The sequence below is a fragment of the Kosakonia sp. SOY2 genome (assembly GCF_027109175.1).
GTDB lineage: Bacteria > Pseudomonadota > Gammaproteobacteria > Enterobacterales > Enterobacteriaceae > Kosakonia.
On sequence record NZ_JAPVXH010000001.1, the window covers coordinates 859704 to 975046 of the forward strand.

104 protein-coding genes, 2 tRNA genes, 1 other RNA gene and 1 other annotated feature (2 of these 108 cut by a window edge) are annotated in these 115343 nt (G+C 54.0%); of the genes, 54 read left to right on the forward strand and 53 right to left on the reverse strand.

Translation table 11 applies throughout. From position 1 onward, the window contains the following. The 15 genes from fumD to selO form a co-directional block, all read left to right on the forward strand. On the forward strand, positions 1–76 hold the end of the coding sequence (gene fumD, locus O3S68_RS04105; protein ID WP_097407051.1) for a fumarate hydratase FumD. 137 nt of this gene lie to the left of the window's left edge; only the last 76 of its 213 coding nucleotides appear in the window; its start codon lies beyond the left edge, outside the window; its stop codon occupies positions 74–76. A 586-nt stretch (positions 77–662) separates the two neighbouring features. Then, on the forward strand, positions 663–2591 hold the full coding sequence (thrS, locus tag O3S68_RS04110) for a threonine--tRNA ligase (protein ID WP_017456552.1): 1929 nt from the start codon (positions 663–665) through the stop codon (positions 2589–2591). A 3-nt stretch (positions 2592–2594) separates the two neighbouring features. Next, a complete protein-coding gene (gene infC / locus O3S68_RS04115) occupies positions 2595–3137 on the forward strand; it encodes a translation initiation factor IF-3 (RefSeq protein ID WP_071908164.1) in 543 nt (180 codons plus the stop codon). Positions 3138–3229: 92 nt separating this feature from the next. Then, positions 3230–3427, forward strand: coding sequence for a 50S ribosomal protein L35 (gene rpmI, locus O3S68_RS04120; RefSeq protein ID WP_001124225.1), 198 nt, complete (start codon positions 3230–3232; stop codon positions 3425–3427). A 49-nt stretch (positions 3428–3476) separates the two neighbouring features. After that, entirely contained in the window at positions 3477–3833 is a 357-nt protein-coding gene (gene rplT, locus O3S68_RS04125) for a 50S ribosomal protein L20 (RefSeq protein WP_013366084.1), read from the forward strand. Positions 3834–3952: 119 nt separating this feature from the next. Beyond that, positions 3953–4077: a sequence feature (Phe leader region), on the forward strand. Beyond that, entirely contained in the window at positions 3958–4002 is a 45-nt protein-coding gene (gene pheM / locus O3S68_RS04130; RefSeq protein WP_001386830.1) for a pheST operon leader peptide PheM, read from the forward strand. It overlaps the preceding feature by 45 nt. A gap of 40 nt (positions 4078–4117) precedes the next feature. Further along, the gene (gene pheS, locus O3S68_RS04135; RefSeq protein WP_017456554.1) at positions 4118–5101 is read left to right on the forward strand and encodes a phenylalanine--tRNA ligase subunit alpha; all 984 of its coding nucleotides are present in this window, start codon (positions 4118–4120) and stop codon (positions 5099–5101) included. A gap of 14 nt (positions 5102–5115) precedes the next feature. After that, entirely contained in the window at positions 5116–7503 is a 2388-nt protein-coding gene (pheT, locus tag O3S68_RS04140; protein ID WP_269230849.1) for a phenylalanine--tRNA ligase subunit beta, read from the forward strand. Positions 7504–7507: 4 nt separating this feature from the next. Next, complete coding sequence (ihfA, locus tag O3S68_RS04145; protein ID WP_006820203.1) at positions 7508–7807, forward strand: integration host factor subunit alpha; 300 nt, start codon at positions 7508–7510, stop codon at positions 7805–7807. 100 nt (positions 7808–7907) lie between these two features. Further along, positions 7908–8888, forward strand: a complete 981-nt coding sequence (gene btuC, locus O3S68_RS04150) for a vitamin B12 ABC transporter permease BtuC (RefSeq protein ID WP_269230850.1) — start codon at positions 7908–7910, stop codon at positions 8886–8888. Between the two features lie 34 nt (positions 8889–8922). Further along, the gene (locus O3S68_RS04155; protein WP_016496335.1) at positions 8923–9474 is read left to right on the forward strand and encodes a glutathione peroxidase; all 552 of its coding nucleotides are present in this window, start codon (positions 8923–8925) and stop codon (positions 9472–9474) included. After that, a complete protein-coding gene (gene btuD, locus O3S68_RS04160) occupies positions 9474–10223 on the forward strand; it encodes a vitamin B12 ABC transporter ATP-binding protein BtuD (protein ID WP_269230851.1) in 750 nt (249 codons plus the stop codon). Before O3S68_RS04155 ends, btuD begins: the two co-directional genes overlap by 1 nt. A gap of 78 nt (positions 10224–10301) precedes the next feature. Next, positions 10302–10766, forward strand: a complete 465-nt coding sequence (locus tag O3S68_RS04165) for a C40 family peptidase (RefSeq protein WP_045511506.1) — start codon at positions 10302–10304, stop codon at positions 10764–10766. 254 nt (positions 10767–11020) lie between these two features. After that, positions 11021–11734, forward strand: a complete 714-nt coding sequence (locus tag O3S68_RS04170) for an EAL domain-containing protein (protein ID WP_269230852.1) — start codon at positions 11021–11023, stop codon at positions 11732–11734. Positions 11735–11795: 61 nt separating this feature from the next. After that, positions 11796–13238, forward strand: coding sequence for a protein adenylyltransferase SelO (gene selO, locus O3S68_RS04175; RefSeq protein ID WP_269230853.1), 1443 nt, complete (start codon positions 11796–11798; stop codon positions 13236–13238). Positions 13239–13244: 6 nt separating this feature from the next. Here selO and hemP read toward each other — a convergent pair whose 3' ends face one another. From hemP to ppsR, 3 genes are all read right to left on the reverse strand, one after another. Next, positions 13245–13436, reverse strand: a complete 192-nt coding sequence (hemP, locus tag O3S68_RS04180; protein ID WP_044489374.1) for a hemin uptake protein HemP — start codon at positions 13434–13436, stop codon at positions 13245–13247. Positions 13437–13572: 136 nt separating this feature from the next. Beyond that, positions 13573–14619, reverse strand: a complete 1047-nt coding sequence (aroH, locus tag O3S68_RS04185) for a 3-deoxy-7-phosphoheptulonate synthase AroH (protein ID WP_016496329.1) — start codon at positions 14617–14619, stop codon at positions 13573–13575. 154 nt (positions 14620–14773) lie between these two features. Continuing rightward, positions 14774–15607: a posphoenolpyruvate synthetase regulatory kinase/phosphorylase PpsR gene (gene ppsR, locus O3S68_RS04190; protein WP_016496328.1), complete on the reverse strand. Its 834-nt coding sequence runs from the start codon at positions 15605–15607 to the stop codon at positions 14774–14776. 332 nt (positions 15608–15939) lie between these two features. On the opposite strand from ppsR, the gene ppsA reads away from it, so the two are divergent. From ppsA to O3S68_RS04210, 4 genes are all read left to right on the forward strand, one after another. Then, positions 15940–18318: a phosphoenolpyruvate synthase gene (gene ppsA, locus O3S68_RS04195; protein ID WP_045511496.1), complete on the forward strand. Its 2379-nt coding sequence runs from the start codon at positions 15940–15942 to the stop codon at positions 18316–18318. Positions 18319–18535: 217 nt separating this feature from the next. Further along, entirely contained in the window at positions 18536–19945 is a 1410-nt protein-coding gene (locus tag O3S68_RS04200) for an MFS transporter (protein WP_269230854.1), read from the forward strand. After that, positions 19942–22314: a glycoside hydrolase family 3 N-terminal domain-containing protein gene (locus O3S68_RS04205; protein ID WP_269230855.1), complete on the forward strand. Its 2373-nt coding sequence runs from the start codon at positions 19942–19944 to the stop codon at positions 22312–22314. The genes O3S68_RS04200 and O3S68_RS04205 overlap by 4 nt, the downstream gene beginning before the upstream one ends. A gap of 581 nt (positions 22315–22895) precedes the next feature. Further along, on the forward strand, positions 22896–23102 hold the full coding sequence (locus O3S68_RS04210; RefSeq protein ID WP_269230856.1) for a hypothetical protein: 207 nt from the start codon (positions 22896–22898) through the stop codon (positions 23100–23102). Positions 23103–23121: 19 nt separating this feature from the next. Here the strand turns inward: O3S68_RS04210 and rprA are convergent. Continuing rightward, an RNA gene (gene rprA / locus O3S68_RS04215) (antisense sRNA RprA) lies at positions 23122–23229 on the reverse strand. A gap of 188 nt (positions 23230–23417) precedes the next feature. Then, the gene (ydiK, locus tag O3S68_RS04220) at positions 23418–24524 is read right to left on the reverse strand and encodes an AI-2E family transporter YdiK (protein ID WP_269230857.1); all 1107 of its coding nucleotides are present in this window, start codon (positions 24522–24524) and stop codon (positions 23418–23420) included. Between the two features lie 208 nt (positions 24525–24732). Between ydiK and ydiJ the strand changes: the two genes are divergently transcribed. The 4 genes from ydiJ to O3S68_RS04240 all read left to right on the forward strand — a co-directional run bounded on the left by ydiJ (position 24733) and on the right by O3S68_RS04240 (position 29744). Beyond that, on the forward strand, positions 24733–27789 hold the full coding sequence (ydiJ, locus tag O3S68_RS04225; RefSeq protein ID WP_016496322.1) for a D-2-hydroxyglutarate dehydrogenase YdiJ: 3057 nt from the start codon (positions 24733–24735) through the stop codon (positions 27787–27789). After that, a complete protein-coding gene (gene menI / locus O3S68_RS04230) occupies positions 27786–28196 on the forward strand; it encodes a 1,4-dihydroxy-2-naphthoyl-CoA hydrolase (protein ID WP_016496321.1) in 411 nt (136 codons plus the stop codon). The genes ydiJ and menI overlap by 4 nt, the downstream gene beginning before the upstream one ends. Before the next feature lie 208 nt (positions 28197–28404). After that, positions 28405–29322: a kdo(2)-lipid IV(A) palmitoleoyltransferase gene (gene lpxP / locus O3S68_RS04235; RefSeq protein ID WP_016496320.1), complete on the forward strand. Its 918-nt coding sequence runs from the start codon at positions 28405–28407 to the stop codon at positions 29320–29322. 71 nt (positions 29323–29393) lie between these two features. After that, complete coding sequence (locus tag O3S68_RS04240) at positions 29394–29744, forward strand: hypothetical protein (protein ID WP_269230858.1); 351 nt, start codon at positions 29394–29396, stop codon at positions 29742–29744. A 65-nt stretch (positions 29745–29809) separates the two neighbouring features. On the opposite strand, the gene O3S68_RS04245 is transcribed toward O3S68_RS04240, so the two are convergent. From O3S68_RS04245 to O3S68_RS04255, 3 genes are all read right to left on the reverse strand, one after another. Beyond that, positions 29810–30550, reverse strand: a complete 741-nt coding sequence (locus O3S68_RS04245) for an EAL domain-containing protein (RefSeq protein ID WP_269230859.1) — start codon at positions 30548–30550, stop codon at positions 29810–29812. Positions 30551–31189: 639 nt separating this feature from the next. Then, positions 31190–31981 carry an alpha/beta fold hydrolase gene (locus tag O3S68_RS04250; RefSeq protein ID WP_269230860.1) on the reverse strand — a complete coding sequence of 264 codons (792 nt, stop codon included), beginning with the start codon at positions 31979–31981 and terminating at the stop codon, positions 31190–31192. 160 nt (positions 31982–32141) lie between these two features. After that, on the reverse strand, positions 32142–32285 hold the full coding sequence (locus O3S68_RS04255) for an Ecr family regulatory small membrane protein (RefSeq protein ID WP_147271666.1): 144 nt from the start codon (positions 32283–32285) through the stop codon (positions 32142–32144). A gap of 492 nt (positions 32286–32777) precedes the next feature. On the opposite strand from O3S68_RS04255, the gene sufA reads away from it, so the two are divergent. From sufA to ldtE, 7 genes are all read left to right on the forward strand, one after another. After that, positions 32778–33134, forward strand: coding sequence for a Fe-S cluster assembly scaffold SufA (gene sufA / locus O3S68_RS04260; protein ID WP_065368654.1), 357 nt, complete (start codon positions 32778–32780; stop codon positions 33132–33134). A gap of 8 nt (positions 33135–33142) precedes the next feature. Further along, positions 33143–34630 carry a Fe-S cluster assembly protein SufB gene (gene sufB, locus O3S68_RS04265; protein ID WP_269230861.1) on the forward strand — a complete coding sequence of 496 codons (1488 nt, stop codon included), beginning with the start codon at positions 33143–33145 and terminating at the stop codon, positions 34628–34630. A gap of 17 nt (positions 34631–34647) precedes the next feature. Further along, positions 34648–35394 carry a Fe-S cluster assembly ATPase SufC gene (gene sufC, locus O3S68_RS04270; protein WP_016496313.1) on the forward strand — a complete coding sequence of 249 codons (747 nt, stop codon included), beginning with the start codon at positions 34648–34650 and terminating at the stop codon, positions 35392–35394. Further along, entirely contained in the window at positions 35369–36640 is a 1272-nt protein-coding gene (sufD, locus tag O3S68_RS04275; RefSeq protein WP_269230862.1) for a Fe-S cluster assembly protein SufD, read from the forward strand. The genes sufC and sufD overlap by 26 nt, the downstream gene beginning before the upstream one ends. Continuing rightward, complete coding sequence (gene sufS, locus O3S68_RS04280) at positions 36637–37857, forward strand: cysteine desulfurase SufS (protein WP_269230863.1); 1221 nt, start codon at positions 36637–36639, stop codon at positions 37855–37857. Before sufD ends, sufS begins: the two co-directional genes overlap by 4 nt. A 14-nt stretch (positions 37858–37871) precedes the next feature. Further along, positions 37872–38288, forward strand: a complete 417-nt coding sequence (gene sufE, locus O3S68_RS04285; protein ID WP_016496310.1) for a cysteine desulfuration protein SufE — start codon at positions 37872–37874, stop codon at positions 38286–38288. 102 nt (positions 38289–38390) lie between these two features. After that, complete coding sequence (gene ldtE / locus O3S68_RS04290; RefSeq protein ID WP_269230864.1) at positions 38391–39407, forward strand: L,D-transpeptidase LdtE; 1017 nt, start codon at positions 38391–38393, stop codon at positions 39405–39407. Positions 39408–39477: 70 nt separating this feature from the next. On the opposite strand, the gene O3S68_RS04295 is transcribed toward ldtE, so the two are convergent. From O3S68_RS04295 to ynhH, 3 genes are all read right to left on the reverse strand, one after another. Next, complete coding sequence (locus O3S68_RS04295) at positions 39478–39714, reverse strand: major outer membrane lipoprotein (RefSeq protein WP_007374746.1); 237 nt, start codon at positions 39712–39714, stop codon at positions 39478–39480. A 310-nt stretch (positions 39715–40024) separates the two neighbouring features. Then, complete coding sequence (pykF, locus tag O3S68_RS04300; RefSeq protein WP_016496308.1) at positions 40025–41437, reverse strand: pyruvate kinase PykF; 1413 nt, start codon at positions 41435–41437, stop codon at positions 40025–40027. Positions 41438–41451: 14 nt separating this feature from the next. Further along, on the reverse strand, positions 41452–41646 hold the full coding sequence (gene ynhH, locus O3S68_RS04305; RefSeq protein WP_419177756.1) for a protein YnhH: 195 nt from the start codon (positions 41644–41646) through the stop codon (positions 41452–41454). A 791-nt stretch (positions 41647–42437) separates the two neighbouring features. Here ynhH and O3S68_RS04310 point away from each other — a divergent pair. Together O3S68_RS04310 and O3S68_RS04315 are read left to right on the forward strand one after the other, a co-directional pair. Further along, positions 42438–43694 carry an autotransporter strand-loop-strand O-heptosyltransferase gene (locus O3S68_RS04310; protein ID WP_269230865.1) on the forward strand — a complete coding sequence of 419 codons (1257 nt, stop codon included), beginning with the start codon at positions 42438–42440 and terminating at the stop codon, positions 43692–43694. Between the two features lie 31 nt (positions 43695–43725). After that, positions 43726–50529 carry an AIDA repeat-containing protein gene (locus O3S68_RS04315; RefSeq protein ID WP_269230866.1) on the forward strand — a complete coding sequence of 2268 codons (6804 nt, stop codon included), beginning with the start codon at positions 43726–43728 and terminating at the stop codon, positions 50527–50529. A 160-nt stretch (positions 50530–50689) separates the two neighbouring features. Here O3S68_RS04315 and O3S68_RS04320 read toward each other — a convergent pair. The 3 genes from O3S68_RS04320 to mdtK form a co-directional block, all read right to left on the reverse strand. Beyond that, positions 50690–50766 (reverse strand) — tRNA-Val (locus O3S68_RS04320). A gap of 12 nt (positions 50767–50778) precedes the next feature. Continuing rightward, positions 50779–50855 (reverse strand) — tRNA-Val (locus tag O3S68_RS04325). Between the two features lie 151 nt (positions 50856–51006). Continuing rightward, positions 51007–52380 carry an MdtK family multidrug efflux MATE transporter gene (mdtK, locus tag O3S68_RS04330; protein ID WP_044489373.1) on the reverse strand — a complete coding sequence of 458 codons (1374 nt, stop codon included), beginning with the start codon at positions 52378–52380 and terminating at the stop codon, positions 51007–51009. A gap of 313 nt (positions 52381–52693) precedes the next feature. Here mdtK and O3S68_RS04335 point away from each other — a divergent pair, with 313 nt between their 5' ends. Next, positions 52694–53335: a riboflavin synthase subunit alpha gene (locus tag O3S68_RS04335; RefSeq protein ID WP_097407070.1), complete on the forward strand. Its 642-nt coding sequence runs from the start codon at positions 52694–52696 to the stop codon at positions 53333–53335. 31 nt (positions 53336–53366) lie between these two features. On the opposite strand, the gene cfa is transcribed toward O3S68_RS04335, so the two are convergent. Together cfa and punC are read right to left on the reverse strand one after the other, a co-directional pair. Continuing rightward, positions 53367–54515 carry a cyclopropane fatty acyl phospholipid synthase gene (cfa, locus tag O3S68_RS04340; protein ID WP_045511450.1) on the reverse strand — a complete coding sequence of 383 codons (1149 nt, stop codon included), beginning with the start codon at positions 54513–54515 and terminating at the stop codon, positions 53367–53369. Between the two features lie 302 nt (positions 54516–54817). Continuing rightward, positions 54818–56014, reverse strand: coding sequence for a purine nucleoside transporter PunC (gene punC / locus O3S68_RS04345; protein WP_269230867.1), 1197 nt, complete (start codon positions 56012–56014; stop codon positions 54818–54820). Positions 56015–56126: 112 nt separating this feature from the next. Between punC and punR the strand changes: the two genes are divergently transcribed. Then, on the forward strand, positions 56127–57038 hold the full coding sequence (gene punR, locus O3S68_RS04350) for a DNA-binding transcriptional activator PunR (protein ID WP_016496301.1): 912 nt from the start codon (positions 56127–56129) through the stop codon (positions 57036–57038). 18 nt (positions 57039–57056) lie between these two features. On the opposite strand, the gene purR is transcribed toward punR, so the two are convergent. Then, the gene (gene purR / locus O3S68_RS04355) at positions 57057–58082 is read right to left on the reverse strand and encodes an HTH-type transcriptional repressor PurR (protein WP_016496300.1); all 1026 of its coding nucleotides are present in this window, start codon (positions 58080–58082) and stop codon (positions 57057–57059) included. A 297-nt stretch (positions 58083–58379) separates the two neighbouring features. Between purR and cydH the strand changes: the two genes are divergently transcribed. Together cydH and O3S68_RS04365 are read left to right on the forward strand one after the other, a co-directional pair. After that, positions 58380–58469: a cytochrome bd-I oxidase subunit CydH gene (cydH, locus tag O3S68_RS04360; protein WP_016496299.1), complete on the forward strand. Its 90-nt coding sequence runs from the start codon at positions 58380–58382 to the stop codon at positions 58467–58469. Between the two features lie 168 nt (positions 58470–58637). Then, positions 58638–59807 carry an MFS transporter gene (locus O3S68_RS04365; protein ID WP_269230868.1) on the forward strand — a complete coding sequence of 390 codons (1170 nt, stop codon included), beginning with the start codon at positions 58638–58640 and terminating at the stop codon, positions 59805–59807. 53 nt (positions 59808–59860) lie between these two features. Here O3S68_RS04365 and sodB read toward each other — a convergent pair whose 3' ends face one another. Further along, positions 59861–60442, reverse strand: a complete 582-nt coding sequence (gene sodB / locus O3S68_RS04370) for a superoxide dismutase [Fe] (protein WP_269230869.1) — start codon at positions 60440–60442, stop codon at positions 59861–59863. 124 nt (positions 60443–60566) lie between these two features. Beyond that, positions 60567–61397, reverse strand: a complete 831-nt coding sequence (locus O3S68_RS04375) for a C40 family peptidase (protein WP_044489372.1) — start codon at positions 61395–61397, stop codon at positions 60567–60569. 339 nt (positions 61398–61736) lie between these two features. Here O3S68_RS04375 and O3S68_RS04380 point away from each other — a divergent pair, with 339 nt between their 5' ends. After that, complete coding sequence (locus O3S68_RS04380; RefSeq protein WP_016496295.1) at positions 61737–62081, forward strand: Grx4 family monothiol glutaredoxin; 345 nt, start codon at positions 61737–61739, stop codon at positions 62079–62081. A 38-nt stretch (positions 62082–62119) separates the two neighbouring features. Here the strand turns inward: O3S68_RS04380 and rnt are convergent, their stop codons facing one another. From rnt to O3S68_RS04400, 4 genes are all read right to left on the reverse strand, one after another. Beyond that, positions 62120–62773: a ribonuclease T gene (gene rnt, locus O3S68_RS04385; protein ID WP_016496294.1), complete on the reverse strand. Its 654-nt coding sequence runs from the start codon at positions 62771–62773 to the stop codon at positions 62120–62122. Positions 62774–62865: 92 nt separating this feature from the next. Beyond that, the gene (gene gloA, locus O3S68_RS04390; RefSeq protein ID WP_269230870.1) at positions 62866–63273 is read right to left on the reverse strand and encodes a lactoylglutathione lyase; all 408 of its coding nucleotides are present in this window, start codon (positions 63271–63273) and stop codon (positions 62866–62868) included. Between the two features lie 95 nt (positions 63274–63368). Next, positions 63369–64463, reverse strand: a complete 1095-nt coding sequence (locus O3S68_RS04395; protein ID WP_016496292.1) for an alkene reductase — start codon at positions 64461–64463, stop codon at positions 63369–63371. Between the two features lie 56 nt (positions 64464–64519). Then, positions 64520–65116 (reverse strand): TetR/AcrR family transcriptional regulator, encoded by a 597-nt coding sequence (locus O3S68_RS04400; RefSeq protein WP_097407074.1) that lies wholly within the window; start codon positions 65114–65116, stop codon positions 64520–64522. A 120-nt stretch (positions 65117–65236) separates the two neighbouring features. On the opposite strand from O3S68_RS04400, the gene O3S68_RS04405 reads away from it, so the two are divergent. The 3 genes from O3S68_RS04405 to sodC all read left to right on the forward strand — a co-directional run bounded on the left by O3S68_RS04405 (position 65237) and on the right by sodC (position 67022). Continuing rightward, positions 65237–65476, forward strand: a complete 240-nt coding sequence (locus tag O3S68_RS04405) for a DUF1289 domain-containing protein (RefSeq protein ID WP_016496290.1) — start codon at positions 65237–65239, stop codon at positions 65474–65476. 49 nt (positions 65477–65525) lie between these two features. Continuing rightward, the gene (locus O3S68_RS04410) at positions 65526–66422 is read left to right on the forward strand and encodes an aldo/keto reductase (RefSeq protein ID WP_086869380.1); all 897 of its coding nucleotides are present in this window, start codon (positions 65526–65528) and stop codon (positions 66420–66422) included. Positions 66423–66500: 78 nt separating this feature from the next. Beyond that, positions 66501–67022 (forward strand): superoxide dismutase [Cu-Zn] SodC, encoded by a 522-nt coding sequence (gene sodC, locus O3S68_RS04415; protein WP_016496288.1) that lies wholly within the window; start codon positions 66501–66503, stop codon positions 67020–67022. Here sodC and O3S68_RS04420 read toward each other — a convergent pair. The 3 genes from O3S68_RS04420 to O3S68_RS04430 are packed head-to-tail and all read right to left on the reverse strand — an operon-like array spanning position 67015 to position 70126. Next, complete coding sequence (locus O3S68_RS04420) at positions 67015–69027, reverse strand: FUSC family protein (protein WP_269230871.1); 2013 nt, start codon at positions 69025–69027, stop codon at positions 67015–67017. The two genes, sodC and O3S68_RS04420, sit on opposite strands and share 8 nt — an antisense overlap. Continuing rightward, complete coding sequence (locus O3S68_RS04425; RefSeq protein ID WP_269230872.1) at positions 69027–69887, reverse strand: efflux RND transporter periplasmic adaptor subunit; 861 nt, start codon at positions 69885–69887, stop codon at positions 69027–69029. The genes O3S68_RS04420 and O3S68_RS04425 overlap by 1 nt, the downstream gene beginning before the upstream one ends. A 2-nt stretch (positions 69888–69889) precedes the next feature. After that, complete coding sequence (locus tag O3S68_RS04430; protein WP_086869374.1) at positions 69890–70126, reverse strand: DUF1656 domain-containing protein; 237 nt, start codon at positions 70124–70126, stop codon at positions 69890–69892. A 199-nt stretch (positions 70127–70325) separates the two neighbouring features. Between O3S68_RS04430 and slyA the strand changes: the two genes are divergently transcribed. Further along, positions 70326–70766, forward strand: coding sequence for a transcriptional regulator SlyA (slyA, locus tag O3S68_RS04435; RefSeq protein ID WP_016496284.1), 441 nt, complete (start codon positions 70326–70328; stop codon positions 70764–70766). 96 nt (positions 70767–70862) lie between these two features. On the opposite strand, the gene slyB is transcribed toward slyA, so the two are convergent. After that, positions 70863–71330 carry an outer membrane lipoprotein SlyB gene (slyB, locus tag O3S68_RS04440; protein ID WP_016496283.1) on the reverse strand — a complete coding sequence of 156 codons (468 nt, stop codon included), beginning with the start codon at positions 71328–71330 and terminating at the stop codon, positions 70863–70865. A 282-nt stretch (positions 71331–71612) separates the two neighbouring features. On the opposite strand from slyB, the gene anmK reads away from it, so the two are divergent. From anmK to pdxY, 5 genes are all read left to right on the forward strand, one after another. Next, complete coding sequence (gene anmK, locus O3S68_RS04445; protein ID WP_269230873.1) at positions 71613–72737, forward strand: anhydro-N-acetylmuramic acid kinase; 1125 nt, start codon at positions 71613–71615, stop codon at positions 72735–72737. Between the two features lie 92 nt (positions 72738–72829). Next, a complete protein-coding gene (mliC, locus tag O3S68_RS04450) occupies positions 72830–73150 on the forward strand; it encodes a C-type lysozyme inhibitor (protein WP_016496281.1) in 321 nt (106 codons plus the stop codon). 56 nt (positions 73151–73206) lie between these two features. Continuing rightward, the gene (gene pdxH, locus O3S68_RS04455) at positions 73207–73863 is read left to right on the forward strand and encodes a pyridoxamine 5'-phosphate oxidase (protein WP_044489665.1); all 657 of its coding nucleotides are present in this window, start codon (positions 73207–73209) and stop codon (positions 73861–73863) included. Between the two features lie 142 nt (positions 73864–74005). Further along, positions 74006–75280 carry a tyrosine--tRNA ligase gene (gene tyrS / locus O3S68_RS04460; protein ID WP_016496279.1) on the forward strand — a complete coding sequence of 425 codons (1275 nt, stop codon included), beginning with the start codon at positions 74006–74008 and terminating at the stop codon, positions 75278–75280. Between the two features lie 73 nt (positions 75281–75353). Then, a complete protein-coding gene (gene pdxY / locus O3S68_RS04465) occupies positions 75354–76214 on the forward strand; it encodes a pyridoxal kinase PdxY (RefSeq protein ID WP_269230874.1) in 861 nt (286 codons plus the stop codon). A 64-nt stretch (positions 76215–76278) separates the two neighbouring features. Here the strand turns inward: pdxY and gstA are convergent, their stop codons facing one another. The 3 genes from gstA to O3S68_RS04480 form a co-directional block, all read right to left on the reverse strand. Beyond that, a complete protein-coding gene (gene gstA, locus O3S68_RS04470) occupies positions 76279–76884 on the reverse strand; it encodes a glutathione transferase GstA (protein WP_045511420.1) in 606 nt (201 codons plus the stop codon). Positions 76885–76991: 107 nt separating this feature from the next. Further along, on the reverse strand, positions 76992–78494 hold the full coding sequence (gene dtpA / locus O3S68_RS04475) for a dipeptide/tripeptide permease DtpA (protein ID WP_016496276.1): 1503 nt from the start codon (positions 78492–78494) through the stop codon (positions 76992–76994). 702 nt (positions 78495–79196) lie between these two features. After that, the gene (locus tag O3S68_RS04480) at positions 79197–82040 is read right to left on the reverse strand and encodes an RHS repeat protein (RefSeq protein WP_269230875.1); all 2844 of its coding nucleotides are present in this window, start codon (positions 82038–82040) and stop codon (positions 79197–79199) included. Between the two features lie 288 nt (positions 82041–82328). On the opposite strand from O3S68_RS04480, the gene O3S68_RS04485 reads away from it, so the two are divergent. Further along, positions 82329–82754, forward strand: coding sequence for a CopD family protein (locus O3S68_RS04485; protein WP_269230876.1), 426 nt, complete (start codon positions 82329–82331; stop codon positions 82752–82754). 5 nt (positions 82755–82759) lie between these two features. Here O3S68_RS04485 and nth read toward each other — a convergent pair whose 3' ends face one another. From nth to blr, 10 genes are all read right to left on the reverse strand, one after another. Next, complete coding sequence (gene nth, locus O3S68_RS04490) at positions 82760–83395, reverse strand: endonuclease III (RefSeq protein ID WP_016496272.1); 636 nt, start codon at positions 83393–83395, stop codon at positions 82760–82762. Further along, positions 83395–84093: an electron transport complex subunit E gene (locus tag O3S68_RS04495; RefSeq protein WP_016496271.1), complete on the reverse strand. Its 699-nt coding sequence runs from the start codon at positions 84091–84093 to the stop codon at positions 83395–83397. The genes nth and O3S68_RS04495 overlap by 1 nt, the downstream gene beginning before the upstream one ends. A 3-nt stretch (positions 84094–84096) precedes the next feature. Then, positions 84097–84717 carry an electron transport complex subunit RsxG gene (gene rsxG / locus O3S68_RS04500; protein ID WP_269230877.1) on the reverse strand — a complete coding sequence of 207 codons (621 nt, stop codon included), beginning with the start codon at positions 84715–84717 and terminating at the stop codon, positions 84097–84099. A gap of 9 nt (positions 84718–84726) precedes the next feature. Continuing rightward, positions 84727–85779, reverse strand: coding sequence for an electron transport complex subunit RsxD (gene rsxD / locus O3S68_RS04505; protein WP_269230878.1), 1053 nt, complete (start codon positions 85777–85779; stop codon positions 84727–84729). Continuing rightward, the gene (gene rsxC, locus O3S68_RS04510; RefSeq protein ID WP_269230879.1) at positions 85780–88371 is read right to left on the reverse strand and encodes an electron transport complex subunit RsxC; all 2592 of its coding nucleotides are present in this window, start codon (positions 88369–88371) and stop codon (positions 85780–85782) included. Beyond that, positions 88364–88942: an electron transport complex subunit RsxB gene (rsxB, locus tag O3S68_RS04515; RefSeq protein WP_016496267.1), complete on the reverse strand. Its 579-nt coding sequence runs from the start codon at positions 88940–88942 to the stop codon at positions 88364–88366. The genes rsxC and rsxB overlap by 8 nt, the downstream gene beginning before the upstream one ends. A gap of 1 nt (position 88943) precedes the next feature. Beyond that, a complete protein-coding gene (rsxA, locus tag O3S68_RS04520) occupies positions 88944–89525 on the reverse strand; it encodes an electron transport complex subunit RsxA (protein ID WP_016496266.1) in 582 nt (193 codons plus the stop codon). 77 nt (positions 89526–89602) lie between these two features. Next, positions 89603–90043 carry a DUF2569 domain-containing protein gene (locus O3S68_RS04525; RefSeq protein ID WP_016496265.1) on the reverse strand — a complete coding sequence of 147 codons (441 nt, stop codon included), beginning with the start codon at positions 90041–90043 and terminating at the stop codon, positions 89603–89605. An 86-nt stretch (positions 90044–90129) separates the two neighbouring features. Next, on the reverse strand, positions 90130–90345 hold the full coding sequence (gene ydgT, locus O3S68_RS04530) for a transcription modulator YdgT (protein WP_016496264.1): 216 nt from the start codon (positions 90343–90345) through the stop codon (positions 90130–90132). Between the two features lie 245 nt (positions 90346–90590). Further along, a complete protein-coding gene (gene blr / locus O3S68_RS04535) occupies positions 90591–90728 on the reverse strand; it encodes a division septum protein Blr (protein WP_016496263.1) in 138 nt (45 codons plus the stop codon). Positions 90729–90931: 203 nt separating this feature from the next. On the opposite strand from blr, the gene O3S68_RS04540 reads away from it, so the two are divergent. Then, the gene (locus O3S68_RS04540; RefSeq protein WP_016496262.1) at positions 90932–91972 is read left to right on the forward strand and encodes an oxidoreductase; all 1041 of its coding nucleotides are present in this window, start codon (positions 90932–90934) and stop codon (positions 91970–91972) included. A 45-nt stretch (positions 91973–92017) separates the two neighbouring features. Here O3S68_RS04540 and add read toward each other — a convergent pair whose 3' ends face one another. The 5 genes from add to manA form a co-directional block, all read right to left on the reverse strand. Further along, positions 92018–93019, reverse strand: coding sequence for an adenosine deaminase (gene add / locus O3S68_RS04545; RefSeq protein ID WP_269230880.1), 1002 nt, complete (start codon positions 93017–93019; stop codon positions 92018–92020). A 100-nt stretch (positions 93020–93119) separates the two neighbouring features. After that, positions 93120–94304 (reverse strand): MalY/PatB family protein, encoded by a 1185-nt coding sequence (locus O3S68_RS04550; protein ID WP_269230881.1) that lies wholly within the window; start codon positions 94302–94304, stop codon positions 93120–93122. Between the two features lie 4 nt (positions 94305–94308). After that, complete coding sequence (gene malX, locus O3S68_RS04555) at positions 94309–95922, reverse strand: maltose/glucose-specific PTS transporter subunit IIBC (RefSeq protein WP_097407758.1); 1614 nt, start codon at positions 95920–95922, stop codon at positions 94309–94311. Between the two features lie 167 nt (positions 95923–96089). Beyond that, positions 96090–97619, reverse strand: coding sequence for a YdgA family protein (locus tag O3S68_RS04560; protein ID WP_045513447.1), 1530 nt, complete (start codon positions 97617–97619; stop codon positions 96090–96092). 105 nt (positions 97620–97724) lie between these two features. Next, the gene (gene manA, locus O3S68_RS04565) at positions 97725–98897 is read right to left on the reverse strand and encodes a mannose-6-phosphate isomerase (protein WP_269230882.1); all 1173 of its coding nucleotides are present in this window, start codon (positions 98895–98897) and stop codon (positions 97725–97727) included. Positions 98898–99094: 197 nt separating this feature from the next. On the opposite strand from manA, the gene fumA reads away from it, so the two are divergent. Together fumA and fumC are read left to right on the forward strand one after the other, a co-directional pair. Next, positions 99095–100741 carry a class I fumarate hydratase FumA gene (gene fumA / locus O3S68_RS04570; RefSeq protein WP_017456630.1) on the forward strand — a complete coding sequence of 549 codons (1647 nt, stop codon included), beginning with the start codon at positions 99095–99097 and terminating at the stop codon, positions 100739–100741. A gap of 134 nt (positions 100742–100875) precedes the next feature. Beyond that, on the forward strand, positions 100876–102276 hold the full coding sequence (fumC, locus tag O3S68_RS04575) for a class II fumarate hydratase (protein WP_269230883.1): 1401 nt from the start codon (positions 100876–100878) through the stop codon (positions 102274–102276). Here the strand turns inward: fumC and tus are convergent. The 3 genes from tus to rstA all read right to left on the reverse strand — a co-directional run bounded on the left by tus (position 102273) and on the right by rstA (position 105317). Beyond that, entirely contained in the window at positions 102273–103202 is a 930-nt protein-coding gene (gene tus, locus O3S68_RS04580) for a DNA replication terminus site-binding protein (RefSeq protein WP_269230884.1), read from the reverse strand. The two genes, fumC and tus, sit on opposite strands and share 4 nt — an antisense overlap. Positions 103203–103277: 75 nt before the next feature. Beyond that, a complete protein-coding gene (gene rstB, locus O3S68_RS04585) occupies positions 103278–104573 on the reverse strand; it encodes a two-component system sensor histidine kinase RstB (RefSeq protein WP_249882045.1) in 1296 nt (431 codons plus the stop codon). 21 nt (positions 104574–104594) lie between these two features. Further along, a complete protein-coding gene (gene rstA, locus O3S68_RS04590) occupies positions 104595–105317 on the reverse strand; it encodes a two-component system response regulator RstA (RefSeq protein ID WP_269230885.1) in 723 nt (240 codons plus the stop codon). A 128-nt stretch (positions 105318–105445) separates the two neighbouring features. On the opposite strand from rstA, the gene O3S68_RS04595 reads away from it, so the two are divergent. After that, on the forward strand, positions 105446–105781 hold the full coding sequence (locus O3S68_RS04595; RefSeq protein ID WP_016496251.1) for a GlpM family protein: 336 nt from the start codon (positions 105446–105448) through the stop codon (positions 105779–105781). On the opposite strand, the gene O3S68_RS04600 is transcribed toward O3S68_RS04595, so the two are convergent. Beyond that, positions 105778–107160 (reverse strand): amino acid permease, encoded by a 1383-nt coding sequence (locus O3S68_RS04600; protein ID WP_269230886.1) that lies wholly within the window; start codon positions 107158–107160, stop codon positions 105778–105780. The genes O3S68_RS04595 and O3S68_RS04600 overlap by 4 nt on opposite strands. Positions 107161–107352: 192 nt before the next feature. Beyond that, on the reverse strand, positions 107353–108297 hold the full coding sequence (gene ydgH / locus O3S68_RS04605; RefSeq protein WP_016496249.1) for a DUF1471 family protein YdgH: 945 nt from the start codon (positions 108295–108297) through the stop codon (positions 107353–107355). 502 nt (positions 108298–108799) lie between these two features. Here ydgH and pntA point away from each other — a divergent pair. The 3 genes from pntA (at position 108800) to O3S68_RS04620 (ending at position 112948) form a co-directional block, all read left to right on the forward strand. Further along, positions 108800–110329 (forward strand): Re/Si-specific NAD(P)(+) transhydrogenase subunit alpha, encoded by a 1530-nt coding sequence (gene pntA / locus O3S68_RS04610; protein WP_269230887.1) that lies wholly within the window; start codon positions 108800–108802, stop codon positions 110327–110329. Between the two features lie 10 nt (positions 110330–110339). Continuing rightward, complete coding sequence (pntB, locus tag O3S68_RS04615; protein WP_016496247.1) at positions 110340–111728, forward strand: Re/Si-specific NAD(P)(+) transhydrogenase subunit beta; 1389 nt, start codon at positions 110340–110342, stop codon at positions 111726–111728. 107 nt (positions 111729–111835) lie between these two features. Continuing rightward, positions 111836–112948: a mechanosensitive ion channel family protein gene (locus O3S68_RS04620; RefSeq protein ID WP_269230888.1), complete on the forward strand. Its 1113-nt coding sequence runs from the start codon at positions 111836–111838 to the stop codon at positions 112946–112948. A 29-nt stretch (positions 112949–112977) separates the two neighbouring features. Here the strand turns inward: O3S68_RS04620 and uspE are convergent, their stop codons facing one another. From uspE to ogt, 3 genes are all read right to left on the reverse strand, one after another. Next, entirely contained in the window at positions 112978–113928 is a 951-nt protein-coding gene (gene uspE / locus O3S68_RS04625) for a universal stress protein UspE (RefSeq protein WP_016496245.1), read from the reverse strand. Between the two features lie 144 nt (positions 113929–114072). Beyond that, positions 114073–114825, reverse strand: a complete 753-nt coding sequence (gene fnr, locus O3S68_RS04630; RefSeq protein WP_016496244.1) for a fumarate/nitrate reduction transcriptional regulator Fnr — start codon at positions 114823–114825, stop codon at positions 114073–114075. 209 nt (positions 114826–115034) lie between these two features. Beyond that, positions 115035–115343, reverse strand: the 3' portion of a protein-coding gene (gene ogt / locus O3S68_RS04635; RefSeq protein WP_016496243.1) for a methylated-DNA--[protein]-cysteine S-methyltransferase. It continues 207 nt past the right edge of the window; only the last 309 of its 516 coding nucleotides appear in the window; the start codon falls outside the window, past its right edge; the stop codon is at positions 115035–115037.

Here is a 115343-nt window from a genome sequence, read left to right on the forward strand (position 1 = left end):
TACAAAAATTAAGCGTTCCGGGCTAACGCAAGAAGCGATGGAAACCGTGATCCGCGCTTTAGGTTACAACGCCTGAAAAAGCAGGCTGGATATGATAAAGAAAGGCACGTGCGTGCCTTTCTGAACAGTCATACCTGGTCAACGGAGGTGGCGTTATTGACGCCGTTTCTTGTAACGGCCCGGAAGGGAGCGGGATGACTTCATGCTGTGGTGCTTATAAAACGAAAAAATAATGATCGCGAGAAGCGCGAAAATAATAACGAAGTAAAGGATTACCATGCTTTATCAGTAGGTTAGGTGTTTACGGGTAGCCAAATAAACGGCTTGAGATGCCGCTATGTCAAGAATTTGGTAAAAAATCAGACAATCCTTAGGTTGGGTGGTTGTTTTTGAAACGTTTTCTGTGCGGAGTTTTGAAACTGCAATAAAGCCGCACTCTTGAGCTGAGTCACACTAATCCTTTCAACCCCCTTCGCAAATGTGTACTATTGCCGGGTACTTAACAGCGGCAGGTAAGGGTATCAGGTAGCAGTTGATCTCTACGCTGTACAGATTCCGCAGAGTGAAGCGAGAAAACTTATCGTCGCGGCTGTTATATCTTTGATCTCTCATTTTGTATGTGCTCTTTCGTGTGGGGCACCACTGCAAATTAAGGAAATGAAATGCCTGTAATTACTCTTCCTGATGGCAGCCAACGCCATTACGACCACGCTGTAAGCCCAATGGATGTTGCGCTGGATATCGGTCCGGGACTGGCGAAAGCCTGTATCGCTGGCCGCGTCAACGGTGAACTGGTAGATGCATGCGATGTGATTGACAGCGATGCCAAACTTGCCATCATCACTGCAAAAGATGAGGACGGACTGGAAATCATTCGTCACTCCTGCGCGCATCTGTTAGGTCATGCGATTAAGCAACTTTGGCCCAACACCAAAATGGCTATTGGTCCGGTTATTGATAACGGTTTCTACTATGACGTTGATCTTGACCATACGCTGACCCAGGAAGATATCGACGCGCTCGAAAAGCGTATGCACGAGCTCGCCGAAACAAACTACGATGTCATCAAGCAGAAAGTAAGCTGGAAAGAGGCGCGTGAAACGTTTGTTAAACGCGGCGAAAGCTATAAAGTTTCGATCCTTGATGAAAATATTGCCCATGATGACAAGCCTGGCTTGTATCATCATCAGGAATATGTCGACATGTGCCGTGGTCCGCACGTGCCGAATATGCGTTTCTGCCATCACTTCAAATTGATGAAAACAGCGGGTGCCTACTGGCGCGGTGACAGCAATAATAAAATGCTGCAGCGTATCTATGGTACCGCGTGGGCAGATAAAAAAGCGCTGAACGCTTATCTGCAACGTCTGGAAGAAGCGGCAAAACGCGATCACCGTAAAATCGGGAAACAGCTCGATCTGTATCACATGCAGGAAGAAGCGCCGGGTATGGTGTTCTGGCATAACGATGGCTGGACTATCTTCCGCGAACTGGAAACTTTCGTACGTTCTAAACTGAAAGAGTACCAGTATCAGGAAGTGAAAGGCCCGTTCATGATGGACCGTGTGCTGTGGGAAAAAACCGGCCACTGGGACAACTACAAAGATGCCATGTTTACGACGTCTTCTGAGAACCGTGAATATTGCATCAAGCCGATGAACTGCCCGGGTCACGTTCAGATCTTTAACCAGGGCTTAAAATCCTACCGCGACCTGCCGTTACGTATGGCAGAGTTCGGTAGTTGCCATCGTAACGAGCCGTCAGGCGCTCTGCATGGCTTAATGCGTGTACGCGGCTTCACTCAGGATGACGCTCATATCTTCTGTACAGAAGAGCAGGTGCGTGATGAAGTGAACGCTTGTATTCGTTTAGTCTACGATATGTACAGCACCTTTGGCTTCGAGAAGATCGTCGTCAAACTCTCCACTCGTCCGGAAAAACGTATCGGTAGCGACGAGATGTGGGATCGTGCTGAGGCGGACCTGGCTGTGGCGCTGGAAGAGAATAATATCCCGTTTGAGTATCAACTGGGTGAAGGCGCATTCTACGGTCCGAAAATTGAATTTACCCTGTATGACTGCCTCGATCGTGCATGGCAGTGCGGTACTGTCCAGCTGGACTTCTCCTTGCCGTCTCGTCTGAATGCCTCTTATGTTGGCGAAAGTAACGAGCGACAAGTCCCGGTGATGATTCACCGTGCAATTCTTGGTTCTCTGGAGCGCTTTATCGGCATCCTGACTGAGGAATTTGCGGGCTTCTTCCCAACCTGGCTTGCCCCCGTGCAGGTAGTTGTGATGAACATCACTGATTCGCAGGCTGAATACGTTAACGAATTGACCCGTAAACTGCAAAATGCGGGCATTCGTGTAAAAGCAGACTTGAGAAACGAGAAGATTGGCTTTAAAATCCGCGAGCACACTTTACGTCGTGTCCCTTATATGCTGGTTTGTGGTGATAAAGAGGTTGAAGCCGGCAAAGTAGCTGTGCGTACCCGTCGCGGTAAAGACTTGGGTAGCCTGGACGTAAATGATGTTATCGAGAAGCTGCAACAAGAGATTCGCAGCCGCAGTCTTCAACAACTGGAGGAATAAGGTATTAAAGGCGGAAAACGAGTTCAAACGGCGCGTCCCAATCGTATTAATGGCGAGATTCGCGCCACGGAAGTTCGCTTAACAGGTCTGGAAGGCGAGCAGCTTGGTATTGTGAGTCTCAGAGAAGCTCTGGAAAAAGCTGAAGAAGCCGGGGTCGATTTAGTCGAAATTAGCCCTAACGCCGAGCCGCCCGTTTGCCGTATAATGGATTACGGCAAGTTCCTCTATGAAAAGAGCAAATCTTCTAAGGAACAGAAGAAGAAGCAAAAAGTTATTCAGGTTAAGGAAATCAAATTCCGACCTGGTACAGATGAAGGCGACTATCAGGTAAAACTCCGCAGCCTGATTCGCTTTCTCGAAGAGGGCGATAAGGCCAAAATCACGCTGCGTTTCCGCGGTCGTGAGATGGCCCACCAACAGATCGGTATGGAAGTGCTTAATCGCGTGAAAGAAGATCTGGTTGAACTGGCAGTAGTCGAATCCTTCCCAACGAAGATCGAAGGCCGCCAGATGATCATGGTGCTTGCTCCGAAGAAGAAACAGTAAGGCCATCAAGTAACTAAACCTGTGGGCCACAAGCTCACGGGTTTAGTTCGCCTTTGTTTCGTTTATTAACAATGCGAAGTGGAAGTTAAAAAATGCCAAAAATTAAGACCGTACGCGGTGCTGCTAAGCGCTTCAAAAAAACCGGTAAAGGTGGATTTAAGCACAAGCACGCTAACCTGCGTCATATTCTGACCAAAAAAGCTACCAAGCGTAAACGTCACCTGCGTCCGAAAGCCATGGTTTCTAAAGGCGATCTGGGCCTGGTAATCGCGTGCCTGCCGTACGCATAAGTCGTTAACCTTTTAACTTTTTTAAGAATATAGATACAGGAGAGAGCATATGGCTCGCGTAAAACGTGGTGTGATTGCACGTGCACGTCATAAGAAAATTTTGAAACAAGCTAAAGGTTACTACGGCGCGCGTTCACGCGTTTACCGTGTTGCCTTCCAGGCTGTTATCAAAGCTGGTCAGTACGCTTATCGTGACCGTCGTCAGAAAAAGCGTCAGTTCCGTCAACTGTGGATTGCACGTATCAACGCAGCAGCACGTCAGAACGGTATTTCTTACAGCAAATTCATCAACGGCCTGAAAAAAGCCTCTGTTGAAATCGACCGTAAGATCCTGGCTGACATCGCAGTATTCGACAAAGTGGCATTTACTGCCCTGGTTGAAAAAGCGAAAGCAGCTCTGGCGTAAGCCAGTTTAAGAGAGGGAGCGTAGCTCCCTCTTTTGCTTTAACATTATCAATGCATTGACATTTTGCCGTGATGCGTTTTCAATAAGCCATCACCGCCACTTACCCTGTTAAGGTAACGCAAGCATGAATGCTGCTATTTTCCGCTTCTTTTTTTACTTTAGCACCTGAATCCGGGAGGCTAGCGCGTGAAAGAAGAAACGGAAAACAGCGCCAGAAAGCCTCCCTTGTGGAGGCTTTTTTTGTATCTGCCGCTTGTAAATATCGTCATATAACGAGGAAAACCATGTCACATCTCGCAGAGCTGGTTGCCAGTGCGAAGGCAGCCATTAACGATGCTTCAGATGTCGCCGCGCTGGACAACGTACGCGTCGAATACCTGGGCAAGAAAGGGCACCTGACCCTTCAGATGACCACCCTGCGTGAGCTGCCGCCAGAAGAGCGCCCGGCTGCGGGTGCGGTGATCAACGAAGCGAAAGAGCAAGTGCAGCAAGCGCTGAACGCGCGTAAATCGGATCTTGAAAATGCTGCATTAAATGCACGCCTGGCTGCTGAAACTATTGATGTGTCGCTGCCGGGTCGTCGAATAGAAAATGGCGGTTTGCATCCGGTGACCCGCACAATCGACCGCATCGAAAGCTTCTTTGGTGAGCTTGGCTTTACTGTCGCCACGGGTCCGGAAATCGAAGATGATTATCATAACTTCGATGCGTTGAACATCCCGGGCCACCACCCGGCGCGTGCTGATCACGACACCTTCTGGTTTGACGCAACCCGTCTGTTGCGTACCCAGACTTCAGGTGTACAGATCCGCACGATGGAAAATCAGCAGCCGCCGATCCGCATTATTGCGCCGGGTCGCGTATATCGTAACGACTACGACCAGACGCACACTCCGATGTTCCATCAGATGGAAGGGCTGATTGTTGATAAAAATATCAGCTTCACCAATCTGAAAGGTACGCTGCACGACTTCCTGCGTAACTTCTTTGAAGAAGATTTGCAGATCCGCTTCCGTCCATCTTATTTCCCGTTTACTGAGCCCTCAGCGGAAGTGGATGTCATGGGTAAAAACGGCAAATGGCTGGAGGTTCTTGGCTGCGGGATGGTGCATCCGAACGTACTGCGTAACGTCGGTATTGATCCGGAAGTTTACTCAGGTTTTGCATTCGGTATGGGTATGGAGCGCCTGACAATGCTCCGTTACGGTGTCACCGACTTGCGCGCGTTCTTCGAAAACGATTTGCGTTTCCTCAAACAGTTTAAATAAAGGCAGGCAAAACAATGAAATTCAGTGAACTGTGGTTACGCGAATGGGTTAATCCAGCCATTGATAGCGAAGCGCTGTCCGGGCAAATCACCATGGCGGGCCTCGAGGTCGATGGGGTTGAACCGGTTGCCGGTGCATTTCATGGCGTGGTCGTGGGCGAAGTGATGGAGTGCGCTCAGCACCCGAACGCCGACAAACTGCGCGTAACGAAAGTAAACGTGGGCGGTGAGCGCCTGCTGGACATCGTCTGTGGCGCGCCAAACTGTCGCCTTGGGCTCAAAGTCGCGGTCGCCACTGTCGGTGCGGTACTGCCGGGCGATTTCAAAATCAAAGCGGCAAAACTGCGTGGCGAGCCGTCGGAAGGCATGCTCTGTTCTTTCTCCGAGCTGGGTATTTCTGACGATCATACCGGCATTATTGAACTGCCTGCAGATGCGCCGATCGGCACCGATATCCGTGAATATTTAAAACTGGATGACAACACCATCGAAATCAGCGTGACGCCGAACCGTGCCGATTGCCTCGGAATCATCGGTGTGGCGCGTGATGTTGCGGTGCTCAACAAATCTCCGCTGACCGAGCCGGATATCGCACCTGTTGCCGCTACCATCGCCGATACGCTGCCGATTACTGTGGAAGCGGCAGAGGCCTGTCCGCGCTACCTTGGCCGTGTAGTGAAAGGGATTAACGTCAAAGCGCCAACTCCGCTGTGGATGAAAGAGAAGCTGCGCCGTTGCGGCATTCGCTCGATTGACGCCGTTGTGGACGTCACCAACTACGTGCTGCTGGAACTGGGGCAGCCGATGCATGCGTTTGACCGCGACCGCCTGGATGGCGGCATTGTGGTGCGTATGGCGAAAGAGGGCGAAACCCTGGTGCTGCTGGACGGTAATGAAGCCAAACTGAACGCAGACACGCTGGTAATTGCCGACCATAGCAAAGCGCTGGCAATGGGCGGTATCTTCGGTGGTGAACACTCTGGTGTAAACAGCGAAACGCAGAACGTGCTGCTGGAATGTGCTTTCTTCAACCCGCTGTCCATTACCGGCCGCGCGCGCCGTCACGGTTTGCATACTGATGCTTCTCATCGTTATGAGCGTGGTGTCGATCCGCAACTGCAATACAAAGCGATGGAACGCGCCACGCGTCTGCTGCTTGATATCTGTGGCGGTGAAGCCGGCCCGGTAATTGATGTCACGAACGACGCCACGCTGCCGAAACGTGCGACCATCCGTTTGCGCCGTAGCAAGCTGGATCGCCTGATTGGCCACCATATTGCCGACGATCAGGTCAGCGATATTCTGAACCGTCTGGGCTGCGAAGTGACTGAAGGACAGGATGAGTGGCTGGCGGTAGCCCCGAGCTGGCGTTTCGACATGGAAATCGAAGAAGATCTGGTCGAAGAAGTTGCTCGCGTTTATGGCTACAACAATATTCCTGATGAGCCGGTGCAGGCTGGCCTGATTATGGGTGAGCACCGCGAAGCGAACCTGTCGATGAAGCGTGTTAAAACCATGCTTAACGATAAAGGCTACCAGGAAGTCATTACTTACAGCTTTGTCGATCCGAAACTGCAGCAACTGATTCATCCGGGTGAGGAAGCACTCATCCTGCCAAGCCCAATTTCCAGCGAGATGTCGGCGATGCGCCTCTCTCTGTGGACCGGTTTGCTCGGCACTATCGTTTATAACCAGAACCGTCAGCAGAGCCGTGTGCGTATTTTCGAAACCGGCCTGCGCTTTGTGCCTGATACGCAAGCTAATCTTGGCATCCGTCAGGATGTGATGCTGGCGGGCGCGATTTGCGGTAACCGTTATGACGAGCACTGGGATCTGGTGAAAGGAAGCGTCGATTTCTTCGATTTAAAAGGCGATCTTGAGTCCGTGCTGGAACTTACAGGTAAACTTTCCGCCATTGAGTTTCGCGCGGAAACGAATCCTGCACTGCACCCAGGCCAATCTGCAGCGATTTATCTGAAAGATAAGCGCATTGGTTTTATTGGGGTTGTTCACCCGGAACTGGAACGTAAGCTTGATCTGAACGGCCGCACACTGGTATTTGAACTGGAGTGGAATGCGCTTGCAGACCGCGTGGTTCCTCAGGCTCAGGAGATTTCGCGCTTCCCTGCGAACCGTCGTGATATCGCTGTCGTGGTCGCAGAAAATGTGCCTGCAGCAGATGTTTTGGGCGAATGTAAGAAAGTTGGCGTAAATCAGGTAGTTGGCGTAAACTTATTTGACGTGTACCGCGGTAAGGGTGTAGCGGAAGGGTATAAGAGCCTTGCCATTAGCCTGATCCTTCAGGATACCAGCCGTACACTCGAAGAAGAGGAGATTGCCGCTACCGTTGCCAGATGTGTAGAGGCATTAAAAGAGCGATTCCAGGCATCATTGAGGGATTGAACCTATGGCGCTTACAAAAGCTGAAATGTCAGAATATCTGTTTGATAAGCTTGGGCTTAGCAAACGGGACGCAAAAGAGCTGGTAGAGCTGTTTTTCGAAGAGATCCGTCGTGCTCTGGAAAACGGTGAGCAGGTAAAACTCTCCGGCTTTGGCAATTTCGATTTGCGCGACAAAAATCAACGTCCGGGTCGTAATCCAAAAACGGGCGAAGATATTCCCATTACAGCCCGGCGCGTGGTGACCTTCAGACCCGGCCAGAAGTTAAAGAGCCGTGTCGAAAACGCTTCGCCCAAAGCTGAATGATATGAACTAATTAAAAAGGCCGCATCGCGGCCTTTTTTCTTTTCAGCATCCGGCATCAACCTTAGAATCAGTGGCCTTGCTGACCAATAAAACGGAAAACATGCTGGCATACGCTCATCTTCAACAGCAACGCAACCGCCGCTGGCTGGGTGGATTACTGCTGCTCTTACTCTTCGCGCTACTGTTTAGTCTCTGCGCGGGCGATCAATGGATTTCTCCGGGCGCCTGGTTTACGCCGGATGGGCAACTGTTTGTCTGGCAAATTCGTTTGCCGCGCACGCTGGCCGTGTTGTTGGTTGGGGCTGCACTGGCGTTGTGCGGTGCGGTGATGCAGACTCTGTTCGAAAACCCGCTTGCGGAACCTGGATTGCTTGGTGTCTCAAGCGGTGCGGGCGTTGGGCTCATTGCTGCTGTATTGCTGGGCGGTGGATTGCTCCCTGGCTGGGCGCTCGGCGTTTGTGCGATCGCTGGCGCGCTCGTTGTGACGCTGATCCTGCTGCGTTTCGCGCGCCGCCACATCTCTACCAGCCGTTTACTGCTGGCTGGTGTCGCGTTGGGTATTATCTGTACCGCATTGATGACCTGGGCCGTCTATTTCTCTTCCTCCTTCGATTTGCGCCAGTTGATGTACTGGATGATGGGCGGTTTCGGCGGCGTGGACTGGCAACAAAGTTGGCTGATGGCGGCGCTGGTGCCTGTCATCATTTGGGTCTGTTTCCAGTCCCGGCCCTTGAATATGCTGGCGCTGGGAGACATTTCCGCGCGCCAGTTAGGGTTACCGATGTGGCTATGGCGAAACGTGCTGGTGGTAGCCACGGGCTGGCTGGTCGGGGTAAGCGTCGCGCTGGCAGGCTCAATTGGTTTTATCGGTCTGGTTATTCCACATATCTTACGTCTGTGCGGTTTGACCGATCATCGGGCATTGCTGCCAGGCTGCGCGCTGGCAGGGGCGGTGGCACTGTTATTTGCCGATGTGATAGCGCGTCTGGCGCTCAGTGCGGCCGAGTTGCCGATAGGCGTTGTGACCTCGACGCTGGGCGCGCCGGTATTTATCTGGCTATTATTGAGAGCCGGGCGTTGAGCCCGCAAACCATAACATTCATTAAGGTGACGCTATGCAACAGGATATTCTCAATACTGAAGTTAAGACTATCGATGGCGAGCAGACAACGCTTGCCGGTTACCACGGCAAGGTGCTGCTGTTGGTCAACGTCGCCTCGAAATGTGGGCTGACGCCGCAGTACGAACAGCTGGAGCAGATGCAAAAAGAATTTGAAAGTGAAGGTTTTACCGTACTCGGTTTCCCCTGCAATCAGTTTCTCGGCCAGGAACCGGGTTCAGAAGAGGAAATTAAAACCTTCTGTAGCACCACGTATGGCGTAACATTTCCGCTGTTCAGCAAAATCGATGTGAATGGCGAAGCACGTCACCCGCTGTATAAAAAGCTGGTTGCCGCAGCGCCGAAGGCCGTTGCACCTCAGGGCAGCGGTTTCTACGAACGTATGGAGAGCAAAGGTCGTGCGCCGAAAGAGCCGGGCGATATTCTGTGGAATTTTGAAAAATTCCTGATTGGTCGTGACGGCAAGGTGATTCAACGTTTCTCTCCGGATATGACACCAGAAGATCCAATTCTCGTTGACGCGGTAAAACAGGCGCTGGCGAAGTAATGTCGATGCTGTTGCAGCTTCAGGATGTGGCTGAACCCGGCAGGCTTGGGCCGATAACGGCATCGGTCGGCCGGGGAGAAATTCTGCATCTTGTCGGGCCGAATGGTGCGGGGAAAAGCACACTGCTGGCGCGCATTGCCGGGTTATCGGGTGGGCAGGGAAGCGTGCTGTTTAATGCCCGTTCGCTGGCGCAGTGGCCTGCATCGCAACTGGCGCAACATCGTGCTTACCTGGCCCAACAGCAGACACCGCCGTTCGCTATGCCTGTCTGGCAGTACTTATCCCTGCATCAGCGCGATAACGCACAAACCGCGCTGCTGGCGCAGATTGCGGGCAAGCTCGGCCTCAGCGATAAGCTGGGGCGGGCGGTGAATCACCTGTCAGGCGGCGAGTGGCAGCGGGTACGCTTAGCGGCGGTGATTTTACAGATTCACCCGGCCGGCAACCCCGCCGGAGAGCTTTTATTGCTGGATGAGCCGATGAATAGCCTCGATGTTGCCCAGCAGGCGGCACTGGATAAACTTTTAAACGAGCTGGTTGCCGCAGGTATTACCGTGGTGATGAGTAGCCACGATCTTAACCATACGTTGAGGCATGCGCGCCAGGCATGGTTGCTCAGCGGTGGCAAACTGTTAATGAGCGGACGGCAGGATGAGGTGCTGACGCCATCGCATCTGGCGACGGCGTATGGTTTGGCTTTTCGCCAACTGGATGTGGAAGGTCACCGCGTGCTGATCCCAACAACGTGACGAAAACGTGACTTGCCACATATCTGATTCACACGGTAGATTATTCCGAGAAAAAGAAATAAAGAGGCGTGATCCAGGATGCGTATCTGGTTATTGCTGGCAGCGGCGTTATTCCTTGCAGGATGTAGTTCTCATCGCGCGCCGCCGCCAAATCCAAGATTGTCAGATTCGATAACCGTTATTGCTGGCCTGAATGATCAGCTCAGCCAGTGGCATGGTACGCCCTATCGCTACGGTGGCATGAGCCGTTCCGGTGTTGATTGTTCCGGCTTCGTTATGATGACGTTTCGCGATAAGTTTTCGTTGCAATTGCCGCGCGAGACGCGGCAACAGGCGGAAATTGGCACGAAAATCGATAAAGATGAGTTGCTGCCAGGCGATCTGGTTTTCTTTAAAACCGGTTCCGGAGAGAGCGGGTTGCACGTTGGAATTTACGATACAGATAATGAGTTCATTCATGCCTCAACCAGCCGGGGAGTGATGCGTTCTTCGCTGGATAATGTCTACTGGCGTAAAAATTTCTGGCAAGCACGCCGCATCTAGAATGAGAAAGCCCGCAAGGGCTTTTTTTAAACCAGGAAATTTCCACTAAATAATCACGTTTATCTTAATTAAGATCTGTGTACATTGGGATCCGGACATCCATCAATTCGTTATCAGGCTAATAAAGGTTAAGGAGAAGCCAAAAAATAAAACGGGAAAAAAATGAAGTTAATCTCATTTAAAACAATAGATTTGAAATATTTCCACCTGTGTTTGACAATGCCGGATATCACCCTTAATGCGGGGCTGGCGCAATGATAGTATCGCTGGATGACACATATCGCTCTGAGCTTCTATTACTGCCTGCGAGGAAAAGTAACGGAATGCTACAGGGACTGGAAATTATCGTTAACTTTGTGGGGCCAGACAGCAATGTCCGCACGCCTACAGAGCTGGTCATTCCGCGCCTTACGCCTGAAGAAATAATCGCTTTATTCAATGAACAACTGGCACTCCTTGAAGCCTGCCAGCTCTTTTTTATTCAACATCAATTAGCGGCCTGGATTAATATTGCGCCCTCTTTGGTTGATGTCTTGTTGGCAGATGAAACGCTAGCGACAAACATTAGGAAATTTCCTTTTCTTGAATTTACCATTAATGAGAATTTTCCCGATCTAAATAAGGGAAAAGATAATCACCCCTTGTTTCTATTGGCGAAACAATATTCACTGGTGCTGGCTAATTTTGGTGCCGGAACCGCTTCGACAAAAGCCATTTTTGATGGTTTATTTAAGCGCGTGGTATTGGATAAAAATTTTGTCCACCAGCGGCTGGCGTCACCTTCATTCGAACCTTTTATGCGGGTGATTGTTGCGCAGCTTGAACCCTATTGTGATGCATTGATGATTGCAGGCATTGATGATGAACAGGCGCTCAACCGGGCAGCAGCCTTTTCCTTTAGCGCCATGCAGGGCGCCATGTGGCCACCCGTCACCGTTGAACAGTTAACCTCTCTGGTTCAGCCATAGCCCTGCTTTTGCCTGGTGTTTTAACGCTAAAGTTAGCACTACACTAAAGGCAGGAGGAACCATGACCCTGTCTTTTACTACCCACTGGCGAGATGAATTGCCAGATTTTTATACCGCATTATCCCCAACACCGCTGCACAACGCCCGTCTGCTATGGCGCAATGAGCCACTGGCACATGCGCTGGACGTACCGGATGCGCTGTTTCATCCCGTCTCGGGAGCCGGCATCTGGGGCGGCGAAGCGCTGTTACCCGGCATGTCTCCACTGGCGCAGGTTTATAGTGGACATCAGTTTGGTGTCTGGGCCGGGCAATTAGGTGATGGACGCGGGATTTTGCTCGGTGAGCAGCAACTCCCGGACGGCACAACCCGGGACTGGCACTTGAAAGGTGCCGGGCTGACGCCGTATTCACGCATGGGGGATGGCCGCGCGGTGTTGCGTTCGACCATTCGCGAAAGTCTGGCTTCGGAAGCGATGCACTATCTGGGGATCCCGACCACGCGGGCATTGAGCATTGTGACCAGCGATACGCCAGTCATGCGCGAAAGGCAGGAGCAGGGCGCGATGCTGATGCGTATTGCCGAAAGTCATGTGCGCTTTGGTCATTTCGAACATTTTTACTACCGACGCGATCCGCAAAAAGTCCGTCAACTGGCAGATTTTGTTATCCGTCATCACTGGCCGGAAATGCAAAACGAAAGCGATAAATATGTCGCATGGTTCCGGGATGTCGTGCGGCGCACCGCGCAGATGATTGCGCGCTGGCAAGCGGTAGGGTTCGCGCACGGTGTAATGAATACCGATAACATGTCGATTCTTGGTTTAACAATCGACTATGGCCCGTTCGGTTTTCTCGATGATTACCAGCCCGGTTTTATCTGTAACCACTCTGATTACCAGGGGCGGTACAGCTTTGAAAACCAGCCGGCGGTGGCGCTGTGGAATCTGCAGCGCCTGGCGCAGTCGCTATCGCCCTTTATTGCGGTGGAGGGGTTAAACGCCGCGCTGGATGATTATCAGCACCAGTTACTCACCGAGTATGGCCTGTTGATGCGCAGCAAGCTGGGCTTCTTTACTCGCCAGCAAGGCGATAACGATCTTCTGAATTCGCTGTTTGCGCTGATGGCGCGCGAAGGTAGCGATTATACGCGTACGTTCCGCATGCTCAGCCTGACCGAGCAGCAAAGCACTGCGTCGCCGTTACGGGATGAGTTTATCGATCGCGGCGCATTTGATGACTGGTTTGCACAATATCGCTCACGCTTACAGCAGGAAAATATCGATGACGCTCAGCGGCAGGCGCATATGCAACGGGTTAACCCGGCAATGGTGCTGCGAAACTGGCTGGCGCAGCGCGCTATTGATGCCGCAGAGAAAGGCGATAGCAGCGAGCTGGAGCGACTTCATGAGGCATTACGCCAGCCATTTATCGATCGCAGTGATGATTACGTCAGCCGTCCGCCCGACTGGGGCAAACGGCTGGAAGTCAGTTGTTCGAGTTGAAATGGCCTACTTTGTCAGGATCAATTTTCCGGCATGCGTCTGGCGCAGAAGGTATTGCTGCCCGTTGTGCTCAATAACGACGCGCCCTTCATCCCCCAGCAGTGAACGGCTGTGAATGCGGCGATCGGTTGGGGTGATGTGCGTGGGCTTTTCCTGAGGCGTGACCGGTGATGCAGGCGTGCTATCCATTTGCGACATATCCGTTTTAAGACAAACCAACAATGATAATGATTATCAATAGTATGGCGATGTGAAGCAAGGGCGATTGTTTGCCTGAACGCAGTTCCCCCAGGAAAAAGTAGGGGGAATGCGTAATTGAGTCAGCAGGAAAAGGTTAAAAACGGGTGGCAACCGCGGTTGCGAGCTTTTCCAGCAGCAGTTCACTGTCTTCCCAGTTCAGGCATGGGTCGGTAATGGATTGCCCGTATACCAGCGGCTGACCACTGACAATTTTTTGCGTGCCTTCTTGCAGGAAACTTTCCGCCATCACACCAGAGATCGCGAGCGAGCCATTACGAATTTGCGTACAAATGTCGTCACAGACATCCAACTGGCGGCGATGCTCTTTCTGGCAGTTGCCATGACTGAAATCCACCACCAGATGCTCCGGCAAACCAAATTCACGCAGCGTATCGCACGCATTGGCGATATCTCCGGCATGGTAATTCGGTTTTTTACCGCCACGCATAATGATGTGGCCGTACGGGTTGCCGCTGGTCTGATAAATGGTCATTTGCCCGCTTTTATCCGGCGAGAGGAACATATGGCTGGCGCGGGAAGCGCGGATCGCGTCAACGGCGATACGTGTATTGCCATCGGTACCGTTTTTAAAACCGACCGGACAGGAAAGCGCCGAGGCCATTTCCCGGTGGATTTGGCTTTCAGTGGTGCGCGCGCCAATCGCTCCCCAGCTAATTAAATCGGCAATAAACTGGCCGGTCACCATATCGAGGAATTCGGTCGCGGTGGGTACTCCCAGCTCATTGACCTGCAACAGCAGTTTACGCGCCAGTTCAAGACCGTGATTTACGCGGTAACTGCCGTTCAGATCCGGATCGGAAATCAGTCCTTTCCAGCCCACTACGGTGCGCGGTTTTTCGAAGTAGGTGCGCATAACGATTTCCAGATGCGCGTGGTGTTTTTCACGTAATACTTGTAAACGGCTCGCGTAATCAACGGCTGCGTCAAGGTCGTGAATCGAGCAGGGACCAATAATCACCAACAGGCGGCGATCTTCACCATTCAGAATTTTTTCTATCCGCCGACGGGATGCGGTCACATGCTCCGCTACCTCTGAGGTAACAGGGTAGCGCTGCGCAAGTTCAGCTGGTGTCACCAGGCTGCTGATAGGCGCAGTGCGAAGTTCATCGGTTTTGTTCATCAAGAATCTCAAAAATTAGGTGCTTCAGCGGCAGGAATGCCGGAAGTGATGCGCAACACCTTAAACCAATCCCGGCTTATTTCAAGAGGGGTTGCAAAGCACATCACGTTTCCGGGCAATATCATAGCGCACTTCGCACCTGTGTACTAGCTTGTTAGTACATGCGGCGATTTAACCCCATAATATCGAGCATCTTGGTGGCAATTTCTTCTACCGAGTAGTTGGTACTATTAAGGCAGGGGATCTGATTCTTGCGATAAAGCGCTTCCACTTCTGCAACTTCCATCCGGCACTGGCGCAATGACGCGTAGCGGCTATTTTCCCGGCGCTCTTCGCGAATGGCGGCAAGGCGCTCAGGATTAATGGTCAGACCAAATAATTTATGCTGCAGTGGCTTTAACGCAGCGGGGAGCACGAGGTTATCCATATCATCGGCAATAAAAGGATAATTTGCTGCGCGAATACCAAATTGCATCGCCAGATACAGACTGGTCGGTGTTTTTCCACAGCGCGAAACGCCCAGTAAAATCACCTGCGCCTGATCCAGATTGCGCAAAGAAATACCATCGTCGTGCGCGAGGGTGTAATCAATAGCTGCGATACGCGCATCGTATTTCGTTAAATTACCGGGATTGAGCCCATGTGTGCGGTGCGCAATGGGGGTGGGATCGAGTTTTAATTCCTCCTGCAGCGGTGCTACCAGCGCCTGAACGATATCCTGACAAAATCCTTCGCTTTGCAAAATAATGGCGCGAATTTCCGGTATCACAATGGAGTAGAACACCAGGGGGCGATTGCCGGTTTGCTGATAGATGGCGTCTATTTGTTCTTTGACGGCACGGGCCCGGCTCTCGTTTTCCACAAACGGCAGCGTAATACTGCTGACGGCAACCGGGAATTGCGACATGACCGCATGGCCTAATACTTCAGCGGTGATAGCGGTTCCATCAGAAATATAAAAGACGTGGCGATCAACTGAACTGTCCATTTAACCCATCCTGAATGACATGCGTAATTCTCTGAAAGCATAAATTAAAACCCTCAACATGCGTATCTCCTTTTTCTCATTTTTAAAATGAAATGGTGTTTTTATTTTTAATGAACTCAACGGTTCATTTTTTTTAATTTCCCCTATAAAAAATAAGGAGATACAAAAATGAGAAATTACTCAAGGTGATTTATTGATGGGAATCTATCCGAAAAACCAGAAATCGTAATTGCTTACACGATTCACCGTTTTTTCAACGGAATTAATTATGCCAGGATAAAAAAGTAGTTCGACGTTTTCACCCATTCATATATCACAAAAGGATTGTTTCGATGTCCAACAATGGCTCGTCTCCGCTGGTGCTTTGGTATGACCAACTCGGCATGAATGATGTAGACAGAGTTGGGGGCAAAAATGCCTCCCTTGGTGAAATGATTACTAATCTGTCCGGTATGGGGGTTTCCGTACCGAATGGGTTTGCGACCACGGCCGATGCGTTTAACCAGTTTCTGGAACAAAGCGGGCTAAATCAGCGCATTTACGAATTACTGGATAAAACTGACATCGATGATGTGTCCGAACTGGCCAAAGCCGGTGCGCAGATCCGCCAGTGGATTGTCGACACGCCGTTCCCGCCGGAGCTGGAAAAAGCAGTCCACGAAGCCTATGCCAAACTCTCTGAAGACGACGCTGAAGCGTCTTTCGCGGTGCGTTCTTCTGCGACCGCAGAAGACATGCCGGATGCCTCGTTTGCCGGTCAGCAGGAAACCTTCCTCAACGTGCAAGGGTATGACGCCGTGCTGGTGGCGGTGAAGCATGTGTTTGCCTCGTTATTCAACGATCGCGCCATCTCCTATCGCGTGCATCAGGGCTACGATCATCGCGGCGTCGCGCTTTCTGCCGGTGTGCAGCGCATGGTGCGTTCGGATATCGGTTCTTCTGGCGTGATGTTCACCATCGATACGGAATCCGGTTTTGATCAGGTAGTGTTTATCACCTCTGCCTGGGGACTGGGCGAAATGGTGGTGCAGGGCGCCGTTAACCCGGATGAGTTCTATGTGCATAAGCCAACGCTTGCGGCAAATCGTCCGGCCATTGTGCGTCGCACCATGGGATCGAAGAAAATCCGCATGATCTATGCGCCGACGCAAGAGCATGGCAAGCAGGTGCAGATTGAAGATGTACCGCAGGCAGAGCGCGACCGTTTCTCCCTGACCGATGACGAAGTGCAGGCGCTGGCGAAGCAGGCGGTGCAAATCGAGAAACACTATGGCCGTCCAATGGATATTGAATGGGCGAAAGACGGCCATACCGGTAAATTGTTTATCGTGCAGGCGCGTCCGGAAACCGTGCGTTCGCGTGGCCAGGTGATGGAGCGTTACACGCTGCATGCCCAGGGGCGCATTATCTCTGAAGGCCGTGCCATTGGGCATCGCATTGGCGCCGGTACGGTGAAAGTGATCCACGATATCAGCGAGATGAACCTGATCGAGCCGGGCGATGTGCTGGTAACCGACATGACCGACCCGGACTGGGAACCGATCATGAAAAAAGCGGCGGCGATTGTTACCAACCGCGGCGGTCGTACTTGCCACGCGGCGATCATTGCGCGTGAGTTAGGTATTCCGGCGGTGGTGGGCTGCGGCGACGCGACCGAACGTATTAAAACCGGGGAGAAAGTCACCGTCTCCTGCGCCGAAGGCGATACCGGTTATGTGTATGCCGATCTGCTGGATTTCAGCGTGAAAAGTTCAAGCGTAGACACCATGCCGGATCTGCCGCTGAAGATCATGATGAACGTCGGCAACCCGGATCGCGCCTTCGATTTTGCTTGCCTGCCAAACGAAGGCGTAGGCCTTGCGCGTCTGGAATTCATCATCAACCGCATGATCGGCGTGCATCCGCGCGCACTGCTGGAGTTTGATGATCAGGACGCGAAATTACAAAACGAAATCCGCGAAATGATGAAAGGCTTCGATTCGCCGGTTGAGTTTTATGTCGGCCGTCTGACGGAAGGCATTTCGACACTGGGAGCGGCATTCTGGCCAAAACGCGTGATTGTGCGTCTGTCTGATTTTAAATCGAACGAATACGCCAATCTGGTCGGCGGTGAGCGCTACGAACCGGAAGAAGAGAACCCGATGCTCGGCTTCCGTGGCGCAGGCCGTTATGTGGCCGACAGCTTCCGCGATTGCTTCGCGCTTGAGTGCGAAGCGGTAAAACGCGTGCGTAACGATATGGGGCTGACCAACGTGGAAATCATGGTCCCGTTTGTACGTACCGTTGAACAGGCAAAAGCGGTAGTTGATGAGCTGGCGCGCCAGGGGCTGAAACGCGGTGAGAACGGGCTGAAAATCATCATGATGTGCGAAATCCCGTCCAACGCGCTGCTGGCGGAGCAGTTCCTTGAGTATTTCGATGGTTTCTCTATCGGCTCCAACGACATGACGCAACTGGCGCTGGGTCTCGATCGCGATTCCGGCGTGGTCTCAGAACTGTTCGACGAACGTAACGACGCGGTGAAAGCGCTGCTTTCGATGGCGATCCGTGCGGCGAAAAAGCAGGGCAAATATGTCGGCATTTGCGGGCAAGGGCCTTCGGATCACGAAGACTTTGCCGCCTGGTTGATGGATGAGGGCATTGATAGTCTCTCACTCAACCCGGACACCGTTGTGCAGACCTGGCTAAGCCTCGCCGAACTGAAAAAATAAAGGCAAAAGTAAAATCCCCGACATAATGTCGGGGATTTTTTTATTTCAGCCGCGAACTCGGCGGCGATCACAATAACCAAAAAACGTAAAAAGCCTGGCAATTATTGCAATTGTCCCCTCGTTAGCTTCTTCCAATACTTGAGCCGGTAGTGAGCAGTGCGACGTTAATCTGTCGCGCCATGTTGAAATATTTTTTGACCTCACAAGGCTAATAAAAATGACAATCTCCTCTGTCCTGAGTACAAAAGACAAAATTGGTTACGGTCTGGGTGATATGGCGAGCGCCCTGGTCTGGCAAACCGCAACGCTGTTTCTCGCTTATTTCTATACGGATGTGTTTGGGTTACCCGCCGCCATCATGGGAACCATGTTTTTGGTCGTGCGCGCGGTGGATGCTTTTGTCGATCCTTGCATCGGCGCACTGGTGGATCGTACGCAAACGCGACACGGGCGTTTTCGCCCCTGGCTGCTGTGGTTTGCAATACCGTTTGGTGTGAGCTGCATTATTACCTTTTATGTCCCGGACGCAGGGGCGACGGCAAAAATCCTCTATGCCTGCGTCACTTACGCCATCCTTAGCTTTATCTATTCTGCGATTAACGTCCCTTACTGCGCCATGCCCGGCGCGCTGACGATGGACCCGCACGAGCGCCACTCGCTGCAGTCCTGGCGCTTTGGTTTATCGTTTATTGGCGGCCTGATCGTGACCGTTATTGCCCTGCCACTGGTGGCACATCTGGGGGCTGGTAATGATCAAAAAGGGTATTTTTATGCCATGAGCATGATGGGCGTACTGGGCATTTTTCTGTTCTTTGGCTGCTTCTTTATGACACGCGAGCGTTTTACGCCGCGCAATGATAGCTCCGGTTCGCTGTTCAGCGATCTCAAATTGCTGGCGAAAAATACGCAGTGGCGCATTGTCTTTGTGTTTAATATTTTGCTGTTAACCGCGGTTGTAACGCGTGGTTCCGCCACGATGTATTACGTCAAATACGTATTACAGCGCCCGGATATGGTATTTACCTTTATTGTTTCGGGCATGATCGCCGCCCTAAGCGGAGCACTATTATCAGCTCGGTTATTAGGGAAATTTGACCGGGTGCGCGCCTACCAGTGGACAATTATTACATTCGTCGTTTTCGCGGCGCTGATCTTTATTATCCCGCCGACGCAAGTGTGGCTTATTTTTGGCCTCAATATCGTTTTCAGCTTTATTCAGAACCTGACCACGCCGCTGCAATGGACCATGTTCTCTGATGTGGTGGATTACGAAGAGCACCGCAGCGGGCGTCGCCTCGACGGACTGGTGTTCTCGACAGCGTTATTCGCCATTAAATTTGGCCTGGCGCTTGGCGGCGCAGTCGTGGGGTGGGTGCTTGGTGCCGTGGATTATGCGCCGAATCAGGCAGCCCAGAGCGCGACGGTGCTGACGACCATTAACGCATTGTTTACGCTGATCCCCTGCCTGCTGTTTATCTGCATGGTGCTGCTGCTGACCCGCTACAAACTCAATAGCCAGGTTGCCGACAGTATCGCGCAAGATCTGATACGTAAACGCGACGTCAGTGAAAGCGACACGGCAGTGCAAACCGCCCCGGATTTCAATAACACAGGAGTGACCCGATGACTGCTATCTACCAGGACGCAAACCGTCCCGTGGCCGAACGCGTTGCGGATTTACTGGCGCGGATGACGCCGGAAGAGAAATTCGCGCAAATGCATGCGTTGTGGCTGGTGCTTTCAGAAGAGGGAGAGCACCGCGAGCGCACCGATCTCAGCGATGAGTTTGCCGGTGTCAGCACGCAGGCGGCGCTGGCACAGCGGCTTAAACTGGGGGTCGGGCAAATAACCCGTCCACTGGGCACGCATATAGTGGAGGCGAAGCGCGGTGTACGCGCGGCTAATCGGCTACAAAAAACGTTGGTGGAAGAGACGCGGTTGGGTATCCCCGCACTGTTTCATGAAGAGTGCCTGGTGGGTTTATTGTGCAAAGACGCGACGTTATTTCCCTCCTCGCTGAACTACGGTTCCACCTGGGATCCGCAACTTGTGCAACGTGCCGCCCATCATATCGGGCTGGAAGCGCGATCGACCGGATGCAAACAGGGGCTGGCTCCGGTACTGGATGTCTCGCGCGATGTGCGCTGGGGGCGCACGGAAGAGACGTTTGGTGAAGATCCGTGGCTGGTGGGGGTGATGGCGTGCGCCTACGTGAACGGGTTGCAGGGTGGAAAGGGCGATATGCTGGCGACGCTCAAACACTATGTTGGCCACTCGTTTAGCGAAGGCGCGCGTAACCATGCCCCGGTACACCTCGGCTTTTGCGAGCTGAACGACACCTTTTTGCTGCCGTTCGAGATGGCAGTGAAGCTGGCGAAAGCAGGATCGGTGATGCCGGCCTATCACGACATTGATAACCAGCCGGGTCACAGTGACCATTTCTTGCTCACCACTTTGCTGCGTGAACAGTGGGGCTTCGAGGGCATTATTGTTGCCGATTACGGTGGCGTCAGCCTGCTGCATCAACATCACGGCGTGACACACGATGCCGCAGAATCCGCTGCGCTCTCGTTTAATGCCGGGCTGGATGTTGAATTGCCAAAAGATGATTGTGCACGCCATCTGGCAGAGGCCGTTGAGCGTGGCCTTATCTCCATGGCAAAAGTGGACGAAATTGTCGCCCGCGTGCTGGCAGTGAAATTCCGCCTCGGTTTGTTCGAACAGCCTTATACCGATGAACAGGGCATCGACCTGCAGTCTGCCAGGACGCGGCAGGTAGCGCGCGAGGTCGCTACGCGCTCAATGACGCTGCTGGAAAATAACGGCATTCTGCCATTGAACGGCTCACCGAAAGTGGCGGTAATTGGCCCGACCGCTGACGACCCGCTGGCTTTGCTCAGCGGGTACAGTTTCCCGGTGCATTTGATCATTAGCGATATGCTGGAGGAGACCACGCAGGTCACCACGCCGCTTGCGGCGCTGCGCCAGACGCTGGGAGAGGGGAACGTCCGTTATGCCAAAGGCTGCCATATTATTGAAAAACGTATGGCTGGCGCCCCCGTTTTCCCCGGGGATGCGTCGGGTAAACCGATGCAGCAGTCACCGGTTTCCATGGATTTGAGCCTGATCCCGCACGCGGTGAGCGTGGCGCAGGAAAGCGAGGTGATCATTGCCTGTGTGGGCGATCTTGCCGGGCTGTTCCAGAGCGGGACGGTGGGAGAAGGTTCCGACACGGACAGCCTGACGCTGCCGGGTGTGCAACAACAGTTGCTGGAGGCGTTAGTGGCAACCGGGAAACCGGTCGTGGTGGTCATGACCGGTGGGCGTCCGTATAACCTGCAAGGGCTGGAGTCGCGCGTTGCCGCATGGTTAATGGCGTGGGCGCCGGGGCAGGAGGGCGGCCGGGCGATTGCCGATGTATTGACCGGGCGGGCAGAGCCGCAGGGGCGTCTGGTCGTCAGCGTGCCGAAAAGCGCGGGGGCGATGCCCTATTATTACAACCACAAGCTGAAAAGCGGTGGTACACCGTTTGCCTTCCATTTTGGCGCACTTTACCCCTTTGGCTACGGGAAGAGCTGGACGCAGTTCGAGTATATGAACCCGGTGTTGCTGACACCGGATGTGGCGATTGATGACGATATTCGTGTGCAGGTGCAGGTAAAAAATAGCGGAGATCGCAGCGGCAGCGAGGTGGTGCAACTGTATGTCCGGGATAAAGTAGCGTCAATGGTGCGTCCGGTGCAGGAGCTAAAAGCGTTCCAGCGCGTGGCATTATCACCGGGTGAAACGGCAACCCTGACGTTCATCGTGCCGGTGGATATGCTCAACTTTACGCGCCGTGACGGGCAGCGCATTGTCGAACCGGGTGAGTTTGAGCTGCAAATCGGTGCCTCATCGGCAGATATCCGCGCAGCGCTCACGGTGAACGTTTACGGCGAGACCCGCGAACTTCCCACCGCCTGGAAAATGATGAGTCAGTGCGAAGTCAGCCAGTGATAACATCGTAGCCCATCGCTCGATGGGCTATTTTTTTGCACAAACAGACAACAATAACCCGGCTGAAATAACAACCACGCTGCATGACTTACAATTACCTGAGGTATTTGTGCGATCGTAAGCTATTCGTGCCTGCCGCTGGTATATATTTATTGTATTGATAATTACCCCGCATATAATTCCCTCCCGTAACTTAGCTCTTCGTTATTTTCTATTTCTCTGTACTTGCAGAAAAAAATTTATTGAGATTTTACCTGGTGGGAAAATAGCTGCGCGCCATTATGTCCATTTTATTTGTCATGGTGTGACGGGGTTTGGCGACATTGAACCCGGCGGTATCCGGTGGGTGAACTACGCCTGTGAACGCAGGATTTACAGGGCGCTGCAGGGCCGGTTATGTAACGTCGTTGATCGCGTGCTGTCTCAGCATCATCTTATCAGCAGCTGGCGCAGGTAAATACGTAAGCGGGTTTAGAGTGATCGTGTTTTCACGATTTTAATTTATTAACTATTGCAGTTTTTATTCCGCTGTAGCGGAAGTGATCTATTTATTTGCCTGCAATCGTGTTGAGGTTATTCAAATGAAAGCTTATTTATTCATGTATATCGTGCTCGCATGCGCGGGTCTTAATGGCTGTGCGGCGTATAACGATCATATTCGTGACTGTGACGGACACGATGTGAGCACGATGCATTTAGCACTCGATTACCTACCAATTGGTGCAGCCATTGATAATGGCGCCTGCGCGGTGAGCGGCAACGGAAGCGCGTCTGCATCCGGCAAATAAGTGCTTGAAATGAAAGCGGCGAAAAAAAAGCCCATCGTGGGAGATGGGCAAAGACTACACACAGCAATTCGTTGTTTCACTCAGGGGATTTCCATGCTTATAAATCAAGGTGTTGATTTATAACCGTGAGCTAATAGTAGGCATGTCGATTTTTTGCGTCGATCAGATTCGTCTCATTAGTTAAATGGACGTGAAGAATATATGGGCTAAATCGCGCAATATTTCGCTTTCAGAGGGATCTGATCGGGATTTCGTGTCTGAAATGATAAGTAGCGCTTAATAATAATTAAGGCGGGCTACCCCGCCTTATTATTTTCAGGAGGGGTTATCTAAATCGTCGACTTCGCTTAGCGCATTATCTGCCGCTACCGGTTCGGGCGCTTCATTCACCCACGCGGAGAATAGCCGCCAGGAAACCGCCAGTAATACCGGACCAATAAACAGGCCAATCATACCGAAAGCGACCAGTCCGCCAATTACCCCTGAAAGAATAAGGATCAGCGGTAAATCCGCACCCATGCGAATAAGTACCGGGCGGATGAAGTTATCCAGCGTGGCGACAATGCAGCTCCAGACCAGCAACACGGTGCCCCAGGTGGAATCTCCGCTCCAGTAAAGCCAGATAATGGCCGGAACCAGCACCAGTAACGGCCCGAGCTGCACCAGACAGGTCATCAGCATGACCACGGTAAACAACGTAGCGTAGGGCACGCCGGAAATGGCCAGACCAACGCCGCCAAGCACGGCCTGCACCAGCGCGGTGACCACCACGCCAAGCGCTACGGCGCGTATAGCCTGGCCTGCCAATAGCACAGCGGCATCGCCTCGTTTCCCGGCAAGACGAATGGCGAAATGGCGGATCCCTCTGGCAACTTGCTCACCGCGCCAGTAGAGCAGGGCGCTGAACAGCAACATCAGGCCGCAGTGCAGCATAAAGCGTCCGATATGCGCGGCCTGGCCGACAAACCAGGTGGTTGTCGCGCCTACATACGGCCGCAGTTTGGCCATAATGGCGCTGCCGCCCATATCCAGCAGGCTGTGCCAGCCCGCATAGAGCTTCTCACCAACGAAAGGGATGCTGTTTAGCCAGGCTAAATCCGGCGGTGACATGGCGCCGGTGCTGATGGCATGGATCACCGGGCCGCTGGAGTCCACCAGGCTATTAACCAGTAGCGCGACAGGAATGATAAACAGCAGGATCAACAGCAGCATCATCACTAACACTGCCAGCGATCGGCGGCCAAACAGCACGCGTTGCAGGCGTACCAGCAGTGGCCAGGTGGCGATCACCACCGTTCCCGCCCAGGCAAAACCGAGGATGAAGGGCTGGACGACCCACAGACAGGCGATAATCATGATTGCTAAAAACAGTACCGACAGCATGATTTGCGGTACATCCCTGGACTGACGTAGATCAACCATACGATTTACTCACCTTATTGAGTGGCTGAAAATTCGGTGTTTCTGGAAATCACCAGTGATAATGATTAATGATTTCAGCGGTTTTGGACAGTCCGATTCTGCCTGTAATTCTCATGGGCGCATAAGAAAAAAATGTGATACAACGATGAATGCTTAAAGCAAACGATTAACTATTCACAACACTAACAATCAGGCAGGGTCAAGCATAATGATCCCACAGATTTCCCAGGCACCGGGCGTCGTTCAACTGGTGCTGAATTTTTTGCAGGCTTTGGAGCAACAAGGTTTTACCGGTGATACCGCCACCAGCTACGCCGACAGGCTAACGATGGCGACAGACAACAGTATTTACCAGCTATTACCCGATGCCGTCGTTTTCCCTCGTTCAACGTCCGACGTTGCCTTGATCACACGCCTCGCGGCCGAGCCACGTTTTCGTACGCTGGTCTTTACTCCGCGCGGCGGCGGTACCGGCACCAATGGCCAGGCGCTGAACCAGGGCATCATCGTTGATATGTCCCGCTATATGAACCGCATTATGGAAATCAATCCTGAAGAGGGATGGGTGCGCGTTGAAGCAGGCGTTATCAAAGATCAGCTCAATCAGTATTTGAAACCTTACGGTTTCTTCTTCGCGCCGGAGCTGTCGACCAGCAACCGCGCGACCCTGGGGGGAATGATCAACACCGACGCTTCCGGACAGGGGTCCCTTGTTTACGGGAAAACTTCCGACCATGTGCTGGGTGTCCGCGCTGTGCTACTGGGCGGCGATATCCTCGATACGCAGGCGATGCCGGTGGCGCTGGCAGAAACGCTGGGTAATGCCAGCACCGCTATCGGGCGTATCTATAAAACGGTGCTGGAGCGCTGTCGCGATAACCGTCAGCTGATTCTGGATAACTTCCCCAAACTGAACCGTTTTCTTACCGGTTACGATCTGCGTCATGTGTTTAATGACGAGATGACCGAATTTGATTTAACCCGCATTCTGACCGGCTCAGAAGGGACGCTGGCGTTTATTACCGAAGCGCGCCTTGATATCACGCCGCTGCCGAAAGTTCGCCGTCTGGTGAACGTTAAATATGATTCGTTTGATTCCGCGCTGCGCAATGCGCCGTTTATGGTGGAAGCGCGGGCGCTCTCCGTCGAAACCGTAGATTCGAAAGTGCTCAATCTGGCGCGGGAAGATATTGTCTGGCATTCGGTGAAAGAGCTGATTACCGATGTGCCGGACAAAACCCTGCTTGGCCTGAATATTGTTGAGTTTGCCGGTGACGATCAGCCGCTGATTGATGCGCAGGTGCAGTCGCTGTGCCAGCGCCTCGATACGTTAATGGCTAAGGGTGAAGGCGGCGTGATTGGCTGGCAATTGTGCGAAGATCTGACGGGCATTGAGCGCATTTACGCCATGCGTAAAAAAGCCGTGGGGTTATTAGGGAACGCGAAAGGCGCAGCCAAGCCGATTCCCTTTGCGGAAGATACCTGCGTGCCGCCGGAACATCTGGCGGATTACATCGTTGAATTCCGTGCGCTGCTTGATGGACACGGCCTGAGCTACGGCATGTTTGGTCATGTCGATGCCGGGGTGCTGCATGTGCGGCCCGCGCTGGATATGTGCGATCCGCAGCAAGAAGTGCTGATGAAATCCATTTCGGATGATGTGGTGGCGTTGACGGCAAAATATGGCGGTTTGCTGTGGGGCGAGCACGGGAAAGGTTTCCGCGCCGAATATAGCCCGGCGTTTTTTGGCGAGCAGTTGTATGGTGAGTTACGCAAAATCAAAGCGGCGTTCGATCCGGAAAACCGGCTGAACCCAGGTAAAATTTGCCCGCCTGAAGGCATTGACGCGCCGATGAAGAAGGTGGATGACGTTAAGCGCGGTACGCTTGACCGGCAAATTCCTATTGCCGTGCGTTCCTCATGGCGTGGCGCCATGGAGTGTAACGGTAACGGCTTATGCTTTAATTTCGATGTGAAAAGCCCGATGTGCCCGTCGATGAAAATCTCGGCGAACCGTATTCATTCGCCAAAAGGGCGGGCAACGCTGGTGCGTGAATGGCTGCGTCTGCTGGCCGATCGTGGCATCGATCCAATTAAGCTGGAAAAAGAGCTGCCGGAAAAGCGGGCCAGTTTGCGCACATTAATCGAGCGTACGCGCAATAGCTGGCATGCCCGTCGCGGCGAGTATGATTTCTCGCATGAAGTTAAAGAAGCGATGTCAGGCTGCCTGGCCTGTAAAGCGTGCTCTACACAATGCCCGATCAAGATTGATGTGCCGGAGTTCCGGTCACGCTTCCTGCAGCTCTATCACAGCCGTTATCTGCGCCCGGTACGCGATCATCTGGTCGCCACGGTTGAGAGTTATGCGCCATTAATGGCGCGCGCACCGAAAACATTTAACTTTTTTATGAGCCAGCCGTGGGTGCGTTCCCTTTCCGCGAAGCATATCGGCATGGTGGATTTACCGTTGCTGTCGGTGCCGTCATTGCAGCGTCAGATGGTCGGGCATCGCACGGCGAACATGACGCTTGAGCAGCTTGAACAGCTCGATGCCGCGCAGAAAGCGAAAACTGTGCTGGTGGTGCAGGATCCATTTACCAGCTATTACGATGCGCAGGTCGTGGCCGATTTTGTTCGTCTGGTCGAACGGCTTGGTTTCGCGCCGGTCGTGTTGCCTTTCTCGCCAAACGGCAAGGCGCAACACATTAAAGGTTTCCTGAATCGCTTTGCAAAAACGGCGCAAAAAACCGCAGATTTCCTTAACCGCGTGGCACAACTGGGCATGCCGATGGTCGGTGTCGACCCGGCGCTGGTGCTCTGCTACCGCGACGAGTACAAGCTGGCGTTAGGCGATAAGCGTGGGGACTTTCATGTGCAACTGGTGCATGAATGGCTGCCGGCGGCGCTGGATAACATCGGTGAACGCGCGCTCAGCGGTGAGCCCTGGTATCTGTTCGGCCACTGCACAGAAGTGACTGCGCTACCGGGTGCTACGGGGCAATGGGCGTCGATTTTTGCGCGTTTCGGCGCGGTACTGGAAAATGTCAGCGTTGGCTGCTGCGGCATGGCCGGAACCTATGGTCATGAAGTGAAGAACCATGCCAGTTCGCTGGGCATTTATGAGCTTTCCTGGCATCAGGCGATGCAGCGTTTGCCGCGTAATCGCTGTCTGGCAACCGGCTACTCTTGCCGCAGCCAGGTTAAACGAATCGAAGGGAATGGCGTGCGCCATCCACTACAGGCATTGCTGGAGATTTTGGGATGATCTGGAAACGTGCGGTTACGCTGGAAGCCCTGAATGCAATGGGTGATGGCAATATGGTGGGGTTGCTGGATATTCGCTTTGAACGCATCAGTGACGATGCACTGGAGGCGAGTATGCCGGTAGATCAACGAACGCATCAGCCGTTTGGCCTGTTACACGGTGGTGCGTCGGTGGTGCTGGCGGAAACGCTCGGTTCTGTTGCCGGCTATTTGTGTACGGAAGGGGAACAGAAAGTGGTAGGGCTGGAGGTCAACGCTAACCACTTGCGCTCGGTGCGCAGCGGGCGTGTGCGCGGTGTTTGTCGGGCGCTGCATACGGGAGGGCGGCATCAGGTCTGGCAAATCGATATTTACGACGAACAATCCCGCCTGTGTTGTTCATCACGGCTGACCACGGCAATTGTCTAATCATTTTCGGCGGTATAACCGCCGAAAAATCTTCATTTTTTATTCATTATTCTGCGCATTAGATTTTAACTCTTCGTGCTATATTGTCCGGCACTGGATGTACCGCCCGATTGTCTTCAACCGGCGCGAGTGGCTGTAACGCGTAATGACCTGATGAAGTGATTCATTGTCTCTTTAAGCGCTACTGAATTAAGGCTTTTAGGTAACAATGATGACACCGTTTAAGCGCGAATTTTTACACCCACGCCATTGGGTGACATGGGCCGGATTAGGTTTGCTCTGGCTGCTCGTTCAACTTCCTTATCCTGTTCTTGCCCGCCTTGGCGCGGGGCTGGGGCGGCAATCACGTCGATTCCTGCAGCGCCGTGAGCGTATCGCCCGCCGTAATCTCGAATTATGTTTCCCCCATATGAGCGATGAACTGCGTGAGCGGCTGATTGCGAAAAACTTTATGTCGTTGGGCATGGGGTTGATTGAAACCGGCATGGCGTGGTTCTGGTCGGATAAGCGTGTACGCCGCTGGTTTGATGTCGAAGGCTATCAGCATTTGCAGACCGCCCAGGCCAGCCAGCGTGGTGTGATGGTGGTCGGTGTGCATTTTATGTCGCTGGAGCTCGGCGGGCGCGTAATGGGGCTTTGTCAGCCAATGATGGCAACCTATCGCCCGCATAATAATGCGTTGATGGAATGGGTACAGACGCGCGGGCGTATGCGTTCCAATAAATCGATGATTGATCGCCGTAACCTGAAAGGTCTGGTCAATGCGCTGAAACAAGGGGAAGCCGTTTGGTTCGCGCCGGATCAGGACTACGGTCGCAAAGGCAGTATTTTCGCCCCGTTCTTCAGTGTGCAAAACGCGGCCACCACCAACGGCACCTACGTTTTATCGCGCCTTTCCGGGGCGAAAATGTTGACGGTCACGATGGTGCGTAAAGAGGATTGCTCCGGTTATTCGCTGCATATCGGCCAGGCACTGAATGACTATCCGGTTCAGGATGAGTTTGCTGCCGCCAGTTACATGAACAAAGTGATTGAGCGCGAAATCCTGCGCGCACCAGAGCAGTATCTCTGGATCCACCGGCGTTTTAAAACCCGCCCGGTCGGCGAACCTTCGCTTTATAACTAACCTTTGTTAACGCGCCCCTTCTCAGGGGCGTTGTATTATTCTGTTGCCAACAACATGTATACGGGATGGTTATGGTCAAGTTTATTGCGGGCGGCTGTTTAGCCTTATTATCGGCGTATTCATCGGCTGCGGGTATCACATTGCAGTGTGAAGAGTACCGCGCCAGCGTCGAACCGGATGGGCTCACTGTCAATGGTCGACATTACACGAATCCACAGGAGAATCCGTATGATATCTCCGATCAATATTCCGGCCGCTCGCTGATTTATACCGACAGCCAGGATCAAAACAAGGCTACCAACTGGGCGGCGATCCATATCATCACGCAGATTGAAACGGGTAAAAAAGCCTTCTTCTACGCGGACAGCAAGCACACCAACGATAAAGCGATCGTCTGCACCCGCGAAAACGCAGATGAATAGTACACGGGCAGCCTGCCTGGGATAGCGCCTTTACCCAATCACCCGCCAGCGGCTTTTATGAGAGTTTAAAACCCCTCCAGTAGCTGGAGTTGCTTAAAAGTTAGCGGGCGGGAAAAGGTATACCCCTGAATACCGCCGGCGTTATACCTGTTAAGCAGAGCGAGGTCGGCTGTGCTATCCACGCCTTCACAAATCACATTCGTCCCGGCAGGTATTACGCTATCAATGAAACGGTGCAGTGTTGAAAGTTTTGCCGGGTGGCGGGCAATGCCATCGACAAGGGAACGATCGATTTTAATAGTATTGAACGCAAACAATTGCAGGCGCTCTGCATGTTCATTTCCACAGCCAAATTTACCGAGTGAAACCATAAAGCCATACTCTTTGGCTTTCTTTAATGAAGGTAACTTACTGATAAATTGAGGATAAGTCATTTTGTCGCTGACCTCAATTTCGATACGTTGCGGGGCAATATTACTGTGCTGGCAGCGTTCAAGGAGCTGGGTAAGATGATCCATATCATTAGCCAGCTGCGGCGATAAAATGAATGAAACCGTCATTGTTTCTTTCATTTTTAGTACATGACAAATAACTTCAAAAATAAAATCGGTTACTTTTCTGCTGACCGACGTTTCTTCCAGCAGAGCGGCTATTTGCTCTGCGGGAATGAGAAAATCCTCAGCGTTATAAAATTGCGCCACCGCTTGATAGCGGAGAATGTTTTTTCCTGAGAGAGTAATGATGGGATGAAACTCTGCCGTCATCAGGAATTTTCTGCCATTAATTTCCAGTGTGTTAATTTTCATTTTCCTGATTTCGCCCCTACTCAAAAGAACAGGACATTCTTAATAAACAATTTTCAATTCTACACAGGCCCTGATAATGATTGAAAATTGTTTTAAATGATCGATTATCTTATTTTGATAGTCTATATCTATTACTATCATGAAAATGATCGCTTAAATCTATAAATTAACAAAGAAGATTATTCTTAATATTTATTTTTTGGCGGTTTTGTGGTGGTTAGACTTACAATGAGTTTGTGTTAGGTTGTTGTTTTGTTGTGGGAAAGGTAACTGGCCGCCAATATGCTTAACGCGCTCCTGCCCGATGTTTGGCTTATGACAATAAAGCACGAATGAATTAACAATATTAACCATTAGTAAGATGTCTGCTGGTAATGCACGCGTGTTTATAAGCCTGGATCTTTATTCGTTTTTTGGGCCTTGCTGTTTAACCGAGGTATTGAAGGTGTATTCAGGATGCGTTTAAAAATAGATGGCCAAACATAAAAATATAATGACAGTTTTATGACAGTAATAACCTGGTCTCGAATAACAAGAAGAACGAACGGGAAACGTATTTCCCGTCCGGTTAATTAAAGGGTTAGCAATAGACTATCGCCGGGTGGGCTAATTACCTGGCTTTCGCAATGTAATGAGGGATCAACAATGTTGTTTCAGGAAATCGACGATCAATTGTGAAACACATTCAGGATTTTCCCGGTTACTGATATGCGCCGCATTTGGAATCAGTGTGAATTGACAACCTAATGCTTCAGCCATCTGTCGCCCTTCCACGGGCGGGCGCGGCAGATCCAGTTCACCCGTTGCCACATGCGCCGGACAAGCCACAGAATCCAGAATGGTCATCCGATCTGGTCGACCGAAAATCAATTTACCGAGCGGCACAATACTGCTGCGAAGTTGCTCAGCAGAAAGTGAGGAAAGATAAGCGGTGAGTTGCTGAACATCTGCAGGCGCGGCAAACTGCGAATAAAATTGACCGACGATATAGTCGAGTAACTCCGGGGGAATGGTGCCAGTCGCATCGATGGCGTTGAGCATCGCGAAATAACGCTCTCGCGCCAGATCGGTTTCATCGCCGATAAAGGTATCAAATAACATTATCGCCTTAACCCGCGCAGGTGCGGCGGCTGCGAGTTCTGCTCCCCACATTCCACCAACCGACAAGCCGACCACGGCAAACTGGTCGATTTTGAGCGAATCCATTAAAGACAAATGGTCTGCAGCAATATCGGCCAGAGAGGAGGGGGAGCCTGGCAACGCGGGGGATTCGCCATGTCCCCACAAATCTGGCGCTATCACACGAAAGTGCTGGCTGAGCGTTTCAATTTGCGGCGACCACATCGATTTATCAAACAAATAGCTGTGGCCCAACAGCACGGGAAAACCCGTTCCGCTATCTAAATAAGACATCATTGGTTTTGCATTCATCAATACTCTCCTTGTTTGATGGCTCAGCGACGTGAGCGCATTTTCAAAAAAACGAAGATAACTGACTTCATCTGAGAAATGAGGGAGTAATTTCTTATTTTTTGAACGTTTTTTCTTATCCCAGTGCCATTTTCGCTAGAGCGGCCAGAACACCATAACCTCACTCCGGCGTGGAGATAGTTGGGTAAAGCAAGGTTTCCAGGAAGCTGGCTACTATCCATAGCGTTTCGCTGAAAATTGACCATAACCCCACCACCAGAACCACCACCGCGAGCAGTAACAAAATCAACGCTGTTTTATCCATAACTTACTCAAATGTGGTAAAAAATCCTCGCTTTCGGACACTCATTCCAGCATCCAGTTCAACTTTTTTGCTATGACTATTTTGCCGTCGACGTGCGGCCTATTGATATCACTGGAGATTAATTTAACAACACAAATTGCCGAAGTTTGGGTTATGCGTTTAAGACGCCGTTACACGCAAAGATAATGTTTTGATAAGCGGGCCACTTTTTACAGTAAAAAATACCGAAACCCTATTTCAATAATAGGCATTGGCTATACATCTTTTCGTTTTCATCTCTTTCTCGCCGCTGTGCCCGCTAAAGTCATTATTTATCAATTTATTAAACAAATTTTCACTTACCTGTAAAGCCTTTGCGCAGAGTCTATGCTTATACCATGTGCCGAAAAAAGGGGCTTGTGGGGAATAACCCTTCGGAAAAGAGGTTGAAGTGATAATCATTATCACTAACATAGCATTATGAGCCTTTGATCTGCTGATGTGAGGTAAACGATGGAATCATTTAATCCGCAAGATTTTACGTGGCGGGGGCTAACCATGACACCCGCTGCTGCAGAACATATCCGTGCGCTGGCCAGTAAGCAGGCCGGCGTGCTCGGCGTACGGCTGGGTATCAAGCAGACGGGTTGCGCAGGTTTTGGTTATGTACTCGATACCGTGACGGAGCCGAGCGAAGACGATTTGCTTTACGAATCTGACGGCGCACGCCTTTACGTACCGCTGCAAGCGATGCCGTTTATTGACGGCACCGAAGTGGATTACGTGCGTGAAGGTTTAAATCAGATCTTCAAATTTCATAACCCGAAAGCCCAGCACGAATGCGGCTGTGGCGAAAGTTTCGGGGTATAGGCGGTACTATGTCTCGTAATACTGAAGCAACTGACGATGTCAAAATCTGGACCGGCGGCAACCTCAATTATAAAGAGGGCTTTTTTACCCGGTTGAGCACCGACGAGCTGGCAAAAGGCATCAATGAAGATGTCGTGCGGGCCATTTCAGCGAAACGCAACGAGCCAGATTGGATGCTCGAATTCCGCCTGAACGCCTTCCGCGCGTGGCTGGAGATGGAAGAACCGCACTGGCTGAAAGCGCAGTACGAAAAACTGGATTATCAGGATTACAGTTACTACTCCGCACCGTCCTGTGGCAATTGCGACGACACGTGCGCCTCGCAGCCCGGTGCGGTGCAACAGACCGGTGCAAATGCCTGGCTGACGGAAGAGGTCGAAGAGGCCTTTAACCAGCTTGGCGTTCCGGTACGCGAAGGTAAAGACGTGGCGGTCGACGCCATTTTTGACTCCGTCTCGGTGGCAACGACGTACCGGGAAAAATTGTCGGAGCAAGGGATCATCTTCTGCTCGTTCGGCGAGGCGATCCATGACCACCCGGAACTGGTTAAAAAGTACCTCGGAACGGTGGTGCCTTCCAATGACAACTTTTTCGCCGCGCTTAACGCCGCCGTCGCCTCTGACGGAACGTTTATCTATATCCCGAAAGGCGTGCGTTGCCCGATGGAACTGTCGACCTATTTCCGCATTAACGCGGAAAAAACCGGCCAGTTCGAGCGCACCATTCTGGTGGCGGATGAAGGAAGCTACGTCAGCTATATCGAAGGATGTTCCGCACCGGTGCGCGACAGCTATCAACTGCACGCGGCAGTGGTGGAAGTGATCATCCACAAAGACGCGGAAGTGAAATACTCCACGGTGCAGAACTGGTTCCCGGGGGATAACAACACCGGCGGCATTCTCAACTTTGTGACCAAGCGTGCGCTGTGCGAAGGCGAAAACAGCAAGATGTCGTGGACGCAATCTGAGACGGGCTCCGCCATCACCTGGAAATACCCGAGCTGCATTCTGCGCGGCGATAACTCGATCGGTGAGTTCTTCTCCGTCGCGCTGACCAGCGGGCATCAGCAAGCAGATACCGGCACCAAGATGATCCATATCGGCAAGAACACCAGATCGACGATTATTTCCAAAGGGATCTCCGCCGGACACAGCCAGAACAGCTATCGCGGGCTGGTGAAAATCATGCCGACGGCGACCAATGCCCGTAATTTCACACAGTGCGACTCGATGCTGATTGGCCCGGATTGCGGGGCGCACACCTTCCCGTATGTCGAGTGCCGTAATAACAGCGCGCAGCTTGAGCATGAAGCCACGACATCGCGTATTGGTGAAGACCAGCTCTTCTACTGTCTGCAACGCGGGATCAGTGAAGACGATGCCATTTCCATGATCGTCAACGGCTTCTGTAAAGACGTTTTCTCTGAACTGCCGCTGGAGTTCGCCGTTGAAGCGCAAAAACTGCTGGCTATCAGCCTTGAACACAGCGTCGGTTAAGGATTAAAGGATAAGAAATGTTAAGTATTAAAGACTTGCAGGTAAGCGTTGAAGATAAAGAGATCCTGCGCGGCCTGAGCCTGGACGTGCGCCCTGGTGAAGTCCACGCGATTATGGGGCCGAACGGTTCCGGGAAAAGTACGCTTTCCGCGACGCTGGCCGGACGTGAAGATTACGAAGTGGTAGGTGGCAGCGTCGAGTTTAAAGGCAAAGATTTGCTGGAGCTTTCGCCGGAAGAGCGAGCCGGTGAAGGGGTGTTTATGGCGTTCCAGTATCCTGTGGAGATCCCCGGCGTCAGTAACCAGTTTTTCCTGCAAACGGCGCTTAATGCGGTGCGTGAATATCGCGGCGAAGAGGCGCTGGATCGCTTTGATTTCCAGGATCTAATGGAGGAAAAAATTAAACTGTTGAAAATGCCGGAAGATCTGCTTACCCGTTCGGTCAATGTCGGTTTCTCCGGCGGTGAGAAAAAACGTAACGACATTCTGCAAATGGCGGTGCTGGAACCCGATCTGTGCATTCTGGATGAAACGGACTCCGGTCTTGATATTGATGCGCTGAAAATTGTTGCCGAAGGGGTGAATGCACTGCGTGACGAAAAACGCGCATTTATCATTGTCACGCACTACCAGCGGATCCTGGATTACATCAAACCGGATTTTGTACACGTGTTGTATCAGGGGCGCATCGTGAAATCCGGTGATTTCACGCTGGTTAAGCAACTGGAGGAGCAGGGCTATGGCTGGCTTACCGAACAGCAGTAACGCGCTGCAACAGTGGCATCATCTGTTTGAAACGCAGGGCGGTGCGCGTTCTGAATCGGCGCAGCAGCATCTGCAGCAAATGCTGCGTTTAGGGTTGCCGACACGCAAACATGAAAACTGGAAATACACGCCGCTGGAAGGCTTACTGAACAGCCAGTTTGTGAATACCTCTGGCACGATTGGTGCCGGGCAGCGCGATACGCTGGCATTGCCGGTGGATGCCGTACGACTGGTGTTTGTCGATGGTCAGTTTAACGCGGCGCTGAGCGATGACACCGCGGGTTCTGGTTTTGAGGTCAAATTTGCCGATGTGCGGGAGGCGCTGCCTGCACCGGTGCAGCCGGAAGTGTTCCTGCATCTGACAGAAAGCCTGGCGCAGAACGTGACCTTGATTCAGGTAGCGCGTAACCAGCGTCCTGCTAAGCCGTTGCTGCTTATGCATATTACTCAAGGACTGGCGGGCGACGAGATGAATACCGCCCATTATCGCCACCATCTTGAGCTTGCCCAGGGGGCGGAAGCGACAATTTACGAACATTACGTCAGCCTGAACGATGCGCGCCACTTTACGGGCTCACGCCTGACGATGAATGTGGCGGCGAATGCGCACCTGCACCACGTCAAACTGGCGTTTGAAAATCCGCAAAGCTACCACTTTGCGCACAATGACATATTGCTTGCGGCGGATGCGGCGGCAGATAGTCACAGTTTCCTGCTCGGCGGCGCGGTGTTGCGCCACAACACCAGCACGCAACTTAATGGCGAAAACACGCAGTTGCGCATCAACAGCCTGGCGATGCCGGTGAAAGCGGAAGTGTGCGATACCCGTACCTGGCTTGAGCATAATCAGGGCTACTGCAACAGCCGCCAGCTACATAAAACCATCGTCAGCGATAAAGGCCGCGCGGTGTTTAATGGCCTGATCAAAGTTGCGCAACATGCCATCAAAACCGACGGGCAGATGACCAATAATAATCTGTTGCTCGGACGTCTGGCGGAGGTGGATACCAAGCCGCAACTGGAAATTTATGCCGATGATGTGAAATGCAGCCACGGCGCGACGGTAGGCCGCATTGATGATGAACAGATGTTTTATTTGCGCTCGCGCGGCATCAATCAACAGGCGGCGCAACAGATGATAATCCATGCTTTCGCGGCTGAACTGACGGAAGCCATTAGCGACGAAGCATTGAAACAACAGGTTCTGGCGCGTATCAGCCAGCGCCTGGCAGGGGGCAGAGTATGAGTTTTCCCGTGAACGCCGTTCGCGCCGATTTCCCGGTGCTGCAGCGTGAAGTGAACGGACTACCGTTGGCCTATCTCGACAGCGCGGCCAGTGCGCAAAAACCGAACCAGGTCATTGATGCCGAAGCTGAATTTTTCCGCCACGGGTATGCGGCGGTACACCGCGGTATTCATACGCTCAGTGCGGAAGCCACCCAGCGGATGGAAAACGTGCGGGTGCAGGCAGCTGCGTTCCTTAACGCACGGTTGCCGGAAGAGCTGGTGTTTGTGCGCGGCACGACCGAAGGAATTAACCTGGTGGTGAACAGCTGGGGTAACAGCCAGGTGCGCGCGGGCGACAACATTATCATTAGCGCGATGGAACACCACGCCAATATCGTTCCGTGGCAGATGCTGTGCGAGCGCGTGGGCGCGGAGTTACGCGTGATCCCGCTTAACCAGGATGGCACGCTGCAACTGGATGTGTTGCCAACGTTGCTGGATGAACGCTCGCGGTTGCTGGCGATCACGCAGGTGTCGAACGTGCTGGGCACCGAAAACCCGGTGGCGGAAATCATTGCGCTGGCGCATCAGCATGGTGCGAAAGTGCTGGTGGACGGCGCGCAGGCGGTCATGCACCATCCGGTGGATGTGCAGGCGCTGGATTGCGATTTTTATGTTTTCTCCGGGCATAAACTGTATGGGCCTACGGGTATTGGCGTGTTATATGCCAAAGAGGCTATCTTGCAGGATATGCCGCCGTGGGAAGGGGGCGGCTCGATGATCGCCACTGTGAGCCTGACCGAAGGCACAACTTATGCGAAAGCGCCGTGGCGTTTTGAAGCCGGTACGCCGAACACAGGCGGCATTATCGGGCTTGGTGCGGCAATTGAGTATGTCCGCAAGCTGGGGCTGGAAGCGATTGGTGAATACGAGCAGACGCTGATGCATTACGCACTCAATGCGCTGGCGGATGTGCCGGATCTGACGCTTTATGGCCCGGCGCAGCGCAAGGGCGTCATCGCGTTTAATCTCGGGAAACACCACGCCTATGATGTCGGCAGTTTTCTCGATAATTACGGCGTTGCGGTGCGCACCGGCCACCACTGTGCGATGCCGCTGATGGCGTTTTACCATGTTCCCGCCATGTGTCGCGCGTCACTGGTTATGTACAATACGGAAGAAGAGGTGGATCGTCTGGTAACTGGCCTGAAACGCATTCATCAGTTACTGGGCTAACGTGAGAGGCAAAAATGGCCGCATTACCCGATAAAGAGAAACTGCTGCGCAATTTTAGCCGCTGTGCCAACTGGGAAGAGAAGTACCTCTATATTATTGAGCTGGGGCAGCGTCTACCGGAATTAAGCGCCGACGCACACAATCCTGAGAACGTTATTCAGGGCTGTCAGAGCCAGGTCTGGATTGTCATGCACCGCAATGAAGCGGGGGTGATTGAGCTGGCAGGCGACAGTGACGCCGCGATTGTCAAAGGACTTATTGCCATCGTCTTTGTGCTCTATCAGCAGATGACCGCGCAGGATATTGTGGCGTTTGACGTGCGCCCGTGGTTTGAAAAGATGTCCCTTACGCAACATTTGACGCCTTCTCGCTCACAGGGGCTTGAGGCGATGATCCGCGCGATTCGCAACAAAGCCGCCAACATTAGCTAAACTTAAAAGACCATTTTTCATCCTGTTACGATGCGAGGCGTTATACGCCTCGCTGGATCTTCAGCTTTCTGACACCTTGTCAGTGGATACAGGAACTTCAGTATGAAACGCGCGTCTTTGCTCTCCTTATATCTTTTCGGCGCCCTAAGCGCACTCCAGGTGGCTCGTGCGGCAGTATATCCTCTGCCTGCCGACGGGAGCCGCGTTATTGGGCAAAACCAGACTTACACCGTGCAGGCGGGGGATAAAAACCTGCAGGCCATCGCCCGTCATTTCGACACGGCAGCAATGTTGATCCTTGAAGCCAATAACACGATTGCACCTGTACCGAGGCCGGGTACGATCGTCACCATCCCTTCACAAATGATTTTGCCCGATACGCCGCGCGAAGGGATTGTGGTTAATCTGGCCGAGTTGCGGCTGTATTATTTCCCGCCTGGGAAAAATAGTGTGCAGGTGTACCCGATAGGTATTGGCCAACAGGGGCTGGAAACGCCGGTTTCGGTGACGCGGGTCAGCCAGAAGATCCCGAACCCAACCTGGACACCGACAGCGGGCATTCGCGCGCGTTCATTAGCCAACGGTATTGAATTGCCACCGGTGATACCCGCAGGGCCAAATAACCCGTTAGGGCGCTTTGCGCTGCGTCTGGGGATTGGCAATGGCGAATATCTTATCCACGGTACCAATGCGCCGGACAGCGTTGGGTTACGGGTCAGCTCAGGTTGTATCCGCATGAATGCGCCGGATATCCAGGCGTTATTTGCACAGGTTGCGGCTGGTACGCGCGTGACGATTATCAACGAACCGGTGAAATACACCGTAGAGCCTGACGGGCGGCACTTTATTGAAGTGCATCGTCCGCTGGCACAAAAGGTTGAAGAAAATACGCAGACGGTGCCGATCACCTTCTCTCCCGCGCTGGAAGCGTTTATTCATAATGCCGGTGGTGATAGTGGCATGATTACGCAGGCGTTGAATCGTCGTGCGGGTTACCCGATAGCAATTCCGGTTAAGACAGCGGCGGCAGCGTCGAAAGAAAGTGTGTTGTCCGTACAGAACAATGCGAAAGGTACGACGGTGGATGCAGAAGCCCAACAGGAGGCGGTAACGCAGTAGGCGAACAAGAAAGGGAAGTTACAGGCAAAAAAAATGGCGCACCGAGTGCGCCATTTCATTACAGGAACTCTTACTTACGGTAAGAGTGAGCCTGGTTGTCCAGACGCTGGTTAGCGCGAGCTGCGTCATCTTTAGCAGCCTGAACGTCGGAACGGATTGCGTTCACGTCGTTGCTCAGCTGGTCAACTTTAGCGTTCAGAGTCTGAACGTCAGAAGACAGCTGATCGATTTTAGCATTGCTGGAGCAACCAGCCAGCAGAGTAGAACCCAGGATTACCGCGCCCAGTACCAGTTTAGTACGATTCATTATTAATACCCTCTAGATTGAGTTAATCTCCATGTAGCGTTACAAGTATTACACAAAGTTTTTTAGGTTGAGAATATTTTTTTGATGGGAATCCACTTAAATTTGATCGTTCGCTCAAAGAAGCACCGACTTTCAATAAAAGGTTAAAAAACGCGTGTTAAAACAGCGAGCTTCCATCGGATTCATCTTAGATAATGGCCAGTTTAAATAGTGAAATCCGATTGGATTTTTTATTTTAAATGGGGGCGGGAATATAAAAAAAAGCGCCGCAAGGGCGCTTTTTTAATCAGGCTGAATTGTCCGGCGATTATTACAGAACGTGGACAGAAGCCGTGTTTGTAGTGCCGCTCGGAACCAGTGCGCCGGAAACCATAACAACTACGTCGCCTTTGCTTGCCAGGCCGCTTTCCAGCGCCACTTCTTTACCCAGACGGTAGAAATCATCTGTAGAAGAGATCTCTTTCACCAGCTGCGGGATAACGCCTTTGCTCAGCACCAGCTGACGCGCGGTCACTTCGTTGGTGGTCAGCGCCAGAATAGTGGCATCCGGGAAATATTTACGTACAGCGCGAGCAGATTTGCCGCCCTGAGTCGCAACAACAATCAGCGGAGCTTCCAGTTTTTCAGCGGTTTCAACAGCGCCACGGCAAACCGCTTCCGTGATGCGCAGTTTACGGCTGTCGTTGTTGAAATCCAGACGGCTGGTCATCACGCGATCGGTACGCTCGCAAATGGTGGCCATAATGGTCACCGCTTCCAGCGGATATTTCCCTTTAGCGGATTCGCCAGACAGCATCACGGCGTCGGTGCCGTCGAGGATGGCGTTCGCCACGTCGCCAGCTTCAGCGCGGGTCGGACGCGGGTTTTTAATCATGGAGTCGAGCATCTGGGTCGCAGTGATAACGACTTTGCGAGCGCGGATACATTTTTCAATCATCATCTTCTGCGCGAAGATCACTTCTTCAACCGGGATTTCTACGCCCAGGTCGCCACGCGCAACCATGATGCCGTCAGAGGCTTCGAGGATTTCGTCGAAGTTGTTCAGGCCTTCCTGGTTTTCAATTTTGGAGATGATCTGGATGTTCTCGCCACCGTGAGCTTTCAGGTGCTCACGAATTTCAACCACGTCAGAACGTTTACGGATAAAGGAGGCCGCAACAAAGTCGACGCCTTGTTCGCAACCGAAGATCAGGTCTTGCTTATCTTTTTCAGCCAGCGCCGGCAGGGCGATGGAAACGCCTGGCAGGTTAACGCCTTTGTTTTCACCGAGGTCGCCGTTGTTCAGCACTTTACAGATAACTTTATTGCCAACGATTTCGGTCACTTCCATACCGATCAGACCATCGTCTACCAGTACGGTGTTGCCAACGCTCAGATCGTTGGTGAAACCTTCGTAGGTCACGGCAACCGTATCCGCGTTGCCGACAACAGATTTGTCAGTGGTGAAGGTGAAAGTCTGACCTGCTTTCAGGGAGACGTCGTTGCCACCTTCCAGTTTGATGGTGCGGATTTCCGGACCTTTGGTGTCCAGCAGAATTGCCGCTTTTTTACCGGTTTTGCTCATCACGTTGCGCAGGTTTTTGATGCGCTGGCCGTGCTCAGCATAGTCACCGTGAGAGAAGTTTAAACGCATGACGTTCATGCCAGCGTCCAGCATTTTCGCCAGCATCTCTTCGGATTCGGTTTTCGGACCGATGGTGCAAACAATTTTGGTCTTTTTCATGACAGTTCTGGTCTTTAAGTTTGAGTTGAGAAGGATTGGGAATTTACGCTCCGGTTAGCGCACGGCTCCGGAGTCAAACCTGTGTTGCGAAAAGAGCGATGCCACAGTCTAAGGATAGGTGACATCAAAAAAGCGTGCAGAAGAATGTGTGCCTGAGATTCAGCCAGATCGGGGAAAAATTGATGTGAGTAATTTGTTTTACAGTTCAATCAGCTGAATCCATTCAAATTAGGGTGGCGGCATTATAGCGTCGACATCGACAGAAAGGAATTAAAAACGCCGTTTCAAAATACGAATTTATCATCATTGTTGATTTGTTGTGTAACCGTTATCACAAAATTGCGCAACCGTTGCGTAGCCGAGGCAGTCCGCGGCCTGGCCATCGTAATGGTATCAGTTTGATCCACTCTCACGCCGCGTTATTTCTCTTTTACGGCTCCGCTTATTTACTTTCTCGCCTGCTGAGATTGGAAAATAAACAATAAGATTTTTCTGTTTATTTTTTATGCGCAAGGGGTTGTGGGTATTAATTTAATAAAAAGTGTGCGCCAGTTTGCTTTTTAAATAATCGCCGGGGCGGCGGGTTTTTTACTTCTCTCTTTTGCATCAGCGAGGCGGATATATCCGAGGAGTACTGCTTAAAAGGGTGGAAATATATTTTATATTTCTGAATTAACATCACGTTTTTGCATGAAATTTGTTTTAAGGATAATCTTAAAATGTTTGCTTTTGTTGATGGTTAACTGCTTGTTTTTTATTAAAAAGCAGAATGAATTGCGAAAGTGGTATAAAACTAAATTGTTGATACTTAAGGTCTTTAACTTTTAGAAAGAATTTGCAATAAAACGCCTTGTTACTACTCTTAAGCGACTCTTGATGAGACCCGAAAAATTTATAAAAAATTTCGTTCCGGATTATTAACTCCGGAGGTCGGCTGGTGCCTGCTTATTATTTACTGCCAGCCTTATTAAATGCGTTTACTCATGATGAAGGTTGGGTGATGACAACTTCCGCTGTTGCTGGACAGGGATATGCTTTTATTCCGCCGCCAGAAATTCCGACCCAGCAGGGACCGATGGGCATTCTGTACGATTTTAATGACGGTGCCCGGTTATTGTTGCCAGCTGGTAACTGGCGGGTAGAAATAAGCGATGACGAAACGGGAAATATTCTGTTTGCCGACGATGTCGCGCAGGGCTGGGTAATCAGCACAAAAAAATATTACGTGCCGTTTCGTCTGCGGGTCTGGGACGGCGTCCAGCCGGAGCCCGTGCTGGACCACGCTCTGGATATGCGCGGCAAAACGGTACTGATCTCCTTTCCCGGCGGTACGCTGGGCGACCTCATCGGCTGGGTACCTTACGCTGAACGCTTTCGGCAGACGTACCAGTGCAACGTTCATTGCACCATGGCACAGCCGATCGTCGATCTCTTCAAGCCGGTCTATCCGCAGCTCAATTGTGCTACCCCAGAAGAGTGGCTGGCCGGGCCAGGCGTGAGTGAGCCGCATTACGCCAGCTGGCGCGTCGGGCTCTTTTTTCACGGCGATCTCGACAAGCAGCCATTTGATTTTCGCGCTGTCGGTCTGCACCGCACCGCCGGACATATTCTCGGCGTCGATCCCACAGAAATCGTTCCGGACCTGCGCCAGCGCAGCGCGCGTCGTATCGCTGAACCCTATGTCTGCATCGCGACCCAGTCCACCAGCCAGGCCAAATTCTGGAACAACGGCAATGGCTGGCATGAAGTTATCGACTATCTGAAAGCGCAGGGCTACCGCGTGCTGTGTATCGACAAAGAGCGTGTGGTAGGCCGCGGGTACATCTGGAACAAAATCCCCCACGGCGCGGAAGATTTCACCGGCAATCTGCCCCTCGCTGAACGCGTGGCGTTGCTGGAACACGCCGAATTTTTTATCGGCCTCGGCAGCGGTCTCTCCTGGCTTGCCTGGGGTTGCCATATTCCGGTGGTGCTGATCAGTGGATTCAGCCTGCCGAACAGCGAATTTCATACCCCCTGGCGCGTCATCAACACCCATGTCTGCAACGGCTGCTGGGATGACGTGCGATTTAATTTTGACCATCAGGACTATTTCTGGTGTCCGCGCCACAAAGGCACGGACCGGCAGTACGAATGCACACGTTTTATCACTGGTAAGCAGGTCATCGGTCATCTTCGTCGGCTGATTGCCCTGCGAAGCAATCCCTTTGGCATCAAAACAACAGCACTGGCAGACCCCGATCAACATGCCGCCTGACGGATGAGAGACGGGTTTTGAGGACACAGAAATGAAAAAAAGTCTTAACTGCAGTTACCGGCTGGTATGGAATGACGTTCAGCGGGCGTTTGTGGTGGTTTCAGAACTGACCCGGGCGAAAGGCAAGCGCGCAGGCGGCGCGGTGTTGATCTCGGCGGCGGTGGGTGGCCTTTTCGCAAGCAGCGGGGCGATGGCGTTTACCCCGGACGTCACTGGTTCGACGCGGGATGAGGTGGTGCAGGAGGGGGTTCAGAATGTGCGCTCTGGAGGCTTAACCACCAATCATACCATCAGCACCCGTGGTACGCAGATAGTGGCGGGCGGGCAGACCGTGGATACGCGTGTTCAGGATGGCGGTTCGCAGATTGTGCGGCAGAACGGCCAGACGACCGGTACCGTTGTCACTAATGGGACACAGATTGTTGAAGCGGACGGGACGGCAACGGGCACGCAGCTTAACAGCGGCGGTACGCAGGCGGTCGCCGGCAGGGCTAATAGCACCGTTGTCGGCGCTGGTGGTGTGCAGACTGTGCAGGAAAGCGGGGTGGCAAGCCAGACGATTATTAACACTGGTGGCGTGCAAGCTGTTAACGGCAGTTCCGTCCAGGGCGTCATTAACGCCGGCGGCATCCAGCTCATCAATAGCGGTGGTTTCTCTCAGGACGCGACGGTAAACAGCGGGGGTGTCCAGCACGTTAACGTCGGCGGTTCCGCAGCCGACACCGCCATCTTTGGCGGCGGCAATCAGGTCGTGGCCGGCACGGTATCCGGTGCGCACCTCAACGACGGTGGCGCGCAACTGGTTCAGCAAACCGGTAAAGCCACCGGCACCATCATTAACAATCGCGGTACGCAGACCGTAGACGGCACCGCTATCTCCGCAGTGGTCAACGGCGGCGGCACCCAACTGGTGCATAGCGGCGCGCTGGCGGCGGGCACCATCGTGAACAGCGGCGGGGTTCAGCATATTAATCAGGGCGGGGCAGCCTCTGACGGCGTGGTGTTTGGCGGTGGCACCCAGGTACTGGCGGGAACCGCATCCGGCACCAGCGTCAACGATGGCGGTGCGCAGCTGGTGCAGAAAACCGGCAAATCCACCGGAACCATCATCAACAATCGCGGCACGCAGACCGTAGACGGCCAGGCCATCTCTTCTGTCGTCAATGCTGGAGGGACGCAGCAGGTTAATCGCGGCGGGCTGGCGACGGGCGGCGTGGTGAACACCGGTGGTCTGCAACATATCAGCGAAGGAGGTGCAGCATCCGATGCCATTCTGCTCGGCGGCACCCAACTGGTGGAAGGCACCACCTCCGGCACCATCATTAATAACGGCGGTCTGCAGCAGATCCACGCCAGCGGCATGAGCAGTGATGCGGTGGTTAACGCCGGCGGTAAACAGGATGTGGACGGCGTCTCCTTCTCCGCTGAAGTGAACGACGGCGGCCTGCAGAAAGTCCGCAGCGGCGGTGCCGCCACCAGCGCAGTTATTAACACCGGCGGGATTCAGAATGTACTCTCAGGTGGATCAACCGCCTTCACCACGCTGTTGGGCGGTATTCAGCAACTGGCGGGCGTAGCGGCAGATACCATTATCGGTGCCGGCGGCGTACAGCACGTTCAGGTCGGTGGCAGCGCCAGCGGATCGCTGATCAACGATGGCGGCCTGCAGCGCGTGGATGGCACAGCCAACTCATCGGTTATTTATGAAGGCGGCATCCAGTTGGTGAACAGCGGCGGTCTGGCGGATAACGCGACCGTTAACAGTGGCGGCCTGCAACACATCAATGAAGGTGGTGCAGCGTCCGACACCACGGTGTTTGGCGGCGGTCGGCAAGTTGTTGCCGGTACGGCCTCCGGCACCAGCATCAATGACGGTGCCTACCAGCTTGTTCAGGCAACCGGTAAAGCCACCGACACTATCATCAACAGCGGTGGCACTCAGGCGGTAGACGGCACGGCGATCTCCGCTGTAGTCAACGATAGCGGGGTTCAACTGATCCACTCCGGCGCGCTTGCCGCAGGCTCGCTGGTTAATTCCGGTGGTCTGCAGCATATCAACGAAGGCGGCGCTGCCTCGGATGCGCTGCTGTTTGGCGGTACCCAGATTGTCGAAGGCACCGCATCCGACACCCGGGTGGACTCTGGCGGTGTGCAACAGGTTCACGTTACCGGGAAAACCATCGACAGCAAAATCTATGACGGCGGTTTCCAGGATGTTGACGGCACCGCTAACGGCACGATCGTCTACACCGGCGGTAAACAGCTGATCCGCAGCGGCGGTCATGCGAACGACACCCGCGTCGATAAAGATGGTGTGCAGATTGTGCGTGCCGGCGGCGCGGCGTCAAAAACGACGCTGCTGGGTGGAACGCAGCAGGTCGCGGGTATGGCAGGCGACACGGTTATTGGCGATGGCGGCATTCAGCACGTCCAGGTGGGCGGCATTGCCATGGGCGCGCTGATCAACAGCGGCGGTCTGCAGCGCGTTGACGGCTCGGCGACCTCCGCCGTGGTGAACAACGGTGGCGTGCAACTGGTGAACAGCGGTGGGCTGGCCGCAGGCTCCATCGTCAACAGCGGTGGCCTGCAGCATATCAACCTTGGCGGCGCGGCGTCTGATGGCACTATCTTCGGCGGGGGTAAACAGTTGGTGGCAGGGACCGCGTCCGGCACCAGCGTCAGCGATGGCGGTCAGCAGATCGTGCAGGCCAGCGGTAAAACCTCCGGTACGCAAATCAACAGCGGCGGTGTGCAGAGCGTGGACGGCAGCGCCACCTCATCCGTGGTACGCGATGGCGGCATCCAACTGGTGAATAACGGCGGCCTGGCGGCAGGTACTGCTGTACACAGCGGCGGCCTGCAGCACATCAACCTTGGCGGCGCAGCGACTGATGGCACTATCTTTGGCGGCGGTAAACAGGTGGTGGCAGGCACGGCGTCCGGTACCAGCCTGAACGATGGCGCTTATCAAAACGTTACGACCACCGGGAAAGCGACCGGCACCCTGATCAACAGCGGCGGCGTGCAGAGCGTTGATGGCAACGCGACCTCGGCAGTGGTGCGCAACGGCGGCATCCAGCTGGTGAATAAAGGTGGTCTGGCGGCAGGCACCACGGTGAACAGCGGCGGTCTGCAGCACATCAATCTCGGCGGCGCGGCGTCTGAGGGCACCATCTTCGGCGGCGGCAAGCAGCTGGTGGAAGGTACTGCCTCCGGTGCCAGCGTGAACGATGGCGGTACGCAACTGGTGGCAGGGAGCGGTAAAACCACCGACACCCATATCAACAGCGGTGGTGTGCAGAGCGTAGACGGTACGGCCATCTCGTCCGTGATCAATAACGGCGGTCAGCAAATCGTCAACTACGGCGGCCTCGCTGCCGGTTCGATCGTCAATAACGGTGGGGTGCAACACATTTCCGCTGGCGGCGCGGCGTCTGACGGTACGGTGTTCGGCGGCGGTACGCAACTGGTGGAAGGTTCGGCTTCCGGTACCAGCATCAGCGACGGCGGGGTACAACTGGTGACCAAGAGCGGTCAGGCCAGCGGCACGCTGATTAACAGCGGTGGCGTACAACGCGTACACGGCCAGTCGTTCGACGCGGTGATTAATAACGGCGGTGCGCAGATCGTTGACCCGTATGGCTGGGCACGCCAGAGCGTGATTAATGCCGGCGGGACGCAGATCCTCAGTAACTCTGCTGTGGCGATCTCCACCGTGATGAATGGCGGTGAGCAGCACATCAATAACGGCGCGAAATCTTTCGCCGCGCGCCTGCTGGGCGGTACGCAGAATATCGGCAGCGGTGGGCAGGCCTTCGAAACTCTCGTTGAAAAGGGTGGCGTGCAGAACGTTAACGCGGGCGGTTACACCTACGGTGGCACCATCTCCACTGGCGGCAGACAAAATGTTGCCTCCGGCGGCGTAACCGACTTCACCTTTGTCGATGGTGGCCTGCAGGTGGTTGACGGTACCTCGATTGTCAGCATCGTGAAAAACGGCGGGCGTCAGGTTGTCAACAAAAATGCCAATGCCGAAGTCTCTGTGGTGATTGATGGCGGTATTCAGGAGGTCTTTGGCACCACCACCGGATCGGAGATCACCCGGGCGGAACAGCGCATCTATAGCGGGGGTTCAGCCACCTCTACCGTGCTGAGCGATGGTGCGGTTCAGGGGATTTACGACGGCGCGATAGTGACCGATACCCGTAACCGCAACAGCATCCAGAACCTGTACAGCGGTGGGCGTGCAGAAAACAACCTGATGGATGATTTTGCAGTGCAGAACATCGCTGCGGGCGCAACGGCGGTGAACACTTCGATGATCAACTCCAGCCAGCAGAATGTGCGCGGCAGTGCCGTTGATACCGATCTTTCGGCGAATGCCGTGCAGAACGTCTACCGCGGCGGGACCGCGACTCGCACGGCGATCTACGAGCGCGGCATCCAGAATATCTTCAGTGGCGGTTCATCAATACTTGCTGTCATCCAGGCCGGTGGGATCCAGAACGTGCTGAACGGCGGTACCGCCATCAGCACCACCATTAACAATGGCGGTACCCAGAACGTGAATAGTGGCGGGACGGTGATCTCGACCATTATCCGTGAGGGCGGGATCCAGAACGTCAATGATGGCGCGATCGTTATCGACAACAAAGTGGTTGGCGATCAGGTGGTCAATCAGGGCGGTACCGTCGCCTCGTCCACTGTTAGCGAAAACGGTACCCAGAGTGTCACCTTTGGCGGCACGGCGATTGCCACGACCGTCAGCAAAGGCGGCGCCCAGTTCGTGCGCGCCGGTGGTACGGCGGATCTGACGGCGATTGAGCGCGGCGGCGTGCTGGCGCTGGAAGATGGCGCAACGGTCACCAATATCAATCTCAATAGCGGCGCAGCATTGATGGCGGGCACCGGTACCACGCTCAACGGCACCAACGCACTTGGCAGCTTCTCCATTGCCAATAAAGTTGCCGATAGCGTGCTGCTGGAAGGCGGCGGTCTGCTGTCGGTTGCCGCTGACGGCAGTGCCAACAACACCGTGGTAAGCGAGAACGGTACGCTGAGTGTCGCCGAAGGCGGGATGCTGACCGGGATAACCAAAGTCAACGACGGCGCTACGCTTGCCGGCAATGTTAACAACAGCGGCGAACTGCGTATCACCACTGATACCAGTGCCAACACCGTTAACGCGGCCATCAACGGTAGCGGTACGCTGTATAAAGAAGGTGATAACACGCTGACCCTGAGCGGTGCGCTTAATCAGGCGGGCGGTACTTATCTGCAGAGCGGTACGCTGGTGTTCAGCGGGCTGGATGCCGTGACCGACATCATCGCCCAGCGCGGCACCTCGCTGCAGTTGACCAACGGCACTACGCTGACCGGGATGATCGACCCGACCGACCTGACCGTCGATGCCGGTTCAAGCTGGCTGATGACCGCAGACTCCCTGCTCAATAACCTGACGCTGGGCGGCTCGATCGATTACCAGGCACCGACCGGGACGTTCGTTCCGAAAACCCTGACGGTTACCAATCTGGTGGGCAATGGCGGCACCATTACCCTGAACACCCTGTTTAACGGTAATAGCGCAGTGAGCGACAGCCTGGTGCTGGACGGCGGCACCGCCACCGGTAATACGCGGATCGCCATTCGCAGCCAGGGCGGTCTGGGTGCACGTACCACCGGTAACGGCATCCAGGTGGTGAATGCCATCAACGGCGCGACCACGACCGATGATGCTTTCAGTCTCAGCGGCAGCCTGCAGGCGGGGGCGTATAACTACACCCTGCAACAGGGCAGCGCCGACCAGAGCTGGTATCTGACGACTGCTGAAGCCGGTGGCAACGAGAACGGCCCGCAGAACTACCGTTCGGCGACGTATCTCTATAGCTCTGTCTATGCGCAGGCCATGGACTACGACAGTGCGCTGCTCGGTTCGCTGGATGCCCGTCGCTATGCGGCGCGTACCGCCGCCGAAAGCGGTAGCAACATGTGGGCCCGTTTCCAGGCCGGTCAACTGAGCCACGATCACGGCAGCAACGATCTGCGTAACGGCAACACACCGGACAGTAAAGGCGGCTATACCTTCCTGCAGATCGGTAGCGACCTGTGGCAGGGTTCGGCTTCTGCCATGGAATGGACCGTTGGGGTGTACGGTGCGGCGGGGCTTTCTGCCGTCGACGTGCAGCGCAACGACAAGTCGAAAGCCGGTACGGTACGTGATGACGCTTACAGCGGCGGCCTCTACCTTAACGGCGTGCATGAGAGCGGCTGGTGGATAGATGTGGTGGCCCAGGGCACACGTCACAACTTCGATACCAACCCGCGCGATGGCGACGGTCTGAAAACTCACGGCTGGGGCTATGTTGGCTCCTTCGAAACCGGTCTGCCGTTTGAGATCGGCGGCGGCCTGGTGCTGGAACCGCAGGTGCAGTACCAGTATCGCGGCGTGAACCTGAAAGATGGTAATGATGACGTTGCAGACGTGCAGTTCGGCGATGGTCACAGCCAGCAGGTGCGTGCCGGTCTGCGTCTGGGCAACAACGCGACGCTGAAAGAGACTGGCAAACCGGTACCGGTAAGCTGGTGGGTGCGTCCGTCCTTCATCCAGACCTTCGACTCGAAGGGTACGCTGAACGTCAGCGCACCAGGCGTAGCAGGCAGCGAGGTTGCGTTCAATCCGGATCAGGACGGCACCGCTGCGGCGCTGGATGTCGGCATTGACGGTCAGATCCGCGATAACGTTACCCTCGGGGTGCGGGCAGGCTACACCCGGAGCATTAATGACGCAGGCACTGGCGGCTACGGCGGTCAAATCACGCTGAAAGTCGGCTTCTGATAGCCAGGAAGTAACACGAAAAGCCGTGCCGTAAGGTGCGGCTTTTTTTTTATGCACATTCGGAGACGGTAGCTTGATCGCTGTCGCTAACGCAGAGTCGGCGTGGCGGTGAATATATGCTGAGATGAAAAAGAGGGATAAAGCTGAGAATGACTAAGAATGGTGCGTCCGAATGGACTCGAACCATCGACCCCCACCATGTCAAGGTGGTGCTCTAACCAACTGAGCTACGGACGCACTGAAAAGGAATGGTGCGTTCAATTGGACTCGAACCAACGACCCCCACCATGTCAAGGTGGTGCTCTAACCAACTGAGCTATGAACGCAGTGTTGTGGTTGACAACGGGGACGAATATTAGCGGCAGGCCGGAGATGTGGCAAGCGGAAAATGGCAAATTTCTCACGCAATTCACCTGATTGCGGAACAACTGAGCAAAATGTCGTGAAAGTAGCCGCCAGCGGGCGGCTATCAACGTTTTAGCGCGCAGCGCGCTGCAAAATGGTTGCCGAGGGCTGACGTTGCAGGTAACGCATCCGCAGCATCATCATTATCGCCGCCGAGGTCAGGCCAATAATAAAGCCCATCCAGAAACCCGCAGGGCCCATTCTGTCGACCACTAAATCGGTTAACGCCAGCGTGTAACCCACCGGTAAACCCAGCACCCAGTAAGCAATAAAGGTGATAAAAAAGATCGAGCGCGTATCTTTATAACCACGCAGGATACCGCTGCCAATCACCTGAATGGAGTCGGAGATTTGGTAAATCGCCGCCAGCAACATCAAGTGCGATGCCAGCGTCACGACCTGTGGATTATCGTTATAGATCAGCGCGATATGCTCACGCATTAACGCGGTAAAAATCGCCGTTAACGCCGCCATGGAGATGCCGACCAACAACCCCGTGTGGGCTGAGGTTTTCGCATCCAGCGTGGAACCCTGGCCGAGACGAAACCCGACGCGAATGGTCACCGCCGCTGACAGCGAGAGCGGTAAAACAAACATCAGGGAACTGAAATTCAGCGCGATCTGATGTCCGGCGACATCGACAATGCCTAACGGCGAAACGAGCAGCGCCACCACGGCAAACAGCGTTACTTCGAAAAAGAGCGCCAGTGCAATGGGCAGCCCGAGCTGAGTCAGGCGTTTTAACACCGCGACGTCAGGTTTGGCAAAACGTTGCATCGCTTGAATATCACGCATCGCGCGGGCGCGTTTAACGTACAGGCGCATGCAAATAAACATCACCCAATAGACGGACGCGGTCGCCACGCCGCAGCCCACACCGCCGAGTTCGGGCATACCGAAATGGCCGTAAATAAAGATGTAGTTCACCGGGATATTCACCAGCAGGCCGACAAACCCCATCAGCATACCCGGGATCGTGCGGGCAAGGCCTTCGCACTGATTACGCATCACCTGGAAAAAGAGATAGCCTGGCGCCCCCCACATCAACGCACGTAAAAAACGCACGGCTTTATCCGCCAGTTGCGGATCGATGTTGTGCATGGCGTAAATAATATGACCGGCATTCCACAGCACAATCATGATCAACACCGCGACCAGGCCCGCCAGCCAGAACCCCTGACCAACCTGATGGGCAATTCTGTCGCGACGTCCGGAACCATTTAACTGGGCAATCACCGGCGTCATCGCCAGCAGCAGACCGTGGCCGAACAGAATGGCGGGAAACCAGATTGAGGTCCCGATTGCCACCGCCGCCATATCCGTGGCGCTGTAGCCACCGGCCATTACCGTATCGACGAAACCCATGGCTGTCTGGGCGACCTGCGCGAAAATAACCGGCACGGCGAGCGCCAGTAACTGACCCGCTTCTCTCATATACTTCTGCACGAGAACACCTTTATCTTGTAGTTATAAGAAGAATGGAACGACTAATCAGGAAGGAGTTTTTCCTTGTGCTAAAAAGGATGCCGCACAGCGATGGGTGCGACATGTGTACAAATATTACCTGCTATGGCGCGCTTTTGCCATGCCAGTCATAAAGCAAAGTTATCTTTTAGCATGCGGCGCTACGCTTATCTTCTCGCCAGAGTGGCGGGAAAAAGGGCGGCAGGGCGATTGAAACTGGCAAGGGTAAATTTCACCTGTTATTGTGCGTAAAGAACACGGTAATGGCCGTATGAATGGAACAGGAGTGGTAAGTATGTTTACGGGTATTGTGCAAGGCACGGCGAAACTGGTGTCAATTGAAGATAAACCCAATTTCCGCACTCACGTTGTTGAGTTGCCTGAGACGATGCTGGATGGTATTGAGACCGGCGCTTCCATTGCCAATAATGGTTGCTGTCTGACAGTGACGGCGATTAACGGCCGCCATATCAGCTTCGATCTGATGAAAGAGACGCTGCGTATCACCAACCTCGGCGATCTGAATGTCGGCGACTCGGTAAACGTTGAGCGCGCGGCAAAATTCAGCGATGAAATCGGCGGTCACTTGATGTCGGGTCATATCATGACCACCGCCGAAATAGTCAAAATTCTCACCTCGGAAAATAACCGCCAGATCTGGTTCAAAGTGCAGGATCCTGCACTGATGAAATACATTCTGTACAAAGGTTTTATCGGCATTGACGGGATCAGCCTGACGGTTGGCGAAGTCACCAGTAGCCGCTTCTGCGTGCATTTAATTCCGGAAACGTTGCAGCGTACGACGCTTGGCGCGAAAAAACTGGGGCATCGCGTGAATATCGAAATCGACCCGCAAACGCAGGCGGTTGTCGATACCGTGGAGCGTGTGCTGGCCTCGAAAGAAGCGGCGATTGTCGCAGCAGCCAGCGAAGAGTAAAAATAAACCCCGGCATGCCGGGGTTTATTTTTTAACGCGCGACGCGCAACCCGTGTTCAATACCCCGGCTGAAAACCACCTGCCAGAGCTGAATGTCCCGCGCACGAAACGCCCCCGCGCAGGCATTGAGATAATAGCTGAACATCCGTTTAAAGCGCTCCGAGTAGTTGTCGGCGATTTCCGGCCAGGCGGCAAGAAAACGCTCATGCCACGCCATTAACGTACGGTCATAATCCGCGCCGAAATTGTGCCAGTCTTCCATCACAAAGTGTGATTCGCTGGCATCCGCAATCTGGCGCACAGAAGGCAAACAACCATTCGGGAAGATGTAGCGGTTGATCCACGGATCCACATTATGATCGGTACGTTTTGAGCCGATGGTATGCAGTAAAAAAATGCCATCAGGTTTCAGGTTACGATCGACAACGCGGAAATAGGTCGCATAGTTTTTTGGCCCGACATGTTCAAACATGCCAACGGAAACAATGCGGTCAAATTGCTCGTCGAGATCGCGATAATCCTGCAAACGGATATCGACATCCAGCCCTTCGCAACGCTTCTGCGCCAGCTTTTGCTGCTCTGCGGAAATCGTCACGCCAACCACACTGACGCCGTAATTTTGCGCCATAAACTGCGCCAGACCACCCCATCCACAGCCAATATCCAGCACGCGCATGCCGGGTTTCAACTGCAGCTTTTCACCAATAAGCCGCAGTTTTGCCCGTTGTGCATCGTCCAGCGTTTCAGCGTCTTTCCAGTAGGCGCAAGAGTATTGCATCTGCGGGTCCAGCATGCGGGTAAACAGATCATTACCAAGATCGTAATGTTCTTTGCCCACAATCCAGGCCCTTTTTTTACTTTGCAGATTAAATAATCTTGCTCCGGCAATGCGGAGTGTATCTTTGAAATGGTGCGGAAGTTGGTTTTCCAGCCCGGCGCGTAAGACTTTGGTGAAGAATATGTCCAGGCGGGCGCAATCCCACCAGCCGTCCATATAACTTTCGCCGAGCCCGAGCGAGCCTTCCTGTAAAACACGTTTGAAAAAATCAGGATTTTTCACCTGAATATCTGACGCTGCGGGACCGTTGACGCGGATACCTGCGCGACCCAGCAGTTCGTTTGCTATACGGAACCAATTGTCATCCCGTACGCTAACTTCTTCTATACACGATGAACTCATAACTTCTCCATCACTCGCAGTGATCAGAACCTTCAAACAGCGTAGACGCTTTTTCGGGCTTGTGAGAAATCTCACGGTTTTTACCGTGAGGCTGATATCCGACGTAGAACAGAGGAAGGGAGAGGACCCTTGCCGAAAGGCCTTCCATGGGTAAACGGGTACAATCCGGTACCCGTTAATGCATAATATTTATCGTATTTATCAAACAGCCGAAAATGAGTATAGGCTTCAAAATCGGGTGATTCAATAAAAAGCCCGTAGCAAGCTAACCACTGTGTTGTTGATAGTCGCTTGCGCAACTATTAATGCGACGAGGAAGCCACAACCTTTTTACCTGCTAATTCATCGTGCGTGCGGCGCTGAAGGCGATAACCCAGCGCGACCAGTAGCACCATTGCCAGCATGACACTGGTTGTCGTCAGCAGTGGTGTGGCGATGAGCCATGAGACCACCAGGCTTGCCAGAAAACATAAACCCAGCTGTAGCGTATTTTGCAAGGCGGCTGCGCGGCCGGTTGCCTGCGGGAAAGGACGCAGCGCCTGCGCGACCACGATAGGGTAAATCGCGCCGTTGGCCATTGCCATAAAGCAGAAGGGGATGAGCAGCGCGGCCAGCGACACGTCCGGCATAAAACCGACGGCCCAGGTGGCGAGGACACTTAACGCGAACGCCCCCAGCAGCCATGGCAACAAACGAGAACCCTGCCATTTCTGCAACGCGGCACGGCAACCGTAACCGCCCACCAAAAAGGCGATGGTTTGCGGCACATAACTGAGGCCAATAACCGATGGGCCATAACCCATTTCATGCAGAATAAACGGTGAACCGGTCAGCCAGGCGAAGAAACTGGCTGAGCAGGCGGCATAGATAATCACATTCCCGCGATAATCCCGGGCACGCAGCAGATCCATAAATGTCAGCGGTTGTTCGTGGTGTTCACTTTTCTGCGCGGGTGATTTCAGCCGCCATGCCGGGATCATCAGAATTAACGTTATCGCCAGTAAAGTGGCGAAAATGGCCTGCCAGTTGAAATGCGCAAGGATCCAGGCGCCCAGCAGCGGTGCCAGTGCCGGCGTCAAACCCACCAGCGGCATAATGGTGGCGAAGATGCGATTGACGCGATGCGCGGGGTAGTTATCCGTCACCAGTGCCTGCCAGCTTACTGTCGCGGCGCAGACGCCGACCGCCTGGAGAAAGCGCAGTACCAGCAGCAGGGTTGCATCACGTACCCATAATGTTCCCAGACAGCCCAGCGCGAAAATCGCCAGCCCGGCCAGCAAAATCGGCTTGCGACCATAGCGATCTGATAGCGGCCCCCATACCAGTTGCGCAATGGCAAAGCCCGCCAGAAACAGGCTTAAAGTCGCGCTAACCACCGCAGACGATGTGTCTAAATCTTGCTGTATCGCGCTGAAGGCGGGGAGGTACATATCAGTGGCTAAAAAGCCGAGCACGCTTAATCCCGCGAGCCAGACTAAAAATCCGTTGCCAGGTTGCATTGGTGTTTCTCTTTAATTGCAGGTAATCAGGGCTGTCGAGTGTAAGGAGTGCATTAGCGCTTGTGAAACGCTAATATTTGCGTAGTGGTTTCAAATTTTTTGCAGGCAGATTATGTGGTCAGAATATTCGCTGGAAGTGGTTGATGCTGTCGCGCGCAATGGCAGTTTTAGCGGTGCGGCGCAGGAGTTACACCGTGTACCTTCTGCAGTGAGCTATACCGTGCGGCAGCTTGAAGAGTGGCTCGCTGTTCCGCTGTTTGAGCGTCGCCATCGGGATGTTGAGCTTACGCCTGCCGGAGTCTGGTTTTTGAAAGAAGGGCGAGCTGTTATCAAAAAAATGCAGATCACCCGTCAGCAGTGCCAGCAAATTGCCAACGGCTGGCGCGGGCAACTGGCGATCGCCGTCGACAACATCGTAAAACCTGAACGTACCCGGCAATTGATCGTCGATTTCTATCGCCATTTCAGTGATGTTGAGTTGCAGGTCTACCAGGAAGTCTTTAACGGTGTCTGGGATGCGCTTGCTGACGGGCGGGTGGAGCTGGCGATCGGCGCAACGCAGGCTATTCCCGTCGGTGGGCGTTATGCGTTTCGCGATATGGGAATGCTGAGCTGGAAATGCGTGGTTTCCAGTCGCCACCCGCTGGCGTCACTGGCAGGCCCGCTTAGCGACGATACCTTGCGCAACTGGCCTTCACTTATCCAAGAAGATACGTCCCGCTCGTTGCCGAAACGTATTACCTGGCTACTGGATAATCAGAAACGCGTGATTGTTCCTGATTGGGCGTCGTCGGAGGCGTGCTTATCGGCAGGGTTATGCGTGGGAATGGTGCCGGCACACTTTGCCCGCCCGCGGCTCGACAGCGGTGACTGGGTTGCGCTGACCCTGGAAAATCCCTTCCCGGATGCGGCGTGCTGCCTGACATGGCAACAAAATGAGGCGTCCCCGGCGTTAAACTGGCTACTGGAATATCTGGGAGATAGCGAAACGCTGAATGACGAGTGGTTACGGGAGCCGAATTAACGGCTCCGTAATAAGCGGTTAGCGGCGGTAGTCGCGGAACGGGCCATCGGCCACGGAACGGCGCTCAACCAGACGCGGATGCACTTCAATAGACTGCGACTCTTCGCGCTTGTTGACGATACGATCAAGCAGCATGGTAAACGCCGTTTCTCCCAGCGAATCTTTCGGCTGGTGAATCGTGGTCAGGGCCGGGGTGAAGAAGCGTGAGTTACGTACGTTGTCATAACCAATCAGGGAAATATCCTGCGGTACGCGTAAACCCATCTCATCGGCAGCGCACAGCGCGCCCATCGCCATAATGTCACCGCCGCAAAAGACTGCGGTAGGGCGATGCGCCTGATTGAGGATTTGCTGCATCGCGCGATAGCCGGATTCCGGCTCGAAATCGCCCTGCACGATCCAGTTTTCCGGCACGCTGATAAGGGCTTCTTCCATCGCTTTCATAAAGCCGGCCAGACGGCCCGCGCCAGTGTTACGCTCCAGCGGGCCGGGGATCACGCCAATATCGCGATGTCCGCGATCAATAAGGTAGCGCCCGGCCATATAACCGCCTTCAAAGGCGTTATCAATAACGGAATCCGTAAAGTCGGCCTTCGCTTCGCCCCAGTCCATCACTACCATCGGAATATGGCGGTACTCTTCGAGCATGCTCAACAGCGATTCCGGGTATTCGGAACACATTACCAGCAAGCCATCGACGCGCTTTTGCGCCATCATCGACAGATAAGCACGCTGTTTTTCGAGGCTATTCCAGGCATTGCCGAGGATCAGGGTATAACCCTTCTGGAAGCACTTTTTCTCTACGGCTTCAATAATTTCAGCAAAGTAGGCCGCTTCACTGCTGGTGGCCAGCAAGCCGATCGATTTAGTGTGATTCACTTTCAGGCTGCGGGCGACGGCGCTGGGGGAATAGTGCAACTCTTTAATCGCCGCCCACACAGCGTTGCGCGTCTCTTCGGCGACGAAACGGGTTTTGTTAATTACATGTGATACGGTTGTAGTGGAAACGTTTGCTCGTTTCGCTACGTCTTTAATCGTTGCCATCAGATATCACTCCAGACCATATCATAAGCTCCTGATAATACTTAAGGTAAACGTTTGCCTTTAATCACCCTGTACCCATCAAAGGGGGTGCGGTACGCCGGGAAAACGACACTGGACGTCAGGAGGGGAGTCAATGGCCGGTACGCTAATAAATTTAGCGTCGAATTTTGTCTGATCTTGAGCAAAAGGGGAAGTATTAAAACGTTTCTCCTGCGAATTCCCGCAAGATTTTTAAGATAATTTGTGCAAAAATGCGTTATCTCACTTTTTGTGGGGAAATTAAAAAGGGGAAAATTGATGAGCACCGATCTGAAGTATTCTTTAATCACTACCGTCATCGTTCTGAGCCTGATTGTTTTCGGCGGTCTGACTGCTGCACTGCATTGATCTATCGCGAGGGAGAGCCTTTTCTCCCTCGGTTTTCTTCCCCGCCATTGTTATCACTTCTGCAATAATCTTTTGTCATTCTGCTAACTTCTGTTTTTTGTGATAGCTGTCATACTTTTGGCTTCAGCGACAGGGTCGCAAGTCGGCATGTCTATTTTGGAGTCACAGATGAAAATTAATTTCCCTTTGCTTGCCCTGGCGATTGGCGCCTTCGGCATTGGTACCACCGAGTTTTCCCCGATGGGATTACTGCCGGTTATTGCCCGCGGCGTCGATGTTTCTATTCCGGCGGCGGGGATGCTGATTAGCGCCTACGCTATCGGCGTGATGATTGGTGCGCCGTTAATGACATTGCTGCTGTCTCACCGTGGCAGACGCAATGCCCTGATCTTTTTGATGGCGATTTTTACGCTCGGTAACGTGCTGTCGGCGATTGCGCCGGATTACGCCACATTAATGCTGGCGCGGATCGTCACCAGTCTGAACCACGGCGCGTTTTTTGGTCTTGGCTCGGTGGTGGCGGCAAGCGTTGTCGCCAAAGAGAAGCAGGCCAGCGCAGTGGCAACCATGTTTATGGGGCTGACCATTGCTAACATTGGCGGTGTGCCTGCCGCGACCTGGCTGGGTGAAACCATTGGCTGGCGTATGTCGTTCATGGCCACCGCCGGGCTGGGTGTGATTGCCATGGCAAGCCTGTTCTTTTCGCTGCCGAAAGGTGGCACAGGTGAGCGCCCGGACGTACGTAAAGAGCTGTCGGTACTGGTACGCCCACAAGTGTTGTCCGCATTGCTGACCACTGTGCTCGGCGCAGGTGCCATGTTCACGCTGTATACCTACATTGCGCCGGTGCTGCACACCATTACCGATGCCACTCCCGTTTTTGTGACGGCGATGCTGGTGTTGATTGGCGTTGGTTTCTCCATTGGTAACTATCTCGGCGGCAAACTGGCGGATCGCTCGGTCACCGGCACGCTGAAAGGTTTTTTGATCCTGCTGATTGCCATCATGCTGGCGATCCCGTTCCTGGCGCGCAGTGAAGTGGGCGCAGCCATCAGCATGGTGGTGTGGGGCGCGGCGACGTTTGCGGTGGTTCCGCCGTTGCAGATGCGTGTCATGCGTGTTGCGCATGAAGCACCGGGCCTTTCATCTTCAGTCAATATCGGTGCCTTTAACCTCGGTAACGCGCTGGGCGCGGCAGCCGGTGGAGCAGTGATTTCCGCTGGGCTGGGTTATGATTTCGTCCCGGTTATGGGGGCGATTATTGCCGGGCTGGGCCTGCTGGTGGTGCTGTTCTCTGGTCACTCTCAGCCAGAACGTGCCTGTGCCGCAGCAGAATAAATAGCACAAATGCAAAAAGGAGGGGCTAGCCCCTCCTTTGTTTTATGCCGCGTTTATGCCGCTAAATTTTTGGCCACGAATGACCAGTTTACCAGCGCCCAGAAATGTTCGAGGTAGTTCGGACGCGCATTACGGTAATCGATGTAATACGCATGTTCCCAGACATCGACGGTTAACAGCGGGGTTGCATCGCTTGTCAGCGGAGTGCCCGCATTAGACGTTGAAACAATGGCTAATGTGCCATCCGCTTTTTTCACCAGCCACGTCCAGCCAGCACCGAAGTTTTTTACCGCAGCATCGGTGAATTGCGCTTTGAATTCGGCAAAGCTGCCGAATGATTTGGCGATAGCTGCCGCCAGCTCACCGGTCGGTTCACCGCCAGCATTCGGGGCCAGGCAGTTCCAGTAGAAAGTATGGTTCCAGACCTGGGCCGCATTATTGAACACGCCGCCTTCGCTGGTTTTCACAATCTCTTCCAGCGATTTACCTTCAAAAGCGCTGCCTTTGATCAGGTTGTTGAGGTTGGTGACATACGTCTGATGGTGTTTACCATAGTGGTATTCCAGCGTTTCGGCTGAGATATGCGGCGCCAGGGCGTCTTTTGCATACGGTAATGCAGGTAATTCAAACGACATTGCTATTCTCCTTTCATTATTTTAATAACACCCAATAGCCCTACTGGATGTGCGGATTAGGGTAGCAAATCGAAAGGCCAGACAAAAGAGGGAGTTACCTGCCGCAGGCGCGGCAGGTGAGGGGTTAGCGAATGGTTTTCGGCGTCACGACGCGACGCGCGCCAACATAATGGCGCTGCCAGTAATCTTCACTCAGCGAGGTAACCTGAATGTCCTGGCCGCTACGCGGAGACTGAATGAATTTACCATTACCGACATACACGCCCACGTGATCGGCGGTACCACGGCCCTGGGTACGGAAGAACACCAGATCGCCGCTCTCCAGTTCCGCCACATTCACCGGCGATGCATCGCGCAGGTGATACATTTCATTGGCGGTACGCGGAATACGGAATTTCACCAGATCCTTATATGCGTAATAGACCAGACCGCTGCAATCGAAACCGGTGCTTGGTGAGGTGCCGCCCCAGTGATAAGGCTTGCCAATCTGGTTCATCAGCTTGGACATGGCGGTTTTTTGTGCTTTTTGAATGCGAACTTTATGCACATCGGCGATGGCGTTAGTGCTTTTAACCTTCACACAATGCGGCTTGTGGCCTTTGCGCGGCGTACATTTCTCAGTCCAGGTGACGGCGGTGGTTTTTAACGGGCTGGATGTATTACGACGCGAGGTGATTTTGCTGGCTTTTTTGCTGGTAGTAACTTTTTTGTTTGCCGGAGCTTTTTTACTCTCCGTTGTTTTTTTGCTGGTGGTTTTTTCTGCCGGACTGCGACTGTTTTTCTTTGGTGTCTTTTGTGATGTATTTTTTTTCTTACGTTCGGATGCTTTCGCCAGATGCGATTTTTGCACGGCCGACGCTCGCGCCTGTTCAGAGGCACTCGCTAATGGCGTGAAAGAAATCGTGGTGAACAACAAAGCACAGAGCGTGATTGAAGCTTTTGGTATCCGCGCCACTGAGCAATCCCCTGTTAGGGCAAGCATTTAATATGCCTGCAAATGGTTTTTTAAAACTCGTCGATTCTAATCCATAAAAACCCCAAAAGTTAATACTGTTTTTGCATCTATAGCTTCGTTTCGTTAACAAGCGCAAAAAAAAGCAGCAAAACGTTTCTATGTGCTCAAGAGTTAGGCAGCAAGCGGGATGGCGAGTTGAGTTAAGTCATATTCCTAAGGCAACTTTTGCCGACAGACGATAAAATCATGAACGGTGAACAAAATGTTATTTTCCGATGCCCCTCTGAACCGTTACAATGGCGAACATCTGCCGTAGAAGAAGTTGAAGGAAGCATGACAATGAGCACAACACTTGAAAAAATCCAGCGCCAGATCGCTGAAAACCCGATTCTGCTGTATATGAAAGGCTCTCCGAAGCTGCCAAGCTGCGGTTTCTCCGCCCAGGCGGTACAAGCGCTCTCTGCATGCGGTGAACGTTTTGCCTATGTAGACATTCTGCAAAACCCGGATATTCGCGCAGAACTGCCGAAATACGCTAACTGGCCGACCTTCCCGCAACTGTGGGTTGAAGGTGAACTGGTTGGCGGCTGCGATATCGTGATTGAAATGTATCAACGCGGCGAATTGCAGACGCTTATCAAAGAAGCGGCGGCAAAACATAAAGACGAGCCGAGCGCAGAGTAATTTCTGCCAATAAAAAAGCGACCTGACGGTCGCTTTTTTTATGCCTGATTTTCATCCGCGATGGGCAACGGCCAGCCGCCAAGGCGCTTCCAGCGGTTGACGATTTCGCAAAACAGCAGGGCGGTTTGCTCTGTATCGTACAGTGCGGAGTGCGCCTGCGAGGCGTCAAACGCAATGCCCGCTGCGCCACACGCTTTTGACAGCACCGTCTGCCCGAGAGCCAGCCCGCTTAATGACGCGGTATCGAAAGTGACAAACGGGTGGAACGGGTTGCGTTTCAGTGAAGCGCGTTCCGCAGCGGCCATCATAAAACTGTGATCGAACGTCGCGTTGTGCGCCACCATAATAGCGCGGTTACAACCCTGATCTTTAATGCCTTTGCGCACCATTTTAAAAATGGCATGCAGGGCGTCATGCTCACTCACCGCGCCACGCAGCGGATTGCCCGGATCAATGCCGTTAAAGGCCAGCGCTTCGGGTTGCAGGTTCGCGCCTTCGAAAGGCTCAACGTGGAAATGCAGCGTGCTGTCGGGCATGAGCCAGCCTTGTTCATCCATTTTCAGCGTAATGGCGGCGACTTCCAGCAGCGCGTCGGTTTTGGCGTTAAACCCGGCGGTTTCAACATCAATTACCACAGGGTAAAAACCGCGAAAACGGTCGCACAGACCAGTCAGTTGAGCGTTATCGGACATCAGGATCTCTTGATACGGGAAAATGGCAGCGCATTATGGCAAATTTTACGAAGGGATGTAAAACAGCGGGCGCAAAGCGCGCCCGGAGGGGATTAGTTACCCAGGCCTTTACCGGCGTCTTTCTCTTCGATGAGCTCGATTTTGTAACCGTCCGGATCTTCAACGAAGGCGATAACCGTGGTTCCACCTTTAACCGGACCCGCTTCACGCGTCACATTACCGCCGTTGTTGCGGATAGCTTCGCAAGCTTGCGCCGCGTTTTCCACGCTCAGCGCGATATGACCGTAAGCATTACCCAGATCGTAGCTTTCCACGCCCCAGTTGTAGGTCAGTTCAATCACCGCTTCTTCGTTTTCCGGGCCGTAGCCAACGAAAGCCAGCGAATATTTATATTCCGGGTTTTCACTGGTACGCAGCAGCTTCATGCCCAGCACATTAGTATAAAATTCGATGGAGCGTTGCAGGTTGCCGACGCGCAGCATGGTGTGAAGTAAGCGCATAATATCCTCTTGTATGAATGTGTTAACGTTCCGAATAGAAACACAGTTTTAGTATAGCGGCGCAGACCCGCCGCTATCAATGAACAATCAGAGGATCACAGAGAAGGGTAGTCGGTGTAACCTTCCGCGCCGCCGCCATAGAAGCTTTCCGGGCGCTGTGGGTTCAGTTCCGCTTTCAGTTGCAGACGTTTTACCAGGTCCGGGTTGGCGATATAGGCGCGACCAAAGGCTACCGCGTCAATCAAACCTTTCTCGATCAACTGTTCCGCTTTTTCCGGGGTATAGGCACCTGCACCAATGATCGGGCCGTGGAAACGTGCGCGCACTTTTTCACGGAACGCGTCGGTGTACGGTTCACCGCCGGCCCAGTCCGGCTCTGACATATGCAGGTAAGCAATACCGCGCTTGCCCAGTTCCTCGATCAGATATAACGCATCGGCTTCTTCGTTCGGGCCGTTATCCATGTTCTGGAAAGAACCGATCGGAGACACGCGAATACCAATGCGCTCTGCGTCCCACTCTTTGCTTACCGCGTCGACTACTTCCAGCACCAGGCGCGCGCGATTTTCCACGCTGCCGCCGTACTGGTCGGTACGCTGGTTCGCCGACGGTGAAAGGAACTGGTGCAACAGATAACCATGGGCCGAGTGCAGTTCAACCAGATCAAACCCGGCGTCGCGCGCATTGGCAACGGCCTGGCGGAAATCATTAACGATACCCGGGATCTCATCGGTTTCCAGCGCGCGCGGCGTGGAGGTGTCTTCACGCGTGGCGTTGCCGTTGGCATCACGCAGAGAGGTACGCGTTCCCGCGTTGATGGCTGACGGTGCGACCGGCGCGGCACCACCCGGTTGCAGACTGCTGTGCGAGATACGACCGGTGTGCCACAGCTGTACGGCGATACGGCCGTTTTCGCTATGCACGGCATCGGTGATTTTCTGCCATGCCGCAATTTGTTCTGCGCTGTGCAGACCCGGTGCGCCGGCATAGCCTTTCGCCTGCGCGGAGATTTGCGTGGCTTCGCTGATAATCAGGCCGGAGCTGGCGCGCTGACGATAATATTCCGCCATTAACGGCGTAGGAATATCACCCGGCTCGATGCTGCGCAGTCGCGTCAACGGTGCCATAAAAACGCGGTTTGGAACGGTAATAGCGCCCACTTTCAGCGGCGTAAATAATTTACTGGACATAACAACTCCTGAATAGACCGGTCGACTAGTGAAAAGTGAAATAAAAATGCCTGCTCTCAGACAGGCGTTGCAATGATGCTGTTTGCATGCGCCAGCGCGCTTTCCAGCGGCAGGGCGCTTCGCGAAATTTTGGCCTGCAAATTGGCACCTAACCACAGGGAGTACAACACTTGCGCCTGCGTTAGTGGTTCCCCCTTAAACGTTAAGCTGCGATCGTTACGCCCTTTTTCCAGCGTATCCGCGAGCAGGGCGATAACGCCGCTCGCGCCTTTGTCCATTGCTGAACGCATGTCTTCCGACAGATCGCACACTTCCGCCGACAGTTTCACCGTCAGGCAACCGCTAATAATTCCCTGTTGGCTAAACTGCCGGAGCGTCTCCTGATAATACGCCAGTAGCCTGTCACGGTAGTTTCCCGGCCCGCTGGCGAAATGGGTCGCCAGCCGCTGGTGATACGCGGCATAGTGACGCTCAAGCAACGCTACGCCGAACGCCTCTTTAGAGCGAAAATAGTGGTAGAAAGAGCCTTTTGGCACTTCCGCTGTTTTCAGTAATTCGCTCAGGCCCATACCGGTAAACCCGCGATGCATGCAAAGCTGCTCGCCGGTCGCCAGTAAATGTTCGCGCGTGTCATGTTCGGTATTTCTGCTCATCGCGCCACTCTACTAGACCGATCGGTCTGTTGCAAGTGGCGAACAATGCGTTTTTCGCCTTGCGCGTTATCGACAGGCAGTCTTCAATAAAGGGAACTGCCTGTATTACCGGAGACGACTGTGCCAGAACAACTGGAGTTTTTCCCCGTCCAGAGCCCGTGCCGCGGTATTTGCCAGTCGGATGAGCGCGGTTTTTGTCGTGGCTGCATGCGTAGCCGCGATGAGCGTTTTAACTGGCAAAAAATGACCGATGCGCAAAAGCAGGAGGTGCTGCGTTTGTGCCGCCAGCGTCTACAGCGCAAAATGCGCGCAAACAAAGCGTCCTCTGCGGAAGAACCTCAGCAACCTTCACTGTTTTAGTCGCCAAAATGCGTATACTCGAAGGCAAATTACCTTCGAGGAAATCATTATGGTTCAACGTATTGCCCTCGCGCCGCAAGGCCCGGAGTTCTCCCGTTTTGTGATGGGCTACTGGCGTTTAATGGACTGGAACATGTCCCCGCAGCAGCTGGTTAGCTTCATTGAGTCTCATCTTGATCTCGGTGTGACTACCGTTGATCACGCGGATATTTACGGCGGTTATCTGTGTGAAGCCGCGTTTGGCGAAGCGCTCAAGCTCGCTCCGCATCTGCGTGCCCGCATGGAGATTGTCAGCAAATGTGGCATCGCCACCACCGCGAAACCGGAACATGCGCTGGGTCATTACATTACTGAACGCGACCACATTATTCGCAGTGCCGAACAGTCGCTGGTGAATCTTGCCACCGATCACCTTGATTTGTTACTGATCCACCGTCCCGATCCGTTGATGGACGCCGATGAGGTGGCGGAAGCATTTCTGCATTTGCATCAGAGCGGAAAAGTGCGCCACTTTGGCGTTTCTAACTTCACACCCGCTCAGTTCTCTCTGTTGCAGTCACGCCTGCCATTTACGCTGGCGACCAACCAGGTCGAGATCTCGCCGGTTCACCAGCCGCTACTGCTGGATGGTACGCTGGATCAACTGCAACAGCTGCGCATCCGCCCGATGGCATGGTCATGTCTCGGTGGCGGGCGTCTGTTTAACGATGCTGCGTTCCAGCCGCTACGTGATGAACTGGCGCGCGTTGCGCAGGAACTGAATGCCGAAACCATCGAACAGGTGGTCTATGCCTGGGTGATGCGTCTGCCGTCTGCGCCGCTGCCCATTATTGGCTCGGGTAAAATTGAGCGCGTGCGTTCGGCGCTGGGGGCACTGAACCTTCAGATGACGCGCCAGCAGTGGTTCCGTATTCGCAAAGCGGCGCTTGGTTACGACGTGCCATAACGCGGGCAGATGACCTCCCGGTGAAATCTGCCACCCTGGTTTAAACTTACAGGGTTAAAACAGACCGAAGGAGGTCATATGAAGCGTTTTAGTCTGGCTGTGTTGGCGCTCGTGGTTTGCGCCGGGGCGCAAGCCGCCAGTGAAGAAGTGGAAATGAACCTGGTCACTGCGCAGGGCGTTGGGCAGTCTGTTGGTAGTGTAAAAATCAGCGAAACCGATAAGGGGCTGGAATTTGCGCCCGATCTGAAAGCTCTGCCGCCCGGCGAGCATGGTTTTCACGTCCATGCCAAAGGCAGTTGCCAACCTGCTATTAAAGAGGGGAAAGCCTCTGCTGCTGAAGCGGCAGGGGGACACCTCGATCCGCAGCATACCGGCAAGCATGAAGGGCCAGAAGGCGCCGGACATTTAGGCGACCTGCCGGTGCTGGTGGTCAACAATGACGGTAAAGCGACCGACCCGGTGGTGGCGCCGCGTCTGAAAAAACTCGCGGATGTGAAAGGCAAAGCGCTGATGGTGCACGTGGGCGGCGATAATATGTCCGATCAACCGAAACCGCTCGGCGGTGGCGGCGCACGTTACGCCTGCGGCGTTATCAAGTAAGCGTTCCGGCTGCCGGGGCTTGCTCCAGCTGCGATAGCGCGCAATATAAGCGCCAGACAACCGAGGCCAGCTCCCGCGCGGCCGGCTGGTGATGTTTACCCAGCACCGCGCTAATCCGCTGCAGCTCGGTCAGCGTGGCAGAAAGCGTTCGTTGCCGGACACCACGCTCACTCATCACATCCCGCAATAAGACAATGCATAACTCGCGGACTTTGGCGAGGGGATCAGAGCGAATTTCCCAGTCGCGTAGCTGCCAGACAACATGCGAGCAATTCAATAACACAACCCCCCAGCGCAGCAACCAGCGCCGTGCTTGCGCGTCCTGGCTATGGCTTAACTGGCTAATGTGGTGATAAACCACCGATTCAAACTCATGCTCGCTCAGCTGTGGTACGCGGCTAAGTTGATCGACAAAACTGCGGCGCAGCGTGCGAATGTGACGCCGACTTTTGCGGGCATCTGAGCCCGGGCGTAACACGGCAAACGCGAGCCACGCCAGCGCGACGCCTGAGATCTTCGCCAGGTTGTCATTTAAGAAGTCCGCAAAGTCATAAACCGGTGGATTGGTCACGGCGATAAACGAGCCCATAAAAACAATCAACTGCCCCCACAACCCGGCCAGCTTTGGCATTTGTAATTTCAACAATTGCAGGGTGGTTAACAGCGGGAAGAGAAACAGCAGAAACACCGCCAGCTCGCTGATTTGCACCATCAGGCCGAATTTCACCATAAAGCTGAACAGCGACAGCAAAATTAAGGTGCGCAACAGCAGTGTCAGGGAGTTAAACGGCGCGGGTGAGACGGAGTAAAGCACACAGCTGATAGCCGCCAGCGTCAGCGCCGCCGAGCCCGATTCCCACTGCGTATTGATGCTCCATGCGCCGACCAGACTCAGCGCGCAAAAGGTACGAATGCCGCTCCATAGCGCTTCGGCATTATCCGTATCACGCATCAATCCCGGGCTTCGCGGTGGCGTATAACTGCTGACTGGCGAAGCATTCTCCACACGCGCCAGCCAGCGGCTACTGGTGAGGTATAAACGGCAGAAGTAGCGTAAGCGCTGCCAGAATGCATGGTGCCGGTAATCGTCGCTTTCTCCGGGCGCGAGCGGGGCGATAATCCGTGCGACGGTAAGCGCATCCGCGCGCGGGTGAGCAAGCGCGGAGAGCAGTTGCTCAAGAACCGGGCGCAAATTTTCCGGCGCGTCGGGCCAGTTCAGCAGCATTCTGCGCAGGCTGGAGATCACGCTGGTCATGCGCAACTGTTGGTGCAGTAACCAGGTAAGCAAACTGTTTTGCCGCCGAAAACGGTAATGGCTCCAGAACGCCTGAATGCGCAGCAAATTGGTGGTGAGGATCTGGCCGATAACGCTCTCATGGGCGGTGCGGATAGCATCTGTGGTTTCTGGCTGCCACAGAAGGCTTGCATGTTCCAGCAACCGGGCATGCATTTTTTTCAATGCTGACAGCAGGGTGGTTCCGTCCGCGTTGCCGGGCAGGATCATCATCATCATGCCGCCGCACAAAATGCCCAGGATCACTTCGCACACGCGCGCCTGAGCAATATCCCACAGCTCAGTAATATCGGTCACATCGACCATGGCGAACGCGATAATCGCGGCGGTATAACCCGCCAGTTGAAAGGCATAGGCGACATTATTGGTGAACTGCGCGCAAGCCCAGGTACAAAAGCCAATCCAGGTGACCATGGCGAACAGAAACAGCCACGGATCGTTGAGTGTCTGACCGGCAATGATCAGTGCCGCGCTGGCTCCAAGCAGGCTCCCGGCAATACGGCCAAGGCTTTTACTGATCACGCCGCCGACGGTGGGGAAGCTGACAACGGCTGCGGATGTCATGGCCCAGTACGGTTCATCGAGATCGAGATAATAAGCCACCGTGAGCGCCAGACACATCGCGATACCGTTGCGCAGCGCATAGCGCCACTGTCCGACCGTGGCTTTTACCCATGGCAAATTTTGCCAGAGCCAGACAGGCGATTTCATTACTGACCGCCAATCGCCACGGTGCACGTGGTGCCGGAAACCAGCGTCAGCCCGGCGGGCAGGTTATCAAACTGAATACGTACCGGCACACGCTGCGCCAGCCGTACCCACGGTACGTTCGGTTTGATATCGGCAACCAGCCCGCTGTCAGTCTCGACGCTTTGGTCATATATCGCGCGACCAATACTTGCTACGTGACCCTGTAACGTAACATCTCCACTATAAAGTACGATTTTCGCTGCTGCCCCTTCATGAATATGGCGCAACTTGGTCTCTTCAAAGTAACCCATCACATAAAACGAATGGCTATCGACCAGCGCGAAAACCGGTTGCCCGGCGGTAGCGTAATTGCCAGTACGGGTGGAAAGGTTGGTGACCCAGCCGTCTACCGGTGCCTTAACTACTGTTTGCGCCAATTGCCATTGTGCCTGCGCAAGTTGTGCTTGCGCTGCCGCAACGCTTGCCTGCGCGGCTTTAACACTAATATTGGCAGTATCGAGATCTTCTGCGGAGATGTAGTTTTGTGAGAGATGGCGACGGCGATTGGCTTCATTATTCGCTTTTGCCAGATCGGTTTGCATACGAGCCAGTTGGGCTTCGGCGTTCAGTACGGCAATGTGGTAAGGCGTATCGTCAATACGAAACAGCACATCGCCCGCTTTAACCAACTGGTTATCTTTCACCTTCAGTTCGCTGATGCTGCCTGAGACCTGCGGTGTGATACTGACCTGCTCAGCGCGGATCTTTCCGTCACGCGTCCAGGGGGACTGCATATAAAAGTTCCACATCCACCAGGCCGCGACAATCGCCACAGCCAGCACCAGGAGAGTAGAAAAATACTTCAGGGATTTCAGGCGCATAATTACCACACAATTAGCAAGCCGAGGGCGAGGCTCAGCGCAATAACAAACAAGGAGAGATCCATCAGGATGGGGTGCCAGATATCACCCGCATAAATCCACCCGCGCAACAGGCGATGCGCAATAAGCCAGAACAAAAAGCCCAGCATGACCACTTTAAATACGGGAGGGAAATAGACCGATGCGCCAAAAATCAGATCTTGCAGGGGTAAGTTCGGGAAACTTGAATTCAACTTCACACTTTGTGTCCTGTGCAACCTAACGGATCGCCAGATTGATGATTATCATTAGATAAGTACCAACCACTGCGTGTTGCTAAGGCAGGTGGAATCTCAGCGTAAGCCCCGGCGAGAACCGCAATACATTTGTTTTACCAATATAAATACTGCAAACTATTCTAAAATGAGTATAATAACTTAGCAAGCTAATTATAAGGAGATGAAATTGGAATCGCCATTAGGTTCTGATCTGGCACGCTTAGTGCGCGTCTGGCGCGCTTTGATTGACCATCGCCTGAAACCTCTGGAATTAACGCAGACTCACTGGGTAACGCTGCATAATATTCATCAGCTGCCGCCCGATCAGTCGCAAATTCAACTGGCAAAAGCGATTGGCATTGAGCAGCCTTCGCTGGTGCGTACGCTGGATCAACTGGAAGAGAAAGGCCTTATTTCTCGCCAGACCTGCGCCAACGATCGCCGGGCAAAGCGGATCAAATTGACAGAAAAAGCGGACCCAATCATTGAAGAAATGGAGACGGTTATTCGTAAAACCCGGGGGGAAATACTTTCCGGGATCTCTGCGGAAGAACTCGATCAGTTGATTAAAATGATTGCCCGACTGGAACAAAACATCAATGAGCTTCAGTCGCGAGACTGACCAGCAAAGCCTTGCATCCGCAAGGCTTTTTTACATCAACATTCAGTATCGGCAATATGAAAGGGCGGCCACTGGCGTGACCACCTAATGCGGGAATTAACGCGGGGAAACGGTAATCTGACGACCGTTGCTTGCCATCACGACGCGCTGGCCTGCGGAGAAACGGGTGTTGCCCTGTTTCTGCACGACCATAATGGTGTTGCCATCATCTTTACGAATTTCCAGCTCAACACCCTGCGTTTTATTCAGTGAACCCTGGACGGATTGCCCTGCAACACCACCGGCTACCGCGCCTGCTGCGGTGGCGAGAGAACGTCCCGTGCCGCCGCCAACAGTATTGCCAAGGAAACCACCCAGCACTGCACCGCCAAGCGCGCCGATAACATTGTTTTCGTCGCCACCCTGAATCTGTACCGGACGGACGTTAACAATGGTGCCGTAAGTGACATTCTGCACCTGTTTAGCTTCGGATGCAGAGTAGACATCACCGGAAAGCGTGTCATTATTCACGCAGCCAGCCAAAGTAAAACCAATCAGCGAAACTGCCAGTGCACGTAACATCATTTATGAATCTCCTGTTCACCATGAAACGCCCTTGCGGGCATCCGACATGGTTAAATTATATGGCATTTTAGCAATACCAGGTCATATCTTCTGCCAAATCCCGGCAAAATAATAATCAACGCGAGTTTAACCAGATTTAAACGAAGCGATTATAAGCGCAGCACGGCGTAATTTCACTTAACGGAAAATCATCCGATTGTTAAAAAGTGTTTGCAGCCGATGGCGTTAACCCCCGCTTTATGGTGGAGTGGTGCCCTTCGGTCATGCATTAAAGGAAGGCGTATGAAATCGGGTCGCTACATTGGGGTGATGTCTGGAACAAGTCTGGATGGGGTTGATGTGGTGCTGGCGGCAATCGATGAAACCATGGTCGCGCAGCAAGCGAGCCTGACGTTTCCGATTCCGCTGCCGTTAAAAGAGGCGATTCTTGGCATTTGCCAGGGACAGCAACTTACACTTTCGCAACTGGGGCGGCTGGATACCCAACTGGGCAAGTTGTTTGCCGACGCGGTGCTGGCGTTAATGGACCGAGAGCAACTCCACCCGGAAGATATCGTCGCGATTGGCTGTCACGGGCAAACCGTCTGGCATGAGCCGACAGGCATTGCGCCGCATACTTTGCAGATTGGTGACAATAACCACATCGCGGCGCGTACGGGGGTGACGGTGGTCGGTGATTTTCGCCGCCGTGATATCGCGCTTGGCGGGCAGGGCGCGCCGCTGGTGCCGGCCTTTCACCATGCACTGCTGGCGCACCCGGTAGAACGGCGCATGGTGCTCAACATTGGTGGCATCGCCAATTTATCGCTTCTGATCCCCGGCCAGCCGGTCAGAGGCTATGACACCGGACCTGGCAATATGCTCATGGACGCATGGATTTGGCGGCAAAAAGGCAAACCCTACGACAAAGATGCGCAGTGGGCGAGCGAAGGCAAAGTGGTGCTGCCGCTCCTGCAAAACATGCTAAGCGATGCCTACTTTGCCACGCCTGCACCGAAAAGCACCGGTCGTGAATACTTTAACTACAGCTGGCTGGAACGCCACCTGGCGCACTTCCCGGGGTTAAGCGCCAGCGATGTGCAGGCCACGCTGGCTGAACTGACGGCGGTGACAATTTCCGAGCAGGTGCTGCTCAGTGGCGGTTGTGAACGCCTGCTGGTCTGCGGTGGGGGGAATCGAAATCCGCTGGTCATGGCGCGTCTGGCGGGGCTTTTGCCAGGTACAGAAGTCACCACCACGGATGAAGCCGGTATCAGCGGCGACGATATGGAAGCGCTGGCGTTTGCCTGGCTTGCGTGGCGGACCCTGGCCGGACTGCCTGGCAATCTGCCCTCCGTCACCGGCGCGTCCGCTGCCTCGGTGCTCGGCGCGATTTACCCTGCTAACCCTCGGCAGAATCAGAGTTAACCGCATTTCACTTTAGTTGCACCGGGCTAGACTGACCAGGCTTAGGGAGGGCGTTTCGCCCTCCGTGACCAGGACCGTCCCGGGAATACTCTATGAAAAAAATAGTCATCGCCTGTCTGCCCGCACTGCTTGCCGGATGCAGCTATTACAATCAGTTTGTAGAACGCATGCATACCGATACGCTGGTTTACCAGTGCGACGAAAAACCGCTCACCGTGAAAATTAATAACACCCGCCAGCAGGCGAGTTTTGTCTGGGATGATAAATTGCTGACCTTACAGCAAGGGCTTTCAGCCTCCGGCGCACGTTACACGGATGGCGTCTACGTTTTCTGGTCGAAGGGTGAGAGTGCGACCGTCTACAAGCGCGATCGCATCGTACTGAATAATTGCCAGCTTATTCCGCAGCGTTGAGATTTTCACAGGGGGGCGCATAATAGCCCCACCTGATGATTACTTTCGCTAACGCCATGTCTGATAACGATCAATTGCAGCAAATCGCGCATCTGCGCCGTGAATACACCAAAGGTGGTCTGCGTCGCGGCGACCTTCCCGCCGAACCGTTGGCATTATTTGAACGCTGGCTGGGGCAGGCCTGTGAAGCTCAACTCGTTGACCCGACTGCAATGGTCGTGGCGACAGTGGATGAGAACGGCCAACCTTACCAGCGTATCGTATTGCTCAAGCATTATGATGAAAAAGGGCTGGTGTTCTATACCAACCTTGGCAGCCGTAAAGCGCATCACATTGAAAACAACCCTGCTGTCAGTCTGCTGTTCCCATGGCATATGCTGGATCGCCAGGTGATGGTCACCGGCAAAGCGGAGCGGCTTTCAACGCTCGAAGTGATGAAGTATTTCCACAGCCGCCCGCGTGACAGCCAAATCGGCGCCTGGGTATCGAAACAATCGAGCCGCATCTCCGCGCGCGGCATTCTGGAAAGCAAGTTCCTTGAACTGAAGCAAAAGTTCCAGCAGGGCGAAATCCCGTTACCCAGTTTCTGGGGCGGCTATCGCGTCAGTATTGACCAGATGGAGTTCTGGCAAGGCGGTGCCAATCGACTGCATGACCGTTTTTTATACCAGCGCGAGAATGATGCGTGGAAAATTGACCGCCTCGCGCCGTAAACCCTGAAAAATGTTGCTATAAGCGCTGGCACTCCGTGTTCCGGCGCTTTATTCTATCTGCCCCCCATGAAGTATCCTTTCGCATCTGGCGAAAAGTCGTGTACCGGCAAAGGTGCAGTCCGTTTTATACATGGAGATTTTGATGGCAAGCAGTAACTTGATTAAACAATTGCAAGAGCGGGGCCTCGTGGCTCAGGTGACGGATGAGGAAGCGTTAGCAGAGCGACTGGCGCAGGGCCCGATCGCGCTCTATTGCGGCTTCGATCCCACCGCTGACAGCTTGCATTTGGGGCATCTGGTTCCATTGTTATGCCTGAAACGCTTCCAGCAGGCTGGCCACAAGCCAGTAGCGCTGGTGGGTGGCGCGACCGGTCTGATTGGCGACCCGAGCTTTAAAGCCACTGAGCGTAAACTGAACACTGAAGACACCGTGCAGGAGTGGGTGGATAAAATCCGCAAACAGGTTGCACCGTTCCTCGATTTCGACTGTGGCGACAACTCCGCTATCGCTGCAAATAACTACGACTGGTTTGGCAGCATGAACGTGCTGACCTTCCTGCGCGATATCGGCAAACACTTCTCTGTTAACCAGATGATTAACAAAGAAGCGGTCAAGCAGCGCCTGAACCGCGATGATGTCGGCATCTCGTTCACCGAGTTTTCCTACAACCTGCTGCAGGGTTACGACTTTGCCTGCCTGAACGAACTGCATAATGTCGTGCTGCAAATTGGCGGCTCCGACCAGTGGGGTAACATCACGTCGGGTATCGATCTGACTCGCCGCCTGCACCAAAATCAGGTGTTTGGCCTGACGGTTCCGCTGATCACCAAAGCCGATGGCACCAAATTTGGTAAAACCGAAGGCGGCGCGGTGTGGCTCGATCCGAAGAAAACCAGTCCGTATAAGTTCTACCAGTTCTGGATCAACACCGCCGACGCGGACGTTTACCGCTTCCTGAAGTTCTTCACCTTTATGGACATCGCGGAAATTAACGCGCTGGAAGAAGAAGACAAAAACAGCGGTAAAGCGCCGCGTGCGCAATATGTGCTGGCTGAGCAGGTGACGCGTCTGGTTCACGGCGAAGAGGGGTTAACCGCCGCTAAACGCATCACTGAAAGCCTGTTCAACGGTACGCTGAGTGATTTGAGCGAAGCCGATTTTGAACAGCTGGCGCAGGATGGCGTACCGATGGTTGAGATGGAAAAAGGTGCCGATCTGATGCAGGCGCTGGTTGACTCTGAGCTGCAGCCGTCCCGCGGCCAGGCGCGTAAAACCATCGCGTCTAACGCTGTTACCATCAACGGCGAAAAACAATCCGATCCGGAGTATTTCTTCACTGATGGCGATCGCCTGTTCGGCCGCTACACGCTGTTGCGCCGCGGTAAGAAAAACTACTGCTTGATCTGCTGGAAATAAAAACAGACCTGCCGAAGGGAGTGAGAAATCACTCCCTTCTTTTTATTGCTCGACTTTTGCAAGGCTACCAACAATGAAGAATATCCTCGCCATTCAATCGCATGTGGTCTTTGGTCATGCGGGGAATAGTGCCGCCGAGTTTCCGATGCGCCGCCTGGGCGCTAACGTCTGGCCGCTGAACACGGTGCAGTTTTCTAACCATACCCAGTACGGCAAATGGACCGGCAGCGTTATGCCGCCAGCCCATCTGACCGAAATTGTGCAGGGCATTGCGGCAATTGACCAACTGAAACGCTGCGACGCGGTGCTGAGTGGTTATCTGGGTTCGGCAGAGCAGGGAGAGCATATTCTTGGGATCGTCCGCCAGGTGAAAGCAGCCAACCCGCAGGCGAAGTATTTCTGCGATCCGGTCATGGGGCATCCGGAGAAAGGCTGCATCGTTGCGCCAGGGGTTGCCGAGTTTCATGTCCGCCACGCCTTGCCTGCCAGCGATATCATTGCGCCCAATCTGATTGAGCTGGAGATCCTCTGCGAGCATGCGGTCCACACGGTGGAGGACGCAGTGGCTGCGGCACGCGAGCTGATTGCGCAGGGGCCGCAAATCGTGCTGGTGAAACACCTGGCGCGCGCGGGACTGAGCGCCGATCGCTTTGAAATGTTGCTGGTGACGTCCAGTGAAGCCTGGCACATTAGCCGTCCGCTGGTGGATTTTGGCGCACGTCAGCCTGTCGGCGTGGGTGATGTGACCAGCGGATTGTTACTGGTGAAATTGTTGCAGGGGGCGAGCGTACGTGAAGCGCTCGAACACGTAACGGCGGCGGTGTATGAAATTATGCTGGCGACCAAAAATTTGCAGGAGTATGAACTGCAGGTGGTCGCGGCGCAGGACAGAATTGCGCAACCTGAGCATCTTTTTAGCGCGACATTGCTGTAAAAAAGGCGGGGATCCCCGCCTTTATTGTTGCCCGCTGAGCAGCGCGTACGCGGGCATTCACATTCTACTGAATACCTTCTGCCGCCATTGCAGTCGCCACCGCAGGGCGAGCGGCAACACGCGCCATATACGCATCAATATTCGACAGACCTTCCATATTCAATTTCACCGCGCGCGCCCAGCGCAGAACCGTGAACAGATAACCGTCGGCAATGGTAAAGTTCGCACCGCTAATCCATGCGTTATTGCTCAGGGATTCATTCACGTAGTGCAATTTTTTCTCAAGCAAAGCGCGTACGGTGGGTTTGTACTCTTCCGGTGTATCCGGGCGAAACAGCGGGGTGAAGCCTTTATGCAGCTCGGTTGCGATAAAGTTCAGCCACTCCAGCGTTTTGTAACGCGGCAGGGTGCCAACAGGTGCCAGTAACTGGCTCTCAGGCGCGCTGTCAGCAACGTATTGCATAATCGCCACGCCTTCGGTAATCAGAGTGTTGTCATCCAGCAGCAGCGCCGGGATTTGTCCTTTCGGGTTGATGGCAAAAAAGTCATCGCCGTTTTCCAGGCGTTTTTTCATCAAATCAACACTTACCAGATCCACATCTTTTCCGCTCTCACGCAGAGCAATATGTGAGGCGAGAGAGCAGGCGCCCGGCTTGTAAAACAGTTTCATTATCTTTTCCTTATGGCTGATTTCCGGCATAGGTTATTACGCGGCAGAATAAAAAAAAAGCCGCTAACTTGCGTTAGCGGCTGAATAATTCGAGTTCCCCGCGGCGATTATGCCGTAGCGGTTTCCGACGTGTCGCGAGTGGTATCTTCGCTCTGCGTCATGCGGTTCAGCTTCGGTGCGGTGACGATCATCAGCAAAGCGATAATCGCTGTCGCGATACCAATTTGCAGGAACACGGTGCCATAGATATTCAGTGACATCAGCGGATCGGTCACGTTTTCCGGGATCGCCATCTGATTAGCCACATAGCCGGCGATAATGTTCGCGCCAGCCGTGGTCAGGAACCAGCTTCCCATAATGAAGCCCATCAGACGCTGCGGCACCAGTTGCGCAACCATCGCCAGACCGAGACCAGAGATCATCAGTTCACCGATACTTTGCAGACCATAGCTTGCGATCAGCCAGCTTACGGAAACGATACCCGCATCAGATGCGAATTTCGTGCCCAGCGGCAGCACCAGGAACGCGCCGGAGCACAGCACCATACCGATAGCGAATTTGTGCGGCATCGGCAGCGTATCACCCATTTTGTTATAGATAGCGGCCAGAATCGGGCTACCAATGATGATCCAGAACGGGTTCAGCGCCTGATACTGCTCAGGTTCGAAAGCGATACCGAACAGCGTGTGCTCAACGTTACGGATAGCGAAGAAGTTCAGCGATGTCGGCATCTGGCTGTAGAGCACGAAGAAGACAATCGCTTGCACCATCAGAATAAAGGCGACGATCATTTTACGACGCGCGGCACCTTTCAGCGCGAAAGTCTCTTTGGCGAAGATGCAGATAATACCCAGCGCCACAACGCCCAGCACCATACGCGCGATGCCCTGGTTGTGCAGCAGCCAGGTGGCGATAGCAATCAGCGCCACAATGCCGACAATGGTTGCCAGCAGATAGCCAACGCGCAGCGGTTCGAAATCGGGTTTAGAACCGTGATTTTTCACCCAACGTTTGCAGAAGGCGAAGTTAACGATAGTGATCAGCAGACCCACCACGCTCAGACCAAACGCAGTGCTCCAGCCGAACTTCGCAGCCAGCCACGGGGTTGCCAGCATGGAGAAGAACGAACCGACGTTAACGGACATGTAGTACATGGTAAATGCACCATCCAGACGCGGGTCGTCTTTCGCATAGCAGGTGGAGAGCAGGGATGATGGGTTGGCTTTAAACAGACCATTACCCACGGCAATTGCCGCCATGCCCATGTACACAATGCTCGCATCATGACCGGACCACGCTACCAGCGCATAACCGATGGCCAGCACGATCGCGCCCAGCATGATTACGCGTTTGGTGCCCAGTACTTTGTCACCCAGCCAGCCACCGATGGCAACCAGGCCATAAACCAGTGCGCTGAAGGAGGAGAACAGTGTAATAGAGTCCGCTTCTGACATACCCAGTTGTTTCACCAGGTAAACAGCCATAATCCCTTGCAGGCCGTAGTAACCAAAACGTTCCCATAACTCGATAGAGAAGATCAGATAAAACGCTTTCGGTTGCTTAAAAGCGTTCAGGCTGACGCTTTCCGTTGGTTTGTTTGCAGTTGACACATATACCTCTTTTTTTACATCCCATATTAACGGGGGTGTTCAGCGCGCAATGACCAGAGTTCATCACGCTTATAGTTATATTGGGAGGGGAAAACGGCGGTTAATGTTCACTATCCAGCGCGTTCAGGCAAGTCTTTTGACATATTCTGTTACATAGATCCAGGGCATTACAATGCTCGGTGTTTTTATTTGTTATTCAGAGTTAAATTTCATCATTGAAATAAAAGTGGATTTTTCTACTACAGTCCGGGGGTTAGATTGCACATTAAGGCATATGTTCTGCTATTTTGGCTAAATGGTAGTGTATTGGGCTGGTTTATGTAGTCAATCTGGTCATATCTCTTGTAAAACATGATTAAAGTTTGCACTGCAACCATTTGCTATACATCGCCAATCTCTTTTTTAACATTGTGTTAGCAATAGCGACCGAATTTGCCGTCAGTTGGATTTTTTTCTTCTAAAAAAAGGAATAAACTTATTAAATACGCATAAGTGGACGATTATTTGCTCAATATCACGATCTGTGCGCAATCATTCGCCATTTTAGCTCTTTTGTAGAGATGCGACCTTTATCACATAACGTAATGGCGGAAAATCAGCGAAATCCTGCGTGCAGCGTGTTGGCTGCACGAAAAAAAACGTGCAGCCGGTGACGGGTTATATGGATTAGATCCGTGAAGCTTTCAACTCGTTTTTTGCTGCTTAATTTATGCCTAGCGTATTTTTCTCGCTTCGTGTTCCTCTGCGCAGGAATCCTGGCAACAATCGCGCCATCCCTTTTTTGCGAATCGCTTTATCAATCCCCGCCGGCTGTTGCACTGCGCTGGCCTGCTGAACCACATTGTTTTTATAAACGACATCAATGATAAATGAGGGTCCTTCGTCATCATCCGACGATTCTTCGCGTGTTACCCCGGTAGCGATGAGATTGAAAGCATCGAGTATGCGGGCGGTGGATTTACCATTTGGTGTTCGCTGAAAAAACGCCTCAAACAGGGTTTTTCCGGTTAATCCTTCTGTTTCGTTCAGTGTTTGCTCATTTATCACGCTTTTCCTGATGATTTTCTTTGGCATCTCGCCTAAAAAACCGCTGTTCTCAGCCGCTACTTTGTATTGATATTGCGCAATATGTGTCGCGAAATAGGGTTCTGGTTCCACCCGGAAGTTGTGGGCAAATACCCACACGTCTTTCAGAAACTTATTGGTGAAAATATTTTCTGTTTTCAAACTTTTCGACTCGATGCTGAAACCTTCGTCACCGCTGTATTCGACAAACAGGTGAGAGAAATTTTCCCGGTTTGCAATGTAGTCCAGCGCATCTTGATCTTTAGGGGATAAATCAGGGTAGCTGAAGGTCTGAGTGGACGCAGGGGCACCGGTATATTGTCGCGAATGCTTGAAGTGGGTATAGATGCGCTCCTCATCATAATTATTGAGTCGCATAAATTTGAGGTGAGCGAGAACCTCTTCCAGGGTACCAAACTGTTTACTCGCAATATAATCAACGGTTTCCATCAACCTTTTCCCCTTCAAAAAGGCGACCCGTGGCGCGAGCCCGTCGGGATCATGTAATGCCACAGGGTTATTGCGCACCATGCGAAACAGATTGAGCCCGTCAATGCCACCCGCCGGATCCGCGCTCAGCCACCGCCCCGCCCACGGCTGATAATAGCGGTAGCCGTAGTAATAAAGCCCGGTGCCGTCCTGCTCTTTACCTGAATAGCGGATGGTCTTGTAATCCGCCTCCAGTTGACTGCGCGAGGCGAATAACGCCGTGCCGCCGAACGGGTAATACTCCTCCTGGCTGATAAGCTCGCCGCTGGCGTCCACTTCCAGACTGCTGCTGCCGGTCAGGTTGTCGTAGCTGTAGCGCACCGCGTCATTGCTGATACCGGCGGGCTGCCCGCTTTCCCAGTGCAGCACCCGCACCTGGGCACGTCCGGCCACGCCGACGGTTATCACCTGCAGGGTTTCCGCGCTGCTGCTGCGCAGCTCCAGACCCGGCAGGTAAATCACCCGTCTGGTCTGCGTGCTGTTGCCGGTCAGCTGCGAGGTGATTTTGACGATGCGCTGGCTGCTGGCGTCGTAGCGGTAACGTTCGCTGTCGTCCGCTGCGCCACTGCGGGTGACGGGCGTGACTTTTTGCAGTTCCTGTCGCGCCGTCCACAGCAGATTCTGCCCCGGTAAAAGCTCTTTCTGCTGACCGCCGGCAGTGAACAGCACCTCCACATCCGCCGGGGTTTCGGTGAGTGTGCTGAGTACCGCCCGGTTGCTGCGGTCGGATACGGTAATGCTGGTGGTGTAGTTGTTACCGGACGCCGGGGCGCTGTGCCGGATTTGTGTCAGATTACCGGCGTTATCGTAGGTGTACGTGCGGGAGTAGTTCGTGTAAGTGGCGTTATCGAAGGAGGTGACATCAGGCAGGTTACTGTTCTGCTGTACCGCACTGGCCATCTCGCGTCCGCTGGCGCTGACCAGCTGGTACAGGCTGTCGTAAGTGTAGTGATTTTCGGGAACCACTTCCTGATTGCGCCAGAAACGGGTCTCCTCAGCATCGTTGGTAATCACCAGCACATTGCCCACCGGGTCGTATTCGTAGCGCAGGTCCTGCACCACTTTTGCCGGTGTCATACGTTCCGTTTTAATACCGACCAGCCGCTGGGTTTCCGCTTCGTACGAATATGTGGTCACCACGCCGTTGCCGTGCTCCTCACGCAGCTTCTGCCCGGCAGCGGACCAGGTCAGGGATTTCACGATAATCTGCTCGGAACCGCCATTCACCGTCAGCCAGCTTCCCTTCAGCAGCCCCGCCACGTCATAGGCCACGCGCTGGATGTTGCCTTTCGCATCGGTGGTGGTGAGTACATTTCCGGCCGCGTCCACCGTGCTGGTTGTGGTGTAGGTTTCGCCCGCCAGCAGGTCGTTCCACGCGGAAGCATCCGCGCCCTGCCAGTCTGCTTCGGCATCGTCCGGCAGTAACTGGCGGGTGACGGCAAGCGGCACACCGTTCAGGGAAAGGCTGGCCGTGGAAAGCAGACCCGCCGGGTCATAGTGGCTGACCAGCTGGCCGGCAAGATTGTGGCTCTGTTCATCCACTGAATTCCCACTCCAGATAAATCGTTCAGTGACTTTTCCCTGCTCGGTAATGCCGAGCAACCGCCCCGGCAGGTTTGCCTCTTCATACTGAAAAGTACGGGTCACCGCAGCACTACGGTCATTCCCTGAGCCAATATTGCTGACCTGTAAAAATGTCCGCCCGGAAGCGTCACTGAGCACAACCACCGTACCGGCATCCGCGCTCTGCGTACGCAGCGGCGTGCCGTTCAGATCACAGGTAAATTCAAAGTTCGCACGCCCGGCGGCATACAGACGCGGGTCGACACTCTGTGACGGTAAACCGCGCGCGTCAAACTGATGGCGGGTGATGCGCTCATCGGTGGTGTCCGGCGTTTCCGGATGGCGGTGATAAACGATGTCGCGTACCGCCAGACCACGGTTATCCAGCACCGTGACCGACGGGGTTTTAGTAAACGTTGTGGTTTGCATAAGTTCCTCTTGTTGCCTGGTAACCGACGGGTTAGCCGATTGCGGCAGAGATAAAAATCGAACAAACATTCAACGATGCACATTGCGGATTGACTGGTTCCACAGGAGGGAGAGTACGCCGCACTATTGCATCTGTAGCGAACCAGGATGCACAGGAAACCTGGTAAAGTGAGTATAACTAACCGCCGAAAAGTGGAGAGTGCCCGCACTTATCAGGGTGTTAATCCATGACAGCAGACAATGAGTCTGTCAGACTTGCCGCAATCTTTATTACACTGGAGTCAAACTATGAACTTTCATCCATGGCTCAACGCGTTACATATCGCGGCGGCCATCGTCTGGATAGGCGGAATGCTGGTTATGGCAGTTGTTGCCGGCTGGTGCGCTACACAAGCAGATAACACCGCGCGTGTCGCATTGGCGGGCGATGTCCGGCGCTGGAACCGGAAAATCACCACGCCTGCAATGGTGCTGCTGTGGGTTGCTGGTGCGGTAATGGTGGTTGCGCACGGTCAAATGCCGCATCTGTGGCTGATAATCAAGGTGGTGGTAGTGTTGCTGCTTTCAGGCCTGCACGGTTTTCTCTCTGCCACGCTGCGTCGCATCGCGGCAGGTGAAGCGGTGAAGGGAATGGGCGCTTTGCGTAATGCAACCACCATTACTGTTGTCGCTGTGGTGGTGATAATTCTGCTGGCGGTACTGCGCCCGTTCTGACGGCGTTAACTATCAACTTTACTGTCGTACTCGCACAGATCTTCGATAATGCAGGAGCCGCAGCGCGGCTTACGGGCGATGCAGGTGTATCGCCCGTGCAGGATCAGCCAGTGGTGGCAATCGACTTTAAATTCAGCGGGTACCACTTTCAAAAGCTTCTCTTCCACTTCCTCAACGTTTTTACCCGGCGCGAAACGTGTGCGGTTAGAGACGCGAAAAATATGCGTATCCACGGCGATGGTTGGCCAGCCAAACGCGGTGTTAAGTACCACATTGGCGGTTTTGCGCCCGACGCCCGGCAGCGCTTCCAGCGCGGCTCTGTCTTCCGGCACTTCGCCATTGTGTTTTTCCAGCAAAATACGGCATGTCTTGATGACATTCTCCGCTTTGCTGTTAAACAAGCCGATGGTTTTGATGTACTGCTTCACGCCCTCAACGCCCAGCTCCAGCATCGCTTTGGGCGTGTTTGCCACCGGGTAGAGCAGGGCTGTCGCTTTATTGACGCTGACATCGGTGGCCTGCGCGGAGAGCAGTACGGCGATCAGCAACTCAAACGGTGAGGTGAAATTCAGCTCGGTAGTCGGGTGCGGGTTGTTTTCCCGTAAGCGGGTTAAAATTTCCAGTCGTTTTGCTTTATTCATTATGCCTTCCCGGGCGCGGCCTGAGTGCTGTCGTTTTCCGCAGTCGCCGCCGCTTCACGGCGTTTTTTCATTTTCTGATCGATAAGGTATTTCACCGCCAGCATCATGCCGAGGCCAATAAACGCGCCCGGCGGCAACATCGCCAGCAGGAACGGGGAATCGGTGTGGAACACTTCTATGCGCAGCGCCTTCGCCCAGCCGCCTAACAGGCCATCCGCGCCATCAAACAGCGTACCGTTACCGAGGATCTCGCGCAGGGAACCCAGGACGAACATGGCGCAGGTTGCACCCATACCAATAGAGAAACCATCGAGTGCTGAAAGTGCCGGGCCTTTTTTGGCCGCAAACGCTTCAGCACGTCCCACCACGATACAGTTGGTGACGATCAGCGGAATAAAAATGCCCAGTGACTGGTAAAGCCCGAACGCATAAGCGTTGATCAGCATTTGTACCGCGCTGACCACCGAGGCGATGATCATCACGTAGATAGGGATGCGGATCTCATCCGGCGTCCAGCGGCGCAGGAGCGAGATAAACAGGTTGGTCAGGGTGAGTACGAGCGTTGTCGCCAGTCCCAGACCCAGCGCGTTGGTGGCAGTGGACGTGACCGCCAGCAGCGGACACATACCCAGTAGCTGTACCAGGGCAGAGTTGTTTTTCCACAGTCCCTGAACAATAACCTCTTTCACTTCGCTCATCGCTTACTCTCCACAACCCGGTAAACGGGAAAGCTGTTCCGGTAGTGTCATCGCGTACAGGCCGGTCCGTTTCACCGCGTTAACGACCGCGCGCGGCGTAATGGTCGCACCGGTAAACTGATCAAAATCACCGCCATCTTTTTTCACCGCAAAGTGACTATCGGCCGCGCCGTCAATCCGCTTCCCGGCGAAGTGGGTGATCCAGTCAGAAATTCGCAGCTCAATCTTATCGCCGAGACCCGGGGTTTCATGGTGCTCCGTCACCCGCACACCCAGCACCGTGCCGCTGAAATCTGCGCCGACAAGCAGCTGGATGGCGCCTGAGTAACCGTCCGGTGCGGTCGCTTCAAGGACAGCAGCAACCGGCTTGTCATTTTTTTTGGCGATCCACACATGGTGTTGTCCTTTGCCAAGCGCCGGATCGCTGACCAGAAAACAGCTCTGTTGCAGCGAGTTATTATAGCTGTCGCCCGGGATCACCTGATCAAACAGCGCTTTTTGTTGCAGCGCGGCCTGGTCGGCAATCGTTGTTTTGGTCATTTGGTCTATAGCGGCGGTCAGCCCGGTAGAACCCGCGGCGAACAGCGCCAGCGTCACGCCATGTTTACGCATTGTCTTTAGCATGGCGGCTCCTTAACGATGCCCGTACACGCGCGGACGCGTGTAGTAATCAATCAACGGCACGGTAATATTTGCCAGTAATACGGCAAAGGCCACGCCATCCGGGTAGCCGCCAAAACTGCGGATAAGCCACACCAGCACGCCTGCCAGCGCGCCAAAAATCAGCCGGCCTTTGTTGGTGGTCGAGGCGGTAACCGGATCGGTCAGAATGAAAAATGCACCGAGCATGGTCGCGCCAGAGAACAGATGCAATTGCGGCGCAGCCAGCGACTGCGGGGCGAAAACCCAGCCGAGTGTGGCGCAAATCGACAGGGTCAGCAGGAAGCTTACCGGGATATGCCAGCGAATGGTTTTCTGCCACAGCAGGAACAGACCACCGGCCAGATAACCGAGGTTGACCCACTGCCAGCCAGCACCAGCCAGCACGCCGCTATAGATAGGGGAGCGCAGGATCTGCTCGACGCTGTGTCCGGCATGCAATGAAGCTTTAAAAGTGTCGAGCGGCGTCGCCTGGCTGACGCCATCGATACCAATGCGCAGCGTTTCCATATTTGCGCCAGCGGCAGTGTGACCGGTGAAAATAACCTGTAACGCATCGATAAAGCCGGGAACGGTGCGTGCGATTTCATAGGGCGGCAGCCAGCTGGTCATCTGCACCGGGAAGGAGATTAACAGCACCACATAGCCAATCATCGCCGGGTTAAACGGGTTATGGCCTAAACCGCCGTAAAGCTGCTTGGCGATAACTACAGCGAACACGGTGCCAAGCACCACCATCCACCACGGGGCGAAAGAGGGAATACTGATAGCCAGCAGCAGACCGGTTAACAGGGCAGAGTTGTCCGCCAGGATCGCGCTAACGTTCTGCTTGCGTAATTTCAGTACCAGCGCTTCGGCAGCCAGTGCGCTGATAATGGCGAGAATGAGCTGTATCAGCGTCCCCCAACCGAAAAACCACAATTGCGCAGCAATGCCCGGCACGGCCGCGAGCGTCACCAGCAGCATGATACGTGAGGTCTGGCGCTGGTTATGGGTGTAAGGGGAACTTGCGATTCTGAAAACCATTTAATCCTCGTTAACGGCTTGCTGTGCGGCCTTCTTCGCCTGAACACGGGCGATGGCTGCGGCGACGGCGGCTTTGCGCGGGTCGTCATTGGCGGCCTGCGCAAAAGACGAGACCTCATCAGTTTGCGTGGCGGCTTGTAGTTGTTCTGATTTGCGCGCTTTGGCGCGGGCAATCGCCGCTTCAACGGCAGCTTTGCGCGGATCGACCGGTGCAGATTCAGCCGGTGACTGTCCGGCGTCCACCTGAGGTTGCTCAGCGTTTGCGGTCGATTCTGCTGGCTGGCTCTGCGCGAGCTTACGCGCTTTGGCGCGGGCAATCGCCGCTTCAACCGCGGCTTTGCGTGGATCGACCGGTGCAGGTTCAGCCGGTGACTGTCCGGCGTCCGCCTGTGGTTGCTCAGCGTTTGCGGTCGATTCTGCTGGCTGGTTCTGCGCGAGCTTGCGCGCTTTGGCGCGGGCAATCGCCGCTTCAACGGCGGCTTTGCGCGGATCAACCGGTGCAGATCCAGCCGGTGACTGTCCGGCGTCCGCCTGAGGTTGCTCAGCGTTTGCGGTCGATTCTGCGGACTGGCTCTGCGCGAGCTTGCGCGCTTTGGCGCGGGCTATTGCCGCTTCAACGGCGGCTTTGCGCGGATCGACCGGTGCAGATTCAGCCGGTGACTGTCCGGCGTCCGCCTGAGGTTGCTCAGCGTTTGCGGTCGATTCTGCGGACTGGCTCTGCGCGAGCTTGCGCGCTTTGGCACGGGCAATCGCCGCTTCAACGGCGGCTTTGCGTGGATCAACCGGTGCAGATTCAGCCGGTGACTGTCCGGCATCCACCTGTGGTTGCTCAGCGTTTGCGGTCGATTCTGCGGACTGACTCTGCGCGAGCTTGCGCGCTTTAGCGCGGGCAATCGCCGCTTCAACGGCGGCTTTGCGTGGATCGGCTGTTTCGCTGGTGGCGGCACTGTTTTCCACCTGCTGCGCTTTTTCTGCCTGGCGGGCGCGTGCCTGCGCTTTGCGTGCTTCGCGCGCGGCAATCACTTCGCTGTTATCAGGCATGGCACCGGCCTGAATGACAACTGGCTGGGCAGCGGTCGTCTGTTTTTCGCGCACGCGCGCCAGCGCGGCATCAATCGCCAGCTGATCTTTAGCCGCAGGCTGAACCGCAGCCTGTTTATGACGCTGCTGACGGGCGATTTTTTCGCGCTCAAGACGTGCCTGGCGCGCTTCAAAGCGCGCTTTGGCTTCGGCGTTGCGTTTTTCTTCCTCGGCGATGGCGTAAATCTCAGCCTTCTCCTGGCGGAAATATTGCACCAGCGGAATATTACTTGGGCATACCCACGCGCAAGCACCACATTCGATGCAATCGGAAAGGTTATGCGCCGTCGCTTTGTCGTGCTGCTGGCCTTTGCTGAACCAGTAGAGTTGCTGAGGCAGCAAATCGGCCGGGCAGGCGTCGGCGCAGGCGCTGCAGCGAATGCAGCCTTTTTCTTCCTGCGGCTCGCCCATCTCGCTGGCGGAAGGTGCTAACAGGCAGTTGGTAATTTTTACTACCGGCACATCCAGCCACGGCAGCGTGAAGCCCATCAGCGGGCCGCCCATAATCACCAGTTGCTCAGCGGAAGGGCAGAAACCGGCGAAATCGAGCAGATGGCGCACCGGTGTTCCCAGGCGCGCCCAGACATTGCCCGGTCGGCTAACCGCTTCACCGGTCACCGTAACAACGCGCTCCGTTAAGGGTTCGCCGTCGATCACCGCGCGTTTAACCGCATAGGCGGTACCCACGTTTTGCATCAGAATACCGATATCCGACGAACGTCCGCCGTGCGGCACCTGCTTGCCGGTGAGGATCTGCGTAAGCTGTTTGGCACCACCGGAGGGGTATTTCGTTGGGATGACTTTCAACTGAATATCGTGGCTGCCCGCCAGCACTGCACGCATCATGGAGATCGCCTGCGGTTTATTATCCTCAATACCGATAAGTACCTGACGCGGCCTAAGGATGTGCGCCAGAATCCGCACACCTTCCATAATCTGCGCCGCGCAATCCTGCATTAAGCGGTCATCAGCGGTGATGTAGGGCTCGCATTCCGCAGCGTTAATAATCAATGTTTCGATTTTATCGCCGCCGCCTTGCAATTTTGCTCCGGTCGGGAAGCCTGCGCCACCAAGGCCGGCTACGCCAAACTGGTGGATGCGCTCGATCAGCTCGTCATGGCTATGCGAACGATAATCCGCCCAGCCGTCGCGCTCAATCCAGCGATCTTCGCCATCCGCTTCAATAATGATGCTCATCTCTGGCAGCGCAGAGGGGTGTGCGGTGGAGTGGGGCGCAATCGCGACCACGGTGCCGGACGTCGGCGCATGAACAGGTAACATACGGCCACGGCCGCGCGTCAACGGCTGGCCACGCAACACCTTGTCACCGACGCGTACGCACAGTTCGCCTTCGGCACCAATATGCTGCTTTAACGGGAGCACAAAGCGGCTCGCCAGCGGCATTTGGCGCAGCGGCGTACCGTTTGATTGGGTTTTCATTTCAGGCGGATGAATGCCGCCGTGAAAATCCCACAGTTTCTCTTTTCGGAAAGCGGAAAATAACTTAAGCATGGTGTTCCACAGGAATATTACGCACCGGAATGGACTGCAAATCCCATTTCCAGCTATGGGTGGTCGTTTCCACAGGACGCAATTCAATGCACTGCGTCGGGCACGGATCCACGCAAAGATTACAGCCGGTGCACAGATCGCTCATCACCGTATGCATGGCGCGCGTTGCGCCGAGAATGGCGTCTACCGGACAAGCCTGAATGCACTTAGTGCAGCCAATGCAATTGTTTTCATCAATAACCGCTAGCATGCGTACAGGCTCAAGCGCTGCGGCATCGCCATCAATGGGTTGCGGATCGACATTCAATAGCGCGGCGATTTTCAGCATCACCGCTTCGCCGCCGGGGGCGCAGCGGTTAATTTTTTCACCCTGCAGACCAACCGCCTCAGCGTAAGGGCGGCAGCCTGGGTAGCCGCACTGCCCGCACTGGCTTTGCGGCAATAATTCATCAACGCGTTCAACAACCGGATCATCCTCAACCGCAAAACGGCGGGAGGCATAACCCAGAATGACGCCAAACAGCAGCCCCAGCACGCTCAGTGCGGCAACGGCTATGGAAATCGCACTCATATTACAGTTTCACCAGACCACTAAAGCCCATAAAGGCCAGAGACATTAAGCCCGCAGTGATTAACGCAATCGCATTGCCGCGAAAGGGGGCGGGCACATCGGCAACGGCAAGACGTTCGCGAATCGCGGCAAACAACACCATCACCAGTGAGAACCCTACGGCGGCGGCGAAGCCATACAACGCCGACTGCATGAAGTTGTGCCCAAGGTTGATATTGAGCAGGGCCACGCCGAGCACCGCGCAGTTAGTAGTGATAAGCGGCAGGAAGATACCCAGCAGGCGATAGAGCGCCGGGCTGGTTTTGCGCACCACCATTTCGGTGAACTGCACCACCACGGCGATAATCAGGATAAACGCCAGCGTGCGCAGATAGACTAAATCCAGCGGGATCAGCACCCATGTATCGATGAGCCAGGCACAGATAGACGCCATCGTCATCACGAAGGTGGTCGCCAGCCCCATGCCCATTGCGCTTTCCAGTTTTTTGGAAACGCCCATAAACGGACACAAGCCAAGAAACTTCACCAGCACGAAGTTGTTGACCAGTACCGTTCCGATAAATAGCAGCAGATAGTCTGTCATTATGTGGCCTGAAATAAAAAAAGCCGCCTATTATCGGTCAAACAGCACCGGGCGACAACAGGATAACTGTAAGGTTATTACGGATTAACAAAGGTCCTTTTCACGCGGCTTGAGCGCTTGAAATAGGGCACCATCAACGCGGCGGCAAGCAGCGGAAAGAGTAACTGACGCAGTGCCAGTTCATCGGTGACAGGAGCGAAGGCAAAGGCTTTCACGGAGAGCAATACGCAGACCAAAAGCCAGATAATATAGTGCTTCGGCACGCTGCGGCGGCGTTTAAAAAAGGCGATAACCAGCCAGAAAGTGTAATACCAGATGGCGATCGCGAAGGCGAAAGAGACGAACCACAGTATGGTTTGTTTCAGCGGTTGTGCGCCCAGCGCCGTTACCGACTGGGGTGTCATTAAGGCAGTGGCATACAGCAATAATGCCAGCGAGGTGCTTAATAACGTGACCAGCAACCAGGCCAGAGGGCCGAGTAACCAGCCTCCGATTCTTTCTGCGGGAGTCGTTGTCATGCGTATTCCTCTGTTAAGGCATTAATGCTCTGAATGGTTTCGCCGGGCGAGGAGTATAAAGCATTACACAACGAATGCCAGCGGCGTTACTGCACGTAGCGCCATACCGAGCGCGGAACGCACCCAATGTCAAACAGGCGGCCGCCAGAAACCAGTTCAGCCCGGCGATGATCGGCTGCGCGGTACATGTTGATAATTTCACCGCTGTCGGTCAGCGTGTAGTTAAGGTGATCAAACAATTTTTCCAGACTTTCAAGCGAACTGATTTTGCGGAATTTTAATAAATAGTCCTGAACGGTCATGTCGAGGGGTGTCCATATAATAAGAAAGAGGCAGAAAATATACGCGGGCTAATTTTGTACGAATAATAAACATTATTACCCGGGCGTAAATAGCACAGGAATGGTCTGCCACTAAATTAAGAGTTTTCTTTTCAGGTGAAACCAGGCACCAGAACAACGCCCGGCTGTGAAGATTAACGCCCTTCGTCATGGCTGGCAATAAGCATATGACGCTTAATTGCACTTTGCGCGTTTTACGGCGGCAATTATTTCTTTTGTGCCGCGACGCTCTGTTCAGGGGGCTGATAATTATCGATATGGCTGGCAAAAACCAAAAGAATGGTCGATACGCCGAGCACCACCCAGCCCATTAATTCAATAATCCGATTGAAAATTCCGGCCATACTTTTACTACTCCCTGATGTTTACTTTTGTCTGCGGCTGTCGATAAAAACCGACGCCCGGTTGCAGATTTAAGCAGATTTTTTAGGCAGAAACCAGGGCTGAGCGCGGTAAATTCATTCGTTTCGCTAATGGGTTGCTGAAGCGGTTGTCGCCACCTGGCAGATGGTGTGAAATAGACGTTCCAATAAGGAGAGACCCCTCTATGAGCGATAATATCCGTGTCGGATTAATAGGTTATGGCTACGCCAGCAAAACATTTCATGCGCCGTTGATTGCCGGAACGGCGGGAATGGAACTGGCCGCGATTTCCAGCAGCGACGAAGCGAAAGTAAAAGCGGATTGGCCAGCCGTGCCGGTTGTCTCTGAGCCGAAGCATCTGTTTAACGATCCCTCGATTGACCTGATTGTCATCCCCACGCCGAACGATACCCATTTCCCGCTGGCCAAAGCGGCGCTGGAAGCGGGCAAACATGTGGTGGTGGATAAACCCTTTACGGTGACACTGTCACAAGCACGTGAGCTCGACGCGCTGGCGCGCAGTCTCGGGCGTGTGTTGTCGGTGTTCCATAACCGCCGCTGGGACAGTGACTTTCTGACGCTGAAAGCCTTGCTGGCCGACGGTGCGCTGGGCGAAGTCGCCTATTTCGAGTCGCATTTTGACCGTTTCCGCCCGCAGGTACGTAACCGCTGGCGCGAGCAAGGTGGGCCAGGCAGCGGCATCTGGTATGATTTGGCGCCGCATTTGCTCGATCAGGCGGTTAACCTTTTCGGCTTACCGGTATCGATGACGGTGGATCTGGCGCAGTTACGCCCTGGCGCGCAATCCACAGACTATTTTCACGCGGTGCTTGCCTACCCGCAGCGGCGCGTTGTGCTGCATGGCACTATGCTGGCGGCCGCAGAATCGGCCCGCTATATCGTGCATGGTTCGCGCGGCAGTTACGTGAAATATGGTCTGGATCCGCAGGAGGAGTGCCTGAAAAGTGGTGCGCGGTTGCCGCAGGCCGACTGGGGTTATGACATGCGCGACGGCGTATTAACCCGCGTTGACGGCGAAGAGCGTAAGGAAGAGAACTGGCTGACGCTACCGGGCAACTACCCGGCTTATTACGCGGCCATTCGCGACGCGCTTAACGGCGTGGGGGAAAACCCGGTTCCGGCCAGCCAGGCGATCCAGATAATGGAGCTGATTGAGCTGGGCATTGAATCTGCAAAACATCGTTCCACGCTGAGTCTGACCTGAAAATCACCGCTCACGCATTGTCGTGAGCGGTTTTCTTCTTTCTTCTTACGCCTTCGCAACCCTATCGCGCAGCGCTTGTTTTTCCGCCGCGCTGAGAAAAGCCATCTCCAGCCCGTTAATCTGCGCCTGGCGAATCTGTTCGCGACTCAGCCCGGCGGCCGGGGCCGCAACCTGGTATTCATGACCAATTTCGACACCTTGCACGGCCGGGTCGTCGGTATTGATGCTCGCCAGAATGCCATGCTCAAGGAAGGTTTTCAGCGGATGGCGGGCGAGGGAGGGCACGGTACTGGTCTGAATATTCGACGTCAGACAGGATTCAATACCGATGCGTTGTTCGGCGAGAAAATCCATCAGCGCGGCATCTTCGATCGCCTTCACGCCGTGGCCAATTCGTACGGCGCCGAGTTCACGAATCGCCTGCCAGATGCTTTCCGGACCGGCGGCTTCACCCGCATGAACAGTAATCTGCCAGCCCGCATCGCGCGCACGGTTAAAATGCGAAAGGAAAAGACTACCAGGGAAACCCAGCTCATCACCGGCCAGATCCAGCGCGGTAATGCCGTCGCGGTGCGCCAGCAGCGCGTCGAGTTCCTGCAAACACGCGGCCTCGCCGAAGGTACGGCTCATAATGCCGATTAAGCGCACCTGCACATTGAAATCACGGCTCCCTTCGCGCACGCCGGCAATCACCGCTTCGACAACGCCCGCGACCGGCAGGTTGTGGGTCATCGCCATATAACCTGGCGAAAAGCGCAGTTCAACGTAGTGCAACCCGTTCAGCGCCGCGTCCTGCATGTTTTCGTAAGCGACGCGGCGACAGGCATCCAGTGACGCCAGCACTTTGACACCCCAGTCGAGTTTCGCAAGGAAGCTGACCAAATCCGGTTCATTAGAGGTGACCTGAACGTGCGGACGCAGTGCTTCAAGGGTTTGTGCAGGCAGGGGCAGATTGTACTGGCGGCCAAGATCCAGAATGGTTTGTGCACGGATGTTTCCGTCGAGATGGCGATGAATATCAGTTAACGGCAGGTTGGGATCAATCATGGTCGCACTCTTATTTTAAGAAAGTGCTCGCCATTATAGAGACAAAAGGCGGTAAAAAGCTATCTTGCGCAACCCGGAGGGCGGGTTGCGCAAATCTGGTTTAATAAAGCGACGCTAATGCCGCGATTAATCCCTTCACACCTTGTTCGAGTTTCATCCGTGGGCAACCGACATTCAGGCGCACAAAGCCTCGTCCTTCCGCGCCGTAAGTATCGCCGCGCATGATGGCCACCTTTTGCTCCTCGATCAGCGCTTTTTGCAGTGCGGAATCATCAATCCCTAACGGGCGCAAATCTATCCATGCCAGATAGGTGGATTCCGGTACTTGCCAGTTCAGCACAGGAAAGGCGTTATTCAGACGCTCTGCCAGATAAACCAGATTGGCGCGCAGGTAAGCACGAAGCGCATCCAGCCACGGCGCGCCGTCGCGGTAAGCGGCGATATGGGCGACGACCGACAGCACCGCCGGCGAGGAGAGGCCGTTGCTGTTTTTCAGCGCCTCCAGCCAGCCATTGCGCGACGACGCATCATCAATAAGCCCCCACGCGCCGGTCAGTGCGGGAATGTTAAAGCTTTTCGATGCCGAGCTAAACAGCGCCCACGGCCCGCGAGCGACAGCGCACCAGGGGATGTGCGGTTGGCTGCTCCAGACCATATCCATATGAATTTCATCGCTTATCACTTTCACGTTATGGCGTTCACACAGCGCCGCCATGGTTTCCAGTTCATGGCGAGTCCATACTTTGCCGGTCGGGTTTTGCGGGCTGCACAGCAGCAGGATTTTACTCTCCGGCCTTGCCAGCACGGCGTCGAGCTGCGCCATATCGCAAAACCAGCCTGCATTGTTGTGTTGAAGCGGCACGGCCAGCAACTGCCGCTGATTCCCCTGAATGGCTTTATAAAACGCGTCATACGCCGGGGTATGAACCACGATGCCATCGCCCGGCTGTGACCACTGGCGGATCATTTCGGCAATCATCCAGATAACCGACGGACCATAAACAATGCTGTCAGTATCGATCTGCGTATTAAAGCGGCTGGTCATCCAGTGCGAAATAGCCCCCAGAAACGCCTCGTTTTTCCAGCGGCTGTAACCCAGTACGCCATGCGTAAGCCGCTGTTGTAGCGCGTTAATCACGCACGGCGCGGTGGCAAAATCCATATCGGAAATGGTGAAAGGAAGCAAATCCGCGCGCCCAAAGCGATCGGCGACATAATCCCACTGCGTACACCAGGTGCCGCGGCGGTCAACCGGAGTGGCGAAATCGAAGATATCCGTGGTCATTTTATTATTCCGCCTCCACCGGGGTGCCAAACCGTTGCGCATTGATAAGCTGCGCCATTTCATCTTTTACTGACTGCACCTGCGGCCCAATCACCACCTGCAAATCATGTTCATTCACTTTGATAACGCCAATCGCGCGGTTGGCCTTGAGGGCGTCAACATTGACGTTATCCATCTCCTTGACCGACAGGCGTAAGCGGGTGATGCAGTTATCCAGCGTTGCGACGTTATCCGCCCCGCCAAGCGCGGTAAGCAGGGCAGGAACGTCATAACCGGATTTGCCCGTCACGCCCTGCGTTGCAGAGGCCGCGCTTTCCGCTACAGCGTTGTCGCGCCCCGGTGTTTTCAGGTCAAAATGGGTGATCGCGAAACGGAATAAGGCGTAGTAAACGACGAACCAGATGGCGGCCACCAGCGGCACCAGATACCACTTCGTCGCCATGCCGTGCAGCACGCCGAAGACAATGAAATCAATCACATTGCCATCCGTGTTGCCGATCGTCACGCCGAGCACAGCCATCACGGTAAAGCCCAGCCCGGTGAGCACGGCATGAATTAAATAGAGCACCGGGGCGACAAACAGGAACAGAAATTCGATCGGTTCGGTAGTGCCGCCCACCACGCAGGCAATCACGCCGGAAATCATCAACCCTTTTATTTTATGGCGGTTTTCGGGCCGTGCGCAGTGGTACATCGCCAGCGCCGCGCCGGGTAAGCCGCCCAGGAACGCGGGCATCTTGCCTTGCGAGAGAAAACGGGTCGCGCTTTCGGCGAAACCGTGCGTTTGCGGGCAGTTAAGCTGCGCCTGGAAAATGGTCAATGCACCGCTGACGCTGTGTCCACAAACGTCCATCGTTCCACCGGCTTCCGTAAAACGGATCAACGCCACCAGAATATGTTGCAGACCAAAGGGCAGCAGCAGGCGTTCGCCAGTGCCGAAAATCATCGGCCCAAAATCTCCGGCGCGATCGATAATGTGCCCCAGGCCGCTAATCGCCATGGCAAACCACGGCCAGACCAGCGGGATCGCAAGCCCCACCACGCCCATCACGACGCTGGTGACAATCGGCACCGAGCGCGTCCCGCCGAAAAAGGCCAGCGCGTCCGGCAGGCGCAGGGTGTGAAAGCGTTCATGTAAACGCCAGATAATAATCCCGGCAATCACCGCGCCGAGGATCCCGGTATCAATGGACTGGATGCCGAGCACATTCTGCACGTTATGTGCTTTGAGCAGTGATGCATCGGTAGTGGGCAATATGCCCTGCGCGGTAAGCCAGAAATTCACCGCCAGGTTCATCACTGCATAGCCGACAAAACCGGAAAAAGCCGCCACGCCTTTATCTTCACGCGCCAGTCCAAGCGGAATAGCGATGCAGAACATCACGGGCAGGAAACTGAACGCGAATGAGCCAATTTTGTTCATCCAGATAAAAATGGCCTGCAGCAGCGGATGGCCCAACACCGGCAGCAGTGTTATCACATCGCGGCTGCTCAGCGAGCTGCCAATGCCGAGCATGATGCCGCAAAAAGACAGCAGCGCGACGGGCAGCATAAAGGTTTTACCGAGCTGCTGGAAAAATGCCCACAGGTTCGCTTTTTGCGCGGTTTTCCCCGCCATAACCTCTCCTCACGAAAAAAGAATGCTCTGGCGGATGCGCAGAGCGCAGACGGTTTTATCAGTTTTTGTCGCGCAAAAAGCGCGAGCCGGTAACGGGGTTGTCGTTTTCGGATTCCGGCAAGGTGGCCCAAAAGAAAATAAAAAGCCCCTCGAAAGGGGCTGGAAAATTACTGCTGCGGTACCGCCGGAACGGGCGGTGTCGCGTCGTCCGGCTGGGCAGGCTGCAGCCCTGGCATACCAAACATCCCGACAAACTGCTCGAGCGGCATTTTTTCGCCATTCAGCGTCACCTGGCCGTTAGCATATTGCAGGCTGGTGAGGATGCTGTTGTTTTCCACGGTGGTGATGCGGAACATCTGGCCCATCGCCGCCAGGCCTTTCACCTGCTGGCTTGCCAGTTTCGCCGCGTCCTCTTGCTGATAACCTTCAAGTTTCGCCACCTGAGTCATCATTTCGGTGGCCATATCCAGCGGGATCGTCAGCTTGCTGTCGAGGGATTTCACCGTGCGGTCAACCTGATCGGCCAGCGTTTGCGGCGTGCCGGTTGCGGTTGACGGATCTTTCAGGAACAGGGACATATTAAACGACGCTTCGCCTTTGGCGTTCTTCCAGCTTAGCGGCGCAATGGTCAATACCGGCTCGCCTTTCAGCAACAGCGGAACAATACTGAGGAACGCTTCAGTGGCTTTCTGCTGGTAGAGCTCCGGGTTCTGCGCGATATCCGGTTGCGCCATTAAGGCCCGGATTTGCGCGTCGTACTGCTCGCTGGCCTGATGCCAGGCTTTGCCGTCAATCTGACCCACTTTCAGCGTCAGTTTTCCGCTGCCGAGATCCTGACCCTGCACCTTCAGGCTGTTCAGGGAGTAATCCAGTTGGCTGTTAAGGCTCTTTTTGTCGTCCGCAACGTCCGATTTGGCGGTTAAGTTCATGCCTTCGAGCAGCGCCATCTCTTTATTTTCAATAGAGATCGCGAGCTTATCGAGGCTCATCTTCTGGTTGCCGGTACGCTCATCAAAGCTGGACATTTCGCTGGAGCCGTCGGTTTTCAGGTTATTGAACGACAGCTGCACTTTCTGCCCATATTCATTTACCGTATCCACCAGGCCGCTTTCGGCTTCGCCGCTCAGCGACAACGCGTTACCTTTGCTGTCTGCGCTGAAGCGGAAATGACCGCCGCTGAAGGCAACTTTGTCGCCATCTTTTTCTGAATTCAGCGGGCTCAGCACGACATCCGTGCGGGTATCGCCGCTGTAGCCAATGCGGGTGTCGGCGGAGAAGGGCGCCTGGCCTTTGGCGATATCAAACAGCCCTTTTGTCACTTCGTTATTGACCAGTTGCGTATGCACGGAAGCCATCGCAGGCGTCAGGCTAAAGGTTTTAAGCTGCGCCAGCGGGAAGGGTCCATGATCGACCGTCTCGTGCAGAACAATGGCTTGCCCCGGCTTCAGCCAGGTATTGGTGCTGCCGGCGAGCGGTTTAATGTTTAACGTTAACTGGCTGGAAAAGAGGCCGCGCTGGTAATCCTGCGCAGAGAGCTCAATATTGGCCTCCGGCGCGTTGCGCTTAATTTGTGCGTTCGCCTGGCTGACCATCTCCGCCAGACGACCTTCAAGTTGTTTGCCGGTGTACCAGGCTCCGCCCGTCCAGACGATACCGAGCGCGACGATAATCCCCGCGGCAACCCACGTTTTTTTCATAGTATTTATCCCTAAAAAAGAAACCAGGCGGTTAACGCCGCCTGGATGTCGAGTGATGTGCCTTCAAGCTTAGCAATCCTTGCTAAAAAGTTCAGTAACTTACTCTCACTTATTAAACACTCGCGCTACGCGACCGGTGCCGCTTACGCCAACAGGTGATTCGTCGGCGGCGATAAACGCTGATTCACCTGCCTTGAGCACTAATTGCTGGCTCGCTTTGCTGAGCACCGCCTCACCTTCGACGCAGAAGACAATGGCCGCGCTCTGCTGCGCCAGCTGGGTTTCGCTGGTGCTGAGATCGTGCAGCGAGAAGGCAAAGTCGTCTACCGGGATCGGGAAATCCAGCTCCGCGCCGTGCTGCGTCGGTTGCGTCAGCAGCTCATTCGCCGGTTTTGGCGTGAATTTTACGTTCGCCACCAGTTCCGGAATGTCGATATATTTCGGCGTCAGTCCGGCGCGCAATACGTTGTCAGAGTTCGCCATCACTTCCAGCGCCACGCCCTGCAGATAGGCATGCGGCGTTTCGGCAAACAGAAACATTGCTTCGCCTGGGTTCAGTTTCACCACATTCAGCAGCAGCGGAGAGAAGAGGCCGCTGTCATCCGGGTAGAACTCGCTAATCAGGCGAATGGTCTGCCACGGTTCGCCGGAGTGATTGCCGAGCGCTGATTTCAGCACCGCCAGCGCGCGGGATTTCTCCTCGCCTTGCATATTGAGCAGTGCGGCAAACAGCTCGCTCAGGCGCTCTGCGCCCGGCGCTTGCAGGAAATGGGCGATCGCCGGGTGCGCGCCCGCCACCGGTTGCAGCAGGGAAACAATGTCGGAAAACTCGCGAAAGGCGTTCATCGCAAGGAACGGCGTCAGGGCAAACACCAGTTCCGGCTTGTGATTTGGATCTTTGTAGTTACGTTCTGCGGCGTCCAGCGGAATGCCTGCGGCGTTCTCTTTGGCAAAGCCTGTTTCGGAGTTTTTCTTGTTGGGATGCACCTGAATCGACAGCGGCTGGTCGGCGCACAGCACTTTAAACAGGAACGGTAATTCGCCAAAACGGTTAGCGACGGCGCTGCCCAGCAAACGGGTTTTGTCCTGATCAATCACCTCACGCAGCGCACGGGTCTGGCCGCTGGCATCCTGCACCTTTGAGCTGCTCTTCGGGTGCGCACCCATCCACAGTTCCGCCATCGGCAGATTGTCAGGATTGGCGATGCCGTAGAGATCCGTTAATGCCGTTTTACTTCCCCAGGCATAGTTCTGCACGGAGTTGATGAGTTTTTGCATTATCAAGCCCTTTCTCATTAATGAAATTATGGCGTTATTAAAGCAACAAAGCCGACGGAAGTAACCTGCGAGGGTAAAAAGTCGTACTAGTCTCAGTTTTTGTTAAAAAATTGTGTAGGATATGGCGACTCGCTTTAACACAGGCAGATGGATTGACTGCCTGAACAATAACCAGATCAGCCGTAAGTGAGAGAACAATGTCGAACAAACCCTTTTATTATCAGGATCCTTTCCCGCTCGGAAAGGATGACACCGAATACTACCTGCTAAGCCGCGACTATGTTTCTGTGGCTGAGTTTGAAGGGCAGCAGATCCTGAAAGTGGATCCGCAAGCGCTGACCCTGCTGGCGCAACACGCTTTCCACGACGCCTCATTTTTACTGCGCCCGGCGCACCAGCAGCAGGTCGCCGATATCCTTGCCGATCCCGAAGCCAGCGAAAATGACAAATATGTCGCCCTGCAATTCCTGCGCAACTCGGACATTGCCGCGAAAGGCATTCTGCCGACCTGCCAGGACACCGGCACGGCGATCATCATGGGTAAAAAAGGGCAGCGTGTCTGGACCGGTGGCGGGGATGAAGCGGCGCTGGCACGCGGTGTTTACAACACCTACACCGAAGAGAACCTGCGCTATTCGCAAAACGCCCCGCTGGATATGTACAAAGAGGTGAATACCGGTACCAACCTGCCGGCGCAGATTGATCTCTACAGCGTTGATGGCGACGAGTATAAATTCCTCTGCATCGCAAAAGGCGGCGGTTCGGCGAATAAAACCTACCTGTTTCAGGAAACCAAAGCACTGATCACGCCGGCGAAGCTGAAAAATTATCTGGTTGAGAAGATGCGCACCCTCGGCACAGCGGCCTGCCCGCCGTACCATGTCGCGTTTGTGATTGGCGGTACGTCGGCGGAAGCGACGCTGAAAACGGTCAAACTTGCCTCCACCAAATATTATGACGCGCTGCCAACTGAAGGTAACGAGCACGGACAGGCGTTCCGCGACGTGCAGCTGGAGCAAGAACTGCTGGTGGAAGCGCAGAACCTCGGTCTTGGCGCACAGTTCGGCGGCAAATATTTTGCGCATGATATTCGCGTGATCCGCCTGCCGCGCCACGGTGCGTCTTGCCCGGTTGGCATGGGCGTATCCTGTTCAGCCGATCGCAATATCAAAGGTAAAATCAACCGCGATGGCATCTGGCTGGAGCGTTTAGAGCAGAATCCGGGCAAATACATTCCGGAAGCGCTGCGCGAGGCCGGTGAAGGCGAAGCCGTGAAAGTGGATCTTAACCGCCCGATGAAAGCGATCCTCGAACAGCTTTCGCAGTACCCGGTCTCTACGCGCTTGTCGCTTACCGGCACGATTATCGTTGCGCGCGATATCGCCCACGCGAAGCTCAAAGAACTGATGGACAGCGGCGAGCATCTGCCGCAGTACATTAAAGATCATCCGATTTACTACGCAGGCCCGGCAAAAACGCCGGAAGGCTATGCCTCCGGTTCGCTGGGGCCGACTACCGCCGGGCGTATGGACTCTTATGTCGATCAACTGCAGTCGCAGGGCGGTAGCATGATCATGCTGGCGAAAGGTAACCGCAGCCAGCAGGTGACCGATGCCTGTCACAAGCATGGCGGTTTCTACCTCGGCAGCATTGGCGGCCCGGCGGCGATCCTTGCGCAGAACAGTATCAAAAGCCTTGAGTGTGTCGCTTATCCGGAACTCGGTATGGAAGCTATCTGGAAAATTGAAGTGGAGGATTTCCCGGCGTTTATCCTTGTGGATGACAAAGGCAACGACTTCTTCCAGCAAATTCAATCCGGGCAGTGTGCCCGCTGTGTTAAATAGTATTGACCGCCCTTCGGGGCGGTTTTTTTAAGCACAAAGCAGTAAACAACATTATAAAAAGCATCAATACTTTTACTTGTTTGCAGGTGAGCAATGTCGCAACCCAATATCACTTTGTAACCAAGGAGAGAGTCATGGCAACGCATCGCAGTGAGAAAGATTCGATGGGCGCAATCGACGTCCCGGCAGACAAACTGTGGGGAGCGCAAACCCAGCGATCGCTTGAGCATTTTCGTATTTCAACGGAAAAAATGCCGGTCTCACTGATCCACGCACTGGCGCTGACCAAACGCGCGGCGGCGAAAGTTAATCAGGATTTGGGGTTACTGCCCGAAGAGAAAGCGCGCGCGATCATCGCGGCGGCGGATGAAGTGCTGGCCGGGGAACATCCCGATGAGTTTCCGCTCGCTATCTGGCAGACCGGGTCCGGTACGCAGAGCAACATGAACATGAACGAGGTGCTGGCCAATCGCGGCAGCGAAATCCTCGGCGGCGTGCGCGGCATGGAACGCAAGATCCATCCCAATGACGACGTGAATAAAAGCCAGAGTTCCAATGATGTTTTCCCGACAGCGATGCATGTCGCGGCGGTGATTGGCGTGCGTGAGCAACTGATCCCGCAGCTACAGGTGCTGAAAAAGACGCTTAATGAGAAAGCCACCGCGTTTGCCGGTATTGTCAAAATCGGCCGTACGCATTTGCAGGACGCGACGCCGCTGACGCTGGGCCAGGAGATCTCCGGCTGGGTGGCGATGCTTGAGCATAACCTCAAACATATCGAACAAAGCTTGCCGCATCTGAGCGAACTGGCGCTTGGCGGCACCGCCGTGGGCACCGGACTGAATACGCACCCGGAATACGCCGTGCGCGTGGCGCAAGAGCTGGCCAGCTTTACCGGACAACCGTTTATTACCGCGCCCAACAAATTTGAAGCGCTGGCGACCTGCGATGCACTGGTGCATGCCCATGGCGCGCTGAAAGGGCTGGCCTCTTCGTTAATGAAAATCGCTAACGATGTGCGCTGGCTCGCCTCTGGCCCGCGGTGTGGTATCGGCGAAATCGCCATCCCGGAAAACGAACCGGGTAGCTCGATCATGCCGGGTAAAGTTAACCCCACACAGTGCGAAGCGATGACCATGCTATGCTGCCAGGTGCTGGGCAATGATGTGGCGGTGAATATTGGTGGCGCATCCGGCAACTTTGAGCTGAACGTTTTCCGCCCGATGGTTATCCATAATTTCCTGCAATCGGTGCGTCTGCTGGCGGACGGGATGGAGAGCTTTAACGAGCATTGCGCCGTGGGGATTGAACCCAACCGCGAGCGTATTGATCAACTGCTCAATGAGTCTTTGATGCTGGTGACCGCACTGAATACCCATATCGGCTACGACAAGGCGGCGGAAATTGCCAAAAAAGCGCATAAAGAGGGGCTGACGCTGAAAGCTTCTGCGCTGGCGCTCGGCTACCTGACGGAAGCCGAGTTTGACAGCTGGGTGCGTCCGGAATCGATGGTTGGCAGTTTGAAACAGGCTTAACCCGCCAGATACAGGTGCAGCCGCGGGATGATCAGCGTCAGCGGCTGCGCCTGCGGTTTATAGCGGTGTTGAATAGTTTCCGCGTTGTAATCCAGCAGCTCGCCAATATCCGGAACGGTTCCACCATTCTCTTCTGAAATCAGCGTGATAAGCGGTGTCGGACAGGCATATTGCACCTGCTTTTGTGAACCGGCATACCAGACGCGGGCAATGGGCTGCACTTTCACCGGACGTTTGATTTTCAGCCGCGCCTGTTTTGGCAGGGCGGCGATATCGTTGTACTCCTGTTCAATACGTCCCAGCCACTCTTCTCGCGTCCATGCAGAGACGGCGCGCGGGGATTTCAGGCTTTTTTCCAGTTGCGCCAGTACCTCATCGCGGGTGAGGTTTTTAATAATGTGCTTATTCGCCCAGCCAAAACGGATGGTTGCCGGTGCGCGAATGGCCGTCAGTGTCCGGTAAGCATTTAAGGTGATAAGCCCCGGCAGATGGCGGTGAACCCATTCAAACCGGGCCGCAGGGGCCAGCCCCGATTCCTGAGTGACTATCCGTTCAAAGGTTGATTTCAGCGCGTTCACGGTGCTGATGCGTTCAGCCAGCGCGCTAAGCGTGGCCTCATTTGCCTGGTAGCAGATAACGCCCGGCAGCCGCACAGCAGCTTTGCTGCTGCGGTTTTCCGACTGCTGCTGAATAAATAAATGGGTGAAATGATTGAGGGCAAGCGCTGCCGCCTGCTGACCAAGATGTTGTTCGACATGGATCGTGGTAAGCGGGTTGTGTTCCGCGCCTTTGGGGATATCCGGCAGGCTAAATACGCGCGCGGCCATTAACCGGCACTCTGCTAACTCGGTTTTTAGCGCAGCCAGTTGCTGTTCCAGCTGCCGGAAGGTGGTGTTGAGGCGTTCGATCAAATCTAAGGCAGCCATTGTCTACTCCATTAGTTACAACATACTTGTATTTATAGCACAGTCGCCGGGAACAGGCCACTGTGCGGTTAATGGTCAGGAGGGCAAAACAATGTGGTGGTAAATTGGCCAGTGGAAAGAAAATTTCGCGCCGCCCAGCTCGCTCTGCGCGCAACTGACTTCGCCGCCGAAAGCCTGCGCGATGGAATGCACAATTGCCAACCCTAACCCGCAGCCGCCGGTCGCGCGGTCGCGGCTGGGATCGAGGCGAACAAAGGGTTCAAACACGCGTTCGCGCTCTTCGGGCGCAATACCGGGGCCATCATCTTCAACGATCATACAGGCTTGTGAACCTTCGCGTTGTAAGGTGACTTTTATCGTTTGCTGGCTGTAACGCAGGGCGTTATTCACCAGATTATCCAGCACGCGCTCCATCAAACGCATATCCAGCGCGCCATAATCTTCACCCGGCGTTGTTGCCAGCAAAAAGGTGTGCTGCGGGTTCATGCTGCGCGCATCGTCAAGGTAACTGCTGAACCACGCCGGTAGATCCGGCGTAGTGAGTTTCAGTTCGGTCTGCGGGCGATCGAGACGGGCGTAAGTCAGCAACTCTTCAATCAGCGCTTCCAGTTGCCCGATATCGCGATTTAACGCCGCATGCTCGGTTTCGCTGAGGTTTTCGCTCATCTCCAGCCGGTAACGCAGCCTGACCAGCGGCGTGCGCAGTTCGTGGGCTATGCCGTCTATAAGGTGCTTTTTACTGGCAATCAGCGCATTGATATTGTCCGCCATCTGGTTAAAGGCGATGCCGAGCCGCTCAAAACTCGAGGCACTGTCAAAATGAATGCGCTCCTCTAAATGCCCCTCGCCGAAGCGTTGTGCTGCCGATTCAAGCCGCAACATCTCCTGCCAGTGCGGGCGCATCCAGATAAATACCGGGAAGGCGAGAGAGATAGCAATTAACGCCATCAATCCCATATCCAGCAGCCGCGTTTCATGCAGGAAAAAGAGATACGGCACCGGGCCGACCGCCAAAACATAATGGCTGCGGGGAATACGCTGGATAAAGGTGTATTCCGAATCAAGCGCCACGATATCGCCTTCGCGCAGCCGTTGCGCCGGACGTGGTTCCAGCGTGTATTTGCTCATTGGCTCAATGCGCAGATTAAACGACAGATTGAGATCCAGCTCCTTCAGGGTTCTGGCCCATTGATTGGGCGGGATCTCGCGCAGCTCGCTACGCATCAGGTACAGCGAGCTTTTCATCAGGTCGTCGAGGGACTGGCGGCCAGCGCGCTCGGCGGTGAATTTATAAACCAGACCCACCAGCATCGTCATGACCAGAAAGCAGACGAACAGCAAAAGGTAAAACTGGACGAACAGCTTTTTCATAGCGACACCTGGTTTTGCGTTTTAGTTGTCCCACGCATGCGGGGCAAACAGATAGCCTTTGTTGCGCACGGTTTTAATACGGTAGGGTTCCGTTGCGCTGTCGAGCAATTTTTTACGCAGACGGGAAATCGCCACATCAACGCTGCGATCCATGCCATCGTAGCTTACACCACGTAAGTTTTTCAGCAGCGCATCGCGGTCCATAATCTGCCCGGCATGGGTCGCTAATTCCCACAGCAATTCGAAATCGGCGGTGGAGAGGGCGACTTGTTGCCCGGCCAGCAACACCTGGCGGTTAACCGGATCGATAGACAAGGTGCCGAAGCTGATTGTCTTATGCTGTTTCAGCGAGGGCGTGGCGGGTTCGGCGACGGTATTCACACTACTGCGCTGGCGCAAATGCAAACGCAGACGCGCCAGCAATACGGCGGGCGGCGTGGTTTTCAGAATGTAATCGTTGGCGCCCATCTCCAGTGAAAGAATGTGGTTCATATCACTGTCCAGCGAGGTGAGCAGCACAATCGGGCCGCTCCACTGGTTACGCAGGTCGCGGCACAAGGTCATGCCATCTTTCCCGGGCAGCATGATATCCAGCAGCACCAGTTCGGGTTTTTCGCGGGCGATCACCTCTTCGGCGCGATCGCCACGGGGTTCGACAATGACGTCCATATCGTGTTTGCCCAGATAAGCGGCAATCAGTGCGCCCACTTCCGGGTCATCTTCCACAAAAACGATCTTATTCATAAGCCATCGCGATTGTTCAAAAACGTCAACATACACCGCCTTGCTATAAGCTGCCATTAATCTTTTCTAAACGAAGAGGCTTCCGTTATGCTGTAGGTCGTTGTTGTTGCAGTGATAAAGGGAAAATCATGGGGTTGGTGATTAAAGCGGCTATCGGGGCGCTGGTGGTGGTGTTGATTGGTCTGCTGGCCAAAACAAAAAATTACTATATCGCCGGGTTAATCCCGTTATTTCCGACTTTCGCGCTGATTGCGCACTATATTGTCGCCACTGAGCGTGGCGTTGAGGCGCTGCGCACCACGATCGTGTTCGGCATGTGGGCGATTATTCCCTATTTTATCTATTTACTGTCGCTCTGGTATTTCACCGGTTTGATGCGGGTCTGGCCGGCGCTGGGCTGTGCGGTTATTTGCTGGAGCCTCAGCGCCTGGTTGTTAATTTATTGCTGGAGCCGTCTGCATTAGCGCATCAGCATCCAGGTGGCGGGAACGGCGGCGATTAACAAGGCACCAATCAGCGCTTTTTCACGTTGTTTGAGCATTTCCGTCATCTCATGTGTGCGACGGGCGTACATAAACACCAGCAGCCCCGGTGCGTAGAGCACTACCGACAACAATAAATGCATCGGACCGGATGCGTACAGCAGCCATAAGCCATACAGGCAAGCGCCAATCGCCACCGCCTGGTGCAAAGGACGCTGCGCGATCTTCCACAGGAATGCGCCGACAAGGAAATAGGGCACCAGAATCATCTCTGACGCGATGGTCAGCAGCGTGTTGTAATCTGAACCGGTGAGCCAAATCAGCACCAGGCAAACCTGCACGCTGATATTGGTCAGCCACAACGAGGCAGCAGGCGCATTGTTTTTATTCTGCTGTGCGAAGATCTTCGGAAACGCTTTATGCGTTGCGGCCAGTAACGGCACTTCCGCCGCCATAATCGTCCAGCTCAGGTACGCGCCGCAGACGGAGACAATCAAACCTGCCGCGATAATGACTTCTCCCCAGCTTCCCAGCAGTTTCACCATCAGACCGGCCATTGACGGATTACGCATTTCCGCCAGTTCCGGGCGCGGGACGACGCCGAGCGAAAGCAGGGTAACCAGCAGGTAGACGGTCAGCGCAGCCAGCACGGCGAGCAGTGTGGCGCGGCCAACATCGTGCTTATTGCGCGCCCGGGCAGAAACCACAACCGCGCCTTCGACCCCAATAAATACCCACAGGGTGATCAGCATGGTGTTTTTCACCTGTTCCCATACCGGAACGCCCAGCGCGATGCCGCTGAAATCAAGGCGGAATTTGTCGAGGTTAAAGGCCAGCGCCGTCAGCACAATAAACAGCCCGAGCGGCACCAGTTTCGCCAGCGTCGCTGCCAGATTGATACTCGCCGCGGTTTGTACGCCGCGCAGAACCAGCGCATGCACAATCCACAATAGTGCGGATGCGCCAACAATCGACTGCCAGGTGTTGCCATCGCCAAACAGGCGCAACGATGGCGTGTCGGTAAAGAAACTCAGGGCGGAAAAGACGATAACCAGATAAGAGACGTTGGCGATAACCGCGCACAGCCAGTAGCCCCAGGCCGAACAAAAGCCAATCAGCTCACCAAAACCTTCACGGGCGTACGTGAATATGCCGCCATCCAGATCCGGGCGAATACGGGTCAGGATCAGCATGGCAAAAGCGAGCAATAAAATCCCCGCCCCGGTGATCATCCAGCCAATGATCAGCGCCGCCGGGCTGGCAACTTCCGCCATATTTTGTGGCAGGCTGAAAACACCAGCGCCCAGCATTGAGCTTAAAACCAGCGCAGTTAATGCGCTCAGGCCAAGTTTCTTTTCCATGGTTATCCTGTCAAAAAAGCAACTAATCCAGAATAATTATTTTGCCGTGGCGCATAAATATGGTGGATATCACTAAGGCGCGGGATTTTACGGAGAGTCGACGGACCATGCAATGAGGTGGGACGACAATTTTACGAAAAAGGGTAAAAAAATAAAAAAGGCGGCCGTAGCCGCCTGATTCATAAATGCAGATTATTTATACAGATCGGCGCTGATGGTCATGTTGTTGCCACTTTCTGACCACTGGCGGGTGATGTGATAGTACTTAGCACCTTTCTGCGCGGCACGTTTGGCGACCTGGTAAGAGATCTCCGTCATGTTGCCATAGTTGCCGGTGAACTTGATGCTGTCGAAAGGAACCATCTGCGCGGCGGTGATTTTATTCACCTCTTCAATTTTTGTTCCGTCAGGCAGCGTGACACTGTAACGACCGCCGGAAGACGACTGAGTTTCGAAGAAACGACCTACACCGACGCCCGCTGTCGCATCGCTGGCGACGCCTGGGATCTCAACTTTTTTGGCTTCTTCTCCGCCTTTTGCCAGCGCGGCGCGGCCAGCATCCGAGTCACGCGGGATAGCATCCGCGCTCTGGATAACGCGTTTTTTCGCGTCGGCTTTATAGATGAAGGCCGTGACGATCTGGTTGCCGCCCTGGTTAGCATCTACCTGGCGAACAATAAAGAAAGAGGCTGCGCCTTTCTCTTTGGCGGCTTTAGTAATTGCGTCGTTCACTTCCGGCTGGGTGCGGAAGAAACCCTGAACGGTCACCGTATCGTACGGCTGAAGCGCAATTGCTTGATCTTTAGGTAACTCGGTCACGCCGTTAATAACACGGAAAGCAGGACGTTCCGCTTTTGCTGCGTCAGCCTTGTATAAATCAACCGTGGCGCGCTGATTACCGCTGTTGCCCGCGTCGGAGGTATCAACAACGTAAAATGATGCGGCACCTTCTTTATCCGCGCGTTTGGATGCTGCGTTAACGACGTCGCCAATGGCATTAAAACGGCCGGTGATCACGATGCGATCGTAAGGTTTTACCGCTGCCGCTTGCTCCGGTGTTAACTCTGTCGCTGCGTTGGCGGTAAATGCCATTGCCGAGAGAAGTGCTGACGCCAGGAGGGTGTACTTAAGCTTCATAAAAATAATCCTTCGCCTTGCGCAAACCATAAACTGGTGTTGTTGTTGGGAAAACGTCGGTGATTATTGCATTTAAACAGCGCAACTGTCTGCGTCATTTTTCACTGACTGTGCTACCGGAAGGGAAATAACGATAACCTTTAGTGATATGTTGAAAAAACAGGCGCTTGACCAGCAAAACCGATAAAGGTTATGACTTTATTAAGTTAATACATTGTTAAAAAGCGCATCTTCGCTGGAGATTAATCGTGTTTTGCCGCTTCGTCTGAGCGGAATATCGGCCTGTATGCGGGAATTTAAGGCAAATAACCTTGCCTGCGGCCTCCGACAGGTAATTTTCACGGATAAATGCATAATTTCTCTTTTCCGGCTGTGGATCACAGGCGTTATTTTCAGTAGGTTATAGAAAGTTTGTTACTGTTTTATTTTCCGCAGCGTTGCGTAAATAACCGCGCCGGAACCACTGACAAACCATCATCTAAAACCGATGGAAGGGAAAACTATGCGTATTGGTGTACCTAAAGAACGGTTGGCCAATGAAACCCGCGTTGCTGCGACGCCGAAAACGGTCGAGCAACTGCTTAAACTGGGTTTTACCGTCGCGATTGAAAGCGGCGCGGGCAAGCTGGCAAGTTTCGATGACGATGCGTTCGCCCAGGCCGGCGCGACGATTGTCGATGGGAGCAACGTCTGGCACTCGGACGTTATCCTTAAAGTTAACGCGCCGGATGACGAAGAGATCGCGCTGCTTAATCCGGGCACGACGCTGGTGAGTTTTATCTGGCCTGCGCAAAATCCGGCATTAATGGAGAAGCTGGCCGCGCGTAACATTACCGTGATGGCAATGGATTCCGTGCCGCGTATCTCCCGCGCCCAGTCGCTGGATGCGCTGAGCTCAATGGCCAACATTGCGGGATATCGTGCAATTGTTGAGGCGGCGCATGAATTCGGCCGTTTCTTTACCGGGCAGATCACGGCGGCGGGCAAAGTGCCGCCGGCGAAAGTAATGGTGATTGGCGCGGGCGTTGCCGGTCTGGCGGCGATTGGCGCGGCTAACAGCCTTGGGGCCATTGTGCGAGCGTTCGATACGCGCCCTGAAGTCAAAGAGCAGGTGCAGAGTATGGGCGCCGAGTTCCTGGAGCTGGATTTCCAGGAAGAAGCGGGCAGCGGCGACGGTTATGCGAAAGTGATGTCCGAAGCCTTTATCAAAGCAGAAATGGAACTCTTCGCAGCCCAGGCGAAAGATGTCGACATCATTGTCACCACGGCGCTTATCCCGGGGAAACCGGCACCGAAGCTGATCACCCGTGAAATGGTTGACTCCATGAAGCCAGGCAGCGTTATTGTGGATCTTGCTGCGCAAAACGGCGGTAACTGCGAATACACGGTACCGAACGAGGTCAGCACCACCGCCAATGGCGTGAAAGTGATCGGTTATACCGATTTACCAGGCCGTCTGCCTACGCAGTCTTCCCAGCTTTACGGCACCAACCTTGTGAACCTGTTGAAACTGCTGTGCGTTGAAAAAGATGGCAACGTAGTTGTCGATTTCGATGACGTTGTGGTTCGCGGGGTTACCGTGGTTCGCGACGGTGAAGTTACCTGGCCTGCGCCGCCGATTCAGGTTTCTGCGCAGCCGCAGACTGCGCCAAAAGCGACTGCGGCACCAAAAGAAGAGGCCAAACCGGCTTCGCTGTGGCGGAAATATGCCTTTATGGCACTGGCGATCATTCTGTTTGGCTGGCTTGCCAATGTTGCACCGAAAGAGTTCCTCGGCCACTTTACCGTTTTCGCGCTGGCTTGCGTGGTCGGTTACTACGTGGTGTGGAACGTCTCGCATGCGCTGCACACGCCGCTGATGTCGGTCACTAACGCCATTTCCGGCATTATCGTGGTCGGCGCGCTGTTGCAGATTGGTCACGGCGGCTGGGTCAGCTTCCTGAGTTTTATTGCGGTACTGATTGCCAGCATTAATATTTTTGGTGGTTTCACCGTCACTCAGCGCATGCTGAAAATGTTCCGGAAGAACTAAGGGGTAACAGATGTCTGGAGGATTAGTTACAGCTGCATACATTGTTGCCGCGATCCTGTTTATTTTCAGCCTGGCGGGACTTTCAAAACACGAAACGTCCCAGCAGGGAAATAACTTTGGTATCGCCGGGATGGCGATTGCGCTGATTGCAACCATCTTTGGCCCGGACACCGGCAATGTCGCCTGGATTTTAGTGGCGATGATTATCGGCGGCGCGATTGGTATTCGCCTGGCGAAGAAAGTTGAAATGACCGAAATGCCAGAGCTGGTGGCCGTGCTGCACAGCTTTGTCGGCCTGGCTGCGGTACTGGTAGGCTTTAACAGCTATCTCGATCACGAAGTGGGACTGGATCCGGTGCTGGTGAATATTCACCTGACGGAAGTGTTCCTCGGCATCTTTATTGGTGCGGTGACCTTCACCGGTTCTATTGTCGCTTTCGGTAAACTGCGCGGGAAAATCTCTTCTAAGCCGCTGATGTTGCCGCATCGCCACAAACTGAACCTGGCGGCGCTGGTGGTTTCCTTCGTACTGCTGCTGGTGTTTGTGCGCACCGAAAGTGTCGGCTTGCAAGTGCTGGCGCTGTTGGTGATGACGATAATTGCGCTGGTGTTTGGCTGGCATCTGGTCGCTTCTATCGGCGGTGCGGATATGCCGGTCGTGGTTTCCATGCTGAACTCCTACTCCGGTTGGGCGGCGGCGGCGGCGGGCTTTATGCTCAGCAATGACCTGCTGATCGTGACCGGTGCGCTGGTCGGTTCTTCCGGTGCGATCCTCTCTTACATTATGTGTAAGGCGATGAACCGCTCCTTTATCAGCGTGATTGCCGGTGGTTTTGGTACGGACGGTTCTTCAACTGGTAGCGATGAAGAGGCGGGCGAGCACCGCGAAATCAATGCCGAAGAGACCGCAGAGCTGCTGAAAAACTCGCATTCGGTCATCATCACCCCGGGCTATGGCATGGCGGTGGCGCAGGCGCAGTATCCGGTGGCGGAAATCACCGAGAAACTACGCGCGCGCGGCGTGAAGGTGCGTTTCGGTATTCACCCGGTTGCCGGACGTTTGCCGGGCCATATGAACGTGCTGCTGGCGGAAGCGAAAGTGCCGTATGACATCGTGCTGGAAATGGACGAAATCAACGATGATTTCGCCGACACCGACACCGTGCTGGTTATCGGTGCGAACGACACGGTTAACCCGGCGGCGCAGGATGATCCGAAGAGCCCGATCGCGGGTATGCCGGTGCTGGAAGTGTGGAAAGCGCAAAACGTGATTGTGTTTAAGCGCTCCATGAACACTGGCTACGCGGGCGTGCAAAACCCCTTGTTCTTCAAAGAGAACACGCAGATGCTGTTTGGCGATGCCAAAGCCAGCGTCGACGCTATCCTCAAAGCGCTGTAATGCGTACCGCCTGAAAAACCGCTCTTCGGAGCGGTTTTTTTTTGGTCCACGTGGACGAAAGCAGAGTGTCTATACTTTTATCTTCATGTTTTTTATGAGGAGGAAGGATGACGTTTTTATCACGTTTTGACTTCATATCCATAGTGATGTTGCCATCATTCTGGGTTGGTCTTGCCACGGTGGTTATTGTTACGCTGGTTGTCTACTGGCTGTTCACCTACTTACTGAATATGGTGCTGAAAGGCGCGCGCAACTGGAGTGAAAAGCAGAACGGCGTCGGCAGGCTGCAGCATGTTGTGGTGGATATGCTCAGACGCACCAGCAAATTCCTGCTCTTTGTGGCGGCGTTACTCTTCAGCCTGCGGTTTGTCGATCTCCCCGATCATCTGTTTAACACGCTCGGGCACGCCTGGTTTTTAGTGCTGGCGATCCAAATCGCCCTCTGGCTTGATCAGGGCGTGGTGTCGTGGATGCGTCACTTGATGTATTCGCCCAATACCAGTAAAAACCCGGTCACCATGGTGATTGCGGGTCTGCTGCTGCGCATGATGCTGTGGACGATGATGCTGTTATCGATTCTGGCGAATGTCGGGGTCAATATTACCGCGCTGGTCGCCAGCCTTGGCGTGGGCGGTATCGCCATTGCGCTGGCGGTACAAACCATTCTCAGCGATGTTTTCGCCTCGCTTTCTATCGGTTTTGATAAACCTTTTGAGATTGGTGACTTTGTCGTTTTCGGCGACGTTGCCGGCACCATTGAGCATATTGGCCTGAAAACGACGCGTATCCGTAGCCTGAGCGGGGAACAAATCGTCTGCGGTAACGCCATCCTGCTTCAGCAAACGCTTCATAACTACAAACGTATGCAGACCCGGCGCATCGTCTTCACTTTTGGTCTGGCGCTCACTACGCCGCCGGAGAAACTGCGTAAAGTCGGCGAGATGGTGCGTAGCATCATCACTGATGTTGGCAACACGCGCTTTGACCGCGCCCATTTCCTCGGATTTGGTACCGATCGGCTGAATTTTGAAGTGGTGCATATCGTCAACTCGGCGGACTACAACACCTACATGGATATCCAGCAAGAAATCAATATCCGCATCATGGAACATCTCGCCGCAGAGGAGATTGAGCTGGCGCTGCCGTGCGTAGTGGTGAAAGGGGGAGTGGCTGTCGAAACGCAGCCCGCTGAGCCACAGGGGGAACAAACGGCCGTATAAAAAAACCCGCCTTGCGGCGGGTTGCTTGTTTAATCGTCTTCGTCGTCGTCCAGTTCGACAGGCGTCTGGTACTCATCCGGTTTAATGACCAGTAGGTCGCAGCGCAGATGATCAATCACCTGCTCGGCGGTGTTGCCAAGGAAGGCGGCGGAGATACCGGTGCGCCCGATGGTGCCAAGCACGACAATCCCTGCCTGCAGATGTTCAGCCAGATCCGGGATCACCTCTTCGGGTAACCCTTTTTCCACATGCGTGAGTTTTTCATCAATGCCAAATTTCTGCCGTAACGCTTTCATTGCCAGCAAGTGCTGACCGCGAATGGCGTCGTTGTATACGCTGGGGTCGAATTCCGGCAGTTCAATCGCGATGTTGATAGGCGTCACCGGGTAAGCGCCAACGAGATGAACTTCGGTGTGGTTTACCTGTTCGGCCAGTTGCAGCGTCTCTTTAACCAGCTTTTCATTTAGCGAGTTGTGGTAAATCTCTTCGCTGGCAAGGTTGACTGCGACCACTGCACGTCCGGCTTCCGGCCAGGGTTGGTCTTTCACCATCCACACCGGGCACGGGCATTTACGCAGCAGATGCCAGTCGGTCGGCGTAAAAATAACGGATTCCAGTTTGTCATGCTGGTGGGTCATCTTTAGCAGTAAATCGTGTCCACCTGCCAGAACTTCCTGAATAATGGCTTCGAAGGGACGATTGTGCCAGACCACTTTGATTTCGATTGGCACACCCGCGTCGATATAGTATTTCGCCTGCTCGCGGATCCACGCGGTGCGCTGGCTGATGACGCCCTGGCGCATTGCGGTACGCTCGTCTGGGGACAGAAGGGTGGTCATTTCGTAAGAGAAGTCATAGATAGGCAGAAACGCTTTAATGCGGCCGCCAATCCGTTGATGCAAATACACAGCACGTCGTAACGCTGGCTGATCGTCCTGATTGGGATCGATGGCGACCAACATATTCTGATACTTAGCCATACAGGGTCTCCTTACATCTGTCACCACAGTCTGTCAGTAAAAGATAACCCATAAGTGCTGAATGAAACAGGGGAAAGCCTTCGCCAGATCAATAAATCAGATAAATTAATGACCCGGCAAAGGGGATATCAGGCGGGGAAAAAATCAGGCAACGTTACGCGCATGACCGGCCAGTTGCGCCAGCATGTCGCTATTTTCAATGGTGATATATTTTCCTTTCACCGCCAGCATGCCGCTCTTCTGGAAACGGCCTAACAGACGGCTGATGGTTTCCACCGTCAGACCCAGATAGTTGCCGATGTCGCCACGCGTCATCGTCAGGCGGAATTCACGCGGGGAGAAACCGCGCTGTGCAAAACGGCGTGAGAGGTTATAAATAAATGCCGCCAGGCGTTCTTCTGCGTTTTTCTTCGAAAGCAGCAGGATCATATCCTGATCGCCTTTGATTTCGCCGCTCATCAGACGCATCATCTGCTGACGCAGATTGGGCATTTTACCCGAGAGGTCATCCAGCGTTTCGAACGGAATTTCACAGACCATCGATGTTTCAAGTGCCTGTGCGAAGCTCGGGTGATGGCCGGTACCAATGGCATCAAAGCCCACCAAATCACCCGCCAGATGGAAACCTGTGATCTGCTCGTCGCCCTGTTCGGTAATGGTGTAGCTTTTGATCGTACCGGAGCGGATAGCGTACAGCGATTTCAATTCATCCCCGGCTTTGAACAAGGTCTGACCTTTCTGGATGGGCTTTTTACGCTCAATGATGTTATCGAGCTGATCCAGCTCGTGTTCATTAAGAGTAAAGGGGATGCAAAGCTGGCTAATGCTGCAATCCTGGCAATGGATTGCACAACCGCCAGACTGAATGCGTCGTATAATTCGCTTTTCCGGGATCATAGGTCTGCTCAACGCCGTAATTGATATTGGTCAATTTTAACAGCTTTTTACTGGTCGCGTAAGCCCGGTAAAACGTCAATTCACGATTTATAAAACGGGAGGCAGAAATGAAAAGAGATGACATTGCACCATCTCTTTGAAATTCCATCATTTCGCTAGGGCTTTTACCACAAAAGAGGGTGAAAAGAACGCTAAATGTGCGTTTTTTCTCACAATAGAAGATACCCTTCATGGCGTAGCAACCACTCTTTTCGCTGCACACCGCCCGCATATCCCGTCATTGTGCCGTTACTGCCGATAACGCGATGGCAGGGCACGACAATACTCACCGGATTTGAACCATTCGCTGCGCCGACCGCACGTGCGGCACCTGCACGTCCCAGTTTTACCGCCAGTTGACCATAATGCATGACCTGACCACAGGGGATGGTGCGTAGCGCTTGCCACACGTCGCGCTGAAAAGGCGTGCCGCCAGTTGCCGTCGGCAGAGTTTCAATCACTGCCAGATCGCCGTCAAA

Excerpts from the sequence above, each read along its gene's own strand:
- thrS (WP_017456552.1), top strand. The coding sequence starts at position 663 with ATGCCTGTAATTACTCTTCCTGATGGCAGCCAACGCCATTACGACCAC.
- rpmI (WP_001124225.1), top strand. The coding sequence starts at position 3,230 with ATGCCAAAAATTAAGACCGTACGCGGTGCTGCTAAGCGCTTCAAAAAA.
- rplT (WP_013366084.1), top strand. The coding sequence starts at position 3,477 with ATGGCTCGCGTAAAACGTGGTGTGATTGCACGTGCACGTCATAAGAAA.
- pheS (WP_017456554.1), top strand. The coding sequence starts at position 4,118 with ATGTCACATCTCGCAGAGCTGGTTGCCAGTGCGAAGGCAGCCATTAAC.
- pheT (WP_269230849.1), top strand. The coding sequence starts at position 5,116 with ATGAAATTCAGTGAACTGTGGTTACGCGAATGGGTTAATCCAGCCATT.
- ihfA (WP_006820203.1), top strand. The coding sequence starts at position 7,508 with ATGGCGCTTACAAAAGCTGAAATGTCAGAATATCTGTTTGATAAGCTT.
- btuC (WP_269230850.1), top strand. The coding sequence starts at position 7,908 with ATGCTGGCATACGCTCATCTTCAACAGCAACGCAACCGCCGCTGGCTG.
- O3S68_RS04155 (WP_016496335.1), top strand. The coding sequence starts at position 8,923 with ATGCAACAGGATATTCTCAATACTGAAGTTAAGACTATCGATGGCGAG.
- btuD (WP_269230851.1), top strand. The coding sequence starts at position 9,474 with ATGTCGATGCTGTTGCAGCTTCAGGATGTGGCTGAACCCGGCAGGCTT.
- O3S68_RS04165 (WP_045511506.1), top strand. The coding sequence starts at position 10,302 with ATGCGTATCTGGTTATTGCTGGCAGCGGCGTTATTCCTTGCAGGATGT.
- O3S68_RS04170 (WP_269230852.1), top strand. The coding sequence starts at position 11,021 with ATGATAGTATCGCTGGATGACACATATCGCTCTGAGCTTCTATTACTG.
- selO (WP_269230853.1), top strand. The coding sequence starts at position 11,796 with ATGACCCTGTCTTTTACTACCCACTGGCGAGATGAATTGCCAGATTTT.
- hemP (WP_044489374.1), bottom strand. The coding sequence starts at position 13,436 with ATGTCGCAAATGGATAGCACGCCTGCATCACCGGTCACGCCTCAGGAA.
- aroH (WP_016496329.1), bottom strand. The coding sequence starts at position 14,619 with ATGAACAAAACCGATGAACTTCGCACTGCGCCTATCAGCAGCCTGGTG.
- ppsR (WP_016496328.1), bottom strand. The coding sequence starts at position 15,607 with ATGGACAGTTCAGTTGATCGCCACGTCTTTTATATTTCTGATGGAACC.
- ppsA (WP_045511496.1), top strand. The coding sequence starts at position 15,940 with ATGTCCAACAATGGCTCGTCTCCGCTGGTGCTTTGGTATGACCAACTC.
- O3S68_RS04200 (WP_269230854.1), top strand. The coding sequence starts at position 18,536 with ATGACAATCTCCTCTGTCCTGAGTACAAAAGACAAAATTGGTTACGGT.
- O3S68_RS04205 (WP_269230855.1), top strand. The coding sequence starts at position 19,942 with ATGACTGCTATCTACCAGGACGCAAACCGTCCCGTGGCCGAACGCGTT.
- O3S68_RS04210 (WP_269230856.1), top strand. The coding sequence starts at position 22,896 with ATGAAAGCTTATTTATTCATGTATATCGTGCTCGCATGCGCGGGTCTT.
- ydiK (WP_269230857.1), bottom strand. The coding sequence starts at position 24,524 with ATGGTTGATCTACGTCAGTCCAGGGATGTACCGCAAATCATGCTGTCG.
- ydiJ (WP_016496322.1), top strand. The coding sequence starts at position 24,733 with ATGATCCCACAGATTTCCCAGGCACCGGGCGTCGTTCAACTGGTGCTG.
- menI (WP_016496321.1), top strand. The coding sequence starts at position 27,786 with ATGATCTGGAAACGTGCGGTTACGCTGGAAGCCCTGAATGCAATGGGT.
- lpxP (WP_016496320.1), top strand. The coding sequence starts at position 28,405 with ATGATGACACCGTTTAAGCGCGAATTTTTACACCCACGCCATTGGGTG.
- O3S68_RS04240 (WP_269230858.1), top strand. The coding sequence starts at position 29,394 with ATGGTCAAGTTTATTGCGGGCGGCTGTTTAGCCTTATTATCGGCGTAT.
- O3S68_RS04245 (WP_269230859.1), bottom strand. The coding sequence starts at position 30,550 with ATGAAAATTAACACACTGGAAATTAATGGCAGAAAATTCCTGATGACG.
- O3S68_RS04250 (WP_269230860.1), bottom strand. The coding sequence starts at position 31,981 with ATGAATGCAAAACCAATGATGTCTTATTTAGATAGCGGAACGGGTTTT.
- O3S68_RS04255 (WP_147271666.1), bottom strand. The coding sequence starts at position 32,285 with ATGGATAAAACAGCGTTGATTTTGTTACTGCTCGCGGTGGTGGTTCTG.
- sufA (WP_065368654.1), top strand. The coding sequence starts at position 32,778 with ATGGAATCATTTAATCCGCAAGATTTTACGTGGCGGGGGCTAACCATG.
- sufB (WP_269230861.1), top strand. The coding sequence starts at position 33,143 with ATGTCTCGTAATACTGAAGCAACTGACGATGTCAAAATCTGGACCGGC.
- sufC (WP_016496313.1), top strand. The coding sequence starts at position 34,648 with ATGTTAAGTATTAAAGACTTGCAGGTAAGCGTTGAAGATAAAGAGATC.
- sufD (WP_269230862.1), top strand. The coding sequence starts at position 35,369 with ATGGCTGGCTTACCGAACAGCAGTAACGCGCTGCAACAGTGGCATCAT.
- sufS (WP_269230863.1), top strand. The coding sequence starts at position 36,637 with ATGAGTTTTCCCGTGAACGCCGTTCGCGCCGATTTCCCGGTGCTGCAG.
- sufE (WP_016496310.1), top strand. The coding sequence starts at position 37,872 with ATGGCCGCATTACCCGATAAAGAGAAACTGCTGCGCAATTTTAGCCGC.
- ldtE (WP_269230864.1), top strand. The coding sequence starts at position 38,391 with ATGAAACGCGCGTCTTTGCTCTCCTTATATCTTTTCGGCGCCCTAAGC.
- O3S68_RS04295 (WP_007374746.1), bottom strand. The coding sequence starts at position 39,714 with ATGAATCGTACTAAACTGGTACTGGGCGCGGTAATCCTGGGTTCTACT.
- pykF (WP_016496308.1), bottom strand. The coding sequence starts at position 41,437 with ATGAAAAAGACCAAAATTGTTTGCACCATCGGTCCGAAAACCGAATCC.
- O3S68_RS04310 (WP_269230865.1), top strand. The coding sequence starts at position 42,438 with ATGACAACTTCCGCTGTTGCTGGACAGGGATATGCTTTTATTCCGCCG.
- O3S68_RS04315 (WP_269230866.1), top strand. The coding sequence starts at position 43,726 with ATGAAAAAAAGTCTTAACTGCAGTTACCGGCTGGTATGGAATGACGTT.
- O3S68_RS04335 (WP_097407070.1), top strand. The coding sequence starts at position 52,694 with ATGTTTACGGGTATTGTGCAAGGCACGGCGAAACTGGTGTCAATTGAA.
- cfa (WP_045511450.1), bottom strand. The coding sequence starts at position 54,515 with ATGAGTTCATCGTGTATAGAAGAAGTTAGCGTACGGGATGACAATTGG.
- punC (WP_269230867.1), bottom strand. The coding sequence starts at position 56,014 with ATGCAACCTGGCAACGGATTTTTAGTCTGGCTCGCGGGATTAAGCGTG.
- punR (WP_016496301.1), top strand. The coding sequence starts at position 56,127 with ATGTGGTCAGAATATTCGCTGGAAGTGGTTGATGCTGTCGCGCGCAAT.
- purR (WP_016496300.1), bottom strand. The coding sequence starts at position 58,082 with ATGGCAACGATTAAAGACGTAGCGAAACGAGCAAACGTTTCCACTACA.
- cydH (WP_016496299.1), top strand. The coding sequence starts at position 58,380 with ATGAGCACCGATCTGAAGTATTCTTTAATCACTACCGTCATCGTTCTG.
- O3S68_RS04365 (WP_269230868.1), top strand. The coding sequence starts at position 58,638 with ATGAAAATTAATTTCCCTTTGCTTGCCCTGGCGATTGGCGCCTTCGGC.
- sodB (WP_269230869.1), bottom strand. The coding sequence starts at position 60,442 with ATGTCGTTTGAATTACCTGCATTACCGTATGCAAAAGACGCCCTGGCG.
- O3S68_RS04380 (WP_016496295.1), top strand. The coding sequence starts at position 61,737 with ATGAGCACAACACTTGAAAAAATCCAGCGCCAGATCGCTGAAAACCCG.
- rnt (WP_016496294.1), bottom strand. The coding sequence starts at position 62,773 with ATGTCCGATAACGCTCAACTGACTGGTCTGTGCGACCGTTTTCGCGGT.
- gloA (WP_269230870.1), bottom strand. The coding sequence starts at position 63,273 with ATGCGCTTACTTCACACCATGCTGCGCGTCGGCAACCTGCAACGCTCC.
- O3S68_RS04395 (WP_016496292.1), bottom strand. The coding sequence starts at position 64,463 with ATGTCCAGTAAATTATTTACGCCGCTGAAAGTGGGCGCTATTACCGTT.
- O3S68_RS04400 (WP_097407074.1), bottom strand. The coding sequence starts at position 65,116 with ATGAGCAGAAATACCGAACATGACACGCGCGAACATTTACTGGCGACC.
- O3S68_RS04410 (WP_086869380.1), top strand. The coding sequence starts at position 65,526 with ATGGTTCAACGTATTGCCCTCGCGCCGCAAGGCCCGGAGTTCTCCCGT.
- sodC (WP_016496288.1), top strand. The coding sequence starts at position 66,501 with ATGAAGCGTTTTAGTCTGGCTGTGTTGGCGCTCGTGGTTTGCGCCGGG.
- O3S68_RS04420 (WP_269230871.1), bottom strand. The coding sequence starts at position 69,027 with ATGAAATCGCCTGTCTGGCTCTGGCAAAATTTGCCATGGGTAAAAGCC.
- O3S68_RS04425 (WP_269230872.1), bottom strand. The coding sequence starts at position 69,887 with ATGCGCCTGAAATCCCTGAAGTATTTTTCTACTCTCCTGGTGCTGGCT.
- slyA (WP_016496284.1), top strand. The coding sequence starts at position 70,326 with ATGAAATTGGAATCGCCATTAGGTTCTGATCTGGCACGCTTAGTGCGC.
- slyB (WP_016496283.1), bottom strand. The coding sequence starts at position 71,330 with ATGATGTTACGTGCACTGGCAGTTTCGCTGATTGGTTTTACTTTGGCT.
- anmK (WP_269230873.1), top strand. The coding sequence starts at position 71,613 with ATGAAATCGGGTCGCTACATTGGGGTGATGTCTGGAACAAGTCTGGAT.
- mliC (WP_016496281.1), top strand. The coding sequence starts at position 72,830 with ATGAAAAAAATAGTCATCGCCTGTCTGCCCGCACTGCTTGCCGGATGC.
- pdxH (WP_044489665.1), top strand. The coding sequence starts at position 73,207 with ATGTCTGATAACGATCAATTGCAGCAAATCGCGCATCTGCGCCGTGAA.
- tyrS (WP_016496279.1), top strand. The coding sequence starts at position 74,006 with ATGGCAAGCAGTAACTTGATTAAACAATTGCAAGAGCGGGGCCTCGTG.
- pdxY (WP_269230874.1), top strand. The coding sequence starts at position 75,354 with ATGAAGAATATCCTCGCCATTCAATCGCATGTGGTCTTTGGTCATGCG.
- gstA (WP_045511420.1), bottom strand. The coding sequence starts at position 76,884 with ATGAAACTGTTTTACAAGCCGGGCGCCTGCTCTCTCGCCTCACATATT.
- O3S68_RS04480 (WP_269230875.1), bottom strand. The coding sequence starts at position 82,040 with ATGCAAACCACAACGTTTACTAAAACCCCGTCGGTCACGGTGCTGGAT.
- O3S68_RS04485 (WP_269230876.1), top strand. The coding sequence starts at position 82,329 with ATGAACTTTCATCCATGGCTCAACGCGTTACATATCGCGGCGGCCATC.
- nth (WP_016496272.1), bottom strand. The coding sequence starts at position 83,395 with ATGAATAAAGCAAAACGACTGGAAATTTTAACCCGCTTACGGGAAAAC.
- O3S68_RS04495 (WP_016496271.1), bottom strand. The coding sequence starts at position 84,093 with ATGAGCGAAGTGAAAGAGGTTATTGTTCAGGGACTGTGGAAAAACAAC.
- rsxG (WP_269230877.1), bottom strand. The coding sequence starts at position 84,717 with ATGCTAAAGACAATGCGTAAACATGGCGTGACGCTGGCGCTGTTCGCC.
- rsxD (WP_269230878.1), bottom strand. The coding sequence starts at position 85,779 with ATGGTTTTCAGAATCGCAAGTTCCCCTTACACCCATAACCAGCGCCAG.
- rsxC (WP_269230879.1), bottom strand. The coding sequence starts at position 88,371 with ATGCTTAAGTTATTTTCCGCTTTCCGAAAAGAGAAACTGTGGGATTTT.
- rsxB (WP_016496267.1), bottom strand. The coding sequence starts at position 88,942 with ATGAGTGCGATTTCCATAGCCGTTGCCGCACTGAGCGTGCTGGGGCTG.
- rsxA (WP_016496266.1), bottom strand. The coding sequence starts at position 89,525 with ATGACAGACTATCTGCTGCTATTTATCGGAACGGTACTGGTCAACAAC.
- O3S68_RS04525 (WP_016496265.1), bottom strand. The coding sequence starts at position 90,043 with ATGACAACGACTCCCGCAGAAAGAATCGGAGGCTGGTTACTCGGCCCT.
- ydgT (WP_016496264.1), bottom strand. The coding sequence starts at position 90,345 with ATGACCGTTCAGGACTATTTATTAAAATTCCGCAAAATCAGTTCGCTT.
- blr (WP_016496263.1), bottom strand. The coding sequence starts at position 90,728 with ATGGCCGGAATTTTCAATCGGATTATTGAATTAATGGGCTGGGTGGTG.
- O3S68_RS04540 (WP_016496262.1), top strand. The coding sequence starts at position 90,932 with ATGAGCGATAATATCCGTGTCGGATTAATAGGTTATGGCTACGCCAGC.
- add (WP_269230880.1), bottom strand. The coding sequence starts at position 93,019 with ATGATTGATCCCAACCTGCCGTTAACTGATATTCATCGCCATCTCGAC.
- O3S68_RS04550 (WP_269230881.1), bottom strand. The coding sequence starts at position 94,304 with ATGACCACGGATATCTTCGATTTCGCCACTCCGGTTGACCGCCGCGGC.
- malX (WP_097407758.1), bottom strand. The coding sequence starts at position 95,922 with ATGGCGGGGAAAACCGCGCAAAAAGCGAACCTGTGGGCATTTTTCCAG.
- O3S68_RS04560 (WP_045513447.1), bottom strand. The coding sequence starts at position 97,619 with ATGAAAAAAACGTGGGTTGCCGCGGGGATTATCGTCGCGCTCGGTATC.
- manA (WP_269230882.1), bottom strand. The coding sequence starts at position 98,897 with ATGCAAAAACTCATCAACTCCGTGCAGAACTATGCCTGGGGAAGTAAA.
- fumA (WP_017456630.1), top strand. The coding sequence starts at position 99,095 with ATGTCGAACAAACCCTTTTATTATCAGGATCCTTTCCCGCTCGGAAAG.
- fumC (WP_269230883.1), top strand. The coding sequence starts at position 100,876 with ATGGCAACGCATCGCAGTGAGAAAGATTCGATGGGCGCAATCGACGTC.
- tus (WP_269230884.1), bottom strand. The coding sequence starts at position 103,202 with ATGGCTGCCTTAGATTTGATCGAACGCCTCAACACCACCTTCCGGCAG.
- rstB (WP_249882045.1), bottom strand. The coding sequence starts at position 104,573 with ATGAAAAAGCTGTTCGTCCAGTTTTACCTTTTGCTGTTCGTCTGCTTT.
- rstA (WP_269230885.1), bottom strand. The coding sequence starts at position 105,317 with ATGAATAAGATCGTTTTTGTGGAAGATGACCCGGAAGTGGGCGCACTG.
- O3S68_RS04595 (WP_016496251.1), top strand. The coding sequence starts at position 105,446 with ATGGGGTTGGTGATTAAAGCGGCTATCGGGGCGCTGGTGGTGGTGTTG.
- O3S68_RS04600 (WP_269230886.1), bottom strand. The coding sequence starts at position 107,160 with ATGGAAAAGAAACTTGGCCTGAGCGCATTAACTGCGCTGGTTTTAAGC.
- ydgH (WP_016496249.1), bottom strand. The coding sequence starts at position 108,297 with ATGAAGCTTAAGTACACCCTCCTGGCGTCAGCACTTCTCTCGGCAATG.
- pntA (WP_269230887.1), top strand. The coding sequence starts at position 108,800 with ATGCGTATTGGTGTACCTAAAGAACGGTTGGCCAATGAAACCCGCGTT.
- pntB (WP_016496247.1), top strand. The coding sequence starts at position 110,340 with ATGTCTGGAGGATTAGTTACAGCTGCATACATTGTTGCCGCGATCCTG.
- O3S68_RS04620 (WP_269230888.1), top strand. The coding sequence starts at position 111,836 with ATGACGTTTTTATCACGTTTTGACTTCATATCCATAGTGATGTTGCCA.
- uspE (WP_016496245.1), bottom strand. The coding sequence starts at position 113,928 with ATGGCTAAGTATCAGAATATGTTGGTCGCCATCGATCCCAATCAGGAC.
- fnr (WP_016496244.1), bottom strand. The coding sequence starts at position 114,825 with ATGATCCCGGAAAAGCGAATTATACGACGCATTCAGTCTGGCGGTTGT.